The organism is Pseudomonas sp. S3E12, assembly GCF_001702295.1.
Lineage (GTDB): Bacteria > Pseudomonadota > Gammaproteobacteria > Pseudomonadales > Pseudomonadaceae > Aquipseudomonas > Aquipseudomonas marginalis.
This window is the reverse complement of the sequence record NZ_MBDT01000022.1, coordinates 230686-343774: the sequence shown is the minus strand read 5'-3', so window position 1 is coordinate 343774 and position 113089 is coordinate 230686. Positions and strand designations below refer to the sequence as shown.

The window sequence follows — 113089 nt, the reverse complement described above, 5'->3', positions numbered from 1 at the left end:
TGCTGTCCGGCCTGCTCAGCCAGATCGGCCAGAAGACTGAAGACGGCGATTACCTCGGCGCTCGTCAGCGACGTTTCTGGATCCACCCCTCCTCGGGCATCGGCAAGAAACGCCCGCAATGGCTGATGACCGCCGAACTGGTGGAAACCACCAAGCTGTATGCGCGCATGGTGGCGAAGATCGATGCCGACTGGATCGAACCGCTGGCCGGGCACTTGATCAAGAAAAACCACTTCGAACCCCACTGGGAGAAGAAGCGCGGCCAGGTGGTGGCGTTCGAGCAGATCACCCTGTTCGGGCTGATCGTGGTCGGGCGTCGGCCGGTGCATTACGGGCCGATTGACCCGGTGGTGTCGCGGGAGTTGTTTATTCGCGAAGGCTTGGTGCGTGGCGAGATCCAGTCCCGCGCCAAGTGCCTCACGGCCAACCAGCAACTGCTGGAGCAGCTCGACGAACTGGAAGCCAAGGCACGCCGCCGCGATATCCTGGCCGACGAAGAGACCTTGTACGCGTTCTATGACGCACGGCTGCCGGCGGAGATCCACCAGACCGCCACCTTTGACAGCTGGTACAAGGTCAACAGCCAGAAAGATCCGCAGTTGCTGATCATGCGCGAGGAAGACGTGCTGGCCCGCGAGGCCAGTGAAGTCACTGCCGCCCATTACCCGGACACCCTGTACCTGGGCGACCTGGAACTGGCCCTGAGTTACCACTTTGAACCCAACCATCCCCGCGACGGCGTGACCCTGCGCGTACCGGCACCGCTGCTGCCGGCCTTGCCGCCGGAGCGCCTGGAATGGCTGGTGCCAGGGCTGATCGAAGCCAAGTGCATCGCCCTGGTGCGCAACCTGCCCAAGGCCCTGCGCAAGAACTTCGTGCCGGTACCGGATTTCGTCAAGGCGGCGCTGCAGCGCATCGAGTTTGGCCAGGGTTCGTTGCCCCAGGCATTGGGGCGCGAGCTGCTGCGCATGACCGGGGCGCGGGTCAGCGATGAGGCCTGGGCCGAAGCGGCGCAGCAGGTGGAAAACCATCTGAAGATGAACCTGGAAGTGGTCGACGGCCAAGGCAAGTTCCTTGGCGAAGGCCGCGACCTGGCCGAACTGACTGCACGCTTTGCCGAAGCCAGCCAGGCCGCGCTGGCCGTGCCGCACACCGCGAAAAGCCAGCAGCCGGTGGAGGCCAAGGTGTTCGCGGCGGTGGCTGAGAAAACTCAGCAGAAGATCGCCGGGCTGTCGATGACGGTCTACCCGGCGCTGGTGGAAGAAAACGGCACCGTGAAAGAGGGGCGTTTCTCCACCGCCGCCGAGGCTGAGTTCCAGCACCGCCGGGCGTTGCAGCGCCTGCTGATGCAGCAATTGGCGGAACCGGCCAAATTCCTGCGCGGCAAATTGCCCGGCCTCACTGAACTAGGCCTGATGTACCGCGAACTGGGGCGTATCGACGCCCTGGTGGAAGACATCCTGCTGGCCAGCCTCGACACCTGCGTGCTGGAAGGCGAAGCCAGCCTGCCCCGTGACGGTGCCGGTTTGGCGGCGCTGGCTGAACGCAAGCGTGGCAGCTGGACCGAACACGCCGAACGCCTGGCGCGCCTGACCCTGGACGTGCTGAAGCTCTGGCATGGCCTGCAAAAGCGCTTCAAGGGCAAGATCGACCTGGCCCAGGCCGTGGCCCTGAACGACATCAAGCAGCAATTGAGCAACCTGGTCTATCCCGGCTTTGTGCGCGAAACCCCGGCGCAGTGGTTCAAGGAATTGCCGCGTTTTCTCAAGGCCATCGAATTGCGCCTGGAGAAACTGCCGAGCCAGGTGCAAAAGGATCGAGTGTGGAGCAGCGAACTGGGCGGCCTGTGGGCGCAGTACCAGAACCGCTTGAACAAGCACGCCCAGGAAGGCAAGCGCGACCCGCAACTGGAGCTGTATCGCTGGTGGTTGGAGGAATACCGGGTGTCGTTGTTTGCCCAGCAGTTGGGGACCAAGGTGCCGATTTCCGACAAGCGCTTGAGCAAGCAGTGGAGCCAAGTAGAGCCCTGAAGCTCTCCCTGTCTCCAAGACTGAGCAGGTCCAAATGTGGGAGGGGGCTTACCCCGATAGCGGTATATCAGTCACAGAATCTTTGTCTGACACACCGCTATCGGGGGCAAGCCCCCTCCCACATTGAAACTTGATGGCGTTTTGATCGGGGTGTTTATCCGGCATATGGCGCCAAACCCCAGGGTTTGTGGCAAACTTCGCCGCTATAAATGCCGGGATCGTCGCAAAAGTCTGCGGCGCGAAGGAATAAAGCGTTGCCAGTTTGATGTCCGCTGGGCGGAATAAAACTACTTAAAGTTTGGTACGTCGGTACCAATATCATCTGCCTGACAGATTTAGAGGAACGATCGTGCATAACGTCGTCATCAGCGGCACTGGCCTTTACACCCCTGCCAACAGCATCAGCAACGAAGAGCTGGTGCAGTCTTTCAATGCTTACGTGCACCAGTTCAACTCGGACAACGCCGCTGCCATCGAGCGCGGTGAAGTCCAGGCGCTGACGGAGTCGAGCGCCGCGTTCATCGAAAAGGCGTCGGGCATCAAGAGCCGCTTTGTGATGGACAAGGAGGGCATCCTTGACCCGCACCGCATGGCGCCGCGCCTGCCTGAGCGCAGCAATGACGAGTGGTCGGTGCTTTGCCAGATGGCCATCGGTGCCGCCGAGCAGGCCCTGCAGCGCGCCGGCAAGACTGCCGCCGACATCGACGGTGTGATCGTCGCCTGTTCCAACCTGCAACGTGCCTACCCGGCCATCGCCATCGAAGTCCAGGAAGCCCTGGGCATCGCAGGCTTCGGTTTCGACATGAACGTGGCGTGCTCCTCGGCGACCTTCGGCATCCAGAACGCCGCCAACAGCATCCAACTGGGCCAGGCCCGGGCGATCCTGATGGTCAACCCGGAAGTCTGCACCGGCCACTTGAACTTCCGCGACCGCGACAGTCACTTTATCTTCGGCGACGCCGCCACGGCCGTGGTCCTCGAGCGCGCCGACCTGGCGACCTCCGAGCATCAGTTCGACGTGGTGAGCACCAAGCTGCTGACCAAGTTTTCCAATAACATCCGCAACAACTTCGGTTTCCTCAACCGCGCGGCGGAAGAGGGCATCGGTGCGCCCGACAAGCTGTTCGTGCAGGAAGGCCGCAAAGTCTTCCGCGACGTGTGCCCGATGGTCGCGGAACTGATCGGCGTGCACCTGGAAGAGAACCAGTTGAACGTGGCCGATGTGAAGCGCTTCTGGCTGCACCAGGCCAACCTGAGCATGAACCACTTGATTGTGAAGAAACTGCTGGGCCGCGAAGCCACGGTGGAAGAAGCACCGGTGATCCTCGATACTTACGCCAATACCAGCTCGGCGGGTTCGGTGATTGCGTTTCACACCTACCAGGACGATCTGCCCAAGGGCGCTGTCGCGGTACTCAGTTCGTTTGGCGCAGGCTATTCGATCGGTAGCGTGATCCTGCGCAAGCGTTAAGACAATCGAGGTCTTGAATGGCAGCAGCGGACGACGCGCACCTGCTTGAACGACTGCTCAAGGGCGAGCAACGGGCCTACAAGGAATTGGTCACCACGTACCAAAGCGCGATGCGGGCGGTGGCGTATGCCATCGCCGGCCAGCGGCATGCCGACGAAGTGGTGCAGGACGCCTGGCTGTCGGTGGTGCGCAACCTGGCCAAATTCGAAGGGCGTTCCAGTCTCAAGACCTGGCTGCTGACCATCACCGCCAACGCCGCCAAGGGGCGCTATAAGCAGAATCGCCGGGAAGTGTTGCTCGACGACTTGCCTTCGCCCCATGGCACCATCGGCGATGACCGCTTTACTGCCGATGATGGCCACTGGGCCGTCGCCCCGTATGCCTGGCACCAGGACACCCCGGAAGCCTTGCTGACCGAGGATGAACTGCGCAAATGCCTGGAGCACACGTTGCTGAGTTTGTCCGAACTGCAAAGCAGCGTGCTGGTGCTGCGTGAACGCCAGGGCCTGGAGCTGGAGGAGATCTGTAATCTTCTGACGCTCTCACTCTCCAATGTCCGCGTGCTGTTGCATCGAGCACGGCTTAAAGTCTTCGCCACGGTGGAGCATTTTGAGGAAACGGGCGAATGTTGACCTGTAAAGAACAAGTGGCACGTTCCAGTGACTATCTCGATGGGCAATTGACCTTTCGCGAACGTCTGCTGGTGCGTCATCACTTGATGTTCTGCCCCAACTGCCGACGGTTTATCCGCCAGATGCGCCTGCTGCAGGCGACGTTGCGGATGCTGCCGCAGGAACCGGTGAAGGACGTGGATGCCTTGGCGCAACGGCTGGCTGCCGAGCGGCTCAAGGATCAGAAAGGCGGGGAATAAGCAGGCTCGCGTGGGGCGATCGGACGGATGATGGGGACCGATCCACCCACGCAAGTCTGGTACAGCCACCTTGGGCCTTCCTGGCCCAAGGCTTTCAACTTTTACATTTAGAACTTGGCTTCTGCATCCAGCTGGAAGGTGTTGGCTTTGGCGCTACCGTCCACCAGCGTGCGGCTGTAGGTGTCGGTTTTGGTCAGGAAGTAGGTTGCGCCGACGGCGAAGTTCTTGTCGATGTCATAGCCGACTTTGAACTTGTGACCACGGGAACCGGTGAAGCCGCCGCCGAAGTCCGAATCGGTGAAGGCACCCACCACGGCGTTTTTCTGCACGTCGCGATAGTTGTAGTCCAGGTTGAAACCGAACACCTTGGACTTGGCACCCAGCAACCAGGCAGTGTCCGCATCGTCGACAGCGTCGTTGTTTTTCACGTACTGACCATAGAACGACAGGGGGACCGCCAGGCCGCCGATATCGACTTGACCGAAGCCTTCATACAGGCGGAACTCGCCGTTGGGGGTGTTACCGTTGGTGGCCAGCACGTTCGGGGTACTGGTGCCTGAGGCGCGGCTGTCTTCATCGTTCTGGTAGGCGTAGACGCTGCCGCCCAGGGTCATTTTCAGGTTGTCGGTCACCGAGAAGCGGGTCCCCAACTGGCCGGTGGTCAGGCGCAGGTCATGGCGGTACTGCACGCCGTCACCGTCCACGTTGTCCTTGAGGTTGTAGTTACCCAGGCTGCCGAACAGCTCGGCGCTGCCGCCCAGTGGGTACTTGTAGGTGAGTGCCAGGCCTTCCGGGTTGATGTCGCTATCCCAGATCACATCGCCCATGTTGACCCAGGGCTGCAGCATTTTGCCGCCAATGATGTGCAGGTTTTTGATCTGGTCAGGGTGGTAGTCGATGTAGCCGAGGTCCAGCCAGATCGATTTTTTATCGAAGTAGCCGTCCAGGTCCTGGTTGGTGGAGCGCGCATCGCTGCCGCCGCCGGTGGCGATACGGATACCGGTGTCCACCTGCGGGTTGATTTCGGTGTAGGCGCCGAGGCGTGCGCGGATCCGTTCGCGGTCCTTGTCACGACCGGTGACGCCGGCGCGGGTAACGCCATTTTCGCCTTCGACCTTGATGGTCTCGTGGCGCATGCGCACATCACCCTTGAACTGAGTCTTGGCGGCCCAGGCCAGCTTCTGGTCGAAGCTGCTCAGCTCGTTGGTTTTCTTCGCGGTGGCCGCGATCTGTTCGTTGGTCTCTTGTTGAGCTTGCCGTGCGATCTGCTGTTCTTTCTGGTCTTTGGCCAACTCGTTTTGCAGTTCGGTGTACTGCGAAGCGGTGATCTGGCCGTTGGCCTTGAGCATGTCGAGCAATTTAGCGTCGACTGCAGCGCCGGCCGGAACGCTCAGGGCCAGTAACAGGCCACCGCACAGGGCCGCTGCAGTTTTAGTGGAAGCAAGACGCATATCAATCTCCGAAAGTGAGGAGGGATGGCAAACCATCCAGGACACAACCGACCGATGACGGACGGAAAAATAACCACCTGATAGAACCAGGCGCTCTAAAAACAGGCGTCAGTATCACGATCGTTTATGACGGCGCAGTGGCGAAGTGATGTCATGTAGATGACAAATTATTTAAGAATGGAACTATTGATTTAGAGCCTTGTCGGGCGATTGAGGGGTGTGCCCGGACCTGCGATAAGCGATACTCGCCAGGCTTTCATGCCATGACGTAGTGAGGATGCCAATGCCGCTGCAACGCCTGGACAACCTGTCCGAAATCGCTCCGCAGGCCTGGGACGCACTGGTGCCGGACGCCCAGCCCTTTGTGCGGCATGCCTTCCTCAGCGCGCTGGAAGACAGTGCCAGCCTGGGCCCTCAATCGGGCTGGCAACCGGAACATTTGTTGCACTGGGAAGGCGACCGCCTGGTGGCGGCATTGCCCAGTTATCGCAAATGGCATTCCTACGGCGAGTACGTGTTCGACCATGGTTGGGCCGATGCCTGTGAGCGTGCGGGCATTGATTACTACCCCAAGCTGCTGACGGCCGTACCGTTCAGCCCGGTCAGCGGCCCCCGCTTGTTGGCGGCCAGCGCCGACGATGGGTTCGAACTGCTGAAGAGCCTGCCGGGCTATCTGGAAATCGAAGGGCTCTCCAGTGCCCATATCAACTTCACCGACGGCTTGGCCGATGAGGCGTTAGCCCAGCAACCGGGCTGGTTGCAGCGCCTGGGTTGCCAGTTTCACTGGCAGAATCGTGGCTACCGTGACTTCCAGGATTTCCTCGACGCCCTCAGTTCCCGCAAGCGCAAACAGATGCGCAAGGAGCGCGAACAAGTGGCGGGGCAGGGCATCGACTTCGAATGGTTGCAAGGCCACGCGCTGAGCGAGGCGCAGTGGGATTTTGTCTACGCCTGCTACGCCAATACCTACGCGGTACGCCGCCAGACACCGTACTTGACCCGCGCGTTTTTCAGCCTGCTGGCCGAGCGCATGCCCGAGGCGATCCGTGTGGTGCTGGCCAAGCAAGGCACACGCCCGGTGGCCATGGCCTTCAGCTTGATCGGTGGCGACAGCTTCTACGGCCGCTACTGGGGTTGCCTGGCGGAGTTCGACCGGCTGCATTTCGAAACCTGCTTCTACCAGGGTATGGACTATGCCATCGCTCACGGCCTGCAACGCTTCGACGCCGGCGCCCAGGGCGAGCACAAATTGATTCGCGGGTTCGAGCCGGTGATCACCCGGTCATGGCACTACCTGCGCCATCCCGGGTTGAAGAATGCCGTCGAGGATTTCCTCGAGCGCGAACGGGTGGGGATTGTGGCGTATGCCGAAGAGGCGAGGGCAGCCCTGCCTTACCGGCAGGGCTGAACCATTGGTCTGGCAATGCTGGCAGGACGTAATGGAGTCGATATCCTGTATGTACAAAAGTACATACAGGATGTGCCATGCATTTTGAGTGGGATGAGTCCAAGAACAAAGTCAATATTTCCAAGCACGGCATCGATTTCAACGACGTTCCGGATATCTTTCGGCATCCAATGCTGGCCTTGCGCGATGATCGAGCGGATTATGGCGAAGAGCGTTGGATCAGTATTGGCTGGATCAAATTGTTAATGGGTGTGGTCGTATACACCGAGCGGCACGGTGATGTGATCCGTATCATTTCCGCCCGAAAAGCAACCAAGAAGGAGGCCAAATATTATGACGCAAACATCGAAAACTGATTGGGAGCGCCTGGCCAAGATGAATGATGAAGAAGTTGATACCAGCGATATTCCTGAGTTGGACGCGGAATTTTTCCGGCGTGCAGAGTTGCGTGTGCCGGTGAAGCAGGCAGTTACGATTCGGCTGGATGCTGACGTTTTGGAGTGGTTTAAAGGTCAAGGTACGGGTTACCAGACGCGTATCAATCAATTGTTGCGCCAATACATGCAGGCTCATCAGGGTTGAGTATCTGCCCATTGAAATCAGCCCTGCTCTACCGGCAGGGCTGACCCTTTGCCTCAGGCCGGCTCCTCCTTGCCCAGCCATCGATAGACAACACCGCCCGCCACCGCACCCAGGATCGGCGCGAGCCAGAACATCCACAATTGCTGGATCGCCCACCCGCCCACGATCAGTGCCGGGCCGGTACTGCGGGCCGGGTTGACCGAGGTGTTGGTCACGGGGATGGAGATCAGGTGGATCAACGTGAGGGCCAGGCCAATGGCGATGGGCGCGAGGCCCTTCGGGGCACGGTGGTCGGTGGCGCCGAGGATGATCAGCACGAACATGGCTGTCATCACCAGCTCACAGACCAACCCCGCAGCCATTGAATAGCCGCCCGGCGAATGCTCGCCATAGCCGTTGGAGGCCAGCCCGCCGGCCAGTTCAAAGCCCGGCCTGCCGCTGGCGATGAAGTACAACAATGCGGCGGCGACCACCCCGCCAATGACTTGGGCCACGATGTACGCCGGTAACTCCCTGGCCGGAAACCTCCCGCCCACCACCAGCCCCACCGATACCGCCGGGTTGAGGTGACAACCGCTGATATGCCCGATAGCCACCGCCATGGTCAGCACCGTGAGCCCGAACGCCAGGGCCACACCCAGCAACCCGATCCCGACGGCGGGAAACGCGGCGGCCAACACCGCACTCCCGCAACCACCCAACACCAGCCAAAACGTTCCCAACCCCTCTGTGACTGAACGCTTGAACAAAGACATGCAACACGTCCTTGATAGATCGCTCTACCCAATCAGTAAATCAGTGATGCTCCCTGCAGATTTACTTCAGCGCCCGTCTGGGCACTGCACTGAGTACAGCACGGTTTTTACACAAATCCAGACCATCAAGTGTGGGAGGGGGCTTGCCAGTCAGTTAAGGCTTTTTGTAGGAGCGAGCTTGCTCGCGAAAAACTCACAGGCGCCACGTTCATTCAGGAAGCACGCGTTATCGTTGACGTTTTTCGCGAGCAAGCTCGCTCCTACAGGAGGCGATGTACGCTTGCCCCCCTCACATTATTTTAAACGGTGTTTGCTTCAGTCGATGCCGACAAACCCACCGGTCTGGTGCTGCCACAAACGTGCATACAAGCCGCCATGGGCCAGCAGCTCGGCATGGCTGCCGGTCTCGGCAATCTGGCCTTTCTCCAGCACCACCAGGCGGTCCATCCGCGCGATGGTCGACAACCGGTGCGCAATCGCAATCACCGTCTTGCCTTGCATCAGGGTTTCCAGGCTTTCCTGGATCGCCGCTTCCACTTCCGAATCCAGCGCCGAGGTGGCTTCGTCCATGATCAGGATCGGCGCATCCTTGAGCAGTACACGGGCAATGGCGATACGTTGACGCTGCCCACCGGAGAGTTTCACCCCGCGTTCGCCCACGTGGGCATCGAGCCCGGTACGCCCTTCCGAGTCCGACAGCAGCGGGATGAACTCATCGGCACGCGCCTTGTGCACGGCGGCCCAGAGTTGTTCGTCGGTGGCGTCCGGCTTGCCGTACAGCAGGTTGTCGCGGATCGAACGGTGCAGCAGCGAGGTGTCTTGGGTGATCATGCCGATCTGTTCGCGCAGGGTTTCCTGGGCCACTTCGGCGATGTCCTGGCCGTCGATCAGGATGCGCCCGCCTTGCAGGTCGTAGAGGCGCAGCAGCAGGTTGACCAGGGTCGACTTGCCCGCGCCGGACGGGCCGATCAGGCCGATTTTTTCCCCGGCCTTGATCTCAAGGTTCAAGCCGCCAATGATCCCGCTCTGCTTGCCGTAGTGGAAATCCACGTGCTCGAAGCGTACTTCGCCCTGGGGCACTGTCAGGCGCGGGGCATTGTCGCGGTCGACCACGGCCAGGGGCTGGGCGATGGTCTTGAGGCCGTCCTGCACGATGCCGATATTTTCGAAAATGCCGTTGACCACCCACATGATCCAGCCGGACATGTTGACGATGCGAATCACCAGGCCAGTGGCCAGGGCGATGGCGCCCACGGAAATCAGCGACTGGGTCCACAGCCACAGGGCCAGGCCGGTGGTGGTGACGATCAGCAGGCCGTTCAGCACGATGATCACCGCATCCATGCTGGTGAGCACGCGTGCCGCCAGCTGGGTTTTTTCGGTTTGCTCAATGATCGCTTCCTTGGCGTATTCCTGCTCATTCTGGGTATGGGCGAACAGCTTCAAGGTGGTGATATTGGTGTAGCCGTCGACGATGCGCCCCATGAGTTTGGAACGGGCTTCGGAAGAAATTACCGAACGCTCCTTGACCCGCGGTACGAAGTAACGCAATGCCAGGCAGTAACAAATGATCCAGGTGATCAACGGAATCATCAGTCGCCAGTCGGCCTCGGCAAACAGCACCAGGGAGGTGATGGCGTAGATCGACACGTGCCAGATGGCTTCCGCTGTTGCCACCGCAGAGTCACGCAAGGAGTTGCCGGTTTGCATGATGCGCTGGGCAATGCGCCCGGCGAAATCGTTCTGGAAGAAATTCAGGCTCTGCTTGAGCACATAGCTGTGGTTCTGCCAGCGGATCAGGCTGGTCATGCCGGGGTTGATGGTCTGATGCACCAGCAAGTCGTGCAGGCCATTGAAAATCGGGCGCAGCAGCAGGGCGACCACGGCCATCCAGATCAGCTCGGTACTGTGGATCTGGAAGAAGTCAGCGGGCGGTGTGCCCTGGGCCAGGTCGATGATACGGCTCAGGTAGCTGAACAGCGCGACTTCGATCAGCGCACCGACCAGGCCCACCACCAGCAGTGCGGCAAAACAGGGCCACACCTGGCGCAGGTAGTAGAGGTAGAAGGGCAGGACTTTGTCGGGAGGGGCGGCGCTGGGGGCGTCGCGAAAAATATCGATCAGTTGTTCAAAACGACGATAGAGCATTAGGGTTGACGCCCGCCTGGCGGGCTCTCCTTTCAAATGCGCGCGCGGCCTTGTGGGCTGCGCGCGGAGCTACCTGCAGACCTCAGTCGATGCGCTTGGCCGACTTGATCAGGACAGGATCGATAGGCACGTTCTGCATGCCTTGCTTGGTGGTGGTCTGGGAGTTGACGATGATGTCGACCACATCCATGCCCTTGACCACCTTGGCGAACACGGCATAACCGGCATCGCGACCCGGGTCGAGGAAGGCGTTGTCAGCCACGTTGATGAAGAACTGGCTGGTGGCCGAGTCCGGGTTCGAGGTGCGGGCCATCGACAGGGTGCCACGCACGTTATGCAGGCCATTGCTGGCTTCGTTCTTGATCGGCGCTTCGGTCGGCTTTTGCGACATCTGCTGGGTGAACCCGCCACCCTGGACCATGAAGCCCGGGATCACGCGGTGGAAGATCGTGTTGGTGTAGAAGCCTTTGTCGACATAGGCGAGGAAATTCTTGGTACTGATCGGCGCCTTGACCGGGTCCAGTTCGATTTCAATGTCGCCGTTGGTGGTGGAGATCAATACGTGTGGCGCCTTGGAAGGCTCGGCGGCCATCAGGTTGGCAGCGAACAGAACGGAACCGGCAAAAAAGGCGATTTTTTTCAGCATGGGTCAGTGATCCTGGGTAGTGGTTTCGACTGTCTCTAGAAAATCGAGCAGGGTGGTATTAAAGACTTCGGGTTGGTCCAAGGGCGTGGCATGGCGGGAATCCTCGATCACCACCAGTCGCGCATCGGGGAGCAGTTTTACATAGTTTTCTTTCTGGGCCACGGGGGTGTAGTCGTGGTCGGCGCTGATGACCAGGGTTGGACAGGTAATCCTCGAAAGTCGTTCCTGTACGCCCCAGCCCACAATCGCATCGAAGCTGGCGAGATAAGCACGTTTGTCGTTTTTTGCCCAGCGTTCGGCCATCTTGCGGCGAAGGTCGGCCTGCTCAGGTTTGGGGAACAGCCGGTCACCGAGTGCCTTGCCGATGGTGGCCAGGCTGAGGGTGCGGGCCAGGGTCCATCGCTTGGCCCACTGCCAGTAATCGTCGGCACTGCGCACCTTCACCTGCGGCGCGCTGTTGACGATGCACAGGCTCTTGACCCGGCCGGGTTCGTCCACCGCCAGCTGGAACGCGATCATGCCGCCCATGGACAAACCCACCACATGGGCGGGCGGCAGGTCCAGGTGCTCGATCAGGGCGATCAGGTCGTAGGTGAACCCTTCGATGCTGTAGCGCTCCCGAGGCTTGTCGGAGCGCCCATGGCCGCGCACATCCACCACGATCAGGCGGTAGTGGCGGGCCAGCACCGGCACCTGCAATTCCCAATCCTGGCTGCTGGAGCCCAGGCCGTGGATCAGGATCAGCGGCGTGCCGTGGCCGTATTCCTCATAGTGCAGGCTGCAGCCTTCATGGTCGAACCAGGCCATGCATGAACTCCGTTTCAGGCTTGCCGGGGGGCGGCGAAAGGCGCGTCCAGGGGGGCGGTGTCAAAGGTGCGCAGCAGCTCCACGAGGATCTGCGTTGCCGGCCCCAAGGGTTTGTCCTTGTTTGAATACAGGTAGAACGTGGGGTGGCGGCTGCCGCCCTGTTCCAAGGGTAGCTGCTTGAGCACTCCTTCGGCGAGTTCGCGCTCGATCATGTGCCGTGGCAGCCAGGCAAAGCCCAGGCCGCTGCCGACAAACGCGGCGGCGGTGGCCAGGCTGCCGACGGTCCAGCGTTGTTCGGCGCCGAGCCAGCCCACATCCCGGGGTTGCTGGCGGCCGGAGTCGCGGATCACCACCTGCATCTGGCTTTCCAGGTCCTGGAAGCTCAACTCACGGTTCATGCGGTGCAAGGCGTGCTCGGGGTGGGCCACGGCGACGAACTCCACGTCGCTCATTTCGGTGCCCAGGTAGCCGGGGATGCTGAAGCCGCAAATCGCCAGGTCGGCCACGCCTTCCATCAACAGCTCTTCGACGCCGGACAGTACCTCTTCACGCAAACGCACCCGGCAACCACGGCTCTGCGGCATGAACGCGGTAAGTGCGCGTACCAGGCGCGCATTGGGGTAGGCCGCATCGACGACCAGTCGCACTTCGGCTTCCCAGCCCTGTTCCATATGGTGGGCGAGGTCTTCCAGCTGGCTGGCGTTTTTCACCAGTTGCCGGGAGCGGCGCAGCAGCACTTCACCGGCGTCGGTGAGTACCGCCTTGCGCCCGTCGATGCGCAGCAGCGGCACGCCGAGTTGGTCTTGCATACGGGCCACGGTGTAGCTCACCGAAGACTGCGAACGGTGCAGCGCTTCCGCTGCCTGGGCGAAGCCGCCGTGGTCGACGACGGCTTGCAGCGTGCGCCATTGATCGAGGGTAACGCGGGGCGCTTTCAAGATGTGTTCCTCTTGTCCTAAGCTGGCGGTCCCTATTGGAGACTGCCGAATGAGAAAATTCTGTTGTGTGTTGCTGACGCTGCTGCCGATGAGCGCGTTTGCCTACCCCATCGACGTGACGAAAAAGATCGACGGCGTGAGCATCGATTACACCGCCTCCGACGTGGACGGCGATATCAGCTCGATCCAGCTGAATAACTACGGCACCCAGGACGCCGTGTGTTCGGTAACGTTCACCAATGGCCCGGAATCGCCGCGTCGTCGCACGGTTACGGTGCCGGCGGGGAAAAGCACCAACACCACGGTCAAGTTCAACCGCGCCATTATCAAGATGCGTATCGCGTTGGCCTGCGCGCCGAAATAACACACCAGCGGAGCATGCCCATCTCGATACTCCGCTTATAAACAAATTTATAGATGGGTTATAGCAGTTTTTTGCGCTTTTTTATCGAATTGGCTCTGTCTAATCTCCACTCCATCGACTTACAGCAATTACAGATGGAGCCTACGAAGCCATGTCCAATGTCCTGATCATCGAAAGCAGCGCCCGCCAGCAGGATTCGATCTCCCGTCAACTGACCCAGCAGTTCATCAGCCAATGGCAGGCCGCCCACCCGATGGACCGGATCACGGTACGTGACGTGGCGCTCAACCCGGTTCCGCACCTGGACGCCAACCTGCTCGGCGGCTGGATGAAACCGGCGGATCAGCGCAACGGTAGCGAACAGGCTTCCCTCGACCGCTCCAACGAATTGACCGACGAACTGCTGGCCGCTGACGTGCTGGTGATGGCCGCACCGATGTACAACTTCGCCATCCCCAGCACCCTCAAGGCCTGGCTGGATCACGTGTTGCGGGCGGGTGTGACCTTCAAGTACACCCCCACCGGGCCGCAAGGTTTGTTGACCGGCAAGCGTGCCATTGTGTTGACCGCCCGGGGTGGCATCCACACCGGCGCCAGTTCCGATCACCAGGAACCGTACCTGCGCCAGGTCATGGCCTTTATCGGCATCCACGATGTCACTTTCATTCACGCCGAAGGGGTGAACCTGAGCGGGGACTTCCAGGAAAAGGGCATCAACCACGCCAAGGCCCAGCTGGTACAGCTCGTGGCATGAGGTGGTTGATCCTTTAATCGTCAGATAATCGCGCGGTGTTTATATCGCTCCACGCAAACCCTTCAAGTACGCGTACGAACCTCCCTTTGCACTTGTTGCTCCTGAGTGCTCCTGCCCGACTGCCGCTTTAGCGAGGTCGGGTTTTTTTGCCCCGAGTTTCTTCAATCGCCGAAAACCTTTAATGTCCCGCCCATTCGATGCGAGGCGCACATGGGCTATCTACTGGTTGTCACCCTGATTCAGGCATTTTCCTTCAGCTTGATCGGCGAATACCTCGCCGGTCACGTCGACAGCTACTTCGCGGTGCTGGTGCGTGTCGTGCTGGCCGGGCTGGTCTTTATCCCGCTGACCCGCTGGCGCTCGGTGGAACCTGCCTTTATGCGCGGCCTGCTGGTGATCGGCGCGCTGCAGTTTGGCGTGACCTATGTGTGCCTGTACCTGAGCTTTCGTGTGCTCACGGTGCCGGAGGTGCTGCTGTTCACCATTCTCACGCCGTTACACGTGACCCTGATCGAAGATGCGCTCAACCGGCGCTTCAACCCGTGGGCACTGGTTGCTGCCCTGGTGGCAGTGGCGGGGGCGGCGGTGATTCGCTTCGACCAGATCACCCCGCACTTCCTGATGGGCTTCCTGCTGCTGCAGCTGGCTAATTTCACCTACGCCGCCGGGCAAGTGATGTACAAGCACCTGGTGGCACGCTACCCGAGTGACCTGCCGCACTACCGGCGCTTCGGTTATTTCTACATCGGCGCGTTGCTGGTGGTGCTGCCGGCGTTCCTGCTGTTCGGCAAGGCCAACTTCCTGCCCGAAGCGCCGCTGCAGTGGGGCGTGCTGGTGTTCCTCGGGCTGGTCAGCACTGCCCTGGGAATGTATTGGTGGAACAAGGGCGCCTGCCTGGTGCATGGCGGCACGTTGGCGGTGATGAACAACCTGCATGTGCCCGTGGGGTTGTTGCTGAACCTGCTGATCTGGAACCAGCACGAGCCGCTGGGTCGCCTGGCCTTGGGTGGCCTGGTGATCCTGGGGGCGGTGTGGATAAGTCGATTGGGCGTAAAGCCCGCGCCTGGCGTACAGTCTGCGACGTGATCGGTCGAGGGCAAGCGTGAGCGGCAATGAAAGTCTGCTATCGAAAAGAACGGTGTGGGGGCGGCAGAGTGGACAAGATTGATGAACTGATCATTGCAGCCTTGAAGGATGACTCCCGAGTCAGCCTGGCGCAATTGGCGCGGCAAGTTCACAAGTCTCGAACCGCAGTGGAGTCGCGCGTTCAAAAGCTGATTGAAAAAGGCATCATCCTGGGCTTCACCATCAACGTCGCCGAGGGCGATGAGACCCTGCAAGCGGCGTTCTTGATGCTGACGCTCAATGGCAGCAACTGCCATCTGGTGTTTCCGAAGATCCAGCAGTTCAGCCAGGTGGTGCATGCCTATTCACTGTTTGGCGACGTGGACATGATGCTCGACGTTCGGTACAGGAGCTTTGAAGAGCTGATGGTCTTCAAGGACAGCCTGCTGAAGATCGAGCATGTGAAGGAAGTGGTGGTCAACCCGGTGCTGAAGGCCTGGCGCTAGGTGCCGGCCACCCCTTCATGTGCTGGCTTCAGGCGTGGTCGCGCACGGTTTCAAGAAAATGATGGCTCAGGTTCGGCATTTTCTGGCGCAGGGTGTCCACGAGTTCTTCGATGACCGCCTGGTTGAATTGGAACGATGTGTCGTCGTGCCCCAGGATCACCACCAACAACCTCGACGAGTCTTTTGTCAGCCGGAAGTCATGGGCATCGGCATCCACCTTGCCGATGCTCGCCAACGGCACATCACCGCAGGTATAGACGATATCGCCGACGGGAATGGTGATGGCCTTCTTGGCGAACAGGGGGCGTAGCACCCTCGGCTTTTCCGAACGCATCACGTAGATGTCATCCTTCTGATGATAGGTGTGCACGCCGATGCTGACCCCATGTCGGATCGCGACCGCGTTATAGGCGTCGACGATGTTGTTGATGGGGTACACGCCTTTGGCGATGAAGCGGCGCAGCAGCTTTTCGTTGGCACTCACGGTATTTTCGTAGCCGAGTTTCTTGAGCTGTTTGGCAAACCCTTCGTACACGACGTTCGAGTCCAGCTCGTTAAGGCGCGAGGCCACGTGGTTCAGGTTACTTTGCAGTACCCCGACGAAGCTCTGGTCATCGGAGACGGTGATGTCTTCGATCACGGCGGCGCACGCATTATTGATGCCCAGCTCACAGGCTGACTTTCTGATGATCAAGCGACTTTTCATAACCTTAGCCCCACAGTTTTTTTCGCAGGTTGGCGGTACTGGCGTCCAGTTGCTGCGCCGAAGGACTTTGCAGCCAGAACAGCCCCGGACAGGTGGCGAAGTCGATCGTGACCGGCGTGGTATCGCCGGCGCCGATAAAATAACGGTGCCCGCAATAGGCCTCATCCGCCTGGGCGCTTTGTATGGCCTGGGGGGAGGGCGGAGCGAAGGCATGGCGTTCATCGGAGCAGAAGAAACCGATCCGGCCATGGCTGATCTGGCTGACCGCATCGGCCTGGGGGCGTGGGTGGCCGAGGTAGCTGTCGATCGACAGTGACAGCAAGTCGGGGTGATACACCTGCTGGAACAGCAGGGGCGCGATGCCGCCGTGCAAGCGACCGCCGGCCTCGATCATCACCGGCCCATCCTTAGACCAGATGATTTCCATGTGAATCGGCCCGACCCGCACGCCCAGGGCCGCTGCCGCCTGGCGCGCGTAGTCGGTCAGCGGTTGCAGTTCTGCAGCCTGCGGGTCTAGGGTGTCGAGGCTTTCGTAGACAAACATGCTGCCGTTCTTCTGGATCTTGGTGTACTTGCAGACGCTGGCAACGATGTAGGTGCCGTCAAAGGCGACCATATCCACCACGTACTCCGGTCCCGCTATGAACGACTGCACGATAAAACCGAGGTTGACTTCGCCCAGGTCGTTTTTCTGCTGCCAGGCCGCGTTTTGCAAGGCGGTCTCCACTTCGCGCTTGCCTTGGGCAAACACCACGCCTTCGGTGGCGGCCGAGTTCAGCGGCTTGACCACATAGGTGGCGGAGTCGTCGAGTTTGGCCAGCACTTCGCCGATGCGCCTCGGTGAGCTCAGCAGGTGCGAATCGATGTGGGCCAACTGGTATTTTTTCAGCGCCTGCTGCATGGAGAACTTGTTACGTCGCAGGTCGCTGGTGATACGGCTGTTGCCCGGGATGTCGAGCAGCTCCGTCAGGTAGTCCGTGAGGTAGATCGCGGTTTCGCAACCGGCGATCACGGCGCTCGGTGACAAGGCTTCCAGGGTGATCAACAGGCTCTCTTCCCAGGCATACACCTCATGGAAGTTCTCGGTGATCAGGTCGTTGGTGAAGTGTTCAGGCAAGGCGCGCGTGGAGATCACGGCGATGCACCGTATGCCCTGTGCGTTGAGCAAGGGCGCGTAGAGTTTGCCCGTGGAGAACGGGTCAACGATGAGTACGGTTTTCACGTCGTGCATTCCTTATTCCGTGGTGGCGGTGGGCGCGGCGGCCGGGGTCAGGTTCCACGCCAGTACGGCGGTGGCCAACAGGCCGGCGGAGACGATCATCAACAGGCGGGCGCCTTCGAGTCCGAGAAATCCCGAGGTGGTGAAGAACGTCAGGATCATCGGTGCCGAGCCACTGACCAGCAGGTAGTAGAGTGAGCTCTTGGCCGCGATCACATCGGCTACCCGGGCGTTGGGCGCCGACTCGATCAGGGTTTTACGCAACTGGATCCGCAGGCTGTTGATGCAAAAACCCAGCAGGAAGGCTGCAGCCATCATCACGTAGAGGTTCTGGAAGTAGACGATTGCCACGTCCGCCAGTATCACCAGCGAGATGGCCCCGTAGCTGTTGAGCTTGATGCGCGGCAACACCGCGGCGCTGAAGGCGCCCAGGCCGGCCAGGCCACTGGCGACGCCGAACAGGGTGGCATTCCATTCATTGAGCTTTTGAAAAACGATGGGCACCAGGCTGTTGAACGCGCCGATATGGAAACCGATCATGCTCAACACGATGATGAGGATGTAGAGGTTGCGCGGCAGGTCCAGCGGTGGTGCATTGGAGGCCCCTGTGGCCTGTTCGGCGGCGTGTTCGTTGGGGTTGTCGGCCACCAGGAGAATGGCCGCGAGCGAGAGGATCGCCGCCAGGCTGATGATCTGCAGCGTCTGGTTGACCGAGAACACATCCACGATCAACCCGCCCAGCAGCGCACCGCCGAAGGCACCGATCTGGATGGAGGTTTGCATCAACCGCGCGCAGGTATCGCTGTCGGTGAGGCCGGCCAGCACCAGCTTGGTATTTTTCGATTCCAGGGTGCTGATGGTGAAGTAGTCGGTGACGCCCACCACGAACGCGATGGCCAGGAAGCCGATCGGCAGCAAGGCGGCCTGGGTAAACGACAGCCCCAGTACTGCGGCGAAGGCCGCCAGGCGAATGTACAGCAGGCGTTTCAGGCTGAGTTCAATGGTAAAGAACTTGCCGATGTACTGTTCGCACAAATAGGGCACCACGGTGGCCACGCACAAGGTGGCGCCGACCAGGAATGTCGAACCGGTGGTCTCCAGGCCGAACCAGACCATCGCGATGACAATCGCCATGTCGAGGCCGGTGAACAGGGTCACGATTGAATAGAACGCGGTCAATGTCGATTTAGTATTCATGGGCTTCATCAGTCGTAACGGGAGATTTTAAGCAGCGGCACACAGCGCTCGGTGTCGCCGACGACGGTGGTGATCTGGTTCCTGACGCGCACCGTGGGCAGTGCTTTCTTTTCCAGGTTGCAGACCTTGTAGGCGTTGTCGTGCCAGGGGCAGATCACGCTTTGGCCGTCACCTGTCACTTCGCCCATGTGCAGCGGGCCGCCGCGATGGGGGCACGCGGTGGGCAGCAATTGCGTCGAATAGGCGTGACGCTTGAGAAAATAGGTTCTTTCCTCCACGGCCACATAGTTGGCGTGGGTGATATTCAGGCTGATGGCTTTCATTGGGTTGCCCACTCAGATGGCGGTGACGGTGTACGTGCAGGACGGGCTGGTGATGCGGGTGCCGTGCAGCATTCCCTTGGGAATCACCACGCCTTCGCCGGCCTTGAGGTGCACCGTCAGTTCGGGGCTGGCGACGAACTCCAGCTCGCCTGATTCGACCCAGAACAGTTCGTCATTCGGGTGGGTATGCAGCACCGACAGCTCGTGTTCGGTCTCGGTAATCCTCAGGTCCACGGGTTTTTGGCCCTGGAGCGCCGCTGCCTGCGCGCGATGCTCTTCGAACGCGTCATGCCAGTTGATATGGGCATACAACTCTTCGTCGGCGATGTCCTGAAGCAGCCTGAACTCTTCAAAGCCGCGAATAAGGTCGGGGATGATCTTGGTGCCGAACTGCTTGATCATGGGAATGATCAGGCGCTGGAGGGCCATTCTTCCGTGGTGCACATCGATGTGGGCATGCTCATCGAAATAGTCCGTGGAGACGCTGCCGTTGAAGATGGTCTTGATCGCGCGTGACTGGTGCTTGGTGGTCAGCGCCAACGTGGCTTCGGTGTAGTACATGGCGCCGATATAGCGGAACAGCTCGCCATGGTTGGCCGATACATAGTGGAAGTAGTTGGTAAGCGACAGCGATGCCGGCGTATAGAACTGCCAGTAGTGGTGCACGTGATGGGACATGCCCATGTCCTGGAGCATGTCTTCAAAAATGGTGCTGTGCTTCTTTTTGTCGACGCCGTAGCCATACTCGTCGATCAGGATCTTGAACAATTCGCTGGTGTACACGCCGCTGTTACCCAGTACGTTGCGGGCCATGGCCGATGCTTCACTGAGGAAGTCTCCCGCACATTGCGTCATGAAAAACCTGGCGGCTCGCTCGGGGTGGCGGCTGGTGGTCAGCACTTCATGGAGTTTGGACTCGGACTGGGCGACGTCATCCAAGACTTTATCAGTGTGGGCGATAAAAGAGTCCAGGCACCAAGGGCCGTTGATATGCACTTCTTCCTTGAGCCAGTTGTACAAGTAGTGTTCCAGCAACGGGCGGATCTTTTTGCCACTGGCTGCGTGCTGCGGATCATAGAAACGCTTGAACGCCTTGAAGTCGAGTTCCAATGGCGGCTTGGGCAAGAAGACCAGGTCTTGTTCGTAGATATTCAATAACAACCGCTGTGCCAATAGATGCTGGCTGTTTGAAAGCTGGTCGCTGGTCAGGCAAGTGGTGATGATTGAATCGGTTACGTCCTGCGGCCGCGAAGGGCGCTGGTAGGGGTTTTGGGTATAAAAGTCGTGGGGTTGAGCAAAGGCGCCAGCACCACAATAGTGGGTCAATGCTTCGGCATTCGAACTTAATACAAAGTCTGCTGCATTATCGGAAAGCTGAGTTGTCCATAACATGAGGGTGGCCTTTTGCTGGCGTTGTTTGATTACCAGATGCTAAGGCGTTGGTTTTTTTTAAAACAGATTAGAAATAGTGCGCGCAAGTAGTGAAATTCACTAAAGGCGTAGGAGAAATTTTCTTTATGGGGTGGGGCCGTTGAATAAACGGCAGCAGCGGCTATACATAGATGCCGGCTTTTATCGGTCGTGTTTAGATGAATACGCTTGCACCCATCGTTCTATATAGCGACGAGGCGCTTGCCAGCCCCTCGTCGCTATCGTTGTCACTACGCCGGGGTTTCCAAGGTTCGGGCAGTGCCTGCCAGGGCCAGTATCCCGGTGCGCAAGTCGGTGCCGCTGGGTTGCTGGTAAAGATTCAATCCGAACTCCGGCAACACGGCCAGCAGGTAGTCGAAAATATCCCCCTGGATCCGCTCGTAATCGGCCCACGCGGTGGTGCGGGTGAAGCAGTAGATCTCCAGCGGCACGCCCTCGGCGGTGGTTTGCATCTGGCGCACCATGCAGGTCATGTTCGGCTGGATGTCCGGATGGCTTTTGAGGTAGGCCAGGGCATACGCGCGGAAGGTGCCGAGGTTGGTCATGCGCCGGCGGTTCGCCGACAGTTGCGCGCTGTGGCCCTGGGCTTCGTTCCAGGCCTTGAGTTCGGCCTGCTTGCGCCCGATGTAGTCGGTGAGCAGGTGCACCTGGGTCATGCGCACTTCTTCATCGTCACGCAAAAAGCGCACGCCGCTGGCATCGATAAACAGGCTGCGCTTGATGCGTCGCCCACCCGAGGCCTGCATGCCGCGCCAGTTCTTGAACGATTCGGACATCAGGCGCCAGGTCGGGATGGAGACGATGGTCTTGTCGAAGTTCTGCACCTTGACCGTGTGCAGGGTGATGTCCACCACATCGCCGTCGGCGCCGACCTGGGGCATTTCGATCCAGTCGCCGACGCGCAGCATGTCGTTGCTGGTCAATTGCACGCTGGCGACGAACGACAACAGCGTGTCCTTGTAGACCAACAGGATCACCGCCGACATCGCACCCAGGCCTGACAGCAGCAAGAGTGGCGAACGGTCAATCAGGGTCGCGACGATGATGATCGCGCCAAACACGTACAGCACCATCTTCGCCAACTGCACGTAGCCCTTGATCGAGCGGGTACGCGCGTGTTCGGTGCGCGCATAGATGTCCAGCAGGGCGTTGAGCAGGGCGCTCATGGCCAGCATCAGGAACAGGATGGTCAGGGCCAGCGCCACATTGCCGATAAACAGGATGGCGGTCTTGCTCAGGTCCGGCACCAGGTACAGGCCGAACTGGATCACCAGCGACGGCGTCATCTGCGCCAGGCGGTGGAAGACTTTGTTGTGCCGCAGGTCGTTGAGCCAGTGCAGCGCCGGTTGCCGGCCAAGCAATTTGACGGCGTGGAGGATGAGGTAACGCGCCACCCGTCCGAGCAGCAGGGCCACCACCAGCAACACCAGGAAACCGAGGCTGGCATGCAGCAGCGGGTGTTCGTCGAGGGTGCCCCAGAGGTCTTGGACGTTGAGCCAGAGCTGTTTGATATCCATGGATGAAACCGATTCTTCTGTAAGACAAGACGGCGCGATTAGAGCATTTAAGTGCAACAAAGTTGATGCCGCGGACAAATGCTCTGACAAAAAAGCAACTGATTAGCGCCGTTCGCGTAAAGACACTCGGTTTGGACGCCCGAAACCGGTACCCTATGCAGCTGATTTTTTGTATTTCTTCGAGGTAGCACCCGTGTTTTCCCAATTCGCCCTGCACGAACGCCTGCTCAAAGCCGTGGCCGAGCTTAAATTTGTCGAGCCTACGCCTGTGCAGGCAGCGGCCATCCCGCTCGCGCTCGAAGGGCGTGACCTGCGGGTGACGGCTCAAACCGGGAGTGGCAAGACCGCCGCTTTCGTGCTGCCGATTCTTAACCGCCTGATCGGCCCGGCCAAGGTCCGCGTCAGCATCAAGACCCTGATCCTGCTGCCGACCCGCGAACTGGCCCAGCAGACCTTGAAGGAGGTGGAGCGCTTCTCGCAGTTCACCTTCATCAAGTCTGGCCTGATCACCGGTGGCGAAGACTTCAAGGTCCAGGCCGCCATGCTGCGCAAGGTGCCGGACATTCTGATCGGCACGCCGGGCCGCATGATCGAGCAACTCAATGCGGGCAACCTTGACCTCAAGGAAGTCGAGGTGCTGGTGCTCGACGAAGCGGACCGCATGCTCGACATGGGCTTTGCCGACGACGTGCAGCGCCTGGTGGCTGAATGCGTGAACCGCCAGCAGACCATGCTGTTCTCCGCCACCACTGGTGGTTCGACCCTGCGCGAGATGGTCGCCAAGGTCCTGAACAACCCTGAGCACCTGCAGGTCAACAACGTCAGCGACCTGAACGCCACCACGCGCCAGCAGATCGTCACCGCTGACCACAACGTGCACAAAGAACAGATCCTCAACTGGTTGCTGGCCAACGAGACCTATCAGAAGGCCATCGTATTCACCAACACCCGTGCTGCGGCCGACCGCATCTACGGCCGCCTGGTGGCCCAGGACTACAAGGCGTTCGTGCTGCACGGCGAGAAAGACCAGAAGGACCGCAAACTGGCGATCGACCGCCTCAAGGCCGGCGGCGTGAAGATCCTGGTTGCCACCGACGTCGCCGCGCGCGGCCTGGACGTGGACGGCCTGGACATGGTCATCAACTTCGACATGCCCCGCAGCGGCGACGAATACGTGCACCGTATCGGCCGTACCGGGCGTGCGGGCAACGATGGCCTGGCGATCTCGCTGATCTGCCACGGCGACTGGAACCTGATGTCGAGCATCGAGCGCTACCTCAAGCAGTCGTTCGAGCGCCGCACCATCAAGGAAGTCAAAGGTACCTACACCGGGCCGAAGAAGGTCAAGGCGTCGGGCAAGGCCGTTGGCGTGAAGAAGAAAAAGACCGACGCCAAGGGCGAGAAGAAAAAGGCCGGTGCCAAGTCGCCGACCAAGCGCAAGATCGCCAACCGGCCGAAGACCGACAACCTGTCGCTGGTCAGCAAAGATGGCATGGCGCCGCTCAAGCGTCGCAAGCCAGAAGCACCCGCTGCCGAGTAAGGCGTGGGGGATGTGAAAAAACCGGACGTTGTCCGGTTTTTTTATAGCCTCAGTTTTTCGCCTTGGCCGCCGCTTCTTTCAATTCCTTGAGGCGGGCGTCGATCAACTGGCACTTGTCGGGGAACTCCGCGCTTTCAGTATCCAGGTCCATCTTCTGCAGCTCGTCGTTCATCTCCTTGGCCTTGGTCGGGTTCTGTTCGGTGAGTTTGGCCACTTCCTGGGCCAGTTGCTCGCGCTTGGCCGTGGCCTCTTCCGGGGTGCAGGCCCAAGCGGGCAGGGCGGTGAGCAACGTGGCGGCGATGGCCAGGTTCATCAGGGTTTTCATGGTCGGACCTCCTTGGCGGTGATGCTCAGTTGAGGGGGCGAACGTCTGGAAAGTTCAGAGAAATGACGCCCGTCGGTTGGTCTGAACGGCCACAGACCCACAGGGTCACTCCTACAGACGGGCTACTTTCCTTAGGCCTGCAGGAGGAATCAGGATGACGACTTACAACTGGGATCTGATCGAACGTCTGCTGCATGAAGTGCAGAACGGCGAGGGCAGCTTTGCCCCGCGCAAATACGCCGAGCAGGAAGCGGCCGAGAAGGCCACGGCGGGTGAGTCCACCGGTAATCTGGATGCGCTGAAAAAGACCGCCGCGGACTATGAAGCGCTGTTGTTCAAGCGTGGGTTTATCGAGTCGCGGCCTGAAGAAGAAGGCGGCAACGGTGAGAATTTCATTCTGACCGCCCTGGGCGCGCAGCTGTTGGCGCTGATCGACAGCTCCATCCCGGGTAACGATCATCCGCGCCAGGTGCTGGATGAGCAGGCCGATGCGTTGGACCCGGCGACCTTCGCTGAGGTGGCGTCCAAGGCACAGATTGCCTGACCCCTCCATGCCCCGGCACCCAGGCGGTGCCGGGCATGCCGAAACTGTCGGATCGGTAATCTGCCGCTAAGGTTGCTGACAGCCGGCGCCCCCTAATCTGCTGCCATTCAACTGACGGACTTGAATCGGCATGCACTCTACTACCTCCAGACGAACCTTCGTCAAAGGCCTGGCCGCCGGCGGCCTGCTCGGCGGGCTCGGGCTATGGCGCACGCCGGTATGGGCGCTGACAAGTGCGGGCGAGCCCACGGTGCTGGCGGGCAGCGAATTCGCTCTGTTCATTGACCAGACGCCGGTCAATCTCACGGGTCAACAGCGCACCGCGTTGACCATCAATGGCAGCCTGCCCGGCCCGTTGCTGCGATGGCGTGAGGGCGACACAGTGACCCTGCGCGTGCACAACCGCCTTCGCGAGCCGACGTCGATCCACTGGCACGGCATCTTGTTGCCGTCGACCATGGACGGCGTGCCCGGCCTGAGTTTCAAAGGCATCGAGCCGGGTGGTGTGTTTGTCTATCAGTTCAAGGTCAGACAGCATGGCACTTACTGGTACCACAGCCATTCCGGGTTCCAGGAACAGCAGGGGGTGTACGGCCCGCTGGTCATCGAGCCGTTGGAGCCCGAGCCCTTCACCTGCCAGCGCGACTACGTGGTGATGCTCTCGGACTGGACCGACGAAGACCCCGTCGCCCTGATGAAGACCCTCAAGAAGCAGTCCGATTACTACAACCGGCATAAGCCCACCGTGGGCGATTTCGCACGGGATGTGGGCAAACAGGGCTGGTCGGCCACCGTCTCTGACCGGCTGATGTGGGCGCAGATGAAGATGAACCCTACCGACCTCGCGGACGTCAGCGGCCAGACCTACACCTACCTGCTCAACGGCCAGCCCCCCGGCCTCAACTGGACCGGAGTGTTTAAGGCGGGGGAGAGAATACGCCTGCGCTTTATCAACGGTTCCGCGATGACCTATTTCGATGTGCGCATTCCGGGACTGAAGATGACCGTCATCGCCGCCGATGGCCAGCCGGTCAAGCCGGTCAGCGTCGATGAATTCCGCATTGCGGTCGCCGAAACCTTCGATGTGCTGGTGGAGCCCACGGCAGCGGCCTACACGCTGTTTGCCCAGTCCATGGACCGCACGGGTTATGCCCGTGGCACGCTTGCCCGCCAGGCGGGGGCGACGGCACCCGTACCGGCACTTGAGCCGCGCCCCTGGCTCACCATGGACGACATGGGCATGGGTGGGATGGATCACGGCGCCATGGCGGACATGCCGGATATGGCGGGCATGGATCACAGCGCGATGGGCGCGATGTCGATGCAGAGCCACCCGGCCAGCGAGCAGAACAATCCTTTGGTGGACATGCAGGCGATGAGCCCGGTGCCCAAGCTCGACGATCCCGGTATCGGCCTGCGCAATAACGGTCGGCGAGTGCTGACCTACGCCGACCTGCACAGCACCTTTGAGGACCCCGATGGCCGCGACCCCGCGCGCACCCTTGAATTGCACCTCACCGGGCATATGGAGAAGTTCGCCTGGTCATTCAATGGCGTGAAGTTCTCCGATGCCGAGCCCTTGCAGCTGACTTATGGCGAGCGCGTCCGGCTGGTGCTGGTCAACGACACGATGATGAGCCACCCCATTCACCTGCACGGCCTGTGGAGCGACCTGGAGGATGAAAACGGCCAGTTCCAGGTCCGCAAGCACACCATCGACATGCCGCCGGGCTCGCGCCGCAGTTACCGGGTGACCGCCGATGCCCTGGGCCGTTGGGCCTATCACTGCCACCTGCTGTACCACATGGAAATGGGCATGTTCCGTGAAGTGCGCGTGCATGAATGAGGACGCGAACATGAACCGTCGAGTTTTATCGGTGTGTATCGCGCTGGCCGGGTGGACATTCGGCTCGCCGGCGCAGTCCGAGGAGTTTCAAGGCATGAGCCCGGCGGTTCCGGCGCTGACCGAAAGCCGTACGCCGATCCCGCTGCTCACCGACGCGGATCGCGCCGCTGTGTATAACGCGCCGGGTGGGCATGTGGTGCATGACAGCGGCATCAACTCGATGCTGCTGGTCAACCAGCTGGAATGGCAAGGCGGCGGTGGCGGTGGTGCGCTGAACTGGGACATCAAGGGTTGGGTCGGTGGTGACATCGACCGCCTGTGGCTGCGCAGCGAAGGCGAGCGCAGCGCCGGTCGCACTGACAGCGCCGAAGCCCAGGCGTTGTGGGGGCACGCCATCAGCCCTTGGTGGGACCTGGTTGGCGGCGTGCGCCAGGACTTCAAGCCCGGGGACAGCCAGACCTGGGCCGCGTTCGGCCTGCAGGGCATGGCGCTCTACAACTTCGAGGCCGAGGCGACGCTGTTTGTGGGCGAGTCGGGCCACACCGCGGCACGCCTGGAAGGTGACTACGACATCCTGCTGACCAACCGCCTGATCCTTCAGCCGACGGCCGAACTCAATTTTTATGCACAGAACGATCCGCAGCGCCGGGTGGGCGCAGGCCTGTCGGAAAGCGAGCTGGGGCTGCGCTTGCGCTATGAGGTGCGCCGGGAGTTGGCGCCTTACGTGGGGGTGAGTTGGAACCGCAGCTATGGGCGGACGGCGCAGTACGCTCGCGATGAAGACGAAGACATCAGCCAGCTGCGCTGGGTGGTCGGTGTGCGCCTTTGGTTTTAACCGGTTTCTTATTCCTATAACTCGCCGCCTTAAGCGGCCTGGAGCCTTGCATGTCGATGTTGAAAACCGCGTTAACGGGGGGAGCGCTGTGGGCCGGATTGATGATCAGCCTGCCGGCCTCGGCCCATCCGAAACTGTTGTCGTCCCTCCCTCCAGCCGGGGCCCAAGGTGCCGCGCCGGCCGTCATTGAACTGCGCTTTTCGGAGAACCTGCTGACGCAGTTTTCCGGGGCCAGACTGACCATGACCGATATGCCCGGCATGCCCAATTCGCCGATGCCCATCAAGGCCAGTGTCGCGGCGAGCACCGACCCCAGGGTGATGCTGATCAAGCCGGCCTCTGCACTGGCTACCGGCACCTACCGGGTCGATTGGCGCGCAGTGTCATCCGACACTCACCCGATTACCGGTAACGTGGTGTTCAGCGTCCAGCCATGAGCGAACTGACCCAAGTCACACTGCGTTTCGCGCTCTATCTTGACCTGATGCTGTTGTTTGGCCTGGGGCTCTTTGGTCTTTACGGGCTCAAGGCGCCGGAGCGCGTGCTGCTGAATTTGAGGGGCCTGCTGCGGCTGACGGCTGGCGTCGGGATAGTGCTGTCGATAGCGTCGCTGTTGGCGCTGACCCAGGCCATGAGTGGCGCGACGGATTGGCAGACGCTGTGGCCGCATCTGCACATGATGCTTTGGCAGACCGACCTGGGCTTGACGTGGTGGCTACGGATGGCGGCGCTGGTGGTGGCTGCGCTTGGCACCCGCCTGCCATTGGTCACGTTGTCGGGTGCCGCCGCGTTGGTCACGCTGGCGTGGACCGGGCACGGAGTGATGCATGAAGGCACGCTGGGTGTGTGGCACATCCTCAGCGACGGCGCGCATCTGTTGGCAGCGGGCGGCTGGGTCGGGGCGTTGGCGGCGTTCGGGTTGTTGTCGAGGCGCACGTCTTTGCACGATGTTTATCACGTTCGGGTGCTGGCAAGGGCGCTGAAGGGGTTCTAGCATGTGGGAGCAGGATTTGTCGCGGTGCTGATCGGCACCGGTGTGGCCAACTATCTGTTGGTGGTCGGGCTGAATCTGGACGGCCTTACCGGCGGTGTCTACGCGATCCTGTTGTGCCTGAAACTGGGACTGTTTGGCCTGATGCTGGGGCTGGCGGCGCTCAATCGTTTCCACCTGACGCCGCTTCTGCAACGGTCCGTGGCGGCCGGTGATTATGTCGCTGCCATGGCTGCGCTACGGCGCAGCATGGTGCTGGAGATGGGGGCCGGGGCGCTGATCCTCGCGCTGGTGGCCTGGTTAGGCACCCTGGCGCCCAATTAGGACTGCGCGCTTTTCAGGCACTTGAGCGCCTGGAAGTCACTGCGGACCTTGTCGATTTTCTGGGTGAGTTTCAGCCGTTGCGGCACGCTGCTGTCGGCCATGACGTCGATGATCAGGCTGCGCGCGGCGGCTTCGGTCTGGGCATACGCCGCGCGATACTCCGGTGTCCACAGGCTTTCGCGGTCCACCAGCAGTTGCTGGATTTTCTGCGGGAAATCGGCGCTGTGGCGTTGCTGCACGGCGTCGATGAATTGTGCCTGCCAGTGGGCACGGTTGCCGATCCATTGTTCATTTTGCTTGCCCAGGCTGATGGACCACGCCATGACCCGGTTCTTCTGGCTATCGCTCAATGGCCCCATCCACGCATCCAGACGCTTGTTCATACGCTCGGCGCGGTCCTGGATCTGCTTGGCCAGCGGCGGCTTGAGGTATTCGTCCTGGCGTTTGCGCAAGTCCTTGGCCAGGGCATCGTTCATGTCGTTGACCTGCTGGTCATCCAGCCCTTGTAACAATTCAATCGCCGACGGGGTGATTTCCCGCGCCACCTCGGCAATCGCCTGCTTGGCCTCAACCGTGCGGGTTTGCAGCGCTGCATCGGTGACCTGATTGTTCTCGACCATTGCTTGCAGGCGGTCGAGCCAGTCGAGGTAACCCGGCAATTGGGTGGTGCAGTGCCAGGCCAGGTGGTCCTTGAGCTTGTCGTTGAACCAGCTCTTCTGCCCGGCGTTCATGTCCAGGTAGTCGTTGAGGGTCCAGGGGATGATCACGTCCAGGTTACGGTAGGCCAGGCCCACGCGGTTGCAGCCGGCGAGCACCAGGCTCAGGCTCAGGGTCAGGAATACCACCAGCAGTTTGAGCCGATGCAACATGGGCGTGTCCTTGCGCAGAGGGAGTCAATGCATGTGAACCCGCGGCGCATGCGACAGTTCAGCCCATCAATAAAACGACCGCACCGCCTTCAAGGTCAACAGGCCATCGCATTGCGAATTGTGTCCGGAGTAGGCCGAGCAATCGCCGCCGCTGAGGCTGGAGTCGCTGTAGATCAGGTCCAGGTCGATGCCTTTCCAGGCGCGGGAGAACTGTACCGACCAGTCGCTGAAGCTGCTGATGGTGCCGCCCTCTACCGAAGCCGGCGTGCCCAGCTGATGGGTGGTGTACTTCATGCTGACGCCGATGCCGAAGGGCTGGGTACCGCCGAGGTCGGCGAACAGCGTGCTGTCCTGGCGGTCCGGGTCGTTGCTGAAGGAGGCGCCGAAACGATTGCCGAGTAGATTCAGACCACCGTAGAACTCCTGGCTGTCGAGAGGGCTGAGCTTAGGGTAGCTGTAGTGGATCAGGCCGACTTCGTAGCCCAGGGTCTGGTCGAAGGGGTGTTTGAACCCCATGTAGGAGTCGACTTCGAGGGTGCTGGCCGAGGACAGGCCCATGTTCGGCGAAAACTGGCCGAAGTACAGGCCGCTGTCATGGCTCAGGTCCAGCCCGCCATGGAACGAGTCGCTGCCCGGCGAGGTCGGCTTGACCAGGCCCTGGGCCATGCTGCGGCTGGGGGTGGTGCCCAATTTCAGGTCGAAGTCGCCCAGTTCACGCTGGAAAATCTGCGCTTCGGCGAGAGGGCTGGCCGCCAGGATACTGGCCACGAAAATGCAGCGTTTAAGCATGCTTCACTCCATGAAAAGCGAGGAGCAGTAACGGAAAAATAGGGCAGATGCCCGTGCTAGACGTGTGCAAGCATACCGGCGAATGCCAGGAGATGAGGCCCGTTCGTCGATTTGCACGTTCTGAAGGTGACGCGAGAGGGTATTTCGGGCTCTAGTCCTAGCGCCTTGAAGGCAAGACGCTTAGGGACCAGATGTGCTGCGCGGTATTACTTTTTACCCAGGCTGATCTGCTTGGACGGGCCGAAAGTCTGGCCGCTCACGCCCTTGGCAATTTGCTGGATTTCGCCACCGGACTTGAGGAAAGCAGCAATCTGGCTGTTGATCGATTCGCTGGTTTCAACGGCGGGAGCTGGCTTTGCTTTGCTGTTGGATGCTTTTACACGCATGGCGGCCACTAACCTGTAGAAAATTAACTTGGCCAGGCATCGTACAGGAAATACTTGACAATTGCTTGGTAAATATCCCCCGGGAATAAGCGCGGCAGCTGAAAACAGCCAAAGTTTATTTTTGATATTAGCCCCTAACTTACTGTTTTAACTCGAAACCACGGGCTGAGCCGGCACCGGTGGCGTGGCAAAATTCAGCCGAATGATCGGACGAGCGGGGCGGTGCCACTGGAACGCCAGGCAAGCCCGCGATTTTTCAGGCGCGCGCGCGCGGAGAGGGCAACTCGGGTAGAATGCCGCCCACGCAATGAGGGTATTGGAAATGGCTTTAGTCGGGCGCTACAACAGCTTGCAAGTGGTTAAACACACTAACTTTGGTTTGTACCTCGATGGTGCGCAAGATGGCGAAATCCTCTTGCCTAATCGGTATATCCCAAAAGATATTCCCAGTGAAGATGAAGACTGGCTTAACGTTTTCATTTATCTGGACAGCGATGACAAACTTATCGCCACTACCGAAAAACCGAAAGTTCAAGTCGGCGAATTTGCCAGTTTGAAAGTCGTGGAAGTCAACAGTATTGGCGTGTTCCTCGACTGGGGGTTGCCAAAGGATCTGTTGCTGCCGTATTCGGAAGAGAAACGTCAGCTGACGGCCGGTGAATACTGCGTGGTGCATGTCTATCTCGACAAACACACCAAGCGTATTACCGCGACCGCACGCCTCGACCGCTACCTGGACAAGACGCCGGCCAATTACGTCGTGGGCCAGGAAGTCGATCTGCTGGTCGCCGAAGCCACCGACATGGGCTTCAAGGCGATCATCAACAACAAGCACTGGGGCCTGATCCACAAGAACGAAGTGTTCAAGTTCCTGCGCCCGGGCAAGGAAGAGAAAGGCTTTATCAAAGAGATCCGCGCCGATGGCAACATCAGCCTGAGCCTGCAACCGGTCGGCCAGGAAGCGGCGTCCAGCCTCAACTCGAAGATCCTCGCCAAGTTGCGTGAAAACAACGGCAGTTTGCCGGTCAGCGACAAGAGCGACCCGGCGGTGATCAGCAACTTGTTTGGCGTGAGCAAGGGGAACTTCAAGAAGGCCATTGGTGCGCTCTACAAGCAGGGCCAGATCGTGATTCACGCGGATCGCATTGAACTAAGCTGAGTGCAGTTTGCTCTCCTGTAGGAGCGAGCGTGCTCGCGAAAAAGGTCCATCCGACACCGTGATGCGCCTGGAATATTTTCGCGAGCAAGCTCGCTCCTACAGAGGCTGCATCAATGTCCAAGAAGTCTGTCTTTGCCTACCTCGGCACCTTGCTTGCCTTCCTGATCCTCGACGGCCTCTGGCTCGGCGTCCTCGTGGGCCCGACCTACAAATCCCTGCTGGGCCCGCTGATGCTCGATCAGCCTCGCCTGTTGCCCGCCGCGCTGTTCTATCTCCTGTATGTCCTCGGTTGCGTGGTGTTCGTGGTCTTGCCCAGTGCCAGTTGGCAGCGCGCGGCGCGACTGGGTGGATTGCTGGGCCTGGTGGCCTACGGCACCTATGACCTGAGCAACTGGGCCACGCTGCAAGGCTGGTCTGGCGGGTTGGCGGTGATGGACATGGCCTGGGGCACCTTCCTCACAGCGGCCTGCTGCACGGTCGGGTATTTGTGTGCACATCGGGTGCACCAGTGATTGTGTACAGGATTAATCTGCACCGTTGCTGAGCGCAGTCCTCGTTACTAAACCCCTATGTACCCCGTTGGAACACCGTTGCAGAGGGATTGTGTTCTATTGGCACGCATTCTGCTGACTATCTCGTATACAAACCATGCCGCCTCCCGTATGCACCCCGTGACGGAAGCGCAGGCCGGTATGACGAGGAGCCCGCGATGACCGAACAATTGCCCAAAGGCTACAGCCCCCGCCTGTACAACCAGGACCTGGGGCCGCTGCCGCAAAAGTGGACCTGGTACAACATCTTTGCCTTCTGGATGAGTGACGTGCACAGCGTGGGCGGCTATGTGTTCGCCGCCAGTCTGTTTGCCCTGGGGCTGGCCAGTTGGCAGGTGTTGATTGCCTTGCTGGCAGGCATTTGCATTGTGCAATTGATTGCCAACCTGGTGGCCAAGCCCAGTCAGCAGGCCGCCGTGCCCTATCCCGTGATCTGCCGGCTGGCGTTTGGCGTGTTCGGCGCGAACATTCCCGCCGTGATTCGCGGCTTGATTGCGGTGGCCTGGTACGGGATTCAGACCTACCTGGCGTCGAGTGCCCTGATCATTGTGGTATTGCGCTTTTTCCCACAGATGGCGGTGTTTGCAGAGCCGCATTTTGCCGGCCTGTCTTACCTGGGCTGGTTTGGTTTCCTCAGTTTATGGGTGTTGCAGGCGGCCGTGTTCTGGGCCGGCATGGAGTCCATCCGCCGCTTTATCGATTGGGCGGGGCCGGTGGTCTATGCGGTGATGTTTGCCCTGGCCGGCTGGATCGTCTGGAAGGCAGGGGGGGCGAATATCAGCTTTACCCTGGCGGAAAAATCCCTGTCGGGCTGGCAGGCGTTCGGCCAGGTGATCGTGGCGACGGCGCTGGTGGTGTCGTATTTTTCCGGGCCAACCCTGAATTTCGGTGATTTCAGCCGTTACTGCCGCAGCATGCAGGACGTGCGGCGCGGCAACTTCTGGGGCCTGCCGGTGAACTTCCTGGCGTTTTCCCTGGTGACCGTGGTGATCGTCTCGGGCACCTTGCCGGTGTTTGGCGAAATGCTCCATGACCCGATCGCTACCGTCTCGCGCATTGATAACAGCATGGCGGTGCTGCTAGGCGCTTTTGCATTTGTGACTGCCACCATCGGCATCAACATCGTTGCCAACTTCGTGTCCCCGGCGTTCGACTTCGCCAACGTCGCGCCGAGCAAGATCAGCTGGCGCGCCGGTGGCATGATCGCCGCGGTGGCGTCGATCTTCATCACCCCGTGGAACCTGTTCAATAACCCGCTGATGATCCACTACACCCTGGATATCCTCGCGGCCTTTATCGGCCCGCTGTTCGGGATTCTGCTGGTGGACTTCTACCTGATCAAAAAGCAGAAGATCGACGTGGACGCGCTGTTCGATGACAGCCCGAGCGGGCGCTATTACTTCGACGGCGGTGTGAACTGGACGGCGGTCAAGGCGCTGGTGCCCGCGACGCTGGCGGGGGTCGCGATCACCTTCACGCCGGCGTTGCAGGGCATGGCTAACTTTGCCTGGTTCACCGGCTGCTTCCTGGGTGGGCTGTTTTTCCTGGTGTTGGCGCGGCGTGAGCAGGTTCGTGCGCCGGCACCGTTGGTCGCCGGCTGACCAACACCCCTCCCGCCACTGACAGGCCTGCACCGGCAATCACCAGCGCCGGTTGCAGGCCACCGCTCAGGTGACTGCTCACCGACGCCAGCAACGGCCCACTCAATTGGCCGATGGCAAAGCTGGCGGTCAGCAGCCCGGTGCTGCGCTGATAGCCGTGGGGCGCAACGTCCCGCAGGCGCGCCATCACCAACTGCATGCAGGCCAGGAACGGCCCGCCGCATAGCAACACCCCCAGCGCCAGGCCCCAACCGTTACCCAGCAGGCAGGCGAATACCCCGGCCGCCTGCAGCCATAACGTGGTCATCAGCCAGCGGCGGGTGGTGTCCGAATCCTTGGGACGCAGGCTTGCGACCACTACCCCAATCGCCGCGGCCAAACCAAAGCAGGGCCAGAACAGATCAGCCTGCCAGGCGCCGTTGAATTGCGCGCTGGCCATCTGTGACAGGAAGGTCGCCGGAATGATGTAGCCCAGGCCGAACAACACGTAGATCCAGCACAGGTGAGTAATGCTGCCGTTGCTGGCCGTGTCGGCGCGGCTTGCAACAGGCGCAGTGACGGCGGACGGCTGTGGCAGGAAGGGCAAGATTGCCAGCAGCATCACCAGCGCCACTACCGCATAGATCAGCCACAAGGTTGCTGAGCTCTGGCCCAACAGGTTGGAGCCCAGCGCCAGCAACCCGGTCAACACAATCCCCAGCCCCGGCCCGGCGAACACCAGGGCCCCGAGGCGTGCACGCCCGGCGGCAATCGCCAGCGGCTGGCTCAGGCTGGTGATCATCACCAATGCCCAGGCACTTGCAACGCCGGTACCGAAGCGCAACAGCATGTGTGGCCAGAAACCCTGGGCCCAGTACGACGCCAGGGTCAGCAACACGCACAACCAGAGCCCGCCATACAGGCGACCCCGCACATGGTGATGGCTGCGCGCAAAAATCGAATCCACCGCGCCCACGAAGTAGCCCAGGTAATTGGCCGCTGCGATCAGTCCGGCGCCGGTCAGGTCGATCTGGCCTTCACTGAGCAAGTGGGGCATTTGCGGGGTAAGGGCGAAGCGGCCAATGCCCATGGCCATCATCAGGGCGATAAAGCTGGCGAGTAAGCGGGTGAGGGGTGACATGGTCGGGTGTCCTGCCGGTAAGCGAATACCGTCAGGCTAGAGTGGATTGACTTTCTGTAAAATTGAATAATAGTGAGTAACTTGTTCAGTTTTGGAGAAAGGCATGGAGTTCAGTCAATTGCGCATCTTCCAGGCGGTGGCGGAAGAGGGCTCCATTACCCGTGCTGCCGAGCGCCTGCATCGAGTGCCGTCGAACTTGTCGACCCGGCTCAAGCAGATGGAAGAACAGCTTGGCGTGGAATTGTTCGTGCGCGAACGCCAGCGCTTGCAGCTTTCTCCGGCGGGCAAGGTGTTGCTGGACTACAGCACTCGTCTGCTGGCGCTGCATGATGAAGCCCATGGCGCCGTGCAAGGTGGGCAACCGGCTGGCAATTTTGTGCTGGGCAGCATGTACAGCACGGCGGCAGTGCATTTGCCGAAGCTGCTGGCGTGCTATCACAAGGCGTATCCGATGGTGAACCTCCAAGTGCTATCGGCGCCCAGCGGTGAACTGCTCGAAGGGTTGATCACCGGTCGCCTGGACGCCGCATTTGTGGACGGGCCCATCACGATTGCCTCCCTGGACGGCGTCGCCCTGTGCGAAGAACGCCTGGTGCTGATATGCGAAGCCGACCACCCACCGGTGCGCGGGCCGCAGGATGTTGCCGGCCGTTCGGTGTTCACTTTTCGCCGCAGTTGCGCCTATCGCACGCGCCTGGAAACCTGGTTTTCCCACGAGCACGTCGCCATGGGGCGGGCGATTGAGATCGAGTCTTATCAAGGCATGCTCGCCTGTGTCATCGCCGGTTCAGGGGTGGCGCTGATGTCCGAATCCATGCTCGACAGCCTGCCGGGCAAGGACAGCGTGTCCGTTCATCCGCTGACAGGGCAATTTGCCACTGCTACGACCTGGCTGATGTGGCGAAAGGGTATGCTCGGCGCTAACCTCAACGCATGGATCGACCTGCAGCAAGAGGGCAGGGCCGAGGTCCTGCAAGACGCACGTGCGATTGCTTGAGCGATCCGTCAGGATTTGCATCAATTCAGTAACAGTTCGTTGTGGTTTCATTCAAGCAATACGTAGGACTTAGGGCTACTATCAATGTAGGAAAAGGCGACAGAACTTGCGCCGACCAGCATTTCCCTCAAAGGGGGCAAACCATGAAAGAGAAAATCCAGAACTGGCTCCACGACCTTGGCGTTGCATTGGGCTTGATCGAGCCGCCCCTGCAACCGGTGCCGATTCGTACCGATGACGAGCAGCGTCGTCCACGTCGCAGATAATCTCTGGCTGAAGCAGGATTAAAGGTGGGGGCGAGTAAGCCCGCTCCCACCGTTTATTTTGCGCCAGGCAAAACCAGCGGGCGTGACATCTCACGCCGCAGCGCCCATAAAGCGTTTCCAACGCCAGTCCTACCTCCCGCCGCCCCAGTCACCCTTGCCCCGGGCCTGCGCGATAGCCCCCTCACGCCATAACACTCACTCGCCCCAGTGATCTGAACAATCGTTCGGATGCGAGCGTCTGCTTTCAGGAACCCTCTGTCATCCCTCGGTAACCCAGGCAAGTAGTCCGAATCCATGCAGGTCAGTCAGGCCGCTGACCTTCACGTGTCGGAATCAGGCTACTCGTTCATCAGAAGTGGCTGGCTTATTCAATTCAAACCATGAGCGTAGGTTGAGTTCCTCAACGGCCTTCCAATAACGCCCCACCTTTATTGAAGGGCTCTCTGCGAGGCATCAGTCCGTCAGAAGTGTTGGAGAAACAGCTATGAGGCTCTCTTCCATTCCGCCAGTCGCCGCGTCACTCATCGCCATAACCGGAAATATCCTGCATCTCGCACCGGTGTCGAGAGCCTGGAAGGCTCATGCACCCAGCAACGTGGTGTTCTTTCCCCCGACATTGACCAAACACGATCTGCTCATACAGATCGGTCTCCTGAGTCCATCGGCGATCATTGTCGGGGACCAGGCGATCGATGCAGACGTCATCGCCCAATGGCGCATATCCCATCCGTTTGGCGACCTCCATCTGATCCGCAGAGGTACGAGCCTGGATAAGGTGCGACTGGACCTTTGCGGTTCCAACGACATCCGCGTAGTCAATACGCCGGGGGTCAACGCGCCACATGTCGCCGCCTATATGGCGCGCTGGCTGACACTGGCCGATGGCTCCCTGCCGCGCGACATCTGTGTGCTGGGATACGGCAACGTGGGCAGGGAGCTGGTCAAGTTGTTGCTTGATCGAGATCCGGAGGTTCGGATCAAGGTATTGGATCGACATGGTCAGAGGCCGGCCACTCTCGGCAAAGCCTGTTCCGACAGCCGAGTGTCCTTTGGTGTGGACTGGTTCGAGGTGCTGGAGGGGGCCCGTGCCGTCGCTATCTGTTTATCCCTGAATGATGACTCCACCCATCGCATTGACCGGGCCCTCATTCAGTGCCTGCACAGACAGGCTCGCCTGGTCTGCGTCGCCAAGCCGGATGTCTTCAGCGATGACGCTTTGCGGGCCCTGGCAACGGCTGAAGCTATCCAGCTTGTATTGGACTACGGGCCTGGGACACTGGATGCATTTCGGGTGCGCGCGCAGGCACTCGGCTGCAGTGTCTCCAAGTGGCGCAAACCGGCGACCCTGACAACCCAGGCGGCAGTGACTGAAGCCTGCCATGGCGACCTTGACTATGCCGTCTCGATTCAACTGAGCCTGACCGCCTTGCGCTGCCTGGTCCGACGCAAACTTGCCCACTCATTGATGATCCCCGCGCAACAGGCAGATGCCCGCGCGCCGCGCGTATCGATCATCGGTCGAGGCATCAACGGCCTGCTCCAAGCCGTGATGTTCCGCCTGGCCAATTATCAGGTTTCGGTCTACGGAGGACATCAGCAGAGCGATGGCGCCAGTCATAAGCAGGTGAACATGCGCCACCTTTCAGCCACGGAGACGACTGCAAAGCCGCTGGACAACGCTTATCTGACGCCTGGAAACCAGTACCTGGCCGTGGAGTGCAACCGTGCAGGCATTGAGCTGTTTGAAAAGTTTCTGGCCGACAATCCATCGATTGACGCATCGGGCGACGATCTGGGCATTGCGCATTTGATGGATGAGATAGAGGCGCTTTTGCGGCGCGCTGGGGTTCGGTTCCTGTCCCAGCATCTGAGTCCGGCCCGCATTGCTGAACTGAGCAGAGAACAGTTCGTCGTCACGGCCATGGAAGGAGAGGAGCCTGATGGACTGTCGATAGTTTATTGCTCCGCCTACAACCGCATTGCCGCCGGCGGGACGTATGCCGGGGGTACCACGCAGGGATTGGTGTGGGCCTCCTTGGTCGAGGAAATCATCCAGGCAAAGGCGCCCGCAGTTTCGGCCATGTACTCATGATAAAAAACGGGCGCGACATCCGACGTCGCGCCCGCTGAAGAAACCGCTCTAAATCCCGCTCTATCTCAAACTGCGCTGGCCGCGACCCGCTCTGGCCGGCGCGACAACACACTCACCAGCACAAAACTCACCAGCCCTACCGCCAGGCTGTAGTAGATCGGCGTGTTCGCGTCCAGGCCATCCTTGAACATGAACACCAGCGCCGTTACAAAACCCAGGCTCATGGAGGTGATTGCCCCCGACGTGGTCGCGCGCTTCCAGAAGATCGCGCCGATCAGCGGGATCAGCATGCCGCCCACCAGCAGGTTGTAGGCCAGGGTCAGGGCGCTGATCACGTCATTGACCACCAGTGCGATGCCCAGCACGACGATACCGGTCAGCATCGTGAACAGGCGGTTGATTGCCAGGCTCGATTGTCTGCCGCCGCGCAGGCGTGGCAGCAGGTCTTCGGTCAATACGGTGGAGGCGGCGAGCAAGCCGGCGCTGGCCGTCGACATCATCGCCGCCAGTGCCGCCGCGATCACCAGGCCGCGGATGCCGTCCGGCAGCGAGACTTTGACGATGGCCGCGAACGCGTTGTTGACGTTGTCCAGGTCCGGAATCAGCACATGGGCCGCCATGCCGATCAGCGCACAGGCGAGGCCGTAAAGGATGCAGTAGAAACCCGCGAAAGTGCCTGCGTACTTGGCGACCTTTTCGTCACGGGCGGTGAACACCCGCTGCCAGATGTCCTGGCCGATCAGGATGCCGAAGAAGTAGATCATGAAGTAGGTGATGATCGTGTCCCAGCCGATCGCGGTGAAGCTGAAGCTCGATGCCGGCAGCTTGGCCACGAGTTCGTCCCAGCCGCCGACGCGGTACAGGCAGATCGGCAGCAGGATAAACATCAGGCCGACGGTCTTGATCACGAATTGCACGATGTCGGTGAGAGTCAGCGACCACATGCCGCCGATGGTCGAGTAGACCACCACCACACCACCGCCCAGCAACACCGAAATCCAGAACGGCAGGCCGAACAGCACTTGCAGCACCGTGCCGATGGCCAGGATCGAGGTCACGCCGATCATCAGCGCGTAGGCCAGCATGATCACCGCACTCGCCTGGCGGGCCATGGGGTTGTAGCGTTTTTCCAGTACCTGGGTGACGGTGAAGATTTTCAGCTTGAGCAGCGGCTTGGCCAGGAACAGGTTCAGCGCGATGATCCCCATGCCCAGCGCCGCACACAGCCAGAAGCCGGAGATGCCATGCACGTAACCCAGGCGCACGGTACCGACGGTGGATGCACCGCCCAGTACCGTGGCGGCCATGGTGCCCATGTACAGCGACGGGCCCAGGTTGCGACCGGCTACCAGGTAGTCTTCGTGGGTCTTGGCGCGGCGCATGCCGTAATAGCCGAGCACGAGCATGCCGGCGGCGTAGATGAGTACGACGAATAAATCCAAAGCCATGACGGCGGGTCTCCGATTATTGTTTTAGGTAACAGGCGAACTTGTTGTGGGAGCGGAGCTTGCTCCCGCAGGGCTGCGAAGCGGACCCTTGGGGCCATACACCGAAGCTGGCTCCGGAAACACACGCAACAACGTCAGGTACACCACCGACGCCAACCCCAGCGTCACCGGCAGGCTGATATCGATGCCATTGGCCAGGTTGCCCAGCGGCCCGACAAACTGACCCGGCAAGTTGACGAAGCACAGGCCCACCAACGCGCTTGGAATCCAGGCCCCCAGCCCACGCCAGTTCCAGCCATGGCTGAACCAGTAGCGGCCGCCGGTTTCACCCCGGGTGAACACCTGCAGGTCATCCGGGCAGTAGAAGCCGCGACGCACGATCAGGCCGATGATCATCATCACCATCCATGGCGTGGTGCAGGTGATGATCAGCACGGCGAAGGTCGATACGCTCTGCACCAGGTTGGCGGCGAAACGTCCGATAAAGATGAAGGCAATCGACATCACCCCGATCAGCAGCGTGGCCTTGACCCGCGACAGCAGGCGCGGGAACACGCTGGACATGTCCAGCCCGGTGCCATACAGCGAAGTGGTGCCGGTGGACATGCCGCCAATCACCGCGATCAGGCACACCGGCAGGAAGAACCAGGTCGGTGCCACCGCCAGCAGACCGCCGACGTAGTTGTTGGCCGCGATGTAGTCCGGCGCCTTGATCGCCACGATGGTGGCGGTGGCCAGGCCGAACAGGAACGGGATCAAGGTGGCGATCTGTGCCAGGACTACCGCCAGCATGATGCGCATTTTCGGCGTCTCACGCGGGATATAGCGTGACCAGTCACCCAGGAACGCCCCGAAGGAAATCGGATTGCTCATGGCCACCAGCGCCGCGCCGATAAAGGCCGCCCAGAAGCCGGTCTGGCCCAGGGCTACGGTGCCGGCGAAGTGGCTGTCGAAGGTCGGCGCGAACGCGAAGATGCCCAACAGAAACAGCAGGCTTGCCGCCCAGACCGCAATGCGGTTGACCCACAGCATGAAGCGGAAGCCGTAGATGCACACCGTCAGGACAAGCATGGCGAATACGCCGTAGGCCAGGCCCAGGGTCAGGTCGGTTTCCGGCAGGCCGATCAGCCGTTTCGCACCGCCGACCAGTGCATCGCCTGAACTCCACACCGACAGTGAGAAGAAGGCAATCGCCGTCAGCAATGACAGAAACGAGCCGACAATCCGCCCGTGCACGCCGAAGTGCGCACCGGAAGACACCGCGTTGTTGGTGCCATTGATCGGCCCGAACAGGCCCATGGGGGCGAGGATCAACGCACCCACCAGCACACCCAGCACAATCGCCCAGACGCCGGCCTGGAACGACAGGCCGAACAACACCGGAAAGGAACCGAGCACGGCGGTGGCAAAGGTATTGGCGCCGCCAAAGATCAGGCGGAACAGATCCTTGGGGGTGGCGGTACGTTCGTTGTCCGGGATCTGTTCGACCCCGTTGGTTTCTATTGTGCGAATACTTTTATCGTTGTTTTTATTATTCATGATCAGCTCCGATCACATTGGCTAAGGGGGCGGCAGCCCTTCCGGCATAGCGGACAAATGTTCGTGACAGGCCAGCCACGGGCCTTCTTGTTGTTCTGTGCGAGATCCTTGGCGTTTGAAGACAATGGTCTCGCGTTCCTGGCTAAAGAATTGCTCCCCGTTCATGCGCAGCTCGGTGGCCACGTCATGGATAAATATCGCCACGTCACCCAGCAGGCTGACCACGGCGTTACTTGAGGTGCAGGACAGCACCTCGAATCCTTCATCCCGGCGCCAGCTGTCCCACAACGCCTGGTAGGCATCGCGACTGAGCAGCGGCTGGGGGAGGGTGTAGAACACAAAGCTGGCATCGGCCGTGAACGCGCCGAAGTAGGCGGCGCGGTCGTTGCGTGCAAACGCCGACACCAGGTCGGCGGCGGCTTTCAATACCTGCGGCACGCTCATCAGCGGTGCGCCACGCCAGGCAGCACGCAGAGCATCTCGTACAGCAGGTTGGCGCCCAGCAGCGAGGTGTTGCCGGTGGTGTCGTAGGGCGGCGAAACTTCTACCAGATCGCAACCGACCAGGTCGAGGCCCTGGCAGCCACGGATGATTTCGATTGCCTGGATGGTGGTCAGGCCGCCGATTTCCGGGGTGCCGGTGCCGGGCGCCCAGGCCGGGTCGATGCCGTCGATGTCGAAGCTCAGGTACACCGGGCCGCCGCCGACTTTTTCCCGCACCTCGGCCATCAGTGGCGCAAGGGAGTGGTGCCAGCATTCTTCGGCCTGTACTACGCGAAAGCCCTGCTTGCGGCTCCAGTTGAAGTCTTCGGCGGTATAACCCTGGGCGCGCAGGCCGATCTGCACCACGCGGTCGCAATCGAGCAGGCCTTCTTCCACGGCGCGGCGGAAGGTGGTGCCGTGGGCGATTTTCTCGCCGAACATATGGTCGTTGACGTCGGCGTGGGCATCGATGTGCACCAGCCCGACCTTGCCGTGTTTCTTGTGGATCGCCCGCAGGATCGGCAGGGTGATGGTGTGGTCGCCGCCCAGCGTCATCGGGATCACGTCGTGCTCGAGAATCTCATCGTAGGCCTCTTCGATGATGCGCACGGCGTCCAGCAGGTTGAAGGTGTTGATCGCCACGTCGCCAATGTCCGCCACCGACAGCGAGTCGAACGGCGCGGCACCGGTGGCCATGTTGTAGGGGCGGATCATTACCGACTCGGCGCGGATTTCACGCGGCCCGAAGCGGGTGCCGGCGCGCAGCGAGGTGCCGATGTCCAGGGGCACGCCGATAAAGGCCGCATCCAGGCCCTTGGCCGATTGCAGGTGGGGAAGACGCATCATGGTGGCGATGCCGGCGAAGCGCGGCATTTCGTTGCCGCCCAGTGGTTGGTGGAAAATCTTGTCCACGGGATTGCCTCATCGTTGTTGTGTTTATCAGGGGCCGATTCTGCGAAAAGCGCAGGAAGGGAAGAATCGGCAGGGGCAAATACTTAGTTCAGGTTTTTCTAAACTAATGCGGGCAGGTAGACTGCCCACATCTACACCCGGAGCCGACCATGGCCAGCGCCTTGCCCGACCTGAAACTCCTGCGCATCTTCGTCAGCGTCGTGCGCCATCAGGGGTTCGCCAATGCCCAGCACGAACTCAACCTGTCCACCTCGGCCATCAGCACCTACATGAGCCAGTTGGAAAGTGCGTTGGGCCTGGTGCTGTGCCATCGCGGCCGGGGTGGGTTCAGCCTGACCAGCAAGGGCGAGCTGTTTCACCAGGAAACCTTGCGCCTGCTCGGCGAACTGGAAGGCTTCGAGCAATACGCCGCCGCGCTCAAGGGCGAGCTGCGCGGGACGCTCAAGCTCGGCGTGCTCGACTCCACCGTGAGCGACAAGGCCTTGCCGTTCGCCGAGGTTATCGGCGCCTACAGCCTGGAGCACCCGGCGGTGCACCTGAATCTATCGGTGATGAGCCCCTACGAACTGCAACTCGGCGTGCAGGACAACCGCCTGGACCTGGCCATCGGTGCCTTCTCCAACCGCATGAGCGGGCTGATCTACATGCCGCTTTACCGCGAGCAGCACTGGTTGTATTGCAGCACCCGCCATCCGTTGTTCAGCGAACGACGCATCCCCGAGCAGGTGATCACCCAGCAGCGCATGGTCGGGCGCGGCTACTGGAGCCAGGCCGAACTGGCGCGCCACGGCTTCAAGCACAGCGCCGCGACGGTGGAAAGTATGGAGGCGCAGCTGATCCTGGTGCTCTCCGGTGCCTACATCGGCTACCTGCCCGAGCACTACGCCCAGGCCTGGGCCGACAAGGGCGACCTGCGCGTATTGCTGCCGGCGACCTTCGGCTACCAGGCGCCGTTCTCGATGATCATGCGCCGGGGCCGCAGCCGCGAACCGCTGATCCAGACCTTCCGCGATCTACTCAAAGCCCAGCTCAACCAGGCCTGAAAACCATGTCCCGAACCCACTGTTCCCGCTGCCTCAGGCCCGCCGCCCATTGCCTGTGCGCGCTGATTCCCAGCCTCGACAGCCGCACACGTGTGCTTGTTTTGCAGCACCCGAGCGAGGTCAACCATGCGCTCAATACCGCGCGGCTGGCGGCGTTGGGACTGAACAACGCGCAGTTGGTGGTGGGCGAGGTCTTTGATGACTTGCCGACCCTGTTGAACCCGCCCGGCTATCAGGCGCGGCTGTTGTTTCCGGCTGACGATGCACAGCCGCTGCAAGCCTATGCACCCGGCGCCCAGCCGCTGTTGCTGGTGGTGCCCGACGGCACCTGGCGCAAGGCGCGCAAACTGCTGCACCTCAATCCTGTGTTGGCGGCGCTGCCTCGGGTGACGCTGGCTGAGGCCGCTGCGTCTCGCTATCGACTGCGCAAGGCGCCGGGGCCAGGGGCGTTGTCGACGGTGGAGGCGATTGTGCAGGCGTTGCAGGTGCTGGAGGCGCCGGTGTCGTTCGAGCCGTTGCTCAAGCCGTTTGATGCATTGATCGAAGGGCAGATTGCGGCGATGGGGGAGGAGGTCTTTCGGAGAAATCATGGCGATGGGCATTTGCGCTAGGCGGGATATCGAGGCGCGGCCATCGGGAGCAAGCCCCCTCCCACATTCGAACGAGTTCCAGCATGAGAATGCGGTCCAGTGTGGGAGGGGGCTTGCTCCCGATGGCGCCCGCTCAGCCACCACCGCCTCGCTTATTCCTTTAAGCCATAAGCACCACACTTTGCGTGATATGGCCCGCCGACCTTTCCCGGTATGATGTTCGCCCCCGCAGTCTGGATTGCGAATACGCCATGACCTTGCAGTACCCTACAATCGCCGATTGCGTCGGCAACACGCCCCTGGTCCGCTTGCAACGCATGGCGGGTGAAACCAGCAATACCCTGTTGCTCAAGCTCGAAGGGAATAACCCGGCCGGCTCGGTGAAAGACCGCCCGGCGCTGTCGATGATCACCCGCGCCGAACTGCGCGGGCAGATCAAGCCCGGCGACACCCTGATCGAAGCCACCTCGGGTAATACCGGGATCGCCCTGGCCATGGCCGCCGCGATCAAGGGTTACAAGATGGTGCTGATCATGCCCGACAACGGCAGCGCCGAGCGCAAGGCGGCGATGACCGCCTATGGCGCCGAGTTGGTGCTGGTCACCCAGGAAGAAGGCATGGAAGGCGCCCGCGACCTCGCCGAGCGCATGGCCGCCGAAGGCCGTGGCCAGGTGCTGGACCAGTTCGCCAATGGGGACAACCCCGAAGCGCACTACACCACCACCGGTCCGGAAATCTGGCGCCAGACCCAGGGCACCATCACCCATTTCGTCAGCTCCATGGGCACCACCGGCACCATCATGGGTAACTCGCGCTACCTCAAGGAGCAGAACCCGGCGATCCAGATCGTCGGCCTGCAACCGATGGAAGGCGCGGCGATCCCAGGCATTCGTCGCTGGCCCGAAGAGTATTTGCCGAAGATCTACAACGCGACGCGCGTGGACCGCATCATCGACATGGCCCAGCGTGAAGCCGAAGACACCACCCGCCGTCTGGCGCGTGAAGAAGGCATCTTCTGCGGCGTGTCGTCCGGCGGCGCCGTGGCGGGTATGTTGCGCTTGTCCAAGGAAGTGGAAAACGCGGTGATCGTCGCGATCATCTGTGACCGAGGCGACCGTTACCTGTCGACCGGCATTTTCGACGAACCCAACTGATGGCCAAGCACGAGAGAGGCCTGCGCTTCCAACCGACGGGCGGCAGCCGGGCCCCACAGATTCCCGTGGGCAAGAAGCAGCGCCTGACCATCGAGCGCCTGGCCAACGACGGCCGCGGCATCGTGTTCTTTGAAGGCCGCACCTGGTTTGTCAACGGTGCGCTGGCCGGCGAAGAGGTTGAAGCGCGGGTATTGGGTACCCACGGCAAGGTGGTCGAGGCCCGCACCGAGCGCGTGTTCACGGCCAGCGAACTGCGCCGTCCGGCACCGTGCGCGCACTTCGGTCGCTGTGGCGGTTGCAGCGTGCAGCACTTGCCCCATGCCGAACAACTTGCCCTGAAACAGCGCATGCTCGCCGAGCAACTGTCCCGCGTGGCCGGTGTCGAACCGCAGGAGTGGGCCGCGCCATTGAGTGGGCCGGAATTCGCTTACCGGCGCCGCGCCCGGGTGGCGGTGCGTTGGGATGCCAAGGCGAAGAAGCTTGAGGTGGGTTTCCGCGCCGTGGCCAGCCAGGACATCGTCGCCATCGATGATTGCCCGGTGCTGGTACAGGCCTTGCAACCGATCATGCAGCGCCTGCCGAACATGCTGCGCCGCCTGAGCAAACCTCAGGCACTGGGGCATGTGGAGTTGTTCAGTGGCTCGTCCGTCGCCGTGTTGCTGCGGCATATGGCGCCGTTGTCGGAGGCGGACCTGCTGATCCTGAAAGAATTCTGCAGCTTCCATGACGCCCAGCTGTGGCTGCATGGTGAAGGTCAGCCGGAACCGATTGAGCCCGATCAGTCACTAGGTTTCCGATTGGACCCATGGGACCTGGAGTTGGCGTACCGACCGGGGGATTTTGTCCAGGTCAACGCCGGGGTCAACGAGGCGATGGTTGCCCAGGCCCTGGACTGGCTGGCGCCGCACCCTGATGAGCGGGTGCTGGACCTGTTCTGCGGCCTGGGCAACTTTGCCCTGCCGCTGGCGAAACAGGTGCGCGACGTGGTGGCGGTGGAAGGTGTGCAGACCATGGTGGACCGGGCTGCACGGAACGCCATCAGCCACAATTTGCATAATGCACAGTTTTTTCAGGCCGATTTGTCCCAGCCGTTGACTGACGCGGAATGGGCCAAACAGGGCTTTTCTGCGGTACTCTTGGACCCACCCCGCGATGGTGCCCAAGAGGTTGTGCGCAATCTCGCCACCCTGGGGGCCAAGCGCCTGGTGTATGTGTCCTGCAACCCGGCGACGCTGGCGCGGGACACGGTTGAGCTGGTCAAGCAAGGCTACCGGCTAAAACGTGCCGGGATCCTCGACATGTTTCCGCAGACAGCGCATGTCGAGGCCATGGCGTTATTTGAAGCGGGCTAGGATGCCCGTTTAATCCGACTGGCCTGCGTTCTCCAAGGCCTATGATCTGCCACGGAGCTCGCAGTAAAAAGGTCGGCGATGATTTTGGCGCATCCAAGGTGCGTCATAGGGAAGGTAAGCAAGATGGTACAGGTGAGAGCACACCAGCCGATCAACACCGACGGCAGTATCAATCTCGAGGCATGGCTGGATCATGCCATCAGTGTCGACCCGGCACTGGACCGTGAAGCCTTGAAAGCAGCCTGCGAGTTCGCTCGTGAGTCTGAGCAACAAGACAATGCAGCCAAGAACCTGTGGGCCGAAGGCACTTCCAGCTTTCGCACCGGGTTGGAAATCGCCGAGATCCTTGCCGATCTCAAGCTGGACCAGGACTCGCTGATCGCCGCCGTGCTCTATCGCGGCGTGCGCGAAGGGCACATCCAGTTGCCGACCGTCAGCCAGCGCTTTGGCGCGGTGGTGGCCAAGCTGATCGACGGCGTGCTGCGCATGGCCGCCATCAGCGCCAGCCTCAGCCCGCGCCAGTCCATGGTGCTGGGCACCCAGGGCCAGGTGGAAAACCTGCGCAAGATGCTGGTGGCGATGGTCGACGACGTACGTGTCGCCCTGATCAAGCTGGCCGAACGCACCTGCGCGATCCGTGCGGTGAAGACCGCCGACGACGAAAAGCGCAACCGCGTCGCCCGCGAAGTCTTCGACATCTATGCGCCCCTGGCCCACCGCCTGGGTATCGGCCATATCAAGTGGGAGTTGGAGGACTTGTCCTTCCGCTACCTCGAACCTGATCAATACAAACAGATCGCCACGCTGCTGCATGAGCGGCGGCTCGACCGTGAGCGCTTTATCAGTGACGTGATGGGCCAGTTGCGCGCCGAGCTGCAGGCCACCGGGGTCGATGCCGACATCAGCGGCCGCGCCAAACACATCTACTCGATCTGGCGCAAAATGCAGCGCAAGGGCCTGGCCTTCAGCCAGATCTACGATGTGCGTGCGGTGCGCGTGCTGGTGCCGGAAATGCGCGACTGCTACACCGCGCTGGGTATCGTCCATACGCTGTGGCGGCACATTCCCAAGGAGTTCGACGACTACATCGCCAACCCCAAGGAAAACGGCTATCGCTCGCTGCACACCGCGGTGATCGGCCCCGAGGGCAAGGTGCTGGAAGTGCAGATCCGCACCCACGCCATGCACGAAGAGGCAGAGCTGGGCGTGTGCGCGCACTGGCGCTACAAGGGCACCGACGTCAAGGCCGGGTCCAACCAGTACGAGGAGAAAATCTCCTGGCTGCGCCAAGTGCTGGAATGGCACGAAGAACTCGGCGACATCGGCGGCCTGGCCGAACAGTTGCGCGTGGATATCGAGCCGGACCGGGTCTACATCTTTACCCCCGACGGCCATGCCATCGACTTGCCCAAGGGTGCGACGCCGCTGGACTTCGCCTACCGCGTGCACACCGAGATCGGCCATAACTGCCGGGGCGCCAAGATCAACGGGCGCATCGTACCGCTCAACTACAGCCTGCAAACCGGCGAGCAGGTCGAGATCATCACCAGCAAGCACGGCACGCCGAGCCGCGACTGGCTGAACCCGAACCTGGGCTACATCACCACGTCGCGGGCGCGGGCGAAGATCGTGCATTGGTTCAAGTTGCAGGCCCGCGACCAGAACGTCGCCGCCGGCAAGACCCTGCTCGAACGCGAGCTGGGCCGCCTGGGCCTGCCGCAGGTGGACTTCGACAAACTGGCCGAAAAGGCCAACATGAAGATTGCCGAAGACATGTTCGCCGCCCTCGGTGCCGGCGACCTGCGCCTGGCGCAACTGGTCAACCTGGCCCAGCAACTGGTCGAGCCGGAGCGCGGCAACGAACAACTGGAGCTGATCCCACGCAAGGCCACCGGCTACAAGCCCGGCAAGCGCGGCGATATCCAGATCCAGGGCGTCGGCAACCTGCTGACGCAAATCGCCGGCTGCTGCCAGCCGTTGCCGGGGGATGCCATCGTCGGCTACATCACCCAAGGCCGTGGCGTGAGCATTCACCGCCAGGACTGCGCCTCGGTGCTGCAGCTGGGTGGGCGTGAGCCGGAGCGGATTATCCAGGTCAGCTGGGGTCCGGTGCCGGTGCTCACCTACCCGGTGGACATCATCATCCGTGCCTACGACCGTTCCGGCCTGCTGCGCGACGTCTCGCAAGTGCTGCTCAATGAGCGCATCAACGTGTTGGCGGTCAACACCCGCTCGAATAAAGAGGACAACACCGCGTTGATGTCTCTGACCATCGAGATTCCGGGGTTGGACGCACTGGGGCGGCTGCTGGGGCGGATTTCCCAGTTGCCGAACATCATTGAGACGCGGCGCAACCGTACCCCATGATTCGCAGAATGAATGCAGGCTAAATGTGGGAGGGGGCTTGCTCCCACACTGATCGGACACAGAAAGATGTATTCACTTGAAGACCTGCTGCACCTGATGAGCCGCCTGCGGGACCCGCAATACGGGTGCCCGTGGGACATCAAGCAAACCTACGCGACCATTGTCCCGCACACCCTGGAAGAGGCCTACGAAGTGGCCGACGCCATCGAGCGCGGCGACTTTGATCATCTGCAAGGTGAGTTGGGCGACCTGTTGTTCCAGGTGGTGTATTACAGCCAACTGGCGCGGGAAGAGGGGCGTTTCGAATTTGCCGGGGTGATCGACAGCATCACCCGCAAACTGATTCGCCGCCATCCCCATGTGTTCCCGACCGGCGATCTGTACGCGCCGCTGGATATTCCTCGACTGAGCGAAGAGCAGGTCAAGGAACGTTGGGAGCAAATCAAGGCCGAGGAGCGTGCGGAAAAATCCGACGCGCCGGAGCAGCTGTCCCTGCTGGACGATGTGCCCAGCGCCTTGCCGTCCCTGTCCCGGGCCGCCAAATTGCAGAAGCGCGCCAGCCAGGTCGGCTTCGACTGGCCATCGGCGTTGCCGGTGGTGGATAACGTGCGCGAAGAGCTGGACGAAGTGCTCGAAGCCATGGCCGACAACGACCCGGAGGCCATCGCCGATGAAGTCGGTGACCTGCTGTTCGCGGCGGTCAACCTGGCCCGTCACCTCAAGGTCGACCCGGAAACCGCGCTGCGTGGCGCCAATGCCAAGTTCGAGCGACGCTTCCGATTTATCGAACAGGCATTGCGCGATACCCACCAACCCATAGAAGATTGCACCCTCGAAGAGTTGGACGCCCTGTGGGGCGAAGCCAAACGTCAGGAAAAGAACGTGTCCAGCTGCGGTTGAGCAGTTGCCTAAGTGAGTAAGCACCATGAGCCTTTCCCTTCGCGACCAGTTGCTCAAAGCAGGTCTGGTCAACCAAAAGCAGGCCAAGCAGGTCGGCAAAGAGAAACAGAAACAGCAGCGCCTGGTCCACAAGGGCCAGATCGAGGCCGATGACACCCAGGCTCGCCTGGCTGCCGAAGCCCAGGCCGAGAAGGTCAAGCGTGACCAGGAGCTGAACCGCCAGCAGCAGGAAAAAGCCGAGGCCAAGGCCCGTACGGCCCAGGTCAAGCAACTGATCGAAACCTCTCGCCTGCCTAAGCTCACGACCGAGGACTACTACAACTTCGTGGATGACAAGAAGGTCAAGCGCCTGTCGGTCAACACGTTGATGCGCAACAAGCTGAGCAACGGCTCCCTGGCCATCGTGCATCACGGTGGCGGCTACGAGGTGATCCCCCGTGAAGCCGCGCTGAAGATCCAGGAGCGCGCCCCGGAGCGTATCGTGCAGCTCAATATCCTGACCGAAAGCCAGGTGCCGGATGAGGATGATCCGTACGCGGCCTACCAGATCCCGGATGATTTGATGTGGTAAGGCTGTAGCTAAGAATTGTGGTGAGCAGGCTTGCCCTGCGTTGGGCTGCGAAGCAGCCCAGAACACACAAACCCCGCTCAAAAGGCGGGGTTTGTGTTTTACAGGCCCCCCAGCTGCGTGGGGCTGGGGGCCTACAGGATTTCGAAGTTTCAGGAGCTTTGCGTCTGGCGTTTCATCTCAAGGGCTTCGAGCTCGTTTTTATAATTATGAGCGTCGCTCTCGTTGTGAAACATGCCGACCAGCAGGTCTTGTTGGTGGACATCCCAGATGTGAATCCCATGGCCCAGCGCTTCGTGGGACATATGTTCGTCGTCGCGTTCAGTTACTTTTACAGTCATCTGCTTGCTCCAATTTCTGGTGGGTATGCGGCAAGTCGTCGCAGGTCTTTTTATACGGTTTGTTAGCTTGCTAAGTAAACCGCTTTAGAGGTTTATGACAGAAGTTTCATGTTGGGCACCATCGGGAGCAAGCTCCCTCCCACAGGGGAAAGTGTTCGCAGTTCAAATGTGGGAGGGGGCTTGCTCCCGATGACGGCAGACACTTGAACCCAAAACCCCAGACGAAAAAAAGCCCCGCATTCAGCGAGGCTCTTGTTCAGCTCATCCGCGCACTCAGTTGCCTTTGACCGCCTTGCCGTCAACGGTACCGTCTTGCAGCATGATGTTGTATTCCTTACCGTCGGTCTCAACCTGACGCAGGGCAACCAGGATGCCGCCCTGGTCCTTGGCAAACCACATCTGGGTGATGCGCTTGCTTTGAGTCGGGTCGCGTACGCGCTCGACCTTGATTGCGTCAATGCTGCCGACCTTGGTCTGGACCTTTTCCGGGCCGATCACGCGGAAGTCGTAGGTGTCGACGTCGGTGCCTTCAACCACGTTGTAGCTCATGCTTTTCTTGCCGGCTGCCACGTCGCGCTGCAAGGCCAACTGGTAGGTCGACTTGTCGAGCATGCCGCTTTGCAGGGGCACATTGACCGGGTCTTTGTTTTCAAAGCCGGTGACTTTCTTGGTCGACGGGTCGAAGTCCAGGTTGATCTTCTTGGTCTTGCCCAGGCCGCCGCGTTCGAAGGCGTAGCTCTTCGGTTGCAGGGTGTCCTTGTCGAACAGGATAACGCTGGTTTCGGTCAGGCTGGCGATCATCATGGAAGCCTTGAAGTTCAAGGTCCAGGTGCCGTCACCGTTCTTGGTCAGGCTGCGTTCTGCCGAACCACTCATGGGCAACTGTTTCCAGTCGGCGGTGTAGCTGGCGGAGAACGGGTGTAGATCTGCCGCTTGCACGGCAGGCAAGGCGAACAGCGCAAAAGCGAAGAGCAAGGCGCGACGCATAAAATCTCCTAGGTTCGAATCAAGTGGCCGCTGGCCGCAAGTAACTGACCGTCCAATAATGCACCCTGGTCACCAAGAATCAACCGCCCCTCGGCAAACCAGCGCACAGCCAGCGGGTAAATCCTGTGTTCCTGGGTATGTACCCGTTGCGCAAGGGTCTGCGCCGAGTCGTCAGACTCTACCGGAACCACTGCCTGTACGACCAGAGGCCCGCCATCGAGTTCCTCGGTAACGAAGTGCACGCTGCAGCCATGCTCGTTGTCACCCGCATCCAGCGCGCGCTGGTGCGTGTGCATGCCTTTGTACTTGGGTAGCAGGGAAGGGTGGATATTCAGCAGGCGCCCTTCGTAGTGCCGCACGAAACCAGCGCTGAGAATGCGCATGAAACCGGCCAGTACCACGAGTTGGGGGTTGAAGGCGTCGATCAGTTCGACCAGGGCGCTGTCGAAGGCCTCGCGGCCTTCGAAAGCCTTGTGATCCAGCGAGCGGGTTTCGATACCCGCGTCCCTGGCGCGTTGCAGGCCGTAGGCGTCGCTGCGGTTGGAGATCACCGCAGCGATGCGCACCGGGCTGTCGCCGGTGCGCGTGCTGTCGATCAGGGCCTGCAAGTTACTGCCGGTGCCGGAAAGCAGCACCACGACATCACAGGTCCGAGGCATCAGTGAGCCTTGAGGTTCTTCAGTTCAACCTGAGCCGCGCCTTCGACGGCGGTGGCGATCTGGCCGATGACCCAAGGCTGCTCGCCGGCTTCACGCAATACGTTCAGCGCGGTTTCAACGTGTTCCTGCGCCACGCAGATCACCATGCCCACGCCGCAGTTCAGCACGCGGTGCATTTCGGTTTCATTGACGTTGCCTTTTTCCTGCAGCCAGTCGAATACCGCAGGACGCTGCCAGCTGGCCACGTCGACGATCGCCTGGGCGCCTTTTGGCAGTACGCGCGGGATGTTGTCCAGCAGGCCGCCGCCGGTGATGTGGGCCATGGCCTTGACCGCGCCGGTGTCCTTGATCAGCTTGAGCAGTGGCTTGACGTAGATGCGGGTCGGGGCCATCAGCAGGTCGGTCAGCGGCTTGCCGTCGAGCTGGATGTTCTCGATGTCGGCACCGGACACTTCGATGATCTTGCGGATCAGCGAGTAGCCGTTGGAGTGCGGGCCGGAGGATGGCAGGGCGAGCAGGGCGTCGCCGGCAGCCACTTTGGAGCCGTCGATGATCTCGGCTTTTTCCACCACGCCGACGCAGAAGCCGGCCAGGTCGTAGTCTTCGCCTTCGTACATGCCTGGCATTTCAGCGGTTTCGCCGCCGACCAGGGAGCAACCCGACAGTTCGCAGCCGGCGCCGATGCCGGTCACCACCTGGGTGGCGGTCTCGACGTTCAGCTTGCCGGTGGCATAGTAGTCGAGGAAGAACAACGGCTCGGCACCGCATACCACCAGGTCGTTGACGCACATGGCGACCAGGTCGATGCCGATGCTGTCGTGCTTGTTCAGGTTCAGTGCCAGGCGCAGCTTGGTGCCCACACCGTCGGTGCCGGAAACCAATACAGGCTGCTTGTAGCCGGCCGGGATCTCGCAGAGGGCGCCAAAACCGCCCAGGCCGCCCATGACTTCGGGGCGCGCAGTGCGCTTGGCAACGCTCTTGATGCGTTCGACCAATGCTTCACCGGCGTCGATGTCTACACCGGCGTCCTTGTAGCTCAGGGAGGGTTGCTTGCTCATGATCCAGGCCTTTAGGGGGGATTCAGGGGTAACGACCGAGCGGGCAGGCGCTTTTGGTAAAAGGCCCAGCCGTTGACGGTCTGCGAAGGCGCGCGATTTTATCAGGCTTGAGGGGCAGCGGCCATCCTCGGGCCGACGGGCAGGGCAGATAGATTTAAAAAAGCAGGTTAAAAAAATGCTGATCGGGTCTGTTCAGGCACGTATTAAGGTATAGCCTTTAAACCGCTGTCGTTAATGACATGGCGAAAACTTACCGGGACCCCGTGAATGTTTTAGTTGTCGCTGTGGTCACAGCCTGGCTATACCGATTTCACGCGGTCTGTTCCAGCCGCTAAATTTGTCGTTCGGGAATCTTCCATGCGTCTGTGTAATGTCTTTTTTGTAGGCTGCTTGTCGTTGATCAGCCTGGCGAGTCATGCCGAAACCCTCAATGGCCTGTACCAGGTACTCGAACCCGTCAGCAGCCAATCGCCGCAAGAGCGCGACCAGGCGACCCAGCGCGCGGTGGAAACCCTGGTGATTCGCCTGACCGGCGACGCCAAGGCCGCGCAAGGCCCGGGCCTGGCGGCGATTCGCAAGGATCCGCAGCAAATCATCACTCAATACGGTTACGACGCCGGCCCGCCCGAGAGCCTGCAAGTGGACTTCGACCCGGTCAGCACTGATCGCGCCTTGCGTGATGCCGGCCTGTCGATCTGGGGCAGCAATCGGCCATCGATCCTCGGCTGGTGGCTGAACGACTCCACCGAAGGCAGCAGCCTGGTCGGCGATGGCCAGGCCGCTGCCCAGGCGCTGCGCCGTGCGGCACAGCACCGTGGCTTGCCATTGCGCCTGCCCCTGGGGGACCTGGATGAACAGGTGGTCGCCACCGCGCCGAATCTTGAAAGCGCCGATGCCACGCCGTTGCGCGCCGCGTCCGAACGCTACGGTGCCGACGCCTTGCTGGCCGTGCATGCGCGCCAGGAAGGCAATCAATGGCAGGCCAAATGGCGCCTGTGGCTGGGTGACAAGAGCGAGCAGGGCACCGCGCAAGGCGCCGACACGGGCGCGCTGGCCGATGCAGTCATGCTGGCGGTCAGCCAAAAACTGGCGCCGCGCTTTGCGGTCAAGCCCGGTGTGAGTACCGAGCAACTGCTGGAAGTGCAGGGCATGAACCTGGAGCGGTACGCGGCCCTGGGGCACCTGCTTGAGCCGTTTGGCGGTCAGCCGCAATGGGTGGATGGCAATCGTATTGTGTATCGGGTCAACGGCAGCGCCGATCAGTTGCGTACCCAGTTGAGCCTGGCCAAGTTGCAGGAGGTGCCTGCCGGTGAGGCCCCGGCGCAGCAGCCTGCGGTCGATGGCACACAACCGGCAGCGGCACCTGCGCCCCAGGCGCAACTGCATTTTCGTTGGTAAAAGTTCTTCCTATATAGATAGAAGCAAATAATGGAGTGGTTTATGGCGGATACGCGTCGTTGGGTGTGGCTTGGCGGGATCGTCCTGCTGTGCGTTTTTGTGTTCCTGCTGCATTCGATCCTGACGCCGTTCCTGGTTGCGTTGCTGCTCGCCTATCTGTTCGATCCCGTGGTGGATCGCCTGGAAAAAGCCGGTCTGTCGCGGACCTTGGGCGTGGTTGCGGTGTTTGCACTGTTCACGTTGATCATCACCGCGCTGGTGCTGGTGCTGGTGCCGATGCTGGCCAAGCAACTGTTTCGTCTCTATGAGCTGGCGCCGCAGATGCTCGATTGGCTGCAGCACACGGCGATGCCATGGGCCCAGGCCAAGTTGGGCCTGTCGGATGGCTTCTGGAAGTTCGACAAGGTCAAGGCGGCGATCAGCGAGCACATGGGCCAGACCACCGATATTGTGGGGGTGATCCTCAGCCAGGCGACCGCGTCCAGCCTGGCGCTGATCGGCTGGCTGACCAACCTGGTGCTGATTCCGGTGGTGGCGTTCTACCTGCTGCGCGATTGGGACATCATGATGGCCAAGATCCGCAGCCTGCTGCCCCGCAACCGTGAAGAGCGCATCGTGGCCCTGGCCGGCGAGTGCCATGAGGTGCTTGGCGCCTTTGTGCGCGGGCAGTTGCTGGTGATGCTGGCACTGGGGATCATCTACGCGGCGGGCTTGATGGCCATCGGCCTGGAGCTGGGCCTGTTGATCGGCCTGATCGCCGGCCTCGCCGCTATCGTGCCGTATATGGGCTTTGTGATCGGGATCGGTGCGGCGTTGGTGGCAGGGTTGTTCCAGTTTGGCGGCGACCTGTACCCGATGCTGGGGATTGTCGCGGTGTTCATGGTCGGCCAGGCCCTGGAAGGCATGGTGCTCACGCCGTTGCTGGTGGGGGATCGGATTGGCCTGCACCCGGTGGCGGTCATCTTTGCGATCCTGGCGGGCGGCGAGCTGTTCGGCTTTACCGGCATCCTGCTGGCACTGCCGGTGGCAGCGGTGATCATGGTGCTGGTGCGTCATGTGCACGATCTGTACAAGGATTCCGACGCCTATACGGGGGTCGAAGACCCCGACCTGTAACCGCTGCGTCATAAACCCGGCTTCGGCCGGGTTTGTTGTTTATGGGGCTAGGGCGTCAAACAATCCGCTCAAAACCGGCAAGTTAACGCAAACCTTTGATTTTGCTTGTGGTCTGCTGCATTGTGCGCCCGGCGTCACGGGTATAAACTTTGCAAACTTTACACAGAGGCCACTAACGGTTCGATGGGAGCCGTTCAGTCAGCATGAAACCGATTCAGCTGCCCTTAGGTGTGCGTCTGCGTGATGACGCTACCTTTATCAATTACTACCCAGGCGCCAATGCCGCTGCACTCGGCTATGTCGAGCGGCTCTGCGAAGCCGACGCCGGGTGGACCGAAAGCCTGATCTATCTGTGGGGTAAACACGGCGTCGGGCGTACCCACCTGTTGCAGGCCGCTTGCCTGCGTTTCGAGCAGATGGGAGAGCCGGCGGTTTACTTGCCCCTGGCCGAGTTGATGGATCGCGGCATCGGGATCTTCGACAACCTTGAGCAATACGAACTGGTGTGCCTGGACGATCTGCAGGCAGTGGCCGGCAAGGCGGATTGGGAAGAGGCGCTGTTCCATCTGTTCAACCGCCTGCGTGACAGCGGCCGGCGCTTGTTGATTGCCGCCTCCACCTCGCCACGGGAGTTGCCGGTGAAGCTGGCCGACCTCAAGTCGCGCCTGACCCTGGCGCTGATCTTCCAGATGCGCCCTCTCTCCGACGAAGACAAACTGCGGGCCCTGCAATTGCGTGCATCCCGTCGCGGCCTGCACCTCACCGATGAAGTCGGGCACTTTATCCTCACCCGTGGCACCCGCAGCATGAGCGCGTTGTTCGATTTGCTCGAGCAACTCGATCAGGCCTCTTTGCAGGCTCAACGAAAATTGACGATCCCTTTTCTCAAGGAAACGTTGGGCTGGTAACCGGTTGAATCTACGGGGTTCGGCAATTTCCAGGCGCCAGAAATCCTGCGTTTAAGCCACGTTGGCTACGCATGTGAACCGATAAATGGAATTACGGCTTAGATGTCATAGTCCAATCGCGAAGTCACATAGATCACGATTGAATTTGCAAATCGATGTGATAGAAGGCATAGTCTCGACTTCTTTACATACCAGCCACGGTCGTGCCCATGCTAAATCGCTTCGCACCCCTCGTGCCCCTCGCACTCGTTACCCTGTTGTTTGGTTGCGCCTCCCACCCTCAACAGGTGGTTGAGCAGCAAAAACCTCAACAACAGTCCCAGGCAAAATTCGTTGCTGCGCAGTCTGCTTCTGTCTATGAAGAAGAGGTGGCAACCGAAAAGGAACTGGCCGATTTCTCCGGCAACAAGCCTTACCAGCTTCCAGTCCTGGCCGACAGCATCCTCGAACGCGGCATGTCCCTGATCGGTACCCGTTACCGTTTCGGCGGTACCTCTGAAGCCGGTTTCGACTGCAGCGGTTTCATCGGCTACCTGTTTCGTGAAGAAGCTGGCATGAACCTGCCACGCTCCACTCGCGAAATGATCAACGTGAAAGCACCGTTGGTCGCGCGCAACAACCTCAAGCCCGGTGATCTGCTTTTCTTCAGTACTGCAGGCCGTGGTCGCGTCAGCCATGCCGGTATCTACCTGGGCGATAACCAGTTTATCCACTCCAGCAGCCGTCGCAGTGGCGGTGTTCGAGTCGACAGCCTGGGTGACAGCTACTGGAGCAAAACCTTCATCGAAGCCAAGCGCGCACTCGCCATGGCCCCGACTACGGTTACCGCCAGTAAGTAAACTTAAAGTGATACTTGAAGTTTGACGTGTAAGCGCTAGAATCCCTGGACATTGTTGTAATCCGTTCGCGCGAGCTTTGCTTGCGCGTTCTGGTTTTCAGCGTTCGGCAGCGATAGCCGCATCCAGACCAGGATTGTTCTGCACATGTCGACCTCAGCCCGCCTGCTCCTTATTCTCTGCGCCGCGCTTATCAGTGCCTGCGCCAGCCGGCCGCCGCCCGCTCCCGTTGCGGTCAAGCCCAAGCCGGTATTCAACTATTCCACCCAGAATTTCTCGCCTGCGGCCGAAGACGTACTCTTTCGTGCACTGGGCCTGGTCGGCACGCCTTACCGTTGGGGCGGCAACACGCCGGATTCGGGTTTTGATTGCAGTGGCCTGATCGGCTTCGTCTTCCGCGACGCCGCCGGCATCTCCCTGCCGCGCACCACCCGCGAGCTGATCGTGATGCGCGCCCAGGACGTCAGCGAGCAGAACCTGCAGACCGGCGACCTGCTGTTCTTCGCCACCGGTGGCGGCTCCCAGGTCAGCCACGCCGGCATCTATGTGGGCGAAGGCCGCTTTGTGCACGCGCCGCAGACCGGCGGTACGGTCAAGCTGGACACCTTGTCCAAGGCGTATTGGCAGAATGCCTATCTGAGCGCCAAGCGTGTGTTGCCAGCAAACCTGGCACGTAATCCCTGAACCAAATGTGGGAGGGGGCTTGCCCCCGATAGCGAAGTATCAATCACAGTATCTGTGCCTGACCCACTGCTATCGGGAGCAAGTCCCCTCCCGCATTGGTTTTGTGATGCTTCTGGGGGCGTTTATTTAGCGGCCGACACCCGCCACACCTTATTCCCCACATCATCCGCCACCAGCAAATCCCCCTGCTGATCAATCACCACGCCCACCGGCCGGCCCATGGCGTTCTCATCCTTATCGAGAAACTCGGTCAGCACATCCACCGGCTGCCCTTCAGGCTGGCCTGCCTCGAACGGCACGAAGATCACCTTGTAGCCACTGTGGGGCTTGCGATTCCATGAGCCATGCTGGCCGATGAACGCGCCGTTGCTGAATGGCGCCGGGAGTTTGCTGCCCTCGGCGAACGTCAGTCCCAAAGACGCGGTGTGCGGCCCTACCGCATAGTCCGGCACGATTGCCTTGGCCACCAGGTCCAGGTTCTGCGGCGTGACGCGCACATCCACATGCTGGCCATAATAGCTGAAGGGCCAGCCATAGAACCCGCCATCCTTGACCGAGGTGATGTAGTCCGGCACCAGATCGCTGCCGATCTCGTCGCGCTCGTTTACCGCGGTCCATAGCTTGCCGCTCTGGGGTTCCCAGGCCATGCCGTTAGGGTTGCGCAGGCCGGAAGCGAAAATGCGCTGCTGGCCGCTGGCGCGATCCACTTCCCAGATAGCCGCCCGGCCCTGTTCCGCCTCAAGACCGTTCTCACCGACGTTGCTGTTGGAGCCGACGCTCACGTACAGCTTGCTGCCGTCCTTGCTGGCGATCACGTTCTTGGTCCAGTGGTGATTCAGGGGCCCGCCCGGCAGGTCGACCACCTTGGTGCCAGGTGCCTTGATCGCGGTTTCGCCCGCTTGATAGGGGAAGCGCAGCAGTTTGTCCGAATCGGCGACGTACAGGTCATTGCCGACCAGTGTCATACCGAAGGGCGAGTTGAGGTTTTCCAGGAACACCGTACGGGTCTCGGCAACGCCATCGTGATCGGCGTCGCGCAGCAGGGTAATGCGATTGGGGCTCGGCACCCCGGCGCCGGCGCGGCCCATGACCTTCTCCATGACCCAGCCGCGAATACCCTTGGAATCATCCGGTTTGGGCGGCGCATTGGTTTCTGCCACCAGCACATCGCCGTTGGGCAGCACATACAGCCAGCGCGGGTGGTCCAGGCCTTCGGCGAACGCCGCCACGTGGGTGCCGGCCGCCGCCGTTGGCTTCACGCCCTCCGGCCAGCCGATAGCCGGGGCAATGTTCACCGTGGGAATCAGGGTTTTGTTCGGCTCCGGTAGCTGCGGCGACGGCCCGGTGCCGTCGGACACCTGCAGGGTGGAGCTTTCACCGCAGGCGGCGAGGGTGCCGGCGAGCATGATGAGTAGGGCGAGTCTGGTTTTATGCATGGTGTTCTCCTTGATACCTGTAAGGGTAGAGGAGGGCGCTGGTGCGATGGTTCAAGTGCAAGGCCAGCTTTAATTGACGCTCCACCCCCAACCCACTAACCTTCGCGGCTTGTTCCAGGTGCTCTGTGACCCATGGGTCGACCGAGTGAAACAGGGAAGCCGGTGAGCGAGCGCACTTGTACACAGTGCTGCCGCGATTCCGGCGCTGCCCCCGCAACGGTAAATGAGTCAAGACGGTGCCTTTTGCCACTGTATCGCCCGCGATATGGGAAGGCGCGCCGTCGGCGTGTTCGCTCTGTCGATGAGCCGGCGCACCACTCATGAGCCCGGAGACCGGCCTGGATCATCCAACAGCATCACGGTGGGCGATGCTTGGCTGTCTGTTTTTTCCTGCCTGCCGTTTTTGTCCAGCCCCAATGGAGAGCTGCCATGACCGATACCCCCGACCGCGACGAACGCCACCTGGCGCGCATGCTGCGCAAAAAAGCCGTGATCGACGAGCGCATCGCCAATTCCCCCAATGAGTGTGGCTTGCTGCTGGTGCTGACCGGCAACGGCAAAGGCAAGAGCAGCTCGGCATTCGGCATGCTCGCGCGCGCCATGGGCCACGGTATGCAGTGCGGTGTGGTGCAGTTCATCAAGGGGCGCAACAGCACCGGTGAGGAGTTGTTCTTCCGCCGTTTCCCCGAGCAAGTGCGTTTCCACGTGATGGGCGAAGGCTTCACCTGGGAGACCCAGGACCGCCAGCGCGATATCGCTGCCGCCGAAGCCGCCTGGGCCGTGTCCCGCGAACTGCTGCAAGACCCGCGCATCGGCCTGGTGGTGCTGGATGAGCTGAACATCGCCCTCAAGCATGGTTACCTCGACTTGGACCAGGTCCTCAGCGACCTGCAAGCGCGTCCGCCGATGCAGCACGTGGTCGTCACCGGTCGTGGCGCCAAGCCTGAGTTGATCGAAATGGGCGACACCGTCACCGAAATGGGCATGCTCAAGCACGCGTTCCAGGCCGGGATCAAGGCACAGAAGGGCGTCGAACTTTGAATCAGCCCCGTCACTGCCCGGCCGTCCTGATCGCCGCACCGGCGTCCGGCCAGGGCAAAACCACCGTCACCGCCGCGCTGGCCCGTTTGCACCGCAACCTGGGGCGCAGAGTACGGGTGTTCAAATGCGGCCCGGATTTCCTGGACCCGATGATCCACGAGCGCGCCAGCGGTGCGCCGGTGTATCAATTGGACATGTGGATGGTGGGTGAGCAGGAAAGTCGCCGCCTGCTGTGGGAAGCGGCGGGTGAGGCCGACCTCATCCTGATCGAAGGCGTGATGGGCCTGTTCGATGGCACACCGTCCAGCGCCGACCTGGCGCGGCATTTCGGCGTGCCGGTGCTCGGTGTGATCGACGGCACCGCCATGGCCCAGACCTTTGGCGCCCTGGCCCTGGGCCTGGCGCGTTATCAGCCGGACCTGCCGTTTGCGGGGGTACTGGCCAACCGCGTCGGCACCCTGCGCCATGCGCAGTTGCTGGAAGGCAGCCTCACCGAAGGCTTGCGTTGGTATGGCGCCCTGTCCCGCGAAACCGGGATCGAACTGCCCAGCCGCCATTTGGGCCTGGTGCAGGCCAGCGAGCTGAATGACCTCGACGTGCGCCTGGACGCCGCCGCCCAGGCCCTGGGCAGCAGCTGCGAAGTCGCATTGCCGCCACCGGTGACCTTCGCCGCGCCGGAAGTGATCGAGGCCGAGCCGTTGCTGGCCGGTGTGCGCATTGCGGTGGCCCGTGACGAAGCCTTTGCCTTCACCTATGGCGCCAGCCTCGACTTGCTGCGGGCGATGGGGGCCGAACTGACGTTTTTCTCGCCGATCCATGATCGCCAGCTGCCCGAGGCTGACAGCCTGTACTTGCCCGGCGGTTACCCGGAATTGCACCACCAGGCGCTGTCGCAAAACACGCCGATGCTTGACGCCATTCGTAACCATCATGCCGCCGGCAAACCCTTGCTCGCCGAGTGCGGCGGCATGCTCTACCTGTTGGATTCGCTTACCGATGTCGACGGCACCCGCGCCGAGCTGGTCGGCCTGCTGCAAGGCGATGCGGTGATGCAAAAGAAACTCGCGGCCCTGGCCCTGCAAAGCGTCGAACTGCCGGAAGGCGTGCTGCGCGGGCACACGTACCACCATTCCCTGACCAGCACCGAGTGCCAGCCGATTGCCCGTGGCCTGAGCCCGAACGGTGGGCGCGGTGCCGAAGCGGTGTTCCGACAGGGGCGGATGACCGCCTCTTACGTGCACTTCTATTTCCCGTCGAATCCGACGGCGGTAGCCGCGTTGTTTGCCCCGGACCGAGCTGAAACCCCATCCACTGTGGGAGGGGGCTTGCCCCCGATAGGGCCATGACCGACAACGCTTTCCCCCAGGCCGACCGCAACGCCGTCTACCGCGCCATCGCCGAACGCCGCGACATGCGCCACTTCAGCGGCGGCAGTGTCGCGCCCGAATTGCTGCATCGCCTGCTCCAGGCCGCGCACCAGGCCCCGAGTGTCGGCCTGATGCAGCCCTGGCGGTTTATCCGCATCAGCGACCGCGCGGTGCGCAGCCGGATTCAACAGTTGGTGGAAGAAGAACGCGTGCGCACCGCAGAGGCGTTGGGCGAGCGCTCCGATGCGTTCATGAAGCTCAAGGTCGAAGGCATCCACGACTGCGCCGAAGTGCTGGTGGCGGCGTTGATGGATGATCGCGAGCGCCACATCTTCGGACGGCGCACCTTGCCGGAGATGGACCTGGCGTCGCTGTCCTGTGCGATCCAGAACCTGTGGCTGGCGGCGCGGGTCGAGGGGTTGGGCATGGGCTGGGTCTCGCTGTTCGAACCCCAGGCCCTGGCCGACCTGCTGGGCCTGCCGCCTGGCGCAAAACCCCTGGCGGTCTTGTGCCTGGGGCCGGTGACCGAGTTTTACCCGGCACCGATGTTGCAGCTCGAAGGCTGGACCGAGCCCCGGCCGTTGAGTGACATGGTGTATGAAAATGCGTGGGGAGTGAGTCAATGAGTGTGGCCTTGCTGTGTGTCGCTGCGGTGGCGCTGGATGCGCTGCTGGGCGAGCCCAGGCGCTGGCATCCGCTGGTGGCGTTCGGCAATTTTGCCGGGCGCATCGAGCAGCGTTTCAACAGCGGTGGCCGGGGCTGGCGCAGCCATGGCGTGACTGCGTGGGTTATCGCCGTGGTGCCGTTGACCCTGCTGGCCACCGCGTTGTCGTGGGCGCCGTATATCGGCTGGGTCCTGGAGATCCTCGCGTTGTACTGCGCCCTCGGCATGCGCAGCCTCGGCGAGCATGTGATCCCGGTGGCCCAGGCCCTGCGCAGCGATGACCTCGACGCGGCCCGCACACGAGTGAGCTACCTGGTCAGCCGCCAGACCAGTGAACTGGACCGCACCGAAGTCGCCCGTGCCGCCACCGAATCGGTGCTGGAAAACGGCAGCGATGCGGTGTTTGCCGCGCTGTTCTGGTTTGTCGTCGCCGGCGTGCCGGGCGTGGTGCTCTACCGCCTGAGCAATACGCTCGACGCGATGTGGGGCTATCGCAACGAACGCTTCGAGCGTTTCGGTTGGGCCGCGGCCAAGATCGACGATGTACTCAACTATGTGCCCGCACGCCTGGTGGCCTTGACCTACGCCGTGCTGGGCAAAACCCGCCTGGCCCTCAAATGCTGGCGCACCCAGGGGCCGTCCTGGGACAGCCCCAATGCCGGGCCGGTGATGGCATCCGGCGCAGGCGCGTTGGGCGTTGAGTTGGGCGGTGCCGCGATTTACCACGGCGAGGTGCACCAGCGTCCGCCACTGGGCGAAGGCCCGGCGGCGGATGCCAACTCCATTGATCGAGGCTGGCAACTGGTGCAGCGCGGCGTATGGTTGTGGTTGCTGATTCTCTGCGTGGGGGGGCAATTTTATGCTTGAGCACGGTGGCCGGCTGCGCAAGGCGGCGATTCAGTACGGGATTGCCGAAGCCGATTGGCTGGACCTGTCCAGCGGCCTCGCGCCCTGGCCGTGGCCGATCCCGGAGATTCCGCTGCGGGCCTGGGCGCGCTTGCCGGAATCGGACGACGGCCTGGAACAGGCGGCCAGCGAGTATTACGGCGCCGCGCATGTCCTGCCGGTGCCCGGCTCCCAGGCGGCGATTCAGTTGCTGCCGCGCCTGCGCCGTGCTGGCAAGGTCGGCGTGCTGTCGCCGTGCTACGCCGAACATGCCGAGGCCTGGCGCCGCGCCGGCTACGTGGTGCGTGAAGTACAGGAGCAGGAAGTCGACTTCTTCCTCGACGTCCTCGACGTGCTGGTGGTGGTCAATCCCAATAACCCCACCGGACTGAGCCTGGCCCCGCAACGCCTGCTGGATTGGCACACAAGGCTGGCCCAGCGCGGCGGCTGGCTGGTGGTGGACGAAGCGTTCATGGATGTCACCCCGCAGTTGAGCCTGGCGAGCCAGGCCCATCAGGTCGGCCTGATTGTGCTGCGTTCGTTCGGCAAGTTTTTCGGCCTGGCCGGGGTGCGCCTGGGCTTTGTGCTGGCCGAGCGCAGGCTGCTCAAGTTGCTGGCCGAACAGGTCGGGCCGTGGGCCGTCAGCGGGCCGACGCGGGTGCTGGGGCAAGTGTGCCTGCGCGATACCGCCGGCCATGCGCGGCAGCGGGCACGCTGCATCGAGGCCGGCCAGCGCTTGTTTGAACTGCTCGAGCGCCGTGGCTTTCAACCCCAGGGCGGCTGCGCGTTGTTCCAGTGGTTGATCACCCCGCACGCCGAGCGCATGCACGAATTCATGGCCCAGCGCGGCATCTTGCTGCGCCTGTTTGTGCACAACAGCAGCGTGCGGTTTGGCCTGCCCGACACCGAGGCCGACTGGCTGCGCCTTGACGAAGCGCTGGCGGCCTACAAGGACGCCTTATGACGACGCTGATGGTGCAAGGCACTACCTCCGATGCCGGCAAAAGTACCCTGGTGACCGCGTTGTGCCGCTGGCTGGTACGCCAGGGCATCGCCGTGGTGCCGTTCAAACCGCAGAACATGGCGCTCAACAGCGCCGTGACAGCCGAAGGCGGCGAGATCGGCCGTGCCCAGGCGGTGCAGGCCCAGGCGGCCAACCTGGCGCCCCACACCGACATGAACCCGGTGCTGCTCAAGCCCAACAGCGACACCGGCTCCCAGGTGATCATCCATGGCCGTGCGGTCACCAGCATGAATGCCGTGGCGTATCACGATTACAAAGCCATCGCGATGCAGGCGGTGCTGGCCTCCCACGCGCGGTTGAGCGAAACCTACCCGGTGGTGATGGTGGAGGGTGCAGGCTCCCCGGCGGAGATCAACCTGCGCGCCAATGACATCGCCAACATGGGCTTCGCCGAGGCCGTCGACTGCCCGGTGCTGCTGATTGCCGACATCAATCGCGGCGGAGTGTTCGCCCATCTGGTCGGCACCCTGGAATTGCTCGCTCCCAGCGAACAGGCGCGGGTCAAGGGCTTCATCATCAACCGCTTTCGCGGCGACATCGCACTGCTGCAACCCGGCCTGGACTGGTTGCAGGCACGCACCGGCAAACCGGTGGTGGGCGTATTGCCCTACGTGATGGACCTGCACCTGGAAGCCGAGGACGGCATCGACCAACGTCAGATCGACAAGGCGGCGCAGGTGCTCAAGGTGGTGGTGCCGGTGTTGCCGCGCATCAGCAACCACACGGATTTCGATCCGCTGCGCCTGCATCCCCAAGTGGATTTGCAGTTCATCGGGCCGGGCCAGCCGATTCCGGCCGCCGACCTGGTCATCCTGCCGGGCTCGAAAAGCGTGCGCAGCGACCTCGCGTACCTGCGTGCCCATGGCTGGGACACCGCCGTGGCGCGGCACTTGCGCTACGGCGGCAAGGTGCTGGGGATTTGCGGCGGCTTGCAGATGCTCGGTGAGCAGGTGCACGACCCGTTGGGCCTGGAAGGGCCAGCCGGTTCCAGCGACGGCCTGGGGCTGCTGGCGTTCAGTACCACCCTGGAGGCCGAGAAACAGTTGCGTAATGTCCGCGGGCGCTTGTTGCTGGAGGACGCCGAGGTCAGTGGCTATGAGATCCATGCCGGCGTGACGTGCGGCGCGGCCCTGGCGAACGCCGCCGTGGTGCTGGAGGACGGTCGCCGTGACGGCGCGCACAGTGCTGATGGGCAGATTCTTGGCACGTATTTGCATGGCGTGTTCGAGACGCCGGCGGCCTGCAGTGCGTTGCTGCGTTGGGCCGGGTTGCAGGATGTGCAGGCGGTGGATTATTACGCCCTGCGCGAGCGCGATATCGAGCGCCTGGCGGATCTGGTGGAGAACCACTTGGATACCGATTTGTTGCGCAAACTGTGTGGGGTTTAATCGTGTACACACGGTTCAAATGTGGGAGGGGCGGCGCGACGATTCGACTTGCCCCCGATAGCGGTGTATCAGGTGCTGAATTGTTCAGGTATACCGAGTACATATCCATTCCTGCGGTAACGGCCACGTATGGTTCCGCTCTTACAGCGGCTCACTTTTGGAAAGGCCCAAAAGTAAGCAAAAGGCCTTCGCCCCACCACTCGGCACCTCGCTTGAGCTCGGTGTGCCCTCACTCCGGCTTGAATCCGTGGGCCGCCGCAATGGGCCATCCCTGGCCCAGTGCGGCTAACCCGGCGTCCTGCCGGGTTACCCACGGATTCAAGCCTGCGTTCGGCCAGCGTGGTTTACGGGGCGACCTCAGATCAAAAGCCAGATCAAAAACGACTCGCTGCGCATCGTGGATGGGTGGGTGGGCAGGGGGTATCTCATGCTTCAACTGATTTTAGGCGGCGCCCGCTCCGGCAAAAGCCGCCTCGCTGAAAAACTCGCCGGCGACAGCGCTTTGCCCGTCATCTATATCGCCACCAGCCAGCCGCTTGACGGCGAGATGAATGCCCGTGTTGCCTTGCATCGCGAGCGTCGCCCTGATCACTGGGGTTTGATCGAAGAACCTGTCGAGCTGGCGCGTGTGCTGCGCGAAAACGCCGCGCCCGGTCGTTGCCTGCTGGTGGATTGCCTGACCCTGTGGTTGACCAACCTGCTGATGCTCGAAGACGCGCAGCGCCTGGCGTTCGAGCGCGATCAATTGCTGGAAAGCCTGGCCGTGCTGCCGGGTGAAATTATTTTTGTCAGCAACGAGACCGGTCTGGGTGTCGTGCCGCTGGGCGAATTGACTCGCCGCTATGTGGATGAAGCCGGTTGGCTGCATCAAGCCTTGGCCGAGCGCTGTCAGCGTGTTGTCCTGACGGTTGCCGGCCTGCCCCTGACGTTGAAAGGTACTGCGTTATGACTGACACCTGGTGGCTCAACCCTTGTAAGGCCATTGACGCCTCGGCGTACGAACAAGCCCTGGCGCGCCAGCAGCAATTGACCAAACCGGCCGGTTCCCTGGGCCAGCTGGAGGCGCTGGCGGTGCAATTGGCCGGCTTGCAGGGCCTGGTCAAACCGTCGGTGGACCGGCTGTGGATCGCCATCTTTGCCGGTGACCACGGCGTGGTTGCCGAGGGTGTATCGGCGTTTCCCCAGGAAGTGACCGGGCAGATGCTGCATAACTTTGTCACCGGTGGCGCGGCCATCAGCGTACTGGCGCGGCAACTGGATGCGCAGTTGGAAGTGGTCGACCTCGGTACGGTGACCCCTTCGCTGAACCTGCCCGGCGTCCGTCACCTGAATATCGGCGCGGGCACCGCCAATTTCGTCAAGGGCCCGGCAATGACCGGCGCCCAGGGCCGATTGGCATTGCAGGCGGGTCGCGACAGTGTGCTGCGCGCCCGTGAAAGCGGTGCGCAGTTGTTTGTCGGCGGCGAGATGGGCATCGGCAACACCACCGCCGCCAGTGCGCTGGCCTGCGCCTTGCTCGATTGCCAGGTGACTGACCTCACAGGCCCGGGCACCGGGTTGAATGCCCAAGGCGTCAGTCACAAGGTGGCGGTGATCGAACGCGCGCTGACGCTGCATGCCGCGCAGCGTGGGGATGCGCTGCACACTCTGTTTAATCTCGGTGGCTTTGAAATCGCTGCCTTGGTGGGGGCTTACCTGGCCTGTGCCCAGGAAGGCATCGTGGTGCTGGTGGATGGGTTTATCTGCACCGTCGCGGCGCTGGTCGCCACGCGCTTGAACCCGGCGTGCCGCGACTGGCTGCTGTTCGGCCACCGCGGCGCCGAGCCTGGCCATCGCCATGTCTTGCAGAGCCTCGATGCACAACCGTTGCTGGAACTCGGCCTGCGCCTGGGCGAGGGCAGTGGCGCGGCGTTGGCGGTGCCGTTGCTGCGCCTGGCCTGTGCGCTGCACGGGCAGATGGCGACGTTTGCCGAAGCGGCCGTGGCAGACCGTCCGGCATGACCTTGCACCTGGACCTGTTGCGCCATGGCGAAACCGAACTGGGGGGTGGCCTGCGCGGCAGCCTGGACGATGCATTGACCGCCAAGGGCTGGGAACAGATGCGCGCCGCCGTGCTGGCACAGGGGCCCTGGGATCGGCTGATCAGCTCGCCGCTGCAACGCTGCGCGCGGTTCGCGGATGAACTGGGCGCGCGGCTGAATGTGCCGGTGAGCCTGGAAAAGGACCTGCAGGAACTGCACTTCGGTGCCTGGGAAGGGCAGAGTGCGGCAGCGCTGATGGAGACCGACGCCGAAGGCCTGGGCCGGTTCTGGGCCGATCCCTATAGCTTCACGCCGCCCCAGGGCGAACCGGTCAGCGCGTTTTCCCAGCGGGTTTTGGGCGCCGTCCTGCGCCTGCATAAGGCGTATGCCGGTGAGCGTGTGCTGTTGATCAGTCATGGCGGGGTGATGCGTTTGTTGTTGGCCCAGGCTCGGGGGTTGCCCCGTGAGCAGTTGCTGAATGTGGAAGTCGCTCATGGTGGGTTGTTCAACCTGCAGGTCGGCGCCGATGGCGTGTTGAAGGAAGGAATCTAAGCATGCTGCCGTTCTGGATCGCCGTGCAGTTCCTGAGCAGTTTGCCGATTCGCCTGCCGGGTATGCCGCAGCCGCAGGAACTGGGGCGCTCGTTGCTGTTTTATCCCGTGGTCGGGTTGCTGTTCGGCGTGCTGCTGTGGGGCCTCAATACGCTGTTGACCGGATCACCGCTGTTGTTGCACGCCGCGCTGCTGCTGACGGCCTGGGTATTGCTCAGTGGCGGCTTGCACCTCGACGGCCTGGCGGACAGCGCCGATGCCTGGCTGGGTGGCTTCGGCGACCGCGAGCGCACCCTCAGCATCATGAAAGACCCGCGCAGCGGGCCGATTGCCGTGGTCACCCTGGGCCTGGTGTTGCTGCTCAAGTTCACCGCACTGGTGGCTTTGATCGAACAGCGCAACGGTGTGGCGTTGATTCTCGCGCCGTTGATCGGGCGCGCGTCGATGCTCGGGTTGTTTCTCACCACCCGTTATGTGCGAGCGGGTGGGTTGGGCCAGGCGTTGTCGGATCATTTACCGCGCGTCGTCGGGCAACAGGTGCTGATCCTCAGTGGCCTGGCCTGCATCCTGATCGGTGGTTTCAGCGGTGGGCTCGCCGTGCTGCTCGCGGCCGTGTGTTTTATCGGCCTGCGCCAGTTGATGGTCAATCGCCTCGGCGGCACCACCGGCGACACCGCTGGCGCGCTGCTGGAGCTGCTGGAAGTGGCTGTTCTGGTCGGTCTGGCGTTGTAACACTTTCTTGCATTTCCTTAATCGCGGGTATATACACGTTCCATGCTTGCCTCCCAATGTTTATGCACCAACCTGCGACGTGCCGCCCGTGGCGTCAGCAGGCACTACGACGGCGCCCTCGACGGCTTCGGGATCAACGTCGCCCAGTATTCCTTGCTGTGCAACCTGCAGCGCCTCGATCAACCGAGCATTTCCAGCCTGGCCGACGCCATGGGCCTGGATCGCAGCACCTTGGGACGCAACCTGCGGGTGTTAGAGGGGGAGGGCCTGGTGCGGATGGTGGAGGGCGATGACCTGCGCAACCGCCTGGTGCTGTTGACCGCCGCCGGTGAAGAGCGCCTGGCCGCTGCGTTACCCGCCTGGGAGGCAGCGCAACAGAAATTGATCGATCAACTCGGGGCGGAAAAACGCGAAACCCTGTTGGCCTTGCTGGATGAACTCGCCTGAACGCGGGTTTGTTCGAATACAAGCGGGTATATACCCGCGAACGGAGAATAAGAAATGACGTCGATGTGGCGCACCAGTGGTTGGATCCTTGTAGGGAGTGCGCTGATCCTGGCGTTGTCCTTGGGCGTGCGGCACGGGTTCGGCCTGTTCCTGGCGCCGATGAGCAGCGAGTTCGGCTGGGGCCGTGAGACCTTTGCCTTTGCCATCGCCTTGCAGAACCTGATCTGGGGCCTGGCGCAGCCGTTCACCGGTGCCCTGGCCGACCGGTTCGGCGCCACCAAGGCGGTGTTTGTCGGCGGGGTGTTGTACGCCGCAGGCCTGGTGTTGATGGGCCTGTCGGATTCGGCGTGGTCGTTGTCCTTGAGTGCCGGCCTGCTGATCGGGATTGGCCTGTCGGGTACATCGTTCTCGGTGATTCTGGGTGTGGTCGGCCGCGCCGTGGCGCCGGAAAAGCGCAGCATGGCGATGGGCATCGCCAGTGCCGCTGGTTCGTTTGGCCAGTTCGCCATGGTGCCGGGCACGTTGGGCTTGATCAGTTGGCTGGGCTGGTCGGCCGCCTTGCTGGCGCTGGGATTGATGGTGGCGCTGATCCTGCCGCTGGTGAGCATGCTCAAGGATCGCCCGTTGCCGGTCATGGCCGGCCAGCAGACCCTGGGTGAAGCCTTGAAGGAAGCCTGCTCCCACTCCGGGTTCTGGCTGCTGGCCTTCGGCTTTTTCGTCTGTGGTTTCCAGGTGGTGTTTATTGGTGTGCACCTGCCGGCCTACCTGGTGGACCAGCACTTGCCGGCCACCGTCGGTACCACGGTGTTGGCGTTGATCGGGCTGTTCAATATCTTCGGTACCTACACCGCCGGCTGGCTTGGCGGGCGCATGTCCAAGCCGCGCCTGTTGACCGGGTTGTACCTGCTGCGCGCGGTGGTGATCATCCTGTTTTTGTGGGCGCCGGTGACCGAAGTCACGGCCTACCTGTTCGGCATGGCCATGGGCTTTTTGTGGCTGTCCACGGTACCGCTGACCAACGGCACGGTCGCCACGTTGTTCGGGGTGCGAAACCTGTCCATGCTCGGTGGGATCGTGTTCCTTTTCCACCAGCTTGGCTCGTTCCTTGGCGGCTGGTTGGGCGGAGTGGTCTATGATCGAACCGGTAACTACGATTTGATCTGGCAAATGGCGATCCTGTTGAGTGTGCTCGCCGCAGCCCTTAACTGGCCGGTGCGTGAGCGGCCGGTGGCGCGATTGCAGGCGCAGATGGAGGCGGCATGAGTTCGACCTGGTATTGGTTCGGCGGGGCAGCCGCGACCGTGCTGTTAATGGCCCTGGCCTGGTGGGGCTGGCAGCGCGGTGGCCTGGCGTTGATGCAACTGGGTATGTCGATCTGTTAAGTTCGGTACCTGAACTTTTTAAAGGACTTTTCGACATGCAGATGCGCTGGCTCGCTGTACCTGTGCTGATGGCTGCTTTTGGCGGTGTGGCGTTGGCTGCCGATTGCCCGCCGTTGCTGGAGGGTCAATTGCCCAAGTTGCGCGCCAAGGAATCCATCGACCTGTGCCAACGTTTTGCCGGCAAGCCCCTGGTGATCGTCAACACTGCGAGCTTTTGCGGGTTCGCGCCGCAATTCAAAGGCCTCGAAGCGCTGTATCAGCGCTACAAGGATGAAGGGTTGGAGGTGATCGGCGTGCCATCCGATGACTTCAAGCAGGAAGCCAAGACCGGCGAAGAAACCGCCAAGGTCTGCTACGTGAACTACGGCGTGACCTTCACCATGACCGAGCCGCAGAAGGTCAAGGGCCCGGACGCGGTGCACCTGTTCAAGGTATTGGCGCAGCAGAGCAATGCGCCGAAGTGGAACTTCTACAAGTACGTGGTCGACCGGCAGGGCAAGGTGATTGCCGATTTCTCCAGCCTGACCAAGCCGGACAGCCCCGACCTGATCAAGGCGGTGGAGCAGGCGATAGCGTCCAAACCCTGATTATCGGGCACTGAAAAGCCCCGCCTCCCTTGCGGGAGAGCGGGGCTTTTTTACACCCGCCTGGATCAGAAGGTGTAGGTCATGCCCAGGCCGAAACCGTTGGCACTGTTTTCGTACTTGGCGCGGTAACTGGCTGTCGACGGGGCGTTAGCCGTCTGGTTGATCTTGACGTCTTCTTCTTTCAGGTACGAATACGCCAGGTCGACGGTCATGTTATCCATGACTTTGTAGCCCAGGCCCACGCTGAAGATCGTACGGTCACCCGTCGGGATGCGTGGCGAACGATCGGTGTTGTTGGCTGGGGATTGGTCAAAGGTCAGGCCGGTACGCAGCACGACTTGCTTGGTCAACTGATACGAGGTACCCACCGCGTAGGCCCAGGTGTCGTGCCAATTTTGTTCTTCAGTGATAGAACCCAGTTGGCTTGGCGCCAGTAAGCCGCCTGCAGCTGTTACGCCTTCGTTGTTGACGGTGATCTCTTTCAGGCGACTCCAACGCGTCCAGGTTGCACCGCCGTAGAGTTTCCAGGCGTCGGTCAGGTCTTGGGTGACCGACAGGTCGTAGGACTCTGGGGTGTCGATTTTCAACGAAGCGTCGTAACGGTTGTTACGCAGGAACGGTTGAGTGGCCGCTGGGCCGCTGACCGTGGTGTGGCCTTCCAGCTTGTACTTGACCTTCGAATGGTAGGTCAGGCCCACGCGAGTGGTGTCGGTGGCCTGGACCAATACGCCGACGTTGAAACCCAGAGCGGTATCGTCACCCTTGATTTTGACGTTGGTATCGGAAGCGAGCGGGCTGAGGGTCTTGTCCGACTCGAGCACACCGGAAATCCGGTTGATGGTCGGGCCAAAACCGATGGATACACGGTCGTTGAAGGCGTAGCTGACAGTGGGCTGGAAGGTCATGACCTTCACTTCGCTCTTGCTGCCGAAGCCACGGCCCTGGAAGCCGTTTTCATAGTCGGTCACCAGGCCGAACGGTGCGTATACACCGAAGCCGACGGCCCACTGATCGTTGAGTTTATTGGTGTAGAAACCGAATGGCACCGCGGTGAACGGAACCATGTCACCTTTGTTGGAGCCGCGAGAGTTGCCACCGGTATTGCTGATGTCGGTGGAGGCATCGATAGCCGCAACACCACCGGTGATTTGCTGGCCATTCAGGCGCGACATACCGGCAGGGTTACCGTAGACAGTGCTTGCATCATCGGCAGAAGAAGAGCGACCTGCGAAACCCGTACCCATCCCGCTGACGCTCTGTTCGTTCAGTGCGAAACCGCTAGCGAACAGTTGGGAGGATGCCATGGCAACGGCGAGGCTAAGTGTGGTCTTGAGCATTACTTTTTTCATTATTAGAACTCCGTGGTGATCACCGCAGCGGAAAGTATCAATAAAATTAACATCGCGCTATAGGCTGTAATGCAGGAGATAGAGCGGTTTTGTAGGACAATCCGACCAGAATTCGGCTTTTTTGCCGAATCTTGCAAATTGCCCGGTCAGCAGGTCGCGTGATTCAAGGGCGAAACACAGGTTTGCCAGGCCTGGGTGAAATCCCGCAGCCTTCCTTGAGGATGAAATATTTCTTTCCAGATACGCGCCATGGCTAAAACATCACCGGGTGGTGGCAGGGCGGGGCTGTGTTGTTCGACCAGGAGCCAGGCGATGGCCGTGGCATAACGCAGGTTTACGGTGAGTTCCAGTTGGGGCGCACTGAGAAAGGCGTGTTGGCTGGCGAGCCCGCGTACCAGGCTGGCACGCTCGGGGTCGAGCGCCAGGTAGTTATCCCACAAGGCACGATGGCGAGGTTCGGTGATGCTGTACAGGCCGTGGCCGCGTCGATCATGCAGGGCGGAACCCAATTCCGACTGGCTGGCGGCGATACCCAGCAGCAGTGACTCAGCCGTGGGGCTCTGCTGTCCGAGGTACGTCAGCGTCGGCCGGATCACATAACGACACAATTCACTGGCTGCGATACCCATACATGCCTCAATCCGTGAAAAGGGTCGACGAGCCCTGAGAAAGGGGGGGCTTGGCAGCAGTGGATCGGCTCTCAGGCTCGTCGGAAGCGGATCATGCCGCTTGAGTTCAAGTGTAGTGTCATATTCATGAGGTAAAGGACTGTTTTTAAAACATCTTCTTCATCCAGTTATAACGTTTATATCGATTTGAACTTAGTGCAAATACTCGAGCCAAGAATGACGGGCAATAAAAAACCCTGCGTTTTAAGCAGGGTTTTTTGTGTTTCAGCGACTCGGGTCGATCAGGCAACCAGTGCCTGACGGGTACGCTCGATCACGGCCTGCAGCGGTTCAGCGCTGGAGTATTGATCGGGGTACAGGCGTTCGCTGTGACGAGCGATGCCGTGTTCGTTGACCAGGGTGAAGCTGAAGCAGCCTTTGCGAGCGGCCATGATCAGGCAGTTCATTGGGGCAAAAGCGTTGGTGAGGGTGCGAATGGCATCCTGAGTATGGATAGCGGACATATTATTGGTGTTCCTACAAATGACACGGATAAGAACCGTGCAACGTTAAAACGTTCCAGTAACGTTGATCACCATTGATCAAACGAAGAACCCGACTGGAACAAAGCAGCCAGTTTGAAGCGCTAATTAAGTTAGGCGCGCTTGGGCTGGCAGGTAGGTACTTAGGAGGGCAGGCAACACAACAAGGGCAAAGGTTCTGGGCCCGGGGTGAAGATCCTGATCAATTTGCAGGTTGGTTCGGTCAGAGTATGAAAACTTCGCGGCACCCTTTGCTTGTTCAAAGGCAGTGTCGTCGCAAGTGATACCTGGAAACCATCGAGGTGGTCGATCCCGTGTTGTTCAGGGGAGTTGTTCGACCAGAATTGACTTTCAGCTTGGTACTAACGCTGCGGATAGTAACGGATTGAAACAGGCAATGGAAGCGTGTTAATCAAAAAATTTCAATCAGCCGCCCAGCAGGCCGCGATACACCAGCACCGTGACGGCGGCGGCCAGGGAACAACCCAACCCATAGGCGGCCAGGGTCAGGCGCAAGGATTGGCCGGTCTCGACCATCTTCATCACATCGCCCATGTCATCGATACGCCCTTCACCCAGCTCGATGCACAGGCTCACGGCGGTGAACGCGGCCGATAGCAGGATGGCGATTGCAAACAACGCCCCATCCGGGGATGGCAGCGCGACATTTATCCCTAATGAAATGGCACAGATGGCCAGTAACAACACGGCAAATAACAGCATTCCTTTCATCGGCCCACTCAGCGTTGTGTTGTCCGTCGGGCAGTGTGGCGAGCGGGAAAAGATTTGAAAAGTCCCCGTTTTGCCTCGGCGGTAACATTTTTGAAGGCTATCGCTTCAAAAAAGCCGGGGATATAACCATCGGATCGGTACTTGTGCACATTAGTTGCGGCGTGTGTAACCAGGCTGTCAATCGCTGGACAGGGCCGCCATTTGCCTGCAATGGAAATTTAAGTCAATGAAAAATCTGGCTTTTTTTTATTGGTGAAAAAATCGTCAGTTTGACTGCGGGCCCCGTTCCATGGGCCTTTGCGCGAGTTAAAGGGTGGTTGTCCACTGAGTTATCCACAGCTTCTGTGGATTGTCCCGAGCGCTTGCTCTAGAACGGGCGTGCCGGGTTTTTTCAGCTTTACCTGTGCGAAAAAAAGAGTAGAGTGGCGCGCCTTCCGTTCTGTCCCACAGTGCTTTATGAAGTTTCGCTCAGTATCACCTTCTGTTACCGACATCCCCCAGACTGTTACCGCACCCAAGCGTTTTTCCTTGAAAGTCGCCCTGTGGTTGCTCGACAGCCCACGCCTGGGGCATAGCACCAACGTCAAGCACTTCGCCGGGCGCTTGCTCAAGCAGCCGGCCCGTGAGGGCGTAGTGGCTGCGCAAAGCCGTTTGGGCCAATTGATGTGCCGCGAGTGCGGCAACGCCCGCGACCGCCGCATCGGCCATGATCTGCTGCGCCTGGCCGCCCGTGCCGGTGACCGCCGCGCCCAACGGGAACTGGGTCAGGTCGAAGACTGAGCTGTCCTCACGCTCTACGCTTGGTTAACCTTGCTCCTTTTCGGTGATGGCAGAAATGGCTATGGTTTTTGACTGGACCAGTGTTGCCCTGGGCCTGGCTGGCGCCGCAGTGCCTTTATTGGCAGTGTGCTGGCAGATTCAGCGGCGGTTGACCGCGCGGACCACCGGCTGGGAACTGCTCGAAGAGCGCCTGGCCACTGCGCAACTGGCCCAGGAGGGCCTCGCCGCTCAACTGGATGCCAGTCGCGATGAAATCAGCGATCTGAGCCAGGCCAACGCCGCCAAGCAAGCGGACCTGGCTGCAGTGCGCCGCGAGGTCGAGCTGTTGCAGATCGACCGCGACAACGCCCGCGACGCCGCCCACGCCTGGAACCTTGACCGCAGCGCCAAGGAAACCGAATTACGCCGCCTCGACGCATTGTCGGCCGCCTTGCGCGCCGAACTGCGCGAACAGCAGGAAAGCCATCAGCAGCGCCTCGCCGACCTGCAGGGCTCGCGGGACGAGTTGCGTGCGCAGTTTGCTGAGCTGGCCGGCAAGATCTTCGATGAGCGCGAGCAGCGCTTTGCCGAGACCAGCCAGGAACGCCTTGGCCAGTTGCTCGATCCCTTGAAGGAACGCATCCAGTCCTTCGAAAAACGCGTGGAAGAAAGCTATCAGAACGAGGCCCGCGAGCGCTTTTCCCTGGCCAAGGAGCTTGAACGCCTGCAGCAGTTGAACCTGCGTCTGTCAGACGAAGCCACCAACCTGACCCGCGCCCTCAAGGGCCAGAAAACCCAGGGCAACTGGGGCGAGCTGATCCTCGAGCGCGTGCTGGAACACGCCGGCCTGGAGAAGGGCCGCGAGTACCAGACCCAGGTCAGCCTCAAGGGGCCGGACGGCGAGCGTTTCCAACCGGATGTGCTGATCATGCTGCCCGGTGACAAGCAGGTGGTGGTGGATTCCAAGGTCAGCCTGACCGCGTACCAGCAGTATGTCGCAGCGGATGACGAGGTGATCGGCCAGGCAGCCTTGAAGCAGCACGTACTGTCGCTGCGCAATCACGTCAAAGGTTTGGCCGGCAAGGATTACAAACGCCTGGAAGGCCTGCACAGCCTGGATTTCGTGTTGTTGTTCGTGCCGATCGAAGCCGCTTTTTCCGCGGCCTTGCAGGCCGAACCGAATCTGTTCCAAGAAGCTTTCGACCGGCATATCGTGATCGTCAGTCCTACGACGCTGCTCGCCACCCTGCGGGTGATCGACAGCCTCTGGAAGCAAGAGCGTCAAAGCCAGAACGCCCGCGAAATCGCCGAACGCGCGGGGTGGCTGTACGACAAGTTCGTGCTGTTTATCCAGGATCTGGACGAAGTGGGCAATCGTCTACAGCAATTGGACAAGGCTTACAGCGCTGCGCGAAACAAGCTGACGGATGGGCGCGGAAACCTGGTCAGTCGCACCGAGCAATTAAAGTTGCTCGGTGCGCGTGCCAGCAAAAGCCTGCCGGCGGATTTGCTGGAGCGGGCGATGACCGACGCCGACGGCGTCGCGCACCTGCCCGAATAAACACAATCCGAAAGGTGGAAGGGGGCAAGCCCCCTCCCAAGTTTTTACTGAGTACATCCGGTTTATAGCGGTAAGTGTCGACTCAGCAATGCCCGCAGCGCGGCTGGCTTCACCGGTTTGGCGAGGTAATCCAACCCCGCCGCATGCACCTCTGCCACCATCTCCGGGCGGCCGTCGGCACTGATGACCACACCGGGAATCGGCTCCGCCATTTGCGCCCGCAGCCAGCCCATGAGCTCGGTGCCGGTCTCGCCGTGGTCGAGGTGGTAATCCACCAGCGCCAGTTGCGGGCGTACGCCTTGCTCCAGCAGCGCCGCACATTGCGCCTGGTCGGTGGCGGTCCACACTTCACAGCCCCAGCGTGTCAGCAGGCTGCGCATACCGATCAGGATGCTCTCTTCGTTATCCACGCAGAGCACTTGCGCGCCGCTTAACGGCAGGCCGTTCTCCTGGGTAGGCTTGGCCTGCGGGCTGGCCTGGTTGCGTGCCAGCGGCACACGCACGCTGAACACGCTGCCCTTGCCCGGCCAGGAACGTACGCTCAAGCGATGGCCCAGCACCCGGCACAGGCCGTCGGCAATCGCCAGGCCCAGGCCCAGGCCTTTCTCGGCGCGGGTCTGGTGGCTGTCCAGGCGCTTGAACTCTTCGAAGATCACCTTCTGTTTATCCAGCGGGATACCAGGGCCACGGTCCCAGACTTCCAGGCACAGCTCGCCCTTGCGCCGGCGTACGCCCAGCAGCACCGGGCCGTCGGCATACCGGAAAGCGTTAGTCAGGAAATTCTGCAGGATCCGTCGCAGCAACTTGATGTCACTGTCCACGCGCAAGCGGCTGCCGCGCAGGCGAAAACGCAGGCCTTGTTCCTGGGCCAGGGCCTTGAATTCCGCGCCGAGGGTGTCGAACAGTTCGTTGAGCACAAAGGGCTGGCGCTGCGGGTTGATCTTGCCGTTTTCCAGGCGCGAGATATCCAGCAGGTCGCTGATCAGGTCTTCGGCCGAACGCAGCGAGCTGTCCAGGTGCTGTACCAGTTGCCGGGCTTCGCTGGACAGGCCGTCGTTCTGGTGGGAAAGGGCGGCGGAGAACAGGCGGGCGGCGTTCAGCGGTTGCATCAGGTCATGGCTGACGGCCGCGAGGAAGCGCGTCTTTGACTGGCTGGCGGACTCGGCAACGCCCTTGGCATCGGTGAGCGCCACATTGAGCTGCGACAGTTCGTGGGTGCGCTCGGTCACCCGTTGCTCGAGGCCTTCGTTGGCCTCGGTGAGTGCCTGCTCGGCCTCGCGGAACGCGGTAATGTCGGTGAAGCTCATGACGAAGCCGCCGCCGGGCATCGGGTTGCCGATCAGCTCGATCACCCGCCCATTCGGGAACAGCCGCTCTGAGGTGTGCGCGCGGCCCTGGCGCATCCAGTGCAGGCGGCGCGCCACGTGAACCTCGGCTTCCCCCGGCCCGCACAGGCCGCGCTCGGCGTTGTAGCGGATGATGTCGGCAATCGGTCGGCCTACGCTGATCAGCCCGTCCGGGTAATTGAACAACTCCAGGTAACGCCGGTTCCAGGCCACCAGCTTGAGGGACTGGTCCACCACACTGATGCCCTGGGTGATGTTCTCGATAGCGCCCTGCAGCAACGCGCGATTGAATTGCAGCACTTCGGACGCTTCGTCGGCGATGCGTACCACGTCTTCCAGCTGCATTTCCCGCCCTTCGATCGCCGCTTTCACCACGGCCCGGGTCGAGGATGCGCCGAGTACGCCGGCCAGCAATCGCTCGGTGTGGGCGATCCAGTCGTTGTCGGCATTCTGGTTGGGGTTAAAGCCTTTGCCCTGGCGATAGGCGAAGCGGATAAAACTCTGCTGGGCCCGTTCTTCGCCGACAAACCGCGCGGCCAGGCTGAGCAGGTCGCTGATCTGTACCGACAGCATCGAGCGGGCATTGGCGCGCTGGCTGATTTCCTGGCCGATAAAGCGCCCGGCTTGCCAGTGTTCCGACACACGTGTGCGCGATAGCATCGACACCCACACGAACAGCGTGAAGTTACCCGCCAGGGAGAACACGGTGCCCAGGGTCAGTGAGGTGACGGACAAACCGAGCGGGTGCGAATGCATCCACGTCAGCCCCGGGAAAATGGCGAGGGACCAACCCAGGCTTTTCGCGGTAACCGGCAGGACCAAGGTGTAGAACCACAGGAACGTACCCGCCGCCAGTCCCGCAAACACACCGCGTCGGTTGGCTTGCTTCCAATACAGTGCGCCCAGCATGGCCGGGGCCAGTTGAGTCACCGCGGCAAACGCGATCTGGCCGATGGTCGCCAGGCTCGCGGTGGAGCCCAGCAGGCGGTAGCTGACATACGCCAGCAGCAGGATGATCACGATGCTGACCCGGCGCACCGACAGCATCCAGTGGCGGAACACTTCGAACGGCCGCTCGGCGCTGGAGCGGCGCAGCAGCCAGGGCAGCAGCATGTCGTTGGAGACCATGGTCGACAAGGCGATGCTCGCCACGATCACCATGCCGGTGGCCGCCGACGCACCGCCGATAAACGCCAGCACGGCGAGGGCCGGGTGAGCCTCGGCCATGGGCAGGCTGATCACGTAGGAGTCCGGCAGCACCGAGCCGGGCAGCATCATCTTGCCGCCCAAGGCGATCGGCACGACAAACAGCGCGGCGAGGATCAGGTAGGCCGGGAACACCCACTTGGCCAGGCGCAGATCCTGGGGGTCGATGTTCTCCACGACCGTCACATGGAACTGCCGGGGCAAGCAGATGATCGCCATCATGGCGACGCCGGTCTGCACCACCATCGACGGCCAGTTGATGGTTTCCTTCCAGTATTCCTCCAGGCGTGGCGCGAGCATCGCCTGGCTGAACAGGTCGCCGAAACCGTCGTACAGGCCGTAGGTCACAAACGCCCCGACCGCGAGAAAGGCGAACAGCTTCACCAACGATTCAAACGCAATCGCCAGCACCATGCCGCGGTGGTGTTCGGTGGCGTCGAGGTTGCGGGTACCGAACACAATGGTGAACAGCGCCAGCACCAGGGACACGATCAAGGCGGTGTCTTGCGCGCGGGTGCCGGTGGTGTCGGCACCTGCGCCAATCAGCAGGTTGACCCCCAGCACAATGCCTTTGAGTTGCAGGGCGATATAAGGCAGCACGCCCACCAGGCAGATCAGCGCGACCACCACTGCCAGGGACTGGGATTTGCCATAGCGTGCGGCGATGAAGTCGGCGATGGAGGTGATGTTTTCCTGCTTGCTGATCAGGATCATCTTCTGCAGGACCCAGGGTGCCAACACCAGCAACAGCACCGGTCCCAGGTAGATCGGTAAGAACGCCCACAGTTGTTCGGCGGCCTGGCCTACGGCGCCGAAGAAGGTCCAGCTGGTGCAGTAGACGGCCAGCGACAGGCTATAGACCCAGGCACGCATGCGCGGCGGCAGCGGCGCATGGCGGCGGTCACCGTAGAAGGCGATGGCAAACATAATGGCCATATAGGCCAGGGCAACGGCGGCGATCAGCCCGCTGGACAGCGTCATGGTAACTCCGAGCATGAGAACACCCAGGCATTCCAGGCCCGGTTGGACAGTCTCGCATGATGCCTGGGGTTAGTCAGTGTCGACCAAGGTCGTGTGGGATCTAATGTCGCAGTTGGCGCTCAGCGCGGTGGCAGGGTTTTCTGGCGCAGGATGTAGATTGTCACCAGTACGGCGCTGGTCAGCATGAACCCGCGGGCCCATGGCAACGGCACCAGGTAACAGGAAAAACCGATACTCAGCCACATCAGGCCGATGGCGTAGACCTTGCCCTTGAGCGGGATGCCGTTGCCGTCCAAGTAGTCACGAATCCAGGGGCCCAGGCGCGGGTGTTCCACCAGCCACTGGTAGAAACGCGGGGAGCTGCGAGCGAAGCAGGCGGCGGCGAGCAGGAGGAAGGGGGTGGTCGGCAATACCGGCAGGAAAATACCGATCACTCCCAACGCTACGCTCAGCCAGCCGATGGCCAGCAGCACGTAGCGCAGGAGCAGCGAGCGATTGCCCATGGGTGTCACGGGCAAGCGACTCAGTGGTGGCGTGGCTTGAGGATCGCCGGTTTTTCGTCAGGGGCGTTGCACAGCAGGTACAGGGCGGTCAGGGCTTCCGGGATCTGTACGATCATGTCGTCCATCAGGTTGGCGTCGGCGGCGATGTCGGAAAATTCAGCTTCTTCCTCGAACAACCCCGAACCGACCATGATCGGCAAAAGCATTTCGCTGACTTCTTCCTCGGCGGTTTCGAACCAGGCGGCTTCACGCAGGAACACACCTTCCATGAAGCCGATGCACCAGCCGCGCAGGTCGGAGTCGTCCGGCTCTTCGCCCAGGTCCAGCTCGCACGGCAACTCGAACTCTTCATCGGAGGCCAGTTGGCGCGAGATGTGGGCCTTGAGGGCCAGCAGGGTGGATTCGATTTCTTCGCGCTGGGCGGCGTCGGCGTAGTGGGGCTCTTCGGCGAACAGTGCGTCGATCCATTCACGGTCGGGAACGACCTCGGAGCAGATCGACAGGGCGGTCAGGTAGCCGTGGGCGGCCACGTAGTCCAGCGCCTCGTCATGCAGCTCATCGGCGTCGAGGAAGGCTTGCAGGCGGGTTAGTTGCTCAGCGAAGGACATTGAAGGACTACCTTGGGAATAAACGATGCTGAATTCTAGGCTTTCTTGCGCGCCCAAGCCAGTCGGCATGCATATTTGCCAGGTTTTAGAGACGGGCTGCAATTCGTCAGCGGCGCCCTTTGCCGGATGACGCTCGGGTATACTGCCGCGTTTTGTGATGCCCCAGCAGGCCAAGCGCCAGGTCGAGAAAACTTCGCTTACGGATTATTTTCCGTGAGCCCGTATTTTTTCGACCAGCCTGTACAGAGGGATTTCGGCACTATTTTGTTGGAGTTATACATGCTCGATCAGGCTCAACGCGTCCTCAAGGACATCTTCGGCTACGACAGTTTTCGTGGTCGCCAGGGTGCGATCATTGAGCGCGTGGCCAAGGGCGGTGATGCCCTGGTCCTGATGCCTACCGGTGGTGGCAAGTCGTTGTGCTTCCAGGTGCCGGCGTTGTTGCGCAACGGGCTGGCAGTGGTGGTGTCGCCCCTGATCGCGTTGATGGACGACCAGGTTGCGACCCTGGAAGAACTTGGCGTCGCTGCCGCCGCCTTGAACTCCACCCTCAGTGCCGAGCAGCAACGCGACCTGGCCGCGCGGATCAAGCGCGGTGAAGTGAAGATGCTTTACCTGGCACCTGAGCGCCTGGTGCAGCCGCGCATGCTGGCGTTTTTGCAGAGCCTGGAAATTGCCCTGTTCGCCATCGACGAAGCCCACTGCGTATCGCAATGGGGGCATGATTTCCGCCGCGAATATTTGCAGCTCGGTCAACTGGCGGAGCTGTTCCCGGACGTCCCGCGCATCGCCCTGACCGCCACGGCCGACAAGCGCACCCGTGAAGAAATCGTCGAGCGCCTGCACCTGCAGGACGCCGAGCGGTTCCTGTCGAGCTTCGACCGGCCGAATATTTTCTACCGCATCGTGCCCAAGGAGCAGCCGCGCAAGCAGTTGCTGGCATTCCTTTCCGAGCGGCGCAGCGATGCGGGCATTGTCTATTGTCTGTCGCGCAAGAAGGTCGATGAAGTGGCTGCGTTCCTCTGCGAGCAGGGCTACCCCGCGCTGCCGTACCACGCCGGCCTGCCCAACGAAACGCGCGCTGCCCACCAGAAACGCTTCCTCAACGAGGAAGGCCTGATCATGGTGGCCACCATCGCGTTCGGCATGGGCATCGACAAATCCAACGTGCGCTTCGTGGCCCATATGGACCTGCCCAAGTCCCTCGAGGCCTATTACCAGGAGACCGGGCGTGCCGGCCGTGATGGCCTGCCGGCGGATGCCTGGATGGTCTACGGCCTGCAGGACGTGGTGATGCTCAAGCAGATGCTGCAGAACTCCGAAGGCGATGAGCGCCACAAGCGCCTGGAGCAGCACAAGCTCGACGCGATGCTCTCGCTGTGTGAAGAGACCCGCTGCCGCCGCCAGACCTTGCTGGCCTACTTCGACGAGGACATGCCGCAACCGTGCGGCCACTGTGATAACTGCATCGATGGTGTACAGACCTGGGACGCCACCGAGCCCGCGCGCCAGGCGCTGTCGACGATCTACCGCACCGGCCAGCGTTATGGCGTCGGTCATCTGGTGGATGTATTGCAGGGCAAGGACAACGAAAAAGTACGCAGTTTCGGCCACGAGAAACTCTCGGTCTACGGCGTCGGCAAGGCCCGTGCCGAGGGCGAGTGGCGTTCGCTGTTCCGGCAGATGGTCGCGCGCGGCCTGGTGGACATCGACATCGAAGGGTATGGCGGCCTGCGTCTGAACGACAGCTGCCGGCCGCTGCTCAAGGGCGAGGTGAGCCTGGAGCTGCGTCGCGACCTCAAGCCGCAAACCACCGCCAAGACCAGCACCAGCCAGGCCAGCCAGCTTGTACGGGGTGAGGAGCGCGAACAGTGGGAAGCCCTGCGGACCCTGCGACGCAAACTGGCGCAGGAACACAGCGTGCCGCCGTACGTTATTTTCCCCGACTCCACCTTGCTGGAAATGCTGCGCGAGCAGCCCACCACCATGGCCGAAATGGCCCGGGTCAGCGGCGTCGGTGCGCGTAAGCTGGAGCGCTACGGCCAGGCATTCCTTGAAGTGCTTGGTGGCCAGGCCGAAGCGCCGAAGGAAATCGCCGATATTCGCCATGAACTGATCAGCCTGGCTCGCGCCGGCATGACCCCGATCCAGATCGCCGGCCAGTTGCAATGCACGGAGAAAAACGTCTACACCTTGCTGGCCGAAGCCATCGGCAAGCAGCAGTTGTCATTGGAGCAGGCCCTTGATTTGCCGGAAGATCTGCTCGGCGAGATCCAGGATGCATTCCTGGACGGAGAAGGCGAATTGCCACCGGTTGCGGAGATTGCACCGCTGTTTACCGGGCGGGTTCCTGAGGGGGTTTTGTACTGCGTGCGGGCCGCTTTGCAGTCTGAATTCGAAATTTAGTGTGCCAATTACGACAATGTAACGAATCAGTACATAGCAACTCTTGCCTAGTGACATGGCTCATGCTTAGCTGACTAATAATTAGCCATACTTTATTTTCAGTCTAAATCATGAGTTTTTTATGCCGTTAACCGATCAACACCGTTTTGGCATGCAGCTGGCGCAAATGTCCCGAGGTTGGCGCGCCGAGCTCGACCGCCGTTTGGCCGGGCTGGGCCTGTCCCAGGCGCGCTGGCTGGTGCTGCTGCACCTGGCCCGTTTTGAAGAAGCGCCCACCCAGCGTGAGTTGGCGCAAAGCGTCGGCGTAGAAGGGCCGACCCTGGCCCGGTTGCTCGACAGCCTCGAAGGCCAGGGCCTGGTGCAACGCCAGGCCGTGGTGGAGGACCGTCGCGCCAAGCGCATCCTGCTGTGTGACACCGCCAAGCCGTTGATCGAGCAGATCGAGACTATTGCCACGGCTTTGCGCCAGGAACTGTTTATGGGCGTTGACGAAGAAGATATGCGTGTCTGCATGCGGGTGCATGGGCACATCCTGGCGAACCTGGAAAAGTCCTGATCCGAGCCCCGTAGCAAGGGTTAGAAGGTTTGCCCGAGGTTCAGGTACACCGCCTTCTGATTATCATCGTTGAACCCATAGCTGAAATTCAGCGGCCCCAGCGGCGTATCAAACCCGAGGAAAATACTCGCGGCGTTGATATAGCCGCTGTCGAACTCATTGTCGTTGTTCCACGCCCGGCCGCGTTCCAGGGACGCGCCCAGGTACAGCGGGAAATCCAGCGGCAGGTAGGAGCGCGGTGTCAGCCGGCGGTAGTACACCGCGCGCATCAGGCTGATGTTCTGCCCGGAAATCGCATCCTGGCGAAAGCCCGACAACTGCCGCGCACCGCCCAGCAGGAAGCTGGAAATCACCACGTCCGAATCATCCAGGGTGCGCCCGTAGCGCCCGCCCAGTACCAGGGTGTCCGGACCATGGCTCATGGCCTTGTCCAGCTTGAACTCCCATTGTCGATAGCGCTGGTCCGAGCCCAACCCCGGTTCGAATTCGCGAAACGCCAGGCCAATGTCCTCGCCGCTGTGGGGGAAGTACACGTTATCCAGGGAGTCGAAGGAATACTTCAGTTCATAGAAGCCTTCGCTGAAGCTCACACTTGGCAGGTCGCGGTCGCCGATGCGCACATCCGCCTTGCCCCAGGCCTCGCCGACGCCGAAGCGGATCTCGCCGCTGTTGCCAATCTGCCGCCCCACGTTGAGGCCGAAACCGTAGCGTTCCAGGCGGTATTCGGAGATGGGGTCGTTGTCCAGGATCAGCTCGACGTTCTGTGCCTGGGCGCTGATATACGGCGCGACAAAGTAGCGCGAACCGGTATCCATCGGCTGGTAGAACTCGCTGTAAAGCTCCTGCCGATCACCGATCTGCACCCGCGTCAGCCATTCGGCACCCAGGCGATTGATGCCGTTCATGCGGTAGCTGGCGCCGAGGTTGAAGGCGCTGTCGCCGCGCATGTCGTCCGACAGGCTCAGGCCCAGGCGCAGGTAGTCGGTGCCGCTGCGTTTGCCGCGCGCGCTGATCACCAGGGTGTTGTCCTGGCCCTTTTTCACCACGCGGTATTGCACCTGCTCGAAGTAATCCAGGCCATACAGGGTGCCCATATCGGTCTGCAGGCGGCCAAGTTCCAGCGGTTGGCCCAGCGGTTGGCGGATGTAGTAGCGGATCACGTCGTCGCTGACCTTCGAGTCGTTCTCCACCTTGATCGCGGTGATCACCGGGGTGCGTTCGCCCGGCGTGCGCGCGGCCACCAGTTGCGGGTCGATCGGCTCGGCGGGGCGCAAATGGGCCAGGCGAACGTCAAGGGCGCGGGTGGCGCGGTAGCCGGCATCGATCATGTCCTTGGCGCGACCGAAGTCCGTCACGCCATAGGCGGCCAGCGGCGGTTGGATCAGGACGTCCTTGGGCTGCAGGGCCTTGAGTTGTTCTTCGGAGTTGCGCCGGGTCATCAGGGTGATGGACTGGTTGAGCACGTCCACCACCGTTGCCAGTTGCTTGCGTGAGCGCAGCGGGGTGCCGATGTCGACCACGATGGCGATGTCCACGCCCATCTCACGCGCCACATCCAGTGGGATGTTATCGGTCATGCCGCCATCCACCAGCAGACGGCCATCCAGCTCCACCGGCGCGAACACGGCCGGGATCGACATGCTCGCGCGGATCACCTGGGGCAGGTGGCCCTTGCTGAACACCACTTTCTCGCCGGTGGTGATGTCGGTGGCCACGGCGCGGAAGGGGATCGGCAGCTTGTCGAAATTACGCGTGTTGCTGGTATGGGCGAACATGCTTTCCAGCAACAGCGCCAGGTTCTGGCCCTGGATCACGCCAAGGGGCAGGCCGAGGCTGCCGTCATCGCGGAAGCTGAGTTTCTGCTTGACCAGGAAATCCCGGTCATCCTGCTTGCGTCGAAACGGCACGTCTTCCCGTGGCGGTGCGTCGGACAGCGCCTGTTGCCAGTCGATGCCCAGGGCCAGTTTTTCCAGTTCATCGATCTTGTAGCCCGAGGCATACAGCCCGCCAATCACCGCGCCCATGCTGGTGCCGGCAATCGCGTCGATGTGAATACCCTGTTCCTCCAGGGCCTTGAGCACGCCGATATGGGCCAGGCCTCGGGCGGCACCGCCGGACAGCACCAGGCCGATTTTGGGGCGGGGCGTTTCTACGGCGTCGGCAAGAAGCGGGAGCAGGCACAGGAACAGGCAGGACAACAGGCGGCGCATCATGAATCTCGAGGCTGGGCGATAAAGGCCGGTATTATAGCCATCCGTTCCACCGAGCCCGTTACGCCAGGAGCCTCTCAAATTATGTCGCTGAGCAAACCCGAGATTGTCATCACCTATTGCACCCAGTGCCAGTGGCTGCTGCGCGCCGCGTGGCTGGCGCAGGAGTTGTTGAGTACGTTTGCCGATGACCTCGGCCGGGTGGCGCTGGAGCCGGCCACCGGCGGTGCGTTTCGGATCACCTGCGACGGCGTGCAGATCTGGGAGCGCAAGGTGGACGGCGGTTTCCCCGAAGCCAAGGTGCTCAAGCAAAGGGTGCGCGACCAGATCGACCCACAACGGGACCTGGGCCACAACGACCGTACGCCATGAAGGTCACCGCCACAGCCGGGCGGTGACCCCTTGGTGCGCCGCTATTTGGCGGCCATCTTGCTTTTGATGAAGCCCACGACCCAGGTCAGCAGCAGGCCGCCGAAACCGCCGCCGACGATGTTGCCGCCCACCGCCGCCACATCCAGGGCTTCGCCGCCGGAGGTGCCCGTGAGTGCCGCGACAACCTGGCCCAGCACCAGCCCACCGATACCGCCAAGCATGGTATTGAGGCCGGTCCCCAGGCTTTGTTTGGTCATACCGGCCAAATTGCCACCGACGGCACCGCTGATGATCTGAACCAACAAGCTGATGAACATTTCCATGATGAAACCCCTGCATCGCGTTGATGGAGTGACCACTCGCGTGCAGCAACTTCAGGAAACGCCATGGCTGTCGTCGAGGAGTCTTTATCCGTTTAACGACGGCTGACTGTTGCGGATGTTTAAAGTATAGATCAGGCCGTTGCAGCGGGCTGCTTGGCCTGGCTGGCGCTGCCCATCAGCCCGGAAAGCACGATGGCGACGATGATCAACGCGCCGCCCAGCAGCATGCGCAGGGTCGGGGTTTCGGCAAACAGCAGCCAGGCCACGGTGATGCCGTAGACCGGCTCCATGGCGAACACCACCGAGGCGGTGCGCGCCTTGATCACCGCGAGACTGGCGACAAACAGGCTGTGGGCCAGGCCGGTGCAGAACACCCCAAGCAGGCCGATCCACAACCAATCCAGCGCACGCACATCCGCCAAACCCGGCGCAGCCACGGGCAGCAGGCACAGGGCGACCACCACATTTTGGCAAAGCGCCGCCTGTACGGCAGGGATGCGCCCGGAACTGGCTCGGTTATTGAGCGATAACAAGGAAAACAGCAACCCCGAGGCGATGCCCCAGAGCAGGCCGCCAGTGGCTTCGCTGGCGAGGTTGAAGTCCGGCGTGACCAGCACCAACCCAACGGTGACCAGAGCCACCAGTACGATTTCATTGGCGCGAATGCGCTCGCGGAAGATCAGCCCTTCGAGGATCACGGTAAACGCCGGGAATGCAGTAAACCCCAGCGTGGCGACGGCCACACCGGCGACCTTGACTGCAATGAAGAACGTCACCCAATGCGCCGCCAGCAACACGCCGCTGACCAGCAGGCGACGCCAGTCCTGCAGCGCCAGGGTTTTCCAGGGGGCGTTGCTGGCGAAGCGTGCAAACACTGCCAGGGCAATCACGGCAAACGCGGCGCGACCGAAGACGATGATGGCCGGGGAGGCGGCCGCCAGCTTGCCGAAGACGCCGGTAAGGCCAAACATCAATGCGCCGATATGCAGGGCGCCGAGGGCTGAGCGGGGAGTCATTGCGATCCTTGAACCAACGGGAGTGACAGGTTCGCAGTCTAGAGGGTGCCGGTGCGGGCGTCTGTCGTGGGACTCGCGATTTTTAGCGCAAGGCTCGCCCTATGAGGCGCGCCGCAACGCGCCGGGAGAGGCGCCGAATTCACGCAGCATAGCGGCGGCAAAGGCACTTTGTGAGGTGTAGCCCACCCGCTCGGCAATTTCACCGATGGGCAGCGGCGTCTCGCGCAGCAGGTTCAGGGCCAGTTGCAGGCGCCGACTGCGGATGTAATCCATGGGCGTCTGCCCGCATTCGGTGATAAAGCGCGCATGCAGGCGCGCCACCGACAGGCCGGCGATACGCGCCAGGTCGGCGACCTGCAACGGATGGGCAACGTGTCGCTCGATATGCGCATTGAATGCCGCATACGGCAGGCGGCGGCCCGGCACCTGCGGGGCCTGCGGATGGTTGAGGCTGGCCAGCAACAGCACCGCACCCTGCTGGACGATCAGTGGATCATCCACGGGACCGTGCGCCAGCCATTGCACCAGTTGGTGCTGCCGGGCATCCAGGGCCAGGCGTGCCGGTTGATCGAGCAGACGGCGGCTGGCGTCGGCGTGTTCGCCCAGGGATTGCAGGAGCCAATGCTCCGTGGGCACATCCAGCACCAGGCAACGGCTGCCATCGCGACTGCCACAGGCGTGGTGGGCGGAGAAGGGCAGCACCATCACGCTGCTTTCGCGCACCTGGCTGCCACGGCCGTCGACTTCCAGGTCCAGGTGGCCGGACAGGCCGAACACCAACTGCGCATGGTCATGGCTGTGGGCGATGGGCGCTTCGAGGTAGTGGCGTAGCGTGAGCGACGGTCTCATCGCGGTCTCCTGGGCGGCAGGGCGCCAGTCTACAACGCTTCGCGGCCGGCGGGCGCTGTCATCGGACTGACGCACGACTGTCATGGGCTATTAATCGCCAGGGCGCAAGCTCGCGAAAACAGCGTCGAGGGATGCCCATGACCAGTGCCGAGTTCACCAAGCCCAGCCGCAAGCAGCGGGTTCGTACCCTGTGGATTTCCGACGTGCACCTGGGCACCCGGGATTGCCAGGCCGAACACCTGTCGCAGTTCCTCAAGGGCTACCACGCCGATAAGGTCTACCTGGTGGGCGATATCATCGACGGCTGGAAAATGCGCGGTGGCATGTATTGGCCCCAGGCCCACACCAACGTGATCCGTCGCCTGCTGACCATGGCCAAGCGCGGGACCGAAGTGATCTACGTTACCGGCAACCACGACGAGTTCCTGCGCCGCTACTCCAAGCTGATCCTGGGCAATATCCAGTTGGTGGATGAGGCGGTGCATGTGACGGCTGACGGTCGTCATCTGCTGGTGATCCACGGCGATCAGTTCGATGTGATCACCCGTTACCACCGTTGGCTGGCGTTCCTGGGCGACTCGGCCTACGAGTTCACCCTCACCTTGAACCGCTGGTTGAACCACTGGCGCGCCCGCTACGGCTATGGCTACTGGTCTTTGTCGGCGTACCTGAAACACAAGGTCAAAACCGCCGTGAGCTTTATCAGCGATTTTGAAGAGGCCATCGCCCACGAAGTGACCCGGCGCGAGTTGCATGGCGTGGTGTGCGGGCATATCCACCATGCGGAGATTCGCAAGGTGGGCGAGGTGGATTACCTCAACTGCGGGGATTGGGTGGAGTCGTGCACGGCGTTGATCGAGCACTGGGACGGGAGCATCGAGTTGTATCGGTTGGCGGATGCCCAGGCGAAAGAAGCGCAGTTGAAAGCTGAGATGATCACAAACTGAAGGCCAACCACAGTCCAACTGTAGGAGCGAGCTTGCTCGCGAAAAACGTCAACGATAACGCGTGCAGCCTGAATAGGCGCGGTGCTTATGAGTTCTTCGCGAGCAAGCTCGCTCCTACAATTGGTTTTGTGTTTCTTCAGTTGGATACGTCGGCGATGGCTTCGGCCAGGAGCGTCAGGCGTGTCGCATCAATACCCGCCACGTTGGCTCGCCCCGAACTGACCATATACACGCTGTGCTTCTCGCGCAGTTGCTTGACCTGCTCGGCACTCAAGCCGGTGTAGGAAAACATCCCGCGTTGCGCCCCGATGTGCGCAAACTGCTCCGCCAGACCATGGGGCGCCAACGCCTCCACCAGTCCGGAACGCAACTGCGCGATTCGCGCACGCATGGCTTCGACTTCCTCGCTCCACTGCTGTTTCAGCTCGGCATCCCCCAGGATGGTCGCGACCACTGCCGCACCATGGTCCGGCGGCGTCGACCACAGGTTGCGCGCGGTATTTGCCAACTGGCTGCGTACATCCTTCAGCTTCTCGGCGTCCGCCGCACACACGATCAGCGCGCCGACACGGTCGCGGTACAGGCCGAAGTTCTTCGAGCACGAACTGGTGATCAATACTTCCGGCAGTTCAGCCGCCAACAAGCGCACCGCCCAGGCGTCCTGCTCCAGGCCGTCGCCAAAGCCCTGGTAGGCGAAGTCGATCAGCGGCAGCAACTGGCGCTCGCGCACGATGTGCAGCACCTGGCGCCAGTCATCCTGGGACAGGTCGAAGCCGGTCGGGTTATGGCAGCAAGCGTGCAGCAAGACCACGTCGCCCTTGGGCACGGTGGAGAGGGTTGCCAGCATCGCCGCCACATCCAGGCGGTTATCCACGCCCACGTAGGGGTAATGGCTGACCTTGAGCCCGGCCTTGGCAAAGATGGTTTCGTGGATCGGCCAGGTCGGGTCGCTCAGCCACACGCCACGGCCGGGCAGGTTGTGGGCGATAAAGTCGGCGCTCAGGCGCAGGGCCCCGGTGCCGCCTGGGGTTTGAGTGGCGCCGGCAAGGTGTTCGCGCAGCAGGGCGGAGTCGGCGCCCAGCACCAGTTCGCTGATCAGGGTGCCGAACGCTGCATCGCCGTGGCCGCCGATATAGGTCTTGGTGGCCTGGGTATCGACCAGACGCTGCTCGGCGCGCTTTACCGACTGGGGAATCGGCGTCAGGCCCTGGTCGTCCTTATAGACGCCCACGCCAAGGTCGAACTTGTTCGGGTTGGCGTCCTGGGCATACAGGTCCATCAAGCCGAGGATCGGGTCGCCGGGCACACGGCCTATGGCATCGAAATGCATTACTTGCGGCCCTCGGCGTCCTTGGCCACTTCGTCGGTGCGCGCGGCCATGATGAAGTCGTTGCGGTGCAGGCCCTTGATGGAGTGGCTCCACCAGGTCACGGTGACCTTGCCCCATTCGGTGAGCAGGCCCGGGTGATGGCCTTCGGCTTCGGAGATTTCACCCATGGCGTTGGTAAAGGCCAGGGCGAACTTGAAGTTCTTGAACAGGAAAACCTTTTCCAGCTGCATCACGCCATCGCGCACTTCGATGTTCCAGTCGGGGATCTGCTTGAGCAGCACCGGCAGTTCTTCATCGCTGACTTGCGGGGCATCGGCGCGGCAGGCTTCGCAGTGGGCTTGGTTCAAGGTGGTCATGTGATGGTGTCCTGAATTCGAGTGTTTAAAAACGGTCGTCAGTGGCGTCACCCTAAAGCAACGCGGGGCCGGGGAACAGACTCACCTGGCCTTAAAAGCCACGGTTCACGCGGCCTTGGGTTTTGGCGGGAATTTCGGCGCATGCAACCCAAGCTGCATGCCGCGCTCGACCATGCCCATGATGTCTTCCTGCGCCACTTCGAACAGGCGCTTGAGGTTGGGCAATACGAAATACAGGGGTTGCAGGATGTCGATGCGATAGGGCGTGCGCATCGCTTCCAGCGGGTCGAAGGCTTGATGTTCAGGCTGGTCGGACAGGCAGTAAACACTTTCCTTGGGCGACGACAAAATCCCGCCACCGTAGATACGCCGACCGTCGGGGGTGTCCACCAGGCCGAACTCGATGGTCATCCAGTACAGGCGCGCCAGGTATACCCTTTGCTCCTTGCTGGCCGCCAGGCCGAGCTTGCCGTAAGTGTGGGTGAATTCGGCGAACCAGGGGTTGGTCAGCAGCGGGCAATGGCCAAAGATCTCGTGGAAAATATCCGGCTCTTGCAGGTAATCCAGTTCTTCGCGGGTACGAATAAAGGTCGCCACCGGAAACTGCTTGTTGGCGAGCAATTCGAAGAAGGTCTGGAAGGGGATCAGCGCCGGCACGCGAGCGACTTGCCAGCCGGTGGTCGAGGCCAGCACCTGGTTGATTTCACCCAGTTGCGGGATGCGATCCAGGGGCAGGCCGAGCTTGTCGATGCCATCCAGGTATTCCTGGCAGGCACGGCCCTCGATCACTTTCAACTGGCGGGTGATCAGGGTGTTCCACACCGCGTGCTCTTCCGCCGGGTAGTGGATAAAACCTTGCGCATCGGGCTCGCGGGCCACGTAGTGCGTCTGCTTCATATGGCTCTCCTGCTAGGCATTCGTTCTTGTTATGTCCTGGGATGAGCCTATTGATACTCCGTGCGGGGCAAGATTCCATCGACTTCAAAAGCGCTCATGTAGGAAAATTTACCGATTTTCGTAAAGTATTCGTTACACTTGCTTGGCTCAATACGGTATTGGCTGGGAAAAGCCCCTAAGCTGTCACATAATCTTGACGACTATCTGCGCCCAGCGACAAAAAGACGCGGCGCCTACCCACTTTTCGGGCCTTTTCATGCGTATCAAAGTGCACTGCCAGAACCGCATCGGCATCCTGCGGGACATCCTCAACCTGTTGGTGGAGTACGGCGTCAACGTCGCCAAGGGTGAGGTGGGCGGCGAGCATGGCAATGCCATTTACCTGTTCTGCCCAAACCTGGTGAACATGCAATTCCAGGCGCTGCGCCCGCAGTTCGAGGCGATTGCCGGGGTGTTTGGCGTCAAAAGGGTAGGGCTGATGCCCAGTGAGCGTCGGCATATGGAACTCAATGCGCTGCTCGGTGCCCTGGAGTTTCCGGTGTTGTCCATCGACATGGGCGGCTCCATCGTCGCCGCCAACCGTGCGGCCGCGCAGTTGCTCGGGGTGCGGGTGGACGAGGTGCCGGGCATTCCGCTGTCGCGCTACGCCGAGGATTTCGACTTGCCGGAACTGGTACGCGCGAGTAAATCGCGGATCAATGGCCTGCGGGTGAAGGTCAAGGGTGACGTGTTCCTGGCGGATATCGCACCGCTGCAATCCTCCGAACATGACGACAGCGAAGCCATGGCCGGTGCGGTGCTGACCCTGCACCGTGCCGACCGCGTGGGCGAGCGTATCTACAATGTGCGCAAACAGGAGCTGCGCGGTTTCGACAGTATTTTCCAAAGCTCCAAGGTCATGGTCGCCGTGGTGCGTGAAGCCCGGCGCATGGCGCCGTTGGATGCGCCTCTATTAATAGAAGGCGAAACCGGCACCGGCAAAGAGTTGTTGGCGCGCGCGTGCCACTTGGCCAGCCCGCGCGGGCAATCGCCGTTGATGGCGCTGAACTGCGCCGGGCTGCCCGAGTCGATGGCCGAGACCGAATTGTTCGGCTACGGCCCCGGCGCGTTTGAAGGCGCGCGGGCCGAGGGCAAGCTCGGGCTGCTGGAGCTGACGGCCGGCGGTACGTTGTTTCTCGATGGCGTCGGGGAAATGAGCGCGCGCTTGCAGGTGAAATTGCTGCGCTTCCTGCAGGACGGCTGCTTTCGGCGCGTGGGCAGTGACGAAGAGGTGTACCTGGATGTACGGGTGATCTGCGCCACCCAGGTGGACCTCTCCGAACTCTGCGCCCGTGGCGAATTCCGCCAGGACCTCTATCACCGCCTCAACGTGCTGTCCTTGCATATCCCGCCCCTGCGCGAATGCCTCGACGGCCTTGCGCCCCTGGTCGAGCACTTTCTCGACCAGGCCAGCCGGCAGATCGGATGCCCGTTGCCCAAGCTGGCGCCTGCCGCCATGGACAAGCTCAGCCACTACCACTGGCCAGGGAATGTGCGGCAGTTGGAAAACGTGCTGTTCCAGGCGGTGTCGCTGTGTGACGGCGGGACGGTCAAGGTCGAACACATCCGCCTGCCGGACTACGGCGTGCGCCAACCCCTTGGCGACTTTTCCCTGGAGGGCGGTTTGGAGGCAATCGTCGGACGCTTCGAGAAGGCGGTGCTGGAGAGCCTGTATGCCGAGCATCCCAGCAGCCGGCAGTTGGGGAAACGCCTGGGGGTGTCGCACACCACCATCGCCAATAAGTTGCGCGACTACGAAATCCTCAAGGCGGACAAATAACCAACTGCGCCCCCGCATTGGTTCTCTGTCACCCGTAAGACGGGTACTTGCCGTAAGCGGCATAAGTCCGCCGTTTTTTCGACTATCTCCTGTCCTTCAAATCCTGCTGCCTGCCCGAAAACCCCCGCCCCGCCTGGGCTTTCCGTTCTTTTTAAAAGTTGGTTCGCAAATTGCTTAAGCCTCATCAGTACAGCGGTGGGCGGCAAGCCTGCGTCAGAAAGAGGAAAGAGCGTGGACAAGTACCTTTATGTGGCAATGACCGGCGCCAGCCAGAATGCACTGGCGCAGAAGGCCCATGCCAACAACTTGGCGAACATTTCCACCAACGGTTTTCAACGTGACCTGGAACAGGCGCGTTCGATGCCGGTGTTCGGTGACAGCTTTCCGGCGCGTGCGTTTGCCATGACCGAACGTCCCGCGACCGACTTCAGCCCCGGCGCCATGATCGAGACCGGTCGCGACCTGGATGTGGCGGTGAACGGCAATGGCTGGATGGCGGTGCAAACCCCCGATGGCGGTGAAGCCTACGTGCGCAGTGCCAGCATGAACGTCGATGCGCTGGGTGTGCTGCGCGCCGGCAATGGCATGCCGATCATGGGCAACGGTGGCCCGATCGCCGTACCGCCGCAGCAGAAAGTCGAAGTGGGCGCCGACGGCACCATCAGCATCCGCGCCATGGGCGAAGGCCCGCGGGTGATGGCTGAAGTGGACCGTATCAAGCTGGTCCAGCCCGATCTCAAGAATATGAATAAAGGCCTGGATGGCACCATCCATACCAAGGATGGCCAGCCGGCCGTGGCCGATGCGAACGTTACGTTGACCTCGGGTTTCCTGCAGGCGAGCAACGTCAACGCGGTTGAAGAAATGACCGCGGTCCTGGCGCTTTCCAAGCAGTTCGAGTTGCACATCAAGATGATGAACAGCGCCAAGGAAGACGACCAGGCCATGACTCGCGTCATGCAGATGAGCTGATAGCCGCGTCACTGACTGAATACTAATTTTGCAGCGCAGCGCCAACAAACAGGCGCACGAAGGAGAACAGCATGCTTCCGGCTCTATGGGTTGCCAAAACAGGCCTGTCCGCCCAGGACACCAACCTGACCACCATTTCCAACAACTTGGCCAACGTGTCGACCACGGGTTTCAAACGTGACCGCGCCGAGTTCCAGGACTTGCTCTATCAGATCAAGCGCCAGCCAGGCGCCCAGTCGACCCAGGACAGCGAATTGCCGTCGGGTCTGCAACTGGGTACCGGTGTGAAGATCGTCGGCACCCAGAAGAACTTCAACGCCGGTAACCTGCAGCAGACCGGGCAGCCGCTGGACATGGCCATCAACGGTAAAGGGTTCTTCCAGATCCTGCAGCCGGATGGGACCACTTCCTACACCCGTGACGGTACCTTCCACCTGGACTCCAATGGCCAGATCGTGACGGCCAACGGTTTCGCCCTGGAACCGGCTATCGTCGTGCCGAACAACGCCCAGACCTTCACCGTCGGCAACGACGGCACCGTGTCGATCACCGTGGCCGGTAACCCGGCGTCGCAAGTGATCGGCAACCTGCAAACCGCCGACTTCATCAACCCGGCCGGCCTGCAGGCGATGGGTAACAACCTGTTCCTGGAAACCGCTTCCAGCGGCGCGCCGCAAATCGGCACTCCTGGCCTGAACGGTTTCGGCACCACGCTGCAAAGCACCCTGGAAACCTCCAACGTCAGCACCGTTGAAGAGATGGTCAACATGATCACCACTCAACGCGCCTACGAGATGAACTCCAAGGTGATTTCCACCGCCGACCAGATGCTTTCGTTCGTAACGCAGAATCTGTAATCAAGTCTATGGGGCGCTCCTGAGAGCGCCTGCAACACCGTGAGGTAAGGGTCATGAATCGCTATGTTTCCGTTCTGGCATTGAGTGGGATTGCCGTGCTCGCGGGCTGTGTCGCCCCGACGCCAAAACCCAATGACCCGTACTACGCGCCGGTGTTGCCGCGCACGCCGTTGCCGGCGGCGGCCAACAATGGCTCGATTTACCAGGCCGGTTTCGAACAGAACCTGTACAGCGACCGCAAGGCGTTCCGCGTGGGTGACATCATCACCATCACCCTGAACGAGAGAACGACGGCCAGCAAGAACGCCAACTCCCAGGTGGACAAGACCAGCACCAACAGCATTGGGCTGAGCTCGTTGTTTGGTGCCGTACCGAATACCAACAACCCGCTGGGCAGCGGCGACTTGAGCCTCAACGCAGGGTACAGCGGCAACCGTGCCACCAACGGCAAGAGCGCCGCAGGGCAGGGCAATAGCCTCACCGGCTCGATCACCGTGACTGTCGCGGATGTGTTGCCCAACGGCATCATCGCCGTACGCGGTGAAAAGTGGATGACCCTCAATACCGGTGATGAGTTGGTGCGTATTGCCGGGATGGTGCGGGCCGATGACATTGCGACTGACAACACTGTGCCCTCGACGCGCATTGCCGATGCACGCATTACCTACTCGGGTACGGGTTCGTTCGCTGATGCGAGTCAGCCGGGCTGGTTCGACCGTTTCTTCCTTAGCCCGCTGTTCCCTTTCTAGGTGGCCACTTTGAAACTCAAACAGCTGATGGCGGCGGCACTCCTGCTGAGTCTGAGCGCAGTCGCCCAGGCCGAACGCCTGAAAGACATCGCCAGCATCTCTGGCGTGCGTTCCAACCAGTTGATCGGCTACGGTCTGGTGGTGGGGCTCAACGGTACGGGCGACCAGACCACCCAGACCCCGTTCACCCTGCAGACCTTCAACAATATGCTGTCGCAGTTCGGCATCAAGGTGCCGGCGGGTTCGGGCAACGTGCAGTTGAAGAACGTCGCGGCGGTGTCGATCAGTGCCGACTTGCCGGCGTTTTCCAAGCCGGGCCAGGTGGTCGACATCACCGTGTCGTCCATCGGTAACTCCAAAAGCCTGCGGGGCGGCACCCTGCTGATGACCCCGCTGAAAGGTATCGACGGCAACGTCTACGCCATCGCCCAGGGCAACCTGGTGGTGGGCGGGTTTGACGCCGAAGGTCGCGACGGTTCGAAGATCACCGTCAACGTGCCGTCGGCCGGGCGTATCCCGGGTGGCGCCACGGTTGAACGCACCGTGCCGAGCGGTTTCAACCAGGGCAACAGCCTGACCTTGAACCTCAACCGTTCGGACTTCACCACCGCCAAGCGTGTGGTCGACAAGATCAACGACATGCTCGGCCCTGGCGTGGCCCAGGCTATCGACGGTGGCTCGATCCGCGTCACCGCGCCGCTGGACCCCAGCCAGCGCGTGGACTACCTGTCGATCCTGGAAAACCTCGAAGTCGATCCGGGCCAGGCGGTGGCCAAGGTCATCATCAATTCGCGCACCGGTACCATCGTGATCGGCCAGAACGTCAAGGTCTCGCCGGCGGCGGTGACCCACGGCAGCCTGACCGTGACCATCACCGAAGATCCGATCGTCAGCCAGCCTGGGCCGTTGTCCAATGGCCAGACGGCGGTGGTGCCACGCTCGCGAGTGAATGCCCAGCAAGAAGCCAAGCCGATGTTCAAGTTCGGCCCGGGCACGACCCTGGATGAGATTGTACGTGCGGTGAACCAGGTGGGCGCAGCGCCAGGCGACTTGATGGCGATCCTCGAAGCGTTGAAGCAGGCCGGCGCGTTGCAAGCCGACCTGATCGTGATTTAAGGCCATGGCCATGGACATGCGTAACAGCGGCCTGACCAGCACGGCGGATTCGGGTTCGTATTCCGACTTGAATCGCCTGAACCAACTGAAGGTCGGCGACAAGAACAGCGAAGGCAACATGCGCAAGGTGGCGCAGGAATTCGAGTCGCTGTTCTTGAGCGAGATGCTCAAGTCCATGCGCTCGGCCACCGAGGCCCTGGGCAAGGACAACCCGATGAACACCCCGGCCGCCAAGCAGTACCAGGAAATGTACGACCAGCAACTGGCGGTTTCCATGTCCCGCGAAGGCGGCGGTATCGGCCTGGCCGATGTGCTGATGCGCCAGATGCAGAAGAACAAGCCGGTGGACGCCCAGGCGGCCACCTTGCAGGGCCCGGCGGCGGCCGAGGCGGTCAAGAAGGTCGATGTGCCGACGCAAATTGCCGCCGGCACCCAGGCCGAGGGCCCACTGGGGCGTTCCAATGGCCAGCGTCCACTGTGGGCCTATCGCGTGGCGGAGCCCCAGGCGGGCGCTGCAGCGGCCCACAGCAACGACATCGCACTGATGAACCAGCGCCGTATCGCCTTGCCGAGCAAGCTGACCGATCGCCTGCTCGCCGGTATCGTGCCGAGCACCGACACCACCACCGTTGCCCAGGCGGCGCCGCTGCGTAACAGCGCGGCCGCCGACAATGTGGTCAACAGCACCGCGCGCACGTTTGCCGTGCCGAGCGGGCGCATGCAGGTCTACGGCCGAGCCGTGGCCCAGCCGCCATTGGCACCGGTGAAGAAGGCGTTCAGCTCCCAGGATGAATTTGTCGCGACCATGTTGCCGATGGCCAAGGCGGCGGCCGCGCGTATCGGTGTCGATCCGAAGTACTTGGTGGCCCAGGCCGCCCTGGAAACCGGTTGGGGCAAGTCGGTGATGCGCGCCGAAGATGGCAGCAGCAGCCACAACCTGTTCGGCATCAAGGCCGGCCAGAGCTGGCAGGGCGGCCAGGCCCGTGCGATCACCAGCGAGTTTCGTGATGGGGCGATGGTCAAGGAAACGGCGCAGTTCCGTTCCTACGCCTCCTATCAGGACAGCTTTCATGATCTCGTGACATTGCTGCAAAGCAATGATCGCTATAAAGAAGTTGTGAAATCGGCCGATAACCCCGAACAGTTTGTACGCGAGTTGCAAAAAGCCGGATACGCCACGGACCCGGCCTACGCCAGCAAGATTTCGCAGATCGCAAAAACCATGAACAGTTACCAGAATTACGCTGCCGCGGGCGCGACCACTCATTTATAAGGTCTGAACCATGAGTTTGCTCAATATCGGGATGTCGGGGCTTAACGCCGCTCAAGGATCGTTGTCGGTCTTGAGTAACAACATCGCCAACGCCAATACCGCGGGCTATTCGCGTCAGCAGACCACCCAGAGCGCAAATGCGTCGAACCAGTATGGCGGCGTGTTCATCGGCAGCGGCACCACCCTGGCCGACGTGCGCCGGGTGTACAACGAATACCTGGACACCGCCTACCAGAACAGCACCTCGCTCAACAGCGATGCCAAGGCTTACCTGGATCAGGTCAGCGCCGTCGACAAGACCCTGTCGGACAAGACCACCGGCATGTCGGCCGTACTCAGCGCGTTCTTCTCCTCGGTGCAGACGGCTTCGGCCAACCCGAGCGATGTATCGGCCCGCCAGGTGCTGCTGACCAACGCCCAGACCCTGAGCAACCGGTTCAACGCGATCTCCACGCAGTTGAGCCAGCAGAAAGAAACCATCAACGGCCAGCTGAGCTCGATGAGCGATCAGGTCAATCAGCTGACCTCGTCGATTGCCTCTCTCAACAAGCAGATTGCCCAGGTGCAGGGTTCGTCGAACACCACCCCGGCCAACCTGCTGGATTCCCGTGCCGAAGCCGTGCGTTCGCTCAATGAGTTGATCGGCGTGACCGCCACCGAAAAGAACGGCGTGTTCAGTGTCAGCACCGGCAGCGGCCAATCCCTGGTGCTGGGTGATCGCTCCAACACGATTTCCGCCGTACCGAGCAAGGGCGACACCAGCCAGTACACGATCCAGCTTAATGCAGCCGGCGGCACGACCATGGACTTGGGCAACGTGATCAGCGGCGGCAGCATCGGCGGCCTGTTGCGCTATCGCAGCGACGCGTTGATTCCGGCGATCAATGATCTGGGGCGCATCGCGATTGCCACCGCCGATACGGTCAACAGCCAATTGGGCCAGGGCCTGGACCTTAATGGCGAGTTCGGTACCTCGTTGTTCACCGACATCAACAATGCCGCGTCCGTTGCCCTGCGCAGCCAGGCTGCCCAAGGTAATCTGGGTGACGGCGCCCTGGGCGTGACGATCAAGGACACCAGCAAGCTGACCAGCTTCGATTACAAGGTCAGCTTCAATGATGGGACAAATCTCAACAAGGTCACGGTTCTGCGCTCCGACGGCAAGGCCATGGGCACCTATGACCTCAGTGCCACGCCGCCGCCGGTCATCGATGGCTTCACCCTGGCGGTCCAGAGTGGTGCGGTGCAGGCCGGCGATAGCTTCAAGGTCAGCCCGACCGCCAATGGCGCCAAGGAAATCGGCACGGTGCTCAGCGACCCGACCAAGATCGCGTTTGCCGCGCCCTTGATCGGCGAAGCCAGCAAGACCAACCAGGGCACCGGCACCTTCACGCCGCCGAGCCTCACCGTGCCTTTGGACATCCAGGGCGGTGCGGCCACCGCACAATTGCGTATCGGCATTGAAAACTCGATGCCGGTGAAGATGGTCTTCGGCAAAGTCGCGGCGGATGGCACCCAGCCTTACAGCCTCAGCGATTCCCAGGGCAACCCGATCGGCACCGGCAGCATCGTGCCGGGGCAGGGCAACAAGATTTCGATCAACGTGCCAATGCGTGATGCCAGCGGCGCCTTGGTTGTCCCGGCTGCCAGCTTCAGCTTTGATACCACCGTGGGCGGCACCCCGGCCGATGGCGACGGCACCACGTTCTCCTTCAATGCCTCGGGCAAATCCGACAACCGCAACGCCCTGGAACTGCTGAGTCTGCAGACCAAGGCGACGGTGGGCACGGCGGCCGACGGCACTGGCGGTACCAGCCTGGTGGGGGCCAACAGCAAGCTGGTGTCCACCGTCGGCGCCAAGGCGGCTGCGGCCGGTACCGACAACACCGCCACCGGTGCGCTGCTGACCGCGAACAAGAACGCGCGCAACTCCGTGTCCCAGGTCAACCTGGATGAAGAAGCGGGCGACATGATCAAGTTCCAGCAGTACTACACGGCGTCCTCGCAGATCATCAAGGCTGCGCAGGAAACCTTCAGCACGCTGATCAATAGTCTTTAAGGGAGTCTGGGACGATGCGTATTTCTACACAGCAGTATTTCGAAACCAGTTCCTCCAAGTATTCGGACAACTATTCGAGCGTGGTGAAGGCTCAAGACCAGGCCAGTTCCGGCGTGCGTGTGCAAACCGCCGCGGATGACCCGGTGGCGGCGGCGCGTTTGCTGATGCTGCAGCAGCAGAAAGACATGCTGGGTCAGTACAACAGCAACGTCACCAGCCTGAAAAACTCCCTGACCAACGAAGAAAGCGTGTTGGACGCAATCAGCGATGCCATGCAGCGCGCCACACAGTTGGCCCTGCGTGCCGGTGGTTCGATCAGCGATGCTGATCGCCGTTCGATTGCCAGTGAAGTCGGTGCAATCGAGGATCAGGTGCTGGGCTTGCTCAACAGCAAGGACTCGTCCGGCAACTACCTGTTTTCCGGTTCCAAGACCCAGACTCCGCCTTATGCCCGTAACAACGATGGCACCTACAGCTACCAGGGCGATGAAACCCCGCTGAGCCTGCAGATTTCCAATACGCTGACGGTCAGCGCTGGCGATACCGGCAAGACCATCCTGGAGGGCTCGCCCAATGCCGGCCGCACCCAGGCCACCTGGTTGCCGCCTGTGCCGCAGACAGTGCCGCCGACGGTCAATGACAACAAGGTTGCGCTGTCGGCGGGCCTGGTCACTTCGGGCTCCGACTACACCAAGAAATTCGCGGATGGCCAGCCCTACACGCTGACCTTCACCAGCAGCACGCAATACACAGTGACCGATAGCACCGGTACCGACGTGACTTCGGAGATTTCCGGCAACGGCACGTTCGACGCCACCAAGGAAGGCAGCTCCAGCGTTGCTTTGCGTGGGGTGAAGTTCGACATCACCATGGACCTTGGGGATGTCGCGCCCGGCGCCAACTCCGACGCAGTGGTGGCGGGGCGTTCGTTCCAACTGGCGGCCAAGCCGGATACCTTCAGCGTATCGCGCACCCCAAGCAACCCGTCGAGCACGCAATTGACCGGCGCCCAGGTGTCCAACCAGGCGGCCTACGCCAGTACGTTCCCGACCAACAGCGGGGCGGTGATCAAATTCACCAGCGCGACGGCCTATGAGGTGTATGCCCAGCCGTACACGACCGACAGCAAGACCATCGCCACTGGCGACACCGGCGGCGGCACCACGGTGACGGCGGCGGGGGTGACGTTTGACGTAAGTGGCGGGCCACCGCAGGCGGGCGATCAGTTCTCCGTCGGCGCCAGCACCCAGAAGACCCAAAACGCGCTGGATACCCTCAGCCGATTGCGCCAGGCGCTGGAACTGCCGGCCGACGGTAATCCGGCGGCGACGGTCAAGCTCAAGGACGTCCTCGATTCGTCGATTGCCAACCTGGCCAACTCGACGTCCCAGATCGTCAACGTGCGCGGTTCCATCGGTGCGCGGCAGAACGCCCTGGACATCCAGACCAGCGAAAACACCAGCATCGGCCTGGCCAACACCAGCACCATGAGTGACCTGGCCAACATCGATATGGGCGAGGCGGCAATCAATCTGACGCTGCAGCAAACCATGTTGCAGGCCTCGCAATTGGCGTTCGTCAAAATCTCCCAGTTGAGCCTGTTCAACAAGATGTAAGCGGCGTCAAGTCAAGCGGCCCGCTCTGGAAACAGGGCGGGCCGCTGTCGTTTCAGGGGTTTAATTGTTTGAAGGTTTTGCACAAAGCACACACAATTGAGTGACCTGTGAGTCATAAAGCGCATCTTCACTGTATCGTGTGAAAAGGATAAGTCGTCACAGGGTCCTTGCGGGGCGGCTTTCAGCGAGATTTTTATGGGGTTATCCCCTTTATTGTCAGCACTCCAGGCCACGCCTGGGGTGTTCTCCAGCTATTTAGTATTGGGAAGCCACAATGATTGGCATAAAAAGCATCGCCAGTTACGTGCCGGCAGACGGGATCGATAACTACGCCCAGGGTGCCAAGTTCGCCAAGGATGAAGAATTCATCATCGGCAAGATCGGTTCGGCGTTCCTGCCGCGCAAGGAAGCCGCGCAGGAAACCTCCGATCTGTGTGTCGAGGCGGTCAACGCTTTGTTTGCCAACAACCCGGATTTGAAGCGCGAGTCCATCGATGCACTGATCGTCGTCACCCAGAACGGCGATGAAGAGGGTTTGCCCCATACGGCCGCGATCGTCCAGGACAAACTCGGCCTGCCCACCCACGTGGCGGCGTTTGATATTTCCCTGGGCTGCTCCGGCTATGTCTACGGCATCTACGCCATGAAGGGCTTCATGGAAGCCACCGGCCTGAAAAACGGCCTGTTGGTCACCGCCGACCCGTATTCGAAGATCGTCGACCCGGAAGACCGCAACACCACCATGCTGTTTGGCGATGCCGCCACCGCCACCTGGATGGGCGAAGACGCGCCGTGGCTGCTGGGCAAGTCCAAGTTCGGCACCGACGGTTCCGGCGCACCACATCTCAAGGTCAGCGATGGCGTGTTCTTCATGAATGGCCGCCAGGTGTTCAACTTCGCCTTGCTCAAGGTGCCGGCGCATTTGCACGAGCTGCTCGACGAGTCGGACCTTGCGGCCGATGACATCGATGCGTTCTGCATTCACCAGGGCAGTGCGGCGATTGTCGACGCTGTGGCCCGGCGTTTCGAAGACGCGCCGGTGGAGAAGTTCATCAAGGACATGGTCGAGACCGGCAACACCGTGTCGTCGAGCATTCCGTTGCTGCTGGAAAAGCATGTGATGGACGCCACCTGGAAGCGCGTGGCGATCAGCGGTTTTGGTGTGGGCCTGTCGTGGGGGTCGGCGATTCTCTATCGTCCGTGACGCTTCGATAGACGGCTTTCTGCTTAAAAGCAAACGCCGATGCTCGAAAGAGCATCGGCGTTTTTTATTTGGCGCCAGAAAACCCAATGAAATATGGGTTTTTGGCCGTCGTAAGCCCTTGAATTACAAGGGGTGGCACGGCGCCATTAAAAAAATCAAAAAAAATCCTCAAGCAACCGGCTACCACGACGATAACTATTACGTAGGTTCTCAGGCCACACCCGGCGGTTGCCAGGGCCGGAAGCCGCAGTATCCATCCAACGAGGATTTCGTCATGGCTTTAACAGTAAACACCAACATTGCTTCGATCACTACTCAGGGCAACCTGAACAAAGCCGGCGGCGCCCTGGCCACCTCCATGCAGCGCCTGTCTTCCGGCCTGCGTATCAACAGCGCTAAAGACGACGCAGCCGGCCTGGGTATCTCCAACCGTATGACCAGCCAGATCAATGGCCTGGGTCAAGCAGTAAAGAACGCCAACGATGGTATCTCCATCGCGCAAACCGCTGAAGGCGCAATGCAGGCTTCGACCGACATTCTGCAAAAAATGCGTACCCTGGCTCTGTCCTCGGCTACCGGCTCCCTGAGCACCGACGACCGTAAGTCGAACAACGACGAATACCAGGCCCTGACTTCGGAACTGACCCGTATCTCGCAAACCACTACTTTCGGTGGCCAGAAGCTGCTGGACGGTTCGTACGGTACCAAAGCCATCCAGGTTGGCGCCAACGCTAACGAAACCATCAACCTGAGCCTGGACAACGTTGCAGCCAACAACATTGGTTCGCAGCAGATCAACAGCTTGGGTATCGCTCCAGGCGCCGGTGTTGCGGGTGGCGCAATCGCCGTTACCGGTAACGGCCAGACTGCCAGCGTTACTGTAGCTGCCGCAGCTTCCGCTAAAACCATCGCTGCTCAACTGAACGGCGCTATCGGTGGCCTGAGCGCTACTGCCAGCACTGAAGCTCAGTTCGTAGTTGGCGCCGGTGCTGCCGCTGCTCCGGCTTCGTTCACCATGACCGTTGGCGGCCAAGCCACCACGTTCGTCGGCGTAACCGATACCGGCAGCTTGGCTGAGCAACTGAAGTCCAACTCCGCCAAACTGGGTATCAGCGTTAACTACGATGAATCCAAAGGCACTCTGTCGGTTAAATCCGATACCGGTGAAAACCTGGCCTTCAGCGCTTCGACCGCTGCCGGTACCATCACTGTTGCTACCAAAGACGGTGCGGGCGCTTTCGGTGCTGGCGTTGCTCTGGCCGACGGCATCATCGCTACCGGTGCTGTGAACCTGAACTCCTCGAAGGGCTACTCCCTGGAAGGCGCTGGTGTGACCGGTGTCTTCGGTGCCGCTACTTCGGCAGCTTCGGCCAAGACTTCGGTTTCGCAAACTGACGTGACTGATGCCACCAAGGCTCAGAACGCTGTGTCCGTAATCGACCAGGCTATCGCTACCATCTCCAGCTCCCGTTCGGGCCTGGGCGCTGTTCAGAACCGTCTGACCAGCACTGTAGACAACCTGTCCAACATCCAGAAAAACACCACTGCTGCTCGTAGCACCATCCAGGACGTCGACTTCGCTTCCGAAGCCGCCGAACTGACCAAGCAGCAAACCCTGCAGTCGGCTTCCACTGCGATCCTGTCGCAGGCTAACCAGCTGCCATCCGCTGTACTGAAACTGCTTCAGTAATTACAGCACTTGGTGACTGACGGAAGGGCGCGTTTACGTGCCCTTTCGTCTTTTCCAATCAGAGGAGATTGGGCATGGACATGAATGTAAAGTTGAACTTGTCTTATCCGCCGCAGGCGCCCCAAGCCTCTGTGGCACCTGTGGTTGCTGACAAAGACAAGACGAAGGTTGAACCGGCCGCGCCAACCGCAGGTCCGTCCCAACAGGGCGACCTGGAAAAAGCGGTCACCGATATTAAAGAATTCGTACAAGCGGCCCAGCGTAATCTGGACTTTTCCATTGATGATTCCACCCATAGGGTTGTGGTCAAGGTCATTGCCACCGACACCGGTGAAGTGATCCGCCAGATTCCCTCGGAAACTGCCTTGAAGCTGGCGCAAAGTTTGTCCAGCGCCAGTCATGTGTTGTTTGACGACAAGGCTTGAGCTGGCATGAAACTTGTTGCGGTTACCGTTTGAAGCGATATTCGCCAAGATAACGGCAGCCACCGGACTAGGAGAAAGATGATGGCGGGTACAACGATTACTGGCGTGGGGTCGGGCTTCGACACTCAGGCAATTGTGAAATCCCTGGTGGATGCCGAGCGAGCGCCGAAACAGGCGCAGATCAACACTCAATCGCAGAAGGCAACCACTCAGCTGTCGTCGATCGGCAAGATCCAGGCTGCCTTGGACGCTTTCCGTGGTGCGTTGACCAGCATGGGCACGGATAACAGCTTCAGTGGCTTGACCGGTACGTCTTCGGACGAAAAGGTCGCCACCATGACGGCTAACCAGGGGGCTGCAAACGGTAGCTTCTCGCTGATCGTCAACCAGTTGGCCACACCGTCGAAGCTATCGACCAAAACCTATGCCGGTGGCCCGTCGACAGTCGTGAACGCCGGCACCACGGCTACAACGCTGACAATCACGCAGTCGGGCAAGAACTTTGATTTGAGTGTGCCGGCAGGCGCGACGCTGCAGCAGGTGCGTGAGTCGATCAACTCCACGTTCGGCACCGCCGGCCTGAGTGCCAACATCCTCACCGACTCCACGGGCTCGCGTCTTATTCTGACCTCCAGCAATGGCGGGGTCGGTTCGGACCTGACGATGTCGGGCAACTCCGGGATTGATACCGGTTACACAGTGGTCAGCCCGCCTCAGAATGCCAAGTACACCATCGATGGTATTGCTGCAGAGTCCAAATCCAACAGCATCACGGATGCGGTGAGTGGTGTGAGCATCAAGCTGCTGTCGGTGTCGCCTACGGTCACGGCCAACGACCCGAATACAACTAACCCGCTTCGCACAGCCATGACCATCTCGGTCACCACCAGCGCCACCGCCCTCAAGTCCGGGGTCAAGGGTTTTGTCGACACCTACAATGCCCTGCTCAAGGCCATGAACGCCGAGACCAAGATCACCAAGGACGCCGCCGGCAACTCCATCGCGGCGACCCTGACCGGCGACTCGACCATGCGCACCTTGCAGTCGGCGATCCGCAACGAGTTCAACTCGCTGTCCGGCAATGGCACCTTGAAGTCCCTGGCGCAATTCGGTGTCACCACCGACCAGGACACCGGTGCGCTGAGCATCGACGCCAAGCAGTGGGACAAGGCTGTGCTGACCAATGCCGCTGACATCAACAGTATCTTCAGCGGCAAGACCGGCCTGCTGGCGCGCCTGACGGCCGCCACCGATGCCTACGCCAAACCCACCACGGGGATTCTGGCGACACGCACCACGTCGTTGGCCGCCAGCCTGACCGACCTGACCAAGCAGCAGACCAGCCTCGACGAGCGTCTTACCACCATGCAGGACGCCCTGACGCGCAAGTACACGGCGATGGACACCCTGGTGGCGCAGTTGCGCCAGCAGAGCAACAGCATCCTCGGTACGCTCAATGCGATCAGCAAGTCGCAAAGCAGCGACAGCTGATTGAGCGTGCATAAAAAAGCCCGGGTCCATTGACCTGGGCTTTGTTCTTTACAAGGCCGCCGGGTTAAAGTTTTTAGCGACCCCGCCGACATAATGGTTACTGCAACCCTTCTCGCTGTTGCTTGTCACGAGGTAGAAAAATGAATCCCATGAGAGCCCTTCGCCAATACCAGAAGGTCAATTCCCATGCCCAGATCTCCGAAGCCAGCCCGCATCGCCTGGTGCAGATGCTGATGGAAGGCGGCCTGGACCGTATGGCGCAAGCCAAAGGTGCCCTGGCGCGTGGTGATATCGCTCAGAAGGGGCTGATGCTTGGCAAAGCCACCGACATCCTGATCGGCCTTCGTGATGGGCTGAATGCGGAGAAGAGCGACAACAAGGAGTATGTCCAGCAGTTGGAAGGTTTGTACGTCTACATGACCAACCGCTTGATGGAGGCCAATCTGCACAACGATGTCGACATGATTGACGAAGTCGCTCGGTTGCTGATTACTGTGAAAGAAGGCTGGGATGCCATTGGCGCGCCGCAGGCCGCCGCAGAATAAGGCCAGGGTGCCTTGAGGAACACGCCATGAGTCATGCACTGCAACGCATTGATGAAACCCGTGAAGCGCTGATCGGCGCGCTGGCAGACCGTAACTGGGACGCCATTGGCGAGCTGGACATGGGCTGTCGCAACGTGATCGACGAGGTGCTCAGCGAAGCGCCGGTGGATGAGGATGCGTTGCGTGAAAAGCTTGAGAGCCTGTTGGCGGTATACCAGCAGTTGCTTGAGGTGACGACGGGCGAGCGCCAGGCGATTTTTGAAGAGATGTCGCAGATCAACCAAGCGAAAAATGCGTCAAAGGTTTACCATTTGTTCGGCTGAACAGACGCAGTTAATCCGAACGGCGCGTCATAAATTTGACCGTGCCAGCTTTTTTGACTTAACTAGTGCTGTTTTCAGATTTCAGACGTCTATAAAGTAAGAAGTCTTACGGCCGTCTCGATTGCCCTTACACTGGGCAGAGCGTTTTACTAGGGAAGTTGCTATTGCATGTGGCGTGAAACCAAAATTCTGCTGATCGATGACGATAGCGTCCGACGCCGCGATTTAGCGGTGATTTTGAATTTTCTTGGCGAAGAAAATCTGCCCTGCGGCAGCCATGACTGGCAGCAGGTAGTCAGCTCATTGTCATCGAGCCGTGAAGTCATCTGTGTGCTGATCGGGACGGTAAACGCTCCTGGCGCTGTTTTGGGCTTGTTAAAGACACTGTCTACCTGGGATGAGTTCCTTCCGGTGTTGCTAATTGGTGATATTTCTTCCATCGAGTTGCCGGAAGACCAGCGCCGCCGCGTGCTTTCCAGTCTGGAAATGCCCCCCAGCTACAGCAAATTGCTTGATTCCCTGCACCGTGCCCAGGTCTATCGCGAGATGTACGACCAGGCCCGCGAACGCGGTCGCCACCGCGAGCCCAATCTGTTCCGCAGCCTGGTCGGCACCAGCCGTGCCATCCAGCACGTGCGCCAGATGATGCAGCAGGTGGCCGATACCGACGCCAGCGTGTTGATCCTCGGCGAATCGGGCACCGGCAAGGAAGTGGTCGCGCGCAACCTGCACTACCACTCCAAGCGCCGCGACGGGCCTTTTGTGCCGGTCAACTGCGGCGCGATCCCGGCAGAGCTGCTCGAAAGCGAACTGTTTGGCCACGAGAAGGGCGCCTTTACCGGGGCGATCACCAGCCGTGCCGGGCGTTTCGAGCTGGCCAACGGCGGCACCCTGTTCCTCGACGAAATCGGCGACATGCCGCTGCCGATGCAGGTCAAGCTGCTGCGTGTCTTGCAGGAACGCACCTTCGAGCGCGTGGGCAGCAACAAGACCCAGAGCGTCGACGTGCGCATCATTGCCGCAACCCACAAGAACCTCGAAAGCATGATCGAGGTCGGTAGCTTCCGCGAAGACCTGTACTACCGCCTCAACGTATTCCCGATCGAGATGGCCCCGTTGCGTGAGCGCGTGGAGGACATCCCGCTGCTGATGAACGAACTGATCTCGCGCATGGAGCACGAAAAGCGCGGTTCGATCCGTTTCAACTCGGCCGCGATCATGTCCCTGTGCCGACACGGCTGGCCCGGTAACGTCCGTGAGCTGGCCAACCTGGTGGAGCGCATGGCGATCATGCATCCCTATGGTGTGATCGGCGTGGTCGAGCTGCCTAAGAAATTCCGCTACGTCGACGACGAAGACGAGCAACTGGTCGACAGCCTGCGCAGCGACATGGAAGAACGGGTTGCCATCAACGGCCACACCCCGGACTTCGGCTCCACCGCCATGCTGCCGCCCGAAGGCCTGGACTTGAAAGACTACCTCGGCAACCTCGAGCAGGGGTTGATCCAGCAGGCCCTGGACGACGCCAACGGCATCGTCGCCCGTGCCGCCGAGCGCCTGCGCATCCGTCGAACGACCCTGGTGGAGAAGATGCGCAAGTACGGAATGAGCCGCAAAGAAGGTGATGAACAGGCAGATGATTGACGCCTGTTTTTCAAGCCGCTGATATTTCAGCGGTTTTTTTTCGGCACAACTATTGCTATAGCCCTCGCAACGTTCCGTTTAACTGACGGTCAGCCAAGCGAGAGAGCATCATGCCCCACGCCGCCCAACTATCTTCGGCCCCTGCCATCCAGGGGCTGGTTCCGCCTGTCGAGCCGCCGACCCGCCAGGGTCTTGAACAGGCGTTCTCGCAGTTCAGCCAGATGTCGAGCCAGCTGACCGACTCCTACAGCCTGCTGGAAGCCCGGGTTTCCGAGCTGAAAGGCGAACTGGCCGTGGTCAGCGCCCAGCGCATGGAAGAGCTGGCCGAAAAAGAGCGCCTGGCCAACCGTTTGCAAAACCTGCTGTCGCTGTTGCCTGGTGGCGTGATCGTCATCGATGAAGAAGGCCGTGTGCGTGAAGCCAACCCGGCGGCCTGCGACATGCTCGGCCTGCCGCTGGAAGGCGAGCTATGGCGCCATGTCATCACCCGCTGCTTTGCGCCGCGTGAGGACGATGGCCACGAAATCTCCCTGAAGGACGGGCGCCGCCTGTCCATCGCCACCCGCTCCCTGGATGCGGAGCCGGGCCAGTTGGTGTTGCTTAACGACCTGACTGAAACCCGGCACCTGCAAGACCAGTTGGCGCGTCATGAGCGTTTGTCCTCGCTGGGGCGGATGGTCGCTTCGTTGGCGCATCAGATCCGTACGCCGTTGTCGGCTGCGTTGATCTACGCCAGTCATTTGACTGATGAGCAATTGCCCGCCGCCACGCACCAGCGCTTTGCCGGGCGCCTGAAGGAGCGCCTGCATGAATTGGAGCACCAGGTCCGCGACATGCTGGTGTTTGCCCGCGGCGAATTGCCGCTGACCGACCGCGTGACGCCTGCCCAGCTGATGCAGGCCCTGCAAGCGGCGGCCGCTGCCCATATCCAGGACGTGCAAGTGCGTTGGCAGTGCGACAGCCACCTCGGCGAGCTGCTCTGCAACCGTGACACCCTGGTGGGCTCGCTGCTCAACCTGATCGAAAACGCCACCCAGGCCAGCGGTCCCGGCGCGCGGCTCAAGGTGCACCTGTACAACCGCGAGCAAACCCTGCGCCTGTGCATCAGCGACAGCGGCAGCGGTATCGACCCGGTGGTGCTCAAGCGCCTGGGTGAACCCTTTTTCACCACCAAGACCAACGGTACGGGCCTTGGCCTGACCGTGGTCAAGGCGGTGGCGCGTGCCCATCAGGGAGAATTGCAGCTGCATTCCCGCGTTGGGCGTGGCACCTGTGCATTGATGACCTTGCCGCTGTTTTCATGCGCGGCAAGCGCGGAGTAAGGATATGGCTATCAAGGTTCTGTTGGTGGAAGACGATCGCGCCCTGCGTGAAGCATTGGCTGACACGCTGTTGTTGGCGGGCCATGACTACCGGGCGGTCGGTTCTGCCGAGGACGCCTTGGACGCGGTGGAGCAGGAAGCCTTCAGCCTGGTGGTCAGCGACGTGAACATGCCCGGCATGGATGGCCACCAGTTGCTCGGCCTGCTGCGTGCGCGCCAGCCGCAACTGCCGGTGC

At 61.2% G+C, this 113089-nt stretch carries 111 protein-coding genes, 1 pseudogene and 1 riboswitch (2 of these 113 running past the window's edge); of the genes and pseudogenes, 72 read left to right on the top strand and 40 right to left on the bottom strand.

Annotation, left to right across the window (positions count from 1 at the left end; genetic code table 11):
• From hrpA to BB029_RS20945, 4 genes are all read left to right on the top strand, one after another.
• Window positions 1-2030: the 3' portion of an ATP-dependent RNA helicase HrpA gene (gene hrpA, locus BB029_RS20960; protein WP_065940635.1), read on the top strand. Its footprint begins 1882 nt before the window's first position; 2030 of the gene's 3912 nt are visible here — the last part of the coding sequence; its start codon lies beyond the left edge, outside the window; it ends in the stop codon at window positions 2028-2030.
• 349 nt (window positions 2031-2379) lie between these two features.
• Window positions 2380-3501 carry a beta-ketoacyl-ACP synthase III gene (locus BB029_RS20955; protein WP_065940634.1) on the top strand — a complete coding sequence of 374 codons (1122 nt, stop codon included), beginning with the start codon at window positions 2380-2382 and terminating at the stop codon, window positions 3499-3501.
• Between the two features lie 17 nt (window positions 3502-3518).
• Complete coding sequence (locus tag BB029_RS20950) at window positions 3519-4133, top strand: RNA polymerase sigma factor (RefSeq protein WP_065940633.1); 615 nt, start codon at window positions 3519-3521, stop codon at window positions 4131-4133.
• Entirely contained in the window at window positions 4127-4372 is a 246-nt protein-coding gene (locus BB029_RS20945) for an anti-sigma factor (protein WP_027603752.1), read from the top strand. Before BB029_RS20950 ends, BB029_RS20945 begins: the two co-directional genes overlap by 7 nt.
• Before the next feature lie 107 nt (window positions 4373-4479).
• Here BB029_RS20945 and BB029_RS20940 read toward each other — a convergent pair whose 3' ends face one another.
• Window positions 4480-5823 (bottom strand): putative porin, encoded by a 1344-nt coding sequence (locus tag BB029_RS20940; RefSeq protein ID WP_065940632.1) that lies wholly within the window; start codon window positions 5821-5823, stop codon window positions 4480-4482.
• A gap of 283 nt (window positions 5824-6106) precedes the next feature.
• Between BB029_RS20940 and BB029_RS20935 the strand changes: the two genes are divergently transcribed.
• The 3 genes from BB029_RS20935 to BB029_RS20925 all read left to right on the top strand — a co-directional run bounded on the left by BB029_RS20935 (window position 6107) and on the right by BB029_RS20925 (window position 7813).
• The gene (locus tag BB029_RS20935; RefSeq protein ID WP_065940631.1) at window positions 6107-7231 is read left to right on the top strand and encodes a GNAT family N-acetyltransferase; all 1125 of its coding nucleotides are present in this window, start codon (window positions 6107-6109) and stop codon (window positions 7229-7231) included.
• 77 nt (window positions 7232-7308) lie between these two features.
• Window positions 7309-7587, top strand: a complete 279-nt coding sequence (locus BB029_RS20930; protein WP_065940630.1) for a BrnT family toxin — start codon at window positions 7309-7311, stop codon at window positions 7585-7587.
• On the top strand, window positions 7565-7813 hold the full coding sequence (locus BB029_RS20925; RefSeq protein ID WP_065940629.1) for a BrnA antitoxin family protein: 249 nt from the start codon (window positions 7565-7567) through the stop codon (window positions 7811-7813). The genes BB029_RS20930 and BB029_RS20925 overlap by 23 nt, the downstream gene beginning before the upstream one ends.
• Before the next feature lie 53 nt (window positions 7814-7866).
• On the opposite strand, the gene aqpZ is transcribed toward BB029_RS20925, so the two are convergent.
• The 5 genes from aqpZ to BB029_RS20900 form a co-directional block, all read right to left on the bottom strand.
• Entirely contained in the window at window positions 7867-8568 is a 702-nt protein-coding gene (gene aqpZ, locus BB029_RS20920) for an aquaporin Z (RefSeq protein ID WP_065940628.1), read from the bottom strand.
• A gap of 315 nt (window positions 8569-8883) precedes the next feature.
• Window positions 8884-10716, bottom strand: a complete 1833-nt coding sequence (locus BB029_RS20915; protein WP_065940627.1) for an ABC transporter ATP-binding protein — start codon at window positions 10714-10716, stop codon at window positions 8884-8886.
• An 82-nt stretch (window positions 10717-10798) separates the two neighbouring features.
• Window positions 10799-11362, bottom strand: coding sequence for a peptidylprolyl isomerase (locus BB029_RS20910; protein WP_027603757.1), 564 nt, complete (start codon window positions 11360-11362; stop codon window positions 10799-10801).
• A gap of 3 nt (window positions 11363-11365) precedes the next feature.
• A complete protein-coding gene (locus BB029_RS20905) occupies window positions 11366-12169 on the bottom strand; it encodes an alpha/beta fold hydrolase (RefSeq protein WP_065940626.1) in 804 nt (267 codons plus the stop codon).
• A 14-nt stretch (window positions 12170-12183) separates the two neighbouring features.
• Window positions 12184-13107: a LysR family transcriptional regulator gene (locus BB029_RS20900; protein ID WP_058425360.1), complete on the bottom strand. Its 924-nt coding sequence runs from the start codon at window positions 13105-13107 to the stop codon at window positions 12184-12186.
• A gap of 49 nt (window positions 13108-13156) precedes the next feature.
• On the opposite strand from BB029_RS20900, the gene BB029_RS20895 reads away from it, so the two are divergent.
• The 4 genes from BB029_RS20895 to BB029_RS20880 all read left to right on the top strand — a co-directional run bounded on the left by BB029_RS20895 (window position 13157) and on the right by BB029_RS20880 (window position 15796).
• The gene (locus tag BB029_RS20895; RefSeq protein ID WP_027603760.1) at window positions 13157-13471 is read left to right on the top strand and encodes a hypothetical protein; all 315 of its coding nucleotides are present in this window, start codon (window positions 13157-13159) and stop codon (window positions 13469-13471) included.
• Window positions 13472-13622: 151 nt separating this feature from the next.
• Window positions 13623-14225 (top strand): FMN-dependent NADH-azoreductase, encoded by a 603-nt coding sequence (locus tag BB029_RS20890; RefSeq protein WP_065940625.1) that lies wholly within the window; start codon window positions 13623-13625, stop codon window positions 14223-14225.
• A gap of 210 nt (window positions 14226-14435) precedes the next feature.
• Window positions 14436-15311, top strand: a complete 876-nt coding sequence (locus tag BB029_RS20885; RefSeq protein WP_065940624.1) for a carboxylate/amino acid/amine transporter — start codon at window positions 14436-14438, stop codon at window positions 15309-15311.
• A 68-nt stretch (window positions 15312-15379) separates the two neighbouring features.
• Window positions 15380-15796, top strand: coding sequence for an Lrp/AsnC family transcriptional regulator (locus BB029_RS20880; RefSeq protein WP_027603763.1), 417 nt, complete (start codon window positions 15380-15382; stop codon window positions 15794-15796).
• A gap of 28 nt (window positions 15797-15824) precedes the next feature.
• Here the strand turns inward: BB029_RS20880 and BB029_RS20875 are convergent, their stop codons facing one another.
• The 6 genes from BB029_RS20875 to BB029_RS20850 all read right to left on the bottom strand — a co-directional run bounded on the left by BB029_RS20875 (window position 15825) and on the right by BB029_RS20850 (window position 22189).
• Window positions 15825-16502: a phenylalanine--tRNA ligase beta subunit-related protein gene (locus BB029_RS20875; protein WP_027603764.1), complete on the bottom strand. Its 678-nt coding sequence runs from the start codon at window positions 16500-16502 to the stop codon at window positions 15825-15827.
• 4 nt (window positions 16503-16506) lie between these two features.
• Window positions 16507-17724 (bottom strand): ATP-grasp domain-containing protein, encoded by a 1218-nt coding sequence (locus BB029_RS20870; protein WP_083236466.1) that lies wholly within the window; start codon window positions 17722-17724, stop codon window positions 16507-16509.
• Window positions 17725-17736: 12 nt separating this feature from the next.
• Window positions 17737-18918, bottom strand: a complete 1182-nt coding sequence (locus tag BB029_RS20865; RefSeq protein ID WP_065940622.1) for an MFS transporter — start codon at window positions 18916-18918, stop codon at window positions 17737-17739.
• A gap of 8 nt (window positions 18919-18926) precedes the next feature.
• On the bottom strand, window positions 18927-19241 hold the full coding sequence (locus BB029_RS20860) for a Rieske 2Fe-2S domain-containing protein (protein WP_065940621.1): 315 nt from the start codon (window positions 19239-19241) through the stop codon (window positions 18927-18929).
• A 12-nt stretch (window positions 19242-19253) separates the two neighbouring features.
• On the bottom strand, window positions 19254-20633 hold the full coding sequence (locus BB029_RS20855) for an iron-containing redox enzyme family protein (protein ID WP_065940620.1): 1380 nt from the start codon (window positions 20631-20633) through the stop codon (window positions 19254-19256).
• Between the two features lie 269 nt (window positions 20634-20902).
• Entirely contained in the window at window positions 20903-22189 is a 1287-nt protein-coding gene (locus tag BB029_RS20850; protein WP_065940619.1) for a mechanosensitive ion channel family protein, read from the bottom strand.
• Between the two features lie 193 nt (window positions 22190-22382).
• On the opposite strand from BB029_RS20850, the gene BB029_RS20845 reads away from it, so the two are divergent.
• Window positions 22383-23729, top strand: coding sequence for a DEAD/DEAH box helicase (locus BB029_RS20845; protein ID WP_027603770.1), 1347 nt, complete (start codon window positions 22383-22385; stop codon window positions 23727-23729).
• Between the two features lie 49 nt (window positions 23730-23778).
• On the opposite strand, the gene BB029_RS20840 is transcribed toward BB029_RS20845, so the two are convergent.
• Window positions 23779-24054 carry a hypothetical protein gene (locus tag BB029_RS20840; RefSeq protein ID WP_065940618.1) on the bottom strand — a complete coding sequence of 92 codons (276 nt, stop codon included), beginning with the start codon at window positions 24052-24054 and terminating at the stop codon, window positions 23779-23781.
• A gap of 154 nt (window positions 24055-24208) precedes the next feature.
• On the opposite strand from BB029_RS20840, the gene BB029_RS20835 reads away from it, so the two are divergent.
• From BB029_RS20835 to copD, 5 genes and pseudogenes are all read left to right on the top strand, one after another.
• On the top strand, window positions 24209-24598 hold the full coding sequence (locus tag BB029_RS20835) for a hypothetical protein (protein ID WP_017134854.1): 390 nt from the start codon (window positions 24209-24211) through the stop codon (window positions 24596-24598).
• Between the two features lie 130 nt (window positions 24599-24728).
• Window positions 24729-26444, top strand: coding sequence for a copper resistance system multicopper oxidase (locus BB029_RS20830; RefSeq protein ID WP_065940617.1), 1716 nt, complete (start codon window positions 24729-24731; stop codon window positions 26442-26444).
• 10 nt (window positions 26445-26454) lie between these two features.
• On the top strand, window positions 26455-27279 hold the full coding sequence (locus tag BB029_RS20825) for a copper resistance protein B (RefSeq protein WP_065940616.1): 825 nt from the start codon (window positions 26455-26457) through the stop codon (window positions 27277-27279).
• Window positions 27280-27329: 50 nt separating this feature from the next.
• Window positions 27330-27716 carry a copper homeostasis periplasmic binding protein CopC gene (copC, locus tag BB029_RS20820; protein ID WP_065940615.1) on the top strand — a complete coding sequence of 129 codons (387 nt, stop codon included), beginning with the start codon at window positions 27330-27332 and terminating at the stop codon, window positions 27714-27716.
• Window positions 27713-28594: pseudogene (gene copD, locus BB029_RS20815) on the top strand (copper homeostasis membrane protein CopD). The gene copC and the pseudogene copD overlap by 4 nt, the downstream one beginning before the upstream one ends.
• Here the strand turns inward: copD and BB029_RS20810 are convergent.
• From BB029_RS20810 to BB029_RS20800, 3 genes are all read right to left on the bottom strand, one after another.
• Entirely contained in the window at window positions 28591-29463 is an 873-nt protein-coding gene (locus tag BB029_RS20810) for a DUF6279 family lipoprotein (protein WP_065940614.1), read from the bottom strand. The pseudogene copD and the gene BB029_RS20810 sit on opposite strands and share 4 nt — an antisense overlap.
• Before the next feature lie 66 nt (window positions 29464-29529).
• On the bottom strand, window positions 29530-30252 hold the full coding sequence (locus tag BB029_RS20805; RefSeq protein ID WP_027603777.1) for a TorF family putative porin: 723 nt from the start codon (window positions 30250-30252) through the stop codon (window positions 29530-29532).
• 206 nt (window positions 30253-30458) lie between these two features.
• A complete protein-coding gene (locus BB029_RS20800; protein WP_003193095.1) occupies window positions 30459-30638 on the bottom strand; it encodes a hypothetical protein in 180 nt (59 codons plus the stop codon).
• 322 nt (window positions 30639-30960) lie between these two features.
• On the opposite strand from BB029_RS20800, the gene BB029_RS20795 reads away from it, so the two are divergent.
• The 3 genes from BB029_RS20795 to BB029_RS20785 all read left to right on the top strand — a co-directional run bounded on the left by BB029_RS20795 (window position 30961) and on the right by BB029_RS20785 (window position 33949).
• Window positions 30961-31797 carry a S1 RNA-binding domain-containing protein gene (locus BB029_RS20795; protein WP_027603778.1) on the top strand — a complete coding sequence of 279 codons (837 nt, stop codon included), beginning with the start codon at window positions 30961-30963 and terminating at the stop codon, window positions 31795-31797.
• 113 nt (window positions 31798-31910) lie between these two features.
• Window positions 31911-32309 (top strand): DUF2177 family protein, encoded by a 399-nt coding sequence (locus tag BB029_RS20790; protein WP_065940613.1) that lies wholly within the window; start codon window positions 31911-31913, stop codon window positions 32307-32309.
• Between the two features lie 197 nt (window positions 32310-32506).
• The gene (locus tag BB029_RS20785; protein WP_065940612.1) at window positions 32507-33949 is read left to right on the top strand and encodes an NCS1 family nucleobase:cation symporter-1; all 1443 of its coding nucleotides are present in this window, start codon (window positions 32507-32509) and stop codon (window positions 33947-33949) included.
• Here BB029_RS20785 and BB029_RS20780 read toward each other — a convergent pair.
• Window positions 33861-35069 carry an MFS transporter gene (locus BB029_RS20780; protein WP_065940611.1) on the bottom strand — a complete coding sequence of 403 codons (1209 nt, stop codon included), beginning with the start codon at window positions 35067-35069 and terminating at the stop codon, window positions 33861-33863. The two genes, BB029_RS20785 and BB029_RS20780, sit on opposite strands and share 89 nt — an antisense overlap.
• 103 nt (window positions 35070-35172) lie before the next feature.
• On the opposite strand from BB029_RS20780, the gene BB029_RS20775 reads away from it, so the two are divergent.
• The 3 genes from BB029_RS20775 (at window position 35173) to BB029_RS20770 (ending at window position 38424) form a co-directional block, all read left to right on the top strand.
• Window positions 35173-36066 carry a LysR family transcriptional regulator gene (locus tag BB029_RS20775; protein WP_065924698.1) on the top strand — a complete coding sequence of 298 codons (894 nt, stop codon included), beginning with the start codon at window positions 35173-35175 and terminating at the stop codon, window positions 36064-36066.
• Window positions 36067-36209: 143 nt separating this feature from the next.
• Window positions 36210-36332 carry a PA1414 family protein gene (locus BB029_RS33865; protein ID WP_003193089.1) on the top strand — a complete coding sequence of 41 codons (123 nt, stop codon included), beginning with the start codon at window positions 36210-36212 and terminating at the stop codon, window positions 36330-36332.
• 484 nt (window positions 36333-36816) lie between these two features.
• The gene (locus BB029_RS20770; protein ID WP_065940610.1) at window positions 36817-38424 is read left to right on the top strand and encodes an NAD(P)-dependent oxidoreductase; all 1608 of its coding nucleotides are present in this window, start codon (window positions 36817-36819) and stop codon (window positions 38422-38424) included.
• A gap of 65 nt (window positions 38425-38489) precedes the next feature.
• On the opposite strand, the gene BB029_RS20765 is transcribed toward BB029_RS20770, so the two are convergent.
• From BB029_RS20765 to speB, 4 genes are read right to left on the bottom strand one after another with little or no spacing between them, the layout of a single operon-like run.
• Window positions 38490-39872: a sodium:solute symporter gene (locus tag BB029_RS20765; protein WP_065940609.1), complete on the bottom strand. Its 1383-nt coding sequence runs from the start codon at window positions 39870-39872 to the stop codon at window positions 38490-38492.
• A 24-nt stretch (window positions 39873-39896) separates the two neighbouring features.
• Window positions 39897-41411, bottom strand: coding sequence for a cytosine permease (locus tag BB029_RS20760; RefSeq protein ID WP_065940608.1), 1515 nt, complete (start codon window positions 41409-41411; stop codon window positions 39897-39899).
• Between the two features lie 21 nt (window positions 41412-41432).
• Window positions 41433-41855, bottom strand: a complete 423-nt coding sequence (locus BB029_RS20755; protein ID WP_065924694.1) for a nuclear transport factor 2 family protein — start codon at window positions 41853-41855, stop codon at window positions 41433-41435.
• Complete coding sequence (gene speB / locus BB029_RS20750; RefSeq protein ID WP_065940607.1) at window positions 41855-42805, bottom strand: agmatinase; 951 nt, start codon at window positions 42803-42805, stop codon at window positions 41855-41857. Before speB ends, BB029_RS20755 begins: the two co-directional genes overlap by 1 nt.
• Window positions 42806-42954: 149 nt before the next feature.
• Between speB and BB029_RS20745 the strand changes: the two genes are divergently transcribed.
• The 7 genes from BB029_RS20745 (at window position 42955) to BB029_RS20715 (ending at window position 50782) form a co-directional block, all read left to right on the top strand.
• Entirely contained in the window at window positions 42955-43848 is an 894-nt protein-coding gene (locus tag BB029_RS20745; protein WP_065924693.1) for a LysR family transcriptional regulator, read from the top strand.
• Between the two features lie 5 nt (window positions 43849-43853).
• Window positions 43854-44459: a tRNA-uridine aminocarboxypropyltransferase gene (locus tag BB029_RS20740; protein ID WP_065940606.1), complete on the top strand. Its 606-nt coding sequence runs from the start codon at window positions 43854-43856 to the stop codon at window positions 44457-44459.
• Between the two features lie 230 nt (window positions 44460-44689).
• Window positions 44690-45592: a cysteine synthase CysM gene (gene cysM, locus BB029_RS20735; protein WP_015885254.1), complete on the top strand. Its 903-nt coding sequence runs from the start codon at window positions 44690-44692 to the stop codon at window positions 45590-45592.
• A complete protein-coding gene (gene rlmD / locus BB029_RS20730) occupies window positions 45592-46944 on the top strand; it encodes a 23S rRNA (uracil(1939)-C(5))-methyltransferase RlmD (protein ID WP_065940605.1) in 1353 nt (450 codons plus the stop codon). Before cysM ends, rlmD begins: the two co-directional genes overlap by 1 nt.
• A gap of 123 nt (window positions 46945-47067) precedes the next feature.
• Window positions 47068-49311: a GTP diphosphokinase gene (gene relA / locus BB029_RS20725; RefSeq protein ID WP_027603791.1), complete on the top strand. Its 2244-nt coding sequence runs from the start codon at window positions 47068-47070 to the stop codon at window positions 49309-49311.
• Window positions 49312-49377: 66 nt separating this feature from the next.
• A complete protein-coding gene (mazG, locus tag BB029_RS20720) occupies window positions 49378-50211 on the top strand; it encodes a nucleoside triphosphate pyrophosphohydrolase (protein WP_065940604.1) in 834 nt (277 codons plus the stop codon).
• Window positions 50212-50236: 25 nt separating this feature from the next.
• Entirely contained in the window at window positions 50237-50782 is a 546-nt protein-coding gene (locus tag BB029_RS20715) for a DUF2058 domain-containing protein (RefSeq protein WP_010208656.1), read from the top strand.
• Window positions 50783-50931: 149 nt separating this feature from the next.
• On the opposite strand, the gene BB029_RS20710 is transcribed toward BB029_RS20715, so the two are convergent.
• The 4 genes from BB029_RS20710 to purM all read right to left on the bottom strand — a co-directional run bounded on the left by BB029_RS20710 (window position 50932) and on the right by purM (window position 53824).
• Complete coding sequence (locus BB029_RS20710; RefSeq protein ID WP_065940603.1) at window positions 50932-51120, bottom strand: hypothetical protein; 189 nt, start codon at window positions 51118-51120, stop codon at window positions 50932-50934.
• Window positions 51121-51393: 273 nt separating this feature from the next.
• Entirely contained in the window at window positions 51394-52107 is a 714-nt protein-coding gene (locus tag BB029_RS20705; RefSeq protein ID WP_065940602.1) for a DUF3108 domain-containing protein, read from the bottom strand.
• Window positions 52108-52115: 8 nt separating this feature from the next.
• Window positions 52116-52766 carry a phosphoribosylglycinamide formyltransferase gene (gene purN, locus BB029_RS20700; RefSeq protein WP_027603795.1) on the bottom strand — a complete coding sequence of 217 codons (651 nt, stop codon included), beginning with the start codon at window positions 52764-52766 and terminating at the stop codon, window positions 52116-52118.
• Window positions 52766-53824, bottom strand: a complete 1059-nt coding sequence (purM, locus tag BB029_RS20695; protein ID WP_065940601.1) for a phosphoribosylformylglycinamidine cyclo-ligase — start codon at window positions 53822-53824, stop codon at window positions 52766-52768. The genes purN and purM overlap by 1 nt, the downstream gene beginning before the upstream one ends.
• Before the next feature lie 357 nt (window positions 53825-54181).
• On the opposite strand from purM, the gene BB029_RS20690 reads away from it, so the two are divergent.
• From BB029_RS20690 to BB029_RS20670, 5 genes are all read left to right on the top strand, one after another.
• Complete coding sequence (locus BB029_RS20690) at window positions 54182-55222, top strand: DUF2066 domain-containing protein (RefSeq protein ID WP_065940600.1); 1041 nt, start codon at window positions 54182-54184, stop codon at window positions 55220-55222.
• Between the two features lie 42 nt (window positions 55223-55264).
• Window positions 55265-56338, top strand: coding sequence for an AI-2E family transporter (locus tag BB029_RS20685; RefSeq protein ID WP_065940599.1), 1074 nt, complete (start codon window positions 55265-55267; stop codon window positions 56336-56338).
• A gap of 203 nt (window positions 56339-56541) precedes the next feature.
• Entirely contained in the window at window positions 56542-57246 is a 705-nt protein-coding gene (gene hda / locus BB029_RS20680) for a DnaA regulatory inactivator Hda (RefSeq protein WP_027603798.1), read from the top strand.
• Between the two features lie 209 nt (window positions 57247-57455).
• Window positions 57456-58085 (top strand): C40 family peptidase, encoded by a 630-nt coding sequence (locus tag BB029_RS20675; RefSeq protein ID WP_027603799.1) that lies wholly within the window; start codon window positions 57456-57458, stop codon window positions 58083-58085.
• Window positions 58086-58229: 144 nt separating this feature from the next.
• Window positions 58230-58766, top strand: coding sequence for a C40 family peptidase (locus BB029_RS20670; RefSeq protein ID WP_027603800.1), 537 nt, complete (start codon window positions 58230-58232; stop codon window positions 58764-58766).
• A 122-nt stretch (window positions 58767-58888) separates the two neighbouring features.
• On the opposite strand, the gene BB029_RS20665 is transcribed toward BB029_RS20670, so the two are convergent.
• Window positions 58889-60202 (bottom strand): sorbosone dehydrogenase family protein, encoded by a 1314-nt coding sequence (locus BB029_RS20665; protein WP_065940598.1) that lies wholly within the window; start codon window positions 60200-60202, stop codon window positions 58889-58891.
• Window positions 60203-60301: 99 nt separating this feature from the next.
• Window positions 60302-60559: riboswitch (cobalamin riboswitch) on the top strand.
• A 72-nt stretch (window positions 60560-60631) separates the two neighbouring features.
• Here BB029_RS20665 and cobO point away from each other — a divergent pair.
• The 14 genes from cobO to BB029_RS20600 all read left to right on the top strand — a co-directional run bounded on the left by cobO (window position 60632) and on the right by BB029_RS20600 (window position 72291).
• Window positions 60632-61243, top strand: a complete 612-nt coding sequence (cobO, locus tag BB029_RS20660) for a cob(I)yrinic acid a,c-diamide adenosyltransferase (RefSeq protein ID WP_065924919.1) — start codon at window positions 60632-60634, stop codon at window positions 61241-61243.
• Window positions 61240-62589 (top strand): cobyrinate a,c-diamide synthase, encoded by a 1350-nt coding sequence (locus tag BB029_RS20655; RefSeq protein WP_065940597.1) that lies wholly within the window; start codon window positions 61240-61242, stop codon window positions 62587-62589. The genes cobO and BB029_RS20655 overlap by 4 nt, the downstream gene beginning before the upstream one ends.
• Window positions 62586-63236 carry a 5,6-dimethylbenzimidazole synthase gene (gene bluB, locus BB029_RS20650; RefSeq protein ID WP_065940596.1) on the top strand — a complete coding sequence of 217 codons (651 nt, stop codon included), beginning with the start codon at window positions 62586-62588 and terminating at the stop codon, window positions 63234-63236. Before BB029_RS20655 ends, bluB begins: the two co-directional genes overlap by 4 nt.
• Window positions 63233-64141 (top strand): adenosylcobinamide-phosphate synthase CbiB, encoded by a 909-nt coding sequence (gene cbiB / locus BB029_RS20645; protein WP_065940595.1) that lies wholly within the window; start codon window positions 63233-63235, stop codon window positions 64139-64141. The genes bluB and cbiB overlap by 4 nt, the downstream gene beginning before the upstream one ends.
• Complete coding sequence (gene cobD / locus BB029_RS20640; RefSeq protein ID WP_065940594.1) at window positions 64134-65123, top strand: threonine-phosphate decarboxylase CobD; 990 nt, start codon at window positions 64134-64136, stop codon at window positions 65121-65123. The genes cbiB and cobD overlap by 8 nt, the downstream gene beginning before the upstream one ends.
• On the top strand, window positions 65120-66571 hold the full coding sequence (locus tag BB029_RS20635; protein WP_065940593.1) for a cobyric acid synthase: 1452 nt from the start codon (window positions 65120-65122) through the stop codon (window positions 66569-66571). The genes cobD and BB029_RS20635 overlap by 4 nt, the downstream gene beginning before the upstream one ends.
• A gap of 427 nt (window positions 66572-66998) precedes the next feature.
• Window positions 66999-67520: a bifunctional adenosylcobinamide kinase/adenosylcobinamide-phosphate guanylyltransferase gene (cobU, locus tag BB029_RS20630; protein WP_065940592.1), complete on the top strand. Its 522-nt coding sequence runs from the start codon at window positions 66999-67001 to the stop codon at window positions 67518-67520.
• Window positions 67517-68572 carry a nicotinate-nucleotide--dimethylbenzimidazole phosphoribosyltransferase gene (gene cobT, locus BB029_RS20625; RefSeq protein ID WP_065940591.1) on the top strand — a complete coding sequence of 352 codons (1056 nt, stop codon included), beginning with the start codon at window positions 67517-67519 and terminating at the stop codon, window positions 68570-68572. The genes cobU and cobT overlap by 4 nt, the downstream gene beginning before the upstream one ends.
• Window positions 68569-69144: an alpha-ribazole phosphatase family protein gene (gene cobC / locus BB029_RS20620; protein ID WP_065940590.1), complete on the top strand. Its 576-nt coding sequence runs from the start codon at window positions 68569-68571 to the stop codon at window positions 69142-69144. Before cobT ends, cobC begins: the two co-directional genes overlap by 4 nt.
• Before the next feature lie 2 nt (window positions 69145-69146).
• Complete coding sequence (locus tag BB029_RS20615; protein WP_027603811.1) at window positions 69147-69875, top strand: adenosylcobinamide-GDP ribazoletransferase; 729 nt, start codon at window positions 69147-69149, stop codon at window positions 69873-69875.
• A 42-nt stretch (window positions 69876-69917) separates the two neighbouring features.
• A complete protein-coding gene (locus BB029_RS20610) occupies window positions 69918-70322 on the top strand; it encodes a MarR family winged helix-turn-helix transcriptional regulator (protein WP_027603812.1) in 405 nt (134 codons plus the stop codon).
• A gap of 63 nt (window positions 70323-70385) precedes the next feature.
• Window positions 70386-71585 carry an MFS transporter gene (locus tag BB029_RS20605; protein WP_168166826.1) on the top strand — a complete coding sequence of 400 codons (1200 nt, stop codon included), beginning with the start codon at window positions 70386-70388 and terminating at the stop codon, window positions 71583-71585.
• Window positions 71582-71704, top strand: coding sequence for a hypothetical protein (locus tag BB029_RS33860; RefSeq protein WP_256558408.1), 123 nt, complete (start codon window positions 71582-71584; stop codon window positions 71702-71704). Before BB029_RS20605 ends, BB029_RS33860 begins: the two co-directional genes overlap by 4 nt.
• Before the next feature lie 35 nt (window positions 71705-71739).
• Window positions 71740-72291, top strand: coding sequence for a glutathione peroxidase (locus BB029_RS20600; protein WP_027603814.1), 552 nt, complete (start codon window positions 71740-71742; stop codon window positions 72289-72291).
• Between the two features lie 65 nt (window positions 72292-72356).
• On the opposite strand, the gene BB029_RS20595 is transcribed toward BB029_RS20600, so the two are convergent.
• The 4 genes from BB029_RS20595 to BB029_RS20580 form a co-directional block, all read right to left on the bottom strand.
• Window positions 72357-73640, bottom strand: a complete 1284-nt coding sequence (locus BB029_RS20595; RefSeq protein ID WP_065940588.1) for an OmpP1/FadL family transporter — start codon at window positions 73638-73640, stop codon at window positions 72357-72359.
• 146 nt (window positions 73641-73786) lie between these two features.
• Complete coding sequence (locus BB029_RS20590; protein ID WP_065940587.1) at window positions 73787-74269, bottom strand: hypothetical protein; 483 nt, start codon at window positions 74267-74269, stop codon at window positions 73787-73789.
• A gap of 281 nt (window positions 74270-74550) precedes the next feature.
• Entirely contained in the window at window positions 74551-74772 is a 222-nt protein-coding gene (locus BB029_RS20585; protein WP_010563939.1) for a hypothetical protein, read from the bottom strand.
• Between the two features lie 444 nt (window positions 74773-75216).
• A complete protein-coding gene (locus BB029_RS20580; RefSeq protein ID WP_065940586.1) occupies window positions 75217-75522 on the bottom strand; it encodes a hypothetical protein in 306 nt (101 codons plus the stop codon).
• A 456-nt stretch (window positions 75523-75978) separates the two neighbouring features.
• On the opposite strand from BB029_RS20580, the gene BB029_RS20575 reads away from it, so the two are divergent.
• A complete protein-coding gene (locus BB029_RS20575; protein ID WP_065940585.1) occupies window positions 75979-76302 on the top strand; it encodes a hypothetical protein in 324 nt (107 codons plus the stop codon).
• Window positions 76303-76477: 175 nt separating this feature from the next.
• Window positions 76478-77842, top strand: a complete 1365-nt coding sequence (rmuC, locus tag BB029_RS20570; RefSeq protein WP_174557006.1) for a DNA recombination protein RmuC — start codon at window positions 76478-76480, stop codon at window positions 77840-77842.
• Window positions 77843-77904: 62 nt separating this feature from the next.
• On the opposite strand, the gene BB029_RS20565 is transcribed toward rmuC, so the two are convergent.
• From BB029_RS20565 to BB029_RS20555, 3 genes are all read right to left on the bottom strand, one after another.
• Window positions 77905-81375, bottom strand: coding sequence for a PAS domain-containing hybrid sensor histidine kinase/response regulator (locus tag BB029_RS20565; protein WP_065940583.1), 3471 nt, complete (start codon window positions 81373-81375; stop codon window positions 77905-77907).
• A 119-nt stretch (window positions 81376-81494) separates the two neighbouring features.
• Window positions 81495-81878, bottom strand: coding sequence for a YbaN family protein (locus BB029_RS20560; RefSeq protein WP_027603821.1), 384 nt, complete (start codon window positions 81876-81878; stop codon window positions 81495-81497).
• A 20-nt stretch (window positions 81879-81898) separates the two neighbouring features.
• Window positions 81899-82486, bottom strand: coding sequence for a YecA family protein (locus BB029_RS20555; protein WP_027603822.1), 588 nt, complete (start codon window positions 82484-82486; stop codon window positions 81899-81901).
• Between the two features lie 279 nt (window positions 82487-82765).
• Here BB029_RS20555 and recQ point away from each other — a divergent pair, with 279 nt between their 5' ends.
• Both recQ and BB029_RS20545 read left to right on the top strand, forming a co-directional pair.
• Entirely contained in the window at window positions 82766-84892 is a 2127-nt protein-coding gene (gene recQ / locus BB029_RS20550; protein ID WP_065940582.1) for a DNA helicase RecQ, read from the top strand.
• A 121-nt stretch (window positions 84893-85013) separates the two neighbouring features.
• Complete coding sequence (locus tag BB029_RS20545) at window positions 85014-85448, top strand: MarR family transcriptional regulator (RefSeq protein WP_065924937.1); 435 nt, start codon at window positions 85014-85016, stop codon at window positions 85446-85448.
• Window positions 85449-85468: 20 nt separating this feature from the next.
• Here BB029_RS20545 and BB029_RS20540 read toward each other — a convergent pair whose 3' ends face one another.
• Window positions 85469-87658, bottom strand: a complete 2190-nt coding sequence (locus BB029_RS20540) for a patatin-like phospholipase family protein (RefSeq protein WP_065940581.1) — start codon at window positions 87656-87658, stop codon at window positions 85469-85471.
• Window positions 87659-87742: 84 nt separating this feature from the next.
• Here BB029_RS20540 and BB029_RS20535 point away from each other — a divergent pair, with 84 nt between their 5' ends.
• Window positions 87743-88030, top strand: coding sequence for a SelT/SelW/SelH family protein (locus tag BB029_RS20535; protein ID WP_065940580.1), 288 nt, complete (start codon window positions 87743-87745; stop codon window positions 88028-88030).
• A gap of 41 nt (window positions 88031-88071) precedes the next feature.
• Here the strand turns inward: BB029_RS20535 and BB029_RS20530 are convergent, their stop codons facing one another.
• From BB029_RS20530 to BB029_RS20520, 3 genes are all read right to left on the bottom strand, one after another.
• Window positions 88072-88353 (bottom strand): hypothetical protein, encoded by a 282-nt coding sequence (locus tag BB029_RS20530; protein WP_065940579.1) that lies wholly within the window; start codon window positions 88351-88353, stop codon window positions 88072-88074.
• Between the two features lie 131 nt (window positions 88354-88484).
• On the bottom strand, window positions 88485-89369 hold the full coding sequence (locus tag BB029_RS20525) for a DMT family transporter (protein ID WP_065940578.1): 885 nt from the start codon (window positions 89367-89369) through the stop codon (window positions 88485-88487).
• 99 nt (window positions 89370-89468) lie between these two features.
• Window positions 89469-90218 (bottom strand): AraC family transcriptional regulator, encoded by a 750-nt coding sequence (locus BB029_RS20520; protein ID WP_065940577.1) that lies wholly within the window; start codon window positions 90216-90218, stop codon window positions 89469-89471.
• A gap of 137 nt (window positions 90219-90355) precedes the next feature.
• Between BB029_RS20520 and BB029_RS20515 the strand changes: the two genes are divergently transcribed.
• Window positions 90356-91165, top strand: coding sequence for a UDP-2,3-diacylglucosamine diphosphatase (locus tag BB029_RS20515; RefSeq protein WP_065924942.1), 810 nt, complete (start codon window positions 90356-90358; stop codon window positions 91163-91165).
• Between the two features lie 136 nt (window positions 91166-91301).
• Here BB029_RS20515 and BB029_RS20510 read toward each other — a convergent pair whose 3' ends face one another.
• From BB029_RS20510 to phhA, 3 genes are all read right to left on the bottom strand, one after another.
• Window positions 91302-92495, bottom strand: a complete 1194-nt coding sequence (locus tag BB029_RS20510) for an amino acid aminotransferase (protein ID WP_065940576.1) — start codon at window positions 92493-92495, stop codon at window positions 91302-91304.
• Window positions 92495-92851 (bottom strand): 4a-hydroxytetrahydrobiopterin dehydratase, encoded by a 357-nt coding sequence (locus BB029_RS20505; protein WP_010208721.1) that lies wholly within the window; start codon window positions 92849-92851, stop codon window positions 92495-92497. The genes BB029_RS20510 and BB029_RS20505 overlap by 1 nt, the downstream gene beginning before the upstream one ends.
• 105 nt (window positions 92852-92956) lie before the next feature.
• On the bottom strand, window positions 92957-93748 hold the full coding sequence (phhA, locus tag BB029_RS20500) for a phenylalanine 4-monooxygenase (RefSeq protein WP_027603832.1): 792 nt from the start codon (window positions 93746-93748) through the stop codon (window positions 92957-92959).
• A gap of 256 nt (window positions 93749-94004) precedes the next feature.
• On the opposite strand from phhA, the gene BB029_RS20495 reads away from it, so the two are divergent.
• The 17 genes from BB029_RS20495 to BB029_RS20415 form a co-directional block, all read left to right on the top strand.
• Complete coding sequence (locus BB029_RS20495; RefSeq protein WP_065940575.1) at window positions 94005-95567, top strand: sigma-54-dependent transcriptional regulator; 1563 nt, start codon at window positions 94005-94007, stop codon at window positions 95565-95567.
• Between the two features lie 231 nt (window positions 95568-95798).
• Window positions 95799-96539, top strand: a complete 741-nt coding sequence (locus BB029_RS20490; RefSeq protein WP_065940574.1) for a flagellar basal body rod protein FlgF — start codon at window positions 95799-95801, stop codon at window positions 96537-96539.
• A 71-nt stretch (window positions 96540-96610) separates the two neighbouring features.
• Complete coding sequence (flgG, locus tag BB029_RS20485) at window positions 96611-97396, top strand: flagellar basal-body rod protein FlgG (protein ID WP_027603835.1); 786 nt, start codon at window positions 96611-96613, stop codon at window positions 97394-97396.
• A gap of 53 nt (window positions 97397-97449) precedes the next feature.
• Window positions 97450-98145, top strand: a complete 696-nt coding sequence (gene flgH / locus BB029_RS20480; RefSeq protein WP_027603836.1) for a flagellar basal body L-ring protein FlgH — start codon at window positions 97450-97452, stop codon at window positions 98143-98145.
• A gap of 27 nt (window positions 98146-98172) precedes the next feature.
• Window positions 98173-99261 (top strand): flagellar basal body P-ring protein FlgI, encoded by a 1089-nt coding sequence (locus BB029_RS20475; protein ID WP_033901075.1) that lies wholly within the window; start codon window positions 98173-98175, stop codon window positions 99259-99261.
• 4 nt (window positions 99262-99265) lie between these two features.
• A complete protein-coding gene (gene flgJ, locus BB029_RS20470) occupies window positions 99266-100534 on the top strand; it encodes a flagellar assembly peptidoglycan hydrolase FlgJ (RefSeq protein WP_027603838.1) in 1269 nt (422 codons plus the stop codon).
• Window positions 100535-100544: 10 nt separating this feature from the next.
• Complete coding sequence (gene flgK, locus BB029_RS20465; protein ID WP_065940573.1) at window positions 100545-102593, top strand: flagellar hook-associated protein FlgK; 2049 nt, start codon at window positions 100545-100547, stop codon at window positions 102591-102593.
• A 14-nt stretch (window positions 102594-102607) separates the two neighbouring features.
• Complete coding sequence (locus tag BB029_RS20460) at window positions 102608-104209, top strand: flagellar hook-associated protein 3 (protein ID WP_065940572.1); 1602 nt, start codon at window positions 102608-102610, stop codon at window positions 104207-104209.
• Window positions 104210-104483: 274 nt separating this feature from the next.
• Window positions 104484-105413, top strand: coding sequence for a ketoacyl-ACP synthase III (locus BB029_RS20455; RefSeq protein WP_065924951.1), 930 nt, complete (start codon window positions 104484-104486; stop codon window positions 105411-105413).
• Window positions 105414-105687: 274 nt separating this feature from the next.
• Window positions 105688-107103 (top strand): flagellin, encoded by a 1416-nt coding sequence (locus tag BB029_RS20450; RefSeq protein ID WP_065940571.1) that lies wholly within the window; start codon window positions 105688-105690, stop codon window positions 107101-107103.
• Window positions 107104-107177: 74 nt separating this feature from the next.
• Window positions 107178-107528, top strand: a complete 351-nt coding sequence (locus tag BB029_RS20445) for a flagellar protein FlaG (protein WP_065940570.1) — start codon at window positions 107178-107180, stop codon at window positions 107526-107528.
• A gap of 81 nt (window positions 107529-107609) precedes the next feature.
• Window positions 107610-109019, top strand: a complete 1410-nt coding sequence (fliD, locus tag BB029_RS20440; protein WP_065940569.1) for a flagellar filament capping protein FliD — start codon at window positions 107610-107612, stop codon at window positions 109017-109019.
• 140 nt (window positions 109020-109159) lie between these two features.
• Window positions 109160-109564 carry a flagellar export chaperone FliS gene (gene fliS / locus BB029_RS20435; protein WP_065940568.1) on the top strand — a complete coding sequence of 135 codons (405 nt, stop codon included), beginning with the start codon at window positions 109160-109162 and terminating at the stop codon, window positions 109562-109564.
• A 26-nt stretch (window positions 109565-109590) separates the two neighbouring features.
• Window positions 109591-109887 (top strand): flagellar protein FliT, encoded by a 297-nt coding sequence (gene fliT / locus BB029_RS20430; RefSeq protein ID WP_065940567.1) that lies wholly within the window; start codon window positions 109591-109593, stop codon window positions 109885-109887.
• Between the two features lie 168 nt (window positions 109888-110055).
• Window positions 110056-111531 carry a sigma-54 dependent transcriptional regulator gene (locus BB029_RS20425; protein ID WP_065940566.1) on the top strand — a complete coding sequence of 492 codons (1476 nt, stop codon included), beginning with the start codon at window positions 110056-110058 and terminating at the stop codon, window positions 111529-111531.
• Between the two features lie 110 nt (window positions 111532-111641).
• A complete protein-coding gene (locus tag BB029_RS20420; protein ID WP_065940565.1) occupies window positions 111642-112853 on the top strand; it encodes a PAS domain-containing sensor histidine kinase in 1212 nt (403 codons plus the stop codon).
• A gap of 4 nt (window positions 112854-112857) precedes the next feature.
• Window positions 112858-113089 carry the start of a sigma-54 dependent transcriptional regulator gene (locus BB029_RS20415; protein ID WP_065940564.1) on the top strand. Its footprint extends 1145 nt past the window's final position, so 232 of the gene's 1377 nt are visible here — the first part of the coding sequence; its start codon is at window positions 112858-112860; the stop codon falls past the right edge of the window.

Bases quoted from the DNA above. Each gene is read 5' to 3' on its own strand.
- BB029_RS20740 (WP_065940606.1), top strand. From the start codon at position 43,854: ATGTCCCGAACCCACTGTTCCCGCTGCCTCAGGCCCGCCGCCCATTGC.
- BB029_RS20690 (WP_065940600.1), top strand. From the start codon at position 54,182: ATGCGTCTGTGTAATGTCTTTTTTGTAGGCTGCTTGTCGTTGATCAGC.
- copC (WP_065940615.1), top strand. From the start codon at position 27,330: ATGTCGATGTTGAAAACCGCGTTAACGGGGGGAGCGCTGTGGGCCGGA.
- flgK (WP_065940573.1), top strand. From the start codon at position 100,545: ATGAGTTTGCTCAATATCGGGATGTCGGGGCTTAACGCCGCTCAAGGA.
- mazG (WP_065940604.1), top strand. From the start codon at position 49,378: ATGTATTCACTTGAAGACCTGCTGCACCTGATGAGCCGCCTGCGGGAC.
- BB029_RS20905 (WP_065940626.1), bottom strand. From the start codon at position 12,169: ATGGCCTGGTTCGACCATGAAGGCTGCAGCCTGCACTATGAGGAATAC.
- BB029_RS20795 (WP_027603778.1), top strand. From the start codon at position 30,961: ATGGCTTTAGTCGGGCGCTACAACAGCTTGCAAGTGGTTAAACACACT.
- BB029_RS20935 (WP_065940631.1), top strand. From the start codon at position 6,107: ATGCCGCTGCAACGCCTGGACAACCTGTCCGAAATCGCTCCGCAGGCC.
- BB029_RS20540 (WP_065940581.1), bottom strand. From the start codon at position 87,658: ATGCGCCGCCTGTTGTCCTGCCTGTTCCTGTGCCTGCTCCCGCTTCTT.
- BB029_RS20745 (WP_065924693.1), top strand. From the start codon at position 42,955: ATGGCCAGCGCCTTGCCCGACCTGAAACTCCTGCGCATCTTCGTCAGC.
- BB029_RS20675 (WP_027603799.1), top strand. From the start codon at position 57,456: ATGCTAAATCGCTTCGCACCCCTCGTGCCCCTCGCACTCGTTACCCTG.
- BB029_RS20455 (WP_065924951.1), top strand. From the start codon at position 104,484: ATGATTGGCATAAAAAGCATCGCCAGTTACGTGCCGGCAGACGGGATC.
- BB029_RS20665 (WP_065940598.1), bottom strand. From the start codon at position 60,202: ATGCATAAAACCAGACTCGCCCTACTCATCATGCTCGCCGGCACCCTC.
- BB029_RS20800 (WP_003193095.1), bottom strand. From the start codon at position 30,638: ATGCGTGTAAAAGCATCCAACAGCAAAGCAAAGCCAGCTCCCGCCGTT.
- BB029_RS33865 (WP_003193089.1), top strand. From the start codon at position 36,210: ATGAAAGAGAAAATCCAGAACTGGCTCCACGACCTTGGCGTTGCATTG.
- flgH (WP_027603836.1), top strand. From the start codon at position 97,450: ATGAATCGCTATGTTTCCGTTCTGGCATTGAGTGGGATTGCCGTGCTC.
- fliD (WP_065940569.1), top strand. From the start codon at position 107,610: ATGGCGGGTACAACGATTACTGGCGTGGGGTCGGGCTTCGACACTCAG.
- cobC (WP_065940590.1), top strand. From the start codon at position 68,569: ATGACCTTGCACCTGGACCTGTTGCGCCATGGCGAAACCGAACTGGGG.
- cobO (WP_065924919.1), top strand. From the start codon at position 60,632: ATGACCGATACCCCCGACCGCGACGAACGCCACCTGGCGCGCATGCTG.
- BB029_RS20715 (WP_010208656.1), top strand. From the start codon at position 50,237: ATGAGCCTTTCCCTTCGCGACCAGTTGCTCAAAGCAGGTCTGGTCAAC.
- BB029_RS20855 (WP_065940620.1), bottom strand. From the start codon at position 20,633: ATGTTATGGACAACTCAGCTTTCCGATAATGCAGCAGACTTTGTATTA.
- flgG (WP_027603835.1), top strand. From the start codon at position 96,611: ATGCTTCCGGCTCTATGGGTTGCCAAAACAGGCCTGTCCGCCCAGGAC.
- phhA (WP_027603832.1), bottom strand. From the start codon at position 93,748: ATGAAGCAGACGCACTACGTGGCCCGCGAGCCCGATGCGCAAGGTTTT.
- cobD (WP_065940594.1), top strand. From the start codon at position 64,134: ATGCTTGAGCACGGTGGCCGGCTGCGCAAGGCGGCGATTCAGTACGGG.
- BB029_RS20925 (WP_065940629.1), top strand. From the start codon at position 7,565: ATGACGCAAACATCGAAAACTGATTGGGAGCGCCTGGCCAAGATGAAT.
- BB029_RS20940 (WP_065940632.1), bottom strand. From the start codon at position 5,823: ATGCGTCTTGCTTCCACTAAAACTGCAGCGGCCCTGTGCGGTGGCCTG.
- BB029_RS20945 (WP_027603752.1), top strand. From the start codon at position 4,127: ATGTTGACCTGTAAAGAACAAGTGGCACGTTCCAGTGACTATCTCGAT.
- BB029_RS20875 (WP_027603764.1), bottom strand. From the start codon at position 16,502: ATGAAAAGTCGCTTGATCATCAGAAAGTCAGCCTGTGAGCTGGGCATC.
- BB029_RS20865 (WP_065940622.1), bottom strand. From the start codon at position 18,918: ATGAATACTAAATCGACATTGACCGCGTTCTATTCAATCGTGACCCTG.
- rlmD (WP_065940605.1), top strand. From the start codon at position 45,592: ATGGCCAAGCACGAGAGAGGCCTGCGCTTCCAACCGACGGGCGGCAGC.
- BB029_RS20705 (WP_065940602.1), bottom strand. From the start codon at position 52,107: ATGCGTCGCGCCTTGCTCTTCGCTTTTGCGCTGTTCGCCTTGCCTGCC.
- BB029_RS20495 (WP_065940575.1), top strand. From the start codon at position 94,005: ATGCGTATCAAAGTGCACTGCCAGAACCGCATCGGCATCCTGCGGGAC.
- BB029_RS20860 (WP_065940621.1), bottom strand. From the start codon at position 19,241: ATGAAAGCCATCAGCCTGAATATCACCCACGCCAACTATGTGGCCGTG.
- BB029_RS20520 (WP_065940577.1), bottom strand. From the start codon at position 90,218: ATGAGACCGTCGCTCACGCTACGCCACTACCTCGAAGCGCCCATCGCC.
- BB029_RS20850 (WP_065940619.1), bottom strand. From the start codon at position 22,189: ATGGATATCAAACAGCTCTGGCTCAACGTCCAAGACCTCTGGGGCACC.
- BB029_RS20450 (WP_065940571.1), top strand. From the start codon at position 105,688: ATGGCTTTAACAGTAAACACCAACATTGCTTCGATCACTACTCAGGGC.
- BB029_RS20770 (WP_065940610.1), top strand. From the start codon at position 36,817: ATGAGGCTCTCTTCCATTCCGCCAGTCGCCGCGTCACTCATCGCCATA.
- BB029_RS20445 (WP_065940570.1), top strand. From the start codon at position 107,178: ATGGACATGAATGTAAAGTTGAACTTGTCTTATCCGCCGCAGGCGCCC.
- BB029_RS20460 (WP_065940572.1), top strand. From the start codon at position 102,608: ATGCGTATTTCTACACAGCAGTATTTCGAAACCAGTTCCTCCAAGTAT.
- BB029_RS20605 (WP_168166826.1), top strand. From the start codon at position 70,386: ATGTGGCGCACCAGTGGTTGGATCCTTGTAGGGAGTGCGCTGATCCTG.
- BB029_RS20530 (WP_065940579.1), bottom strand. From the start codon at position 88,353: ATGGAAATGTTCATCAGCTTGTTGGTTCAGATCATCAGCGGTGCCGTC.
- BB029_RS20950 (WP_065940633.1), top strand. From the start codon at position 3,519: ATGGCAGCAGCGGACGACGCGCACCTGCTTGAACGACTGCTCAAGGGC.
- BB029_RS20585 (WP_010563939.1), bottom strand. From the start codon at position 74,772: ATGTCCGCTATCCATACTCAGGATGCCATTCGCACCCTCACCAACGCT.
- BB029_RS20685 (WP_065940599.1), top strand. From the start codon at position 55,265: ATGGCGGATACGCGTCGTTGGGTGTGGCTTGGCGGGATCGTCCTGCTG.
- recQ (WP_065940582.1), top strand. From the start codon at position 82,766: ATGCTCGATCAGGCTCAACGCGTCCTCAAGGACATCTTCGGCTACGAC.
- bluB (WP_065940596.1), top strand. From the start codon at position 62,586: ATGACCGACAACGCTTTCCCCCAGGCCGACCGCAACGCCGTCTACCGC.
- BB029_RS20825 (WP_065940616.1), top strand. From the start codon at position 26,455: ATGAACCGTCGAGTTTTATCGGTGTGTATCGCGCTGGCCGGGTGGACA.
- BB029_RS20895 (WP_027603760.1), top strand. From the start codon at position 13,157: ATGAGAAAATTCTGTTGTGTGTTGCTGACGCTGCTGCCGATGAGCGCG.
- BB029_RS20790 (WP_065940613.1), top strand. From the start codon at position 31,911: ATGTCCAAGAAGTCTGTCTTTGCCTACCTCGGCACCTTGCTTGCCTTC.
- BB029_RS20635 (WP_065940593.1), top strand. From the start codon at position 65,120: ATGACGACGCTGATGGTGCAAGGCACTACCTCCGATGCCGGCAAAAGT.
- BB029_RS20885 (WP_065940624.1), top strand. From the start codon at position 14,436: ATGGGCTATCTACTGGTTGTCACCCTGATTCAGGCATTTTCCTTCAGC.
- BB029_RS20505 (WP_010208721.1), bottom strand. From the start codon at position 92,851: ATGACCACCTTGAACCAAGCCCACTGCGAAGCCTGCCGCGCCGATGCC.
- BB029_RS20590 (WP_065940587.1), bottom strand. From the start codon at position 74,269: ATGGGTATCGCAGCCAGTGAATTGTGTCGTTATGTGATCCGGCCGACG.
- BB029_RS20545 (WP_065924937.1), top strand. From the start codon at position 85,014: ATGCCGTTAACCGATCAACACCGTTTTGGCATGCAGCTGGCGCAAATG.
- BB029_RS20515 (WP_065924942.1), top strand. From the start codon at position 90,356: ATGACCAGTGCCGAGTTCACCAAGCCCAGCCGCAAGCAGCGGGTTCGT.
- BB029_RS20420 (WP_065940565.1), top strand. From the start codon at position 111,642: ATGCCCCACGCCGCCCAACTATCTTCGGCCCCTGCCATCCAGGGGCTG.
- flgJ (WP_027603838.1), top strand. From the start codon at position 99,266: ATGGCCATGGACATGCGTAACAGCGGCCTGACCAGCACGGCGGATTCG.
- BB029_RS20710 (WP_065940603.1), bottom strand. From the start codon at position 51,120: ATGACTGTAAAAGTAACTGAACGCGACGACGAACATATGTCCCACGAA.
- BB029_RS20560 (WP_027603821.1), bottom strand. From the start codon at position 81,878: ATGGGCAATCGCTCGCTGCTCCTGCGCTACGTGCTGCTGGCCATCGGC.
- cobU (WP_065940592.1), top strand. From the start codon at position 66,999: ATGCTTCAACTGATTTTAGGCGGCGCCCGCTCCGGCAAAAGCCGCCTC.
- BB029_RS20805 (WP_027603777.1), bottom strand. From the start codon at position 30,252: ATGCTTAAACGCTGCATTTTCGTGGCCAGTATCCTGGCGGCCAGCCCT.
- BB029_RS20475 (WP_033901075.1), top strand. From the start codon at position 98,173: ATGGCGGCGGCACTCCTGCTGAGTCTGAGCGCAGTCGCCCAGGCCGAA.
- BB029_RS20510 (WP_065940576.1), bottom strand. From the start codon at position 92,495: ATGCATTTCGATGCCATAGGCCGTGTGCCCGGCGACCCGATCCTCGGC.
- cobT (WP_065940591.1), top strand. From the start codon at position 67,517: ATGACTGACACCTGGTGGCTCAACCCTTGTAAGGCCATTGACGCCTCG.
- hda (WP_027603798.1), top strand. From the start codon at position 56,542: ATGAAACCGATTCAGCTGCCCTTAGGTGTGCGTCTGCGTGATGACGCT.
- BB029_RS20840 (WP_065940618.1), bottom strand. From the start codon at position 24,054: ATGAAAACCCTGATGAACCTGGCCATCGCCGCCACGTTGCTCACCGCC.
- BB029_RS20670 (WP_027603800.1), top strand. From the start codon at position 58,230: ATGTCGACCTCAGCCCGCCTGCTCCTTATTCTCTGCGCCGCGCTTATC.
- BB029_RS20425 (WP_065940566.1), top strand. From the start codon at position 110,056: ATGTGGCGTGAAACCAAAATTCTGCTGATCGATGACGATAGCGTCCGA.
- aqpZ (WP_065940628.1), bottom strand. From the start codon at position 8,568: ATGTCTTTGTTCAAGCGTTCAGTCACAGAGGGGTTGGGAACGTTTTGG.
- BB029_RS20595 (WP_065940588.1), bottom strand. From the start codon at position 73,640: ATGAAAAAAGTAATGCTCAAGACCACACTTAGCCTCGCCGTTGCCATG.
- BB029_RS20525 (WP_065940578.1), bottom strand. From the start codon at position 89,369: ATGACTCCCCGCTCAGCCCTCGGCGCCCTGCATATCGGCGCATTGATG.
- BB029_RS20580 (WP_065940586.1), bottom strand. From the start codon at position 75,522: ATGAAAGGAATGCTGTTATTTGCCGTGTTGTTACTGGCCATCTGTGCC.
- purN (WP_027603795.1), bottom strand. From the start codon at position 52,766: ATGCCTCGGACCTGTGATGTCGTGGTGCTGCTTTCCGGCACCGGCAGT.
- BB029_RS20760 (WP_065940608.1), bottom strand. From the start codon at position 41,411: ATGAATAATAAAAACAACGATAAAAGTATTCGCACAATAGAAACCAAC.
- BB029_RS20775 (WP_065924698.1), top strand. From the start codon at position 35,173: ATGGAGTTCAGTCAATTGCGCATCTTCCAGGCGGTGGCGGAAGAGGGC.
- BB029_RS20915 (WP_065940627.1), bottom strand. From the start codon at position 10,716: ATGCTCTATCGTCGTTTTGAACAACTGATCGATATTTTTCGCGACGCC.
- BB029_RS20615 (WP_027603811.1), top strand. From the start codon at position 69,147: ATGCTGCCGTTCTGGATCGCCGTGCAGTTCCTGAGCAGTTTGCCGATT.
- relA (WP_027603791.1), top strand. From the start codon at position 47,068: ATGGTACAGGTGAGAGCACACCAGCCGATCAACACCGACGGCAGTATC.
- BB029_RS20575 (WP_065940585.1), top strand. From the start codon at position 75,979: ATGAAGTTTCGCTCAGTATCACCTTCTGTTACCGACATCCCCCAGACT.
- BB029_RS20780 (WP_065940611.1), bottom strand. From the start codon at position 35,069: ATGTCACCCCTCACCCGCTTACTCGCCAGCTTTATCGCCCTGATGATG.
- BB029_RS20910 (WP_027603757.1), bottom strand. From the start codon at position 11,362: ATGCTGAAAAAAATCGCCTTTTTTGCCGGTTCCGTTCTGTTCGCTGCC.
- fliT (WP_065940567.1), top strand. From the start codon at position 109,591: ATGAGTCATGCACTGCAACGCATTGATGAAACCCGTGAAGCGCTGATC.
- BB029_RS20810 (WP_065940614.1), bottom strand. From the start codon at position 29,463: ATGTTGCATCGGCTCAAACTGCTGGTGGTATTCCTGACCCTGAGCCTG.
- fliS (WP_065940568.1), top strand. From the start codon at position 109,160: ATGAATCCCATGAGAGCCCTTCGCCAATACCAGAAGGTCAATTCCCAT.
- BB029_RS20890 (WP_065940625.1), top strand. From the start codon at position 13,623: ATGTCCAATGTCCTGATCATCGAAAGCAGCGCCCGCCAGCAGGATTCG.
- BB029_RS20755 (WP_065924694.1), bottom strand. From the start codon at position 41,855: ATGAGCGTGCCGCAGGTATTGAAAGCCGCCGCCGACCTGGTGTCGGCG.
- BB029_RS20930 (WP_065940630.1), top strand. From the start codon at position 7,309: ATGCATTTTGAGTGGGATGAGTCCAAGAACAAAGTCAATATTTCCAAG.
- purM (WP_065940601.1), bottom strand. From the start codon at position 53,824: ATGAGCAAGCAACCCTCCCTGAGCTACAAGGACGCCGGTGTAGACATC.
- BB029_RS20785 (WP_065940612.1), top strand. From the start codon at position 32,507: ATGACCGAACAATTGCCCAAAGGCTACAGCCCCCGCCTGTACAACCAG.
- BB029_RS20765 (WP_065940609.1), bottom strand. From the start codon at position 39,872: ATGGCTTTGGATTTATTCGTCGTACTCATCTACGCCGCCGGCATGCTC.
- BB029_RS20835 (WP_017134854.1), top strand. From the start codon at position 24,209: ATGACGACTTACAACTGGGATCTGATCGAACGTCTGCTGCATGAAGTG.
- BB029_RS20565 (WP_065940583.1), bottom strand. From the start codon at position 81,375: ATGACGCTGTCCAGCGGGCTGATCGCCGCCGTTGCCCTGGCCTATATG.
- BB029_RS20600 (WP_027603814.1), top strand. From the start codon at position 71,740: ATGCAGATGCGCTGGCTCGCTGTACCTGTGCTGATGGCTGCTTTTGGC.
- BB029_RS20535 (WP_065940580.1), top strand. From the start codon at position 87,743: ATGTCGCTGAGCAAACCCGAGATTGTCATCACCTATTGCACCCAGTGC.
- cysM (WP_015885254.1), top strand. From the start codon at position 44,690: ATGACCTTGCAGTACCCTACAATCGCCGATTGCGTCGGCAACACGCCC.
- BB029_RS20555 (WP_027603822.1), bottom strand. From the start codon at position 82,486: ATGTCCTTCGCTGAGCAACTAACCCGCCTGCAAGCCTTCCTCGACGCC.
- BB029_RS20610 (WP_027603812.1), top strand. From the start codon at position 69,918: ATGCTTGCCTCCCAATGTTTATGCACCAACCTGCGACGTGCCGCCCGT.
- cbiB (WP_065940595.1), top strand. From the start codon at position 63,233: ATGAGTGTGGCCTTGCTGTGTGTCGCTGCGGTGGCGCTGGATGCGCTG.
- BB029_RS20830 (WP_065940617.1), top strand. From the start codon at position 24,729: ATGCACTCTACTACCTCCAGACGAACCTTCGTCAAAGGCCTGGCCGCC.
- BB029_RS33860 (WP_256558408.1), top strand. From the start codon at position 71,582: ATGAGTTCGACCTGGTATTGGTTCGGCGGGGCAGCCGCGACCGTGCTG.